Below are 115343 nucleotides of genomic sequence, written 5' to 3' on the forward strand. Positions count from 1 at the left end.
CCCGAAGGGCTGGGGCTGTTTTTGCGCCCAGCGGCGTTATCATTCGCTCATGTAGCATAACTACACCTAGCTCATTCTGCCTTGCTGGGCACAAAAACAGCCCCAGCAGGGTGTATTGGATTAGTGTTAACAGGCCCTAACAGGCATATCGCAGAAGGAACTGATCTGCAATGTGCTTCTGGGCCTCCACGCATGGTGGTGTTTCAAACCTTGTTTCATCCCGCCAATATGCCTGTCATAGCGGGGCGCGGTGTTTGTTGAGACACAAGACGGGAGAGGATAGCTAGATTCCAAATCAATGTCATCCCGGTCTCGATCGGGTGTTGTTTGATAAGTAGGGGTAGCGTGGGTTCAGCGGCTGTCGATGCTGGAGAATGCGAAACGGCTCTCCCGACCCATGGCCGGGATTTCGGGTACCAGCAGGGAGAGTGCAAATGATACAGCCGCCATGGCCGCACCCGCATAGAAGACCAGCGCGGGGGAGCTCAGCCAGATAATGCCGAATAGAGCCGGTATGACCACCGCAGCAATATGGTTGATGGAAAAACTGACACCGGCGCTGGAGGCGATATCCTCGGGCGCCGCAATTTTCTGGAAATAGGTCTTCAGGGCAATGGCCATGGCAAAGAACAGGTGGTCGATGATGTAGAGTCCCGCGGCGATCCAGGCGGTCTCCACCACGGCATAACCGCAAAATACCAGAATCAGGCCGGCGTATTCGATCAGCAGCGCCCGGTGTTCGCCGATCCGGCCTATCAACCGGCCGATGCGCGGTGCCAGGAAGACATTGATGGCGGCATTGACCAGAAACAGTAAGGCAATCTGCGAGACAGTGTAACCAAACTTCTCCACCATCAGAAAACCCGCGAAAACGACAAATATCTGTCGCCGTGCCCCCGACATAAAGGTCAATGTGTAGTAGAGCCAGTAGCGTTTGCGAAACACCATGTGCTTATGTTGTTCCGTCTTCTGGGGAAAGAGCGGAAAACCCAACCAGGCAATCGAGGCGATCACCAGGGTAAGCCCCCCCATGATCAGATAGATCCACTGGTAGTTGAGACCCAACAGGTCGTCAAACATCCAGATCAGACCGAAGGTGACGATCGAGGCGAACGAGCCTGCCGCGATCAGGCGTCCAAGGGTCTCTGCGGAATGTGATTTATCGATCCACTGCAGCGCCAGGGAGGTCTGCAGGGTCTCATAGTAGTGAAAGCCGATCGACATGATAACGGTGGTGATATAGAGGCCGATCACCGACGGAAAGAACCCGGTGACAGCGGTACCGACTCCAAGCAAGGCAAGCGAGATATAGGCCAGCCGTTGTTCACGAATCAACAACAACAGAAATACCACGGCAAAGGCAAGGAAACCGGGGATCTCACGCAGACTCTGCAGGATACCTATCTCCTGTCCGCTGAATGAGGCGCTTTCGATGGCAAAGTTGTTCAACAGTGTCTGCCAGGCCGCGAAGCTTAGCGGCACAGCGACAGCCATTAGCAGCAGCAGGAAGTCGGGACGACGGAGTCTTGTTAGTGTCGATATTGCCATGATTACAATTATGGGCCTTTTTAATTTGGCGTAATAACTATAATATGACAATGAATATCGAAAAAAAGACAGTTGATCCCTCCACCCATGTGGGTCATGTCATCGATCCGCAGCGGCCTGTGCTTTCGATTTCGATGGAGAGGCGTGGGGCCGAACTGGTCACTCGGCACGCCCATCTTCGCGGTCAGCTGTTGTATGCGATCCGTGGTGTAATGAGGACGAGCACCGACAAGGGGGCCTGGCTGGTGCCGCCTGCGCAGGCGGTCTGGATACCGCCTGGGGTGATGCACGAGGTGGAGATGACCCAGCCGGTATCCTTCCGCTCGATCTACATCGATCCCGCCTACAATGACGGGCTGCCCGACAGCTGTTGCGTGCTGCGTGTGACACCGCTGTTGCGGGCCATGATTCTGGAGGCGAGCCGGATCGGCAATGAATACGCAAAGGGTAGCGCGGAATGGAGACTGATGGTGGTGATTGTGGATCAGCTGCAAAAGATCGAACAGTTTCCTTTCCATCTCCCCTTTTCCGACGAACCGAGAATCCGCAGGATTATCGATACCCTGACGGAAAATCCGGCGGATGACCAGACCCTGGCGGAGTGGGCGACACACGCCGGTGCCAGTGAACGCACGCTTGGGCGGCTTTTCCTCAAGCATCTGGGGATGAGTTTTGGCAGCTGGCGTCGCCGGCTGCGGTTGCTGGAGGCCATGAACAGATTGGCGGACGGCGCACCTGTTAACGAGGTCGCATTTGAGCTGGGGTATGCGAGTCCAAGTGCTTTTATCGCCATGTTCCGCGAGAACCTGGGCGAGCCGCCGGCCCGCTTCTTCAATGAGTCCAATCGCAATCGGGCTGCCGATGCCCGCACGTAGTGGCGCAAAACCGCTTGCGGAGTTGGCTTTAAGAGAGGCATGGTTTATCATCTGCTTCCTTTTTTCCGGTTAATGACCCAATTTCACCGCCCGTGGAGAGCAACAATGGCACGTGTCACAGTTGAAGATTGCATGGACTATGTAGACAACCGTTTTGATCTGGTTCTGCTTGCCACCAAACGGGCGCGTCAGCTGGTCAATGGGGTGGAGCCGCTGCTTCCCTGGGAAAACGACAAACCAACCGTGATGGCCTTGCGTGAAATTGCCGAGGGTTTGATCTCGGAACAGGACATGCAAAGGCAGCAAGCCGAAGAGGAACTGGTAGTGGATGAAGGGATGATGGAGATCGATATCACCCCAATGGAACCCGGTAAATAAATCTCCTGTATCGCCACTATCAACCACATTCCGTTCGGCAGCCGCAGGTTGCCGCCGCGACACTATCACCACTTGCAACACAAGGCTGAAAAGGCTCAGAATTTCCCCTATTTCCCAGTCTATATTCTTGACCCATTCGGGTTGTTGAGAGAAGCTGCGTTTCGATCACTATGACAAACCCCGGTTTACGGCCAAAACGACAGTTATGACAGACTGAACATACTGAGTGGGCAAAAGTGGCGCTGGAGAGGTGAATGAACAATCCGTTAGGCAATCTGGAAGATGATCAGGAGATGCCGCGTTTCCTGATCAGCGACCTGTGCGCCTATCTCGAGTCCTACCTTTCGGCGGACCACATTCGCGAGGTATACAGGGCCTATCTGTTCGGCGCCGAAGCTCACGTGGGACAGCACCGCAAGACCGGGGAGCCCTATATCTATCATCCTGTTGCAGTGGCACGCATTCTGGCTGACATGCGTATGGACTATAAGTGCCTGATGGCGGCTATCCTGCATGACGTCATTGAGGACACACCCACCGCCAAAGAGCAACTCGCGGATACCTTTGATGGCGAGATTGCTGAGCTGGTCGATGGTGTGAGTAAACTCTCCAAAATCGATTTCAACTCTCAGGCTGAGGCTCAGGCCGCCAGTTTGCGCAAGATGTTGTTGGCGATGACCAAGGATATCCGGGTGATTCTGATCAAGCTTGCCGACCGCCTGCACAATATGCGGACCCTCGGGGTGATGAAACCGGAAAAAACCCGGCGAATCGCCAAGGAGACCCTGGATATCTTTGCCCCCATCGCCAACCGGCTGGGTATCAACAGCATGCGTCTGGAGTTGGAGGAGTTGGGCTTTGCCGCGTACTGGCCGATGCGTTACCGGGCCTTGAAGAGCGCCGTTACCGATGCCAGGGGTCACCATCGCGAGCTGGTTGAGAATGTGGAATCAGCCATTCGCTCCCGTATCGAACAGGAAAAGATGGTGGGGCAGGTATTCGGACGCCAGAAACATCTCTACAGCATCTACAAAAAGATGTTGAAGAAAAAGCTGAGCTTTTCAGAGGTGGTTGATGTATTCGCCTTTCGCATCGTGGTCGATGCGGTCGATACCTGCTACCGTGTGCTGGGTGTGGTGCACAATCTTTATAAGCCGATGCCCGGACGTTTCAAGGACTATATCGCAATACCCAAGGCAAATGGCTACCAGTCACTGCATACCGTACTGTTTGGTCCACAGGGTATACCCATCGAGATTCAGATTCGCACCGAGGAGATGGATAAATTGGCCGAATCGGGGATTGCGGCGCACTGGATGTACAAGACCGGTGAGGCAAGTGGCCAATGGGTCAAGTCCCGGGCTTCGGACTGGTTGCAGAATCTGCTGGAAATGCAACAGGGTGTGGGGGACTCGGTGGAGTTTCTCGAGCACGTCAAGGTCGACCTGTTCCCCGACGAGGTCTATGTGTTTACGCCGAGGGGACGGATCATGGTACTGCCGAAAGGCGCTACCGTGGTCGATTTTGCCTACAGTGTGCACACGGATGTGGGCAATACCTGTGTTGCCGCACGGGTCGACAGGCGGCTGGTGCCGTTACGCACCCGCCTGCTCAATGGCCAGACCGTGGAGATCATCAACTCCGAAACCGCCGGGCCCAGTCCGGCCTGGCTTAATTTCGTGGTGACGGGAAAGGCGCGCGCCAATATCCGCTCCTATTTGAAGAATCTCAAGACACAAGAGGCGGTCAGTCTGGGCAGGCGTCTATTGGAACGCGAACTCGAATTGATTTCACTCACCCTGGATGATGTGGATCAGGAGACAATCGATCAGATCCTGACCGAGTTTCGCCTGGAACAGCTGGACGATCTAATGGCAGGCATCGCTTTGGGAGACCATATGCCGATGCTGCTGGCCCGTCGATTGGCGGGAGAGGATCTGACTCAGCCGGTGAGCGAATCAGTTTTACAGCAGGAGGTGCCTGCCGGCTCGTTGGCGATCAAAGGGACGGAAGGGATGGTGGTGAACTTCGCCAAGTGCTGCCGACCCATTCCGGATGATGCCATTGTCGGTGTCTTCAATCCCGGCAAGGGCATAGTGATCCATCGCCAGGGTTGCCCGAACCTCGGGGACTATAAAAAGCACGGACATAAATGGATCGAGGCTGAGTGGGAATCGGATGTGGAAGGGGAGTTCGCCACCATGATTCGTGTAGAATCGGGTAATCAAAGGGGTGTCCTGGCTTCCGTTGCCTCGGTTATCTCTCAACAGGGTTCGAATATCGAGCATGTGGGCTCTGAAGAGCGGGATGGTCTGTCCTCCACTCTGGTCTTCGTCATTACTGTGAAGAATCGACAGCACCTGGCGAAGATCTTGCGTCATGTGCGTTCCCTGCCTTCGATTATGCGCATTAACAGAGTGAAATGATAATTATGAATTTTGAATGTTGAATTATTGTTGTGTTCGCGTTGCGCACGCTTTTTTTTCAGCACTATTTTAGATGTGTGCGACACACACACAATCAATTCAAAATTCATAATTAACAAAAAGAGGTGTTAAACATGAGCCGTGAAATCATCCGTACCGATCAGGCTCCGCAGGCTATCGGTACCTACTCCCAGGGAGTCAAGGTTGGCGATACGGTCTATCTTTCAGGTCAGATACCCCTGGTACCTGAGACCATGGAGATGGTGGATGGCGATATCGAACAGCAGATCCGACGTGTTTTCGATAATCTGCAGGCTGTAGCCAGGGCAGCAGGTGGCAGTTTTACCGATGTCGTAAAACTAAATGTCTTTCTTACCGACCTGGAACATTTTCCTGTGGTCAATCAGGTGATGGCGGATTACTTCTCGGAACCCTATCCCGCCAGGGCCGCAATCGGGGTGGCGGAACTGCCCAAGGGTGCTGCCGTAGAGATGGATGCCATAATGCAGTTTGAATGATGAATCGTGGGTTTCATCTATGATTAGCATCATGTGGTGGTGGTTTTTTTAAAATCAACTGCTTGCCGGCAGGAGATTACAGCTTGGGCGGATTGAATGGATAGCCAGTTCGAACAGATGATGCAGGTCAATATTCAGGGGCGGGTGTTTATCATCTGCCAGGCCCATGGTGTCACGGATCCAACCATCATCGGTTATTATAACGAGATCATGCATCAGGCGATCAGCGCCATGCTGACTGATGAGAGCACCCCGGCAGACTTCCACAAGCTGCTTAACGAACAGGCTGATTGGTTAGACGCGGAAATCAGTCAGGTAGGTGGCGCATCGCAAGGTGCCGGATCGGCCTCCGCCATAATTGACGACGCTGGGGATGATGGGAATGGCGGCGGGGAGCAAGCGGTGAAAATCCTGAATGCCGATAAGAAGGCCACCGGGTATGTGCCCGAGGCCAAGTCGATGCCGGAGCGTCTCAAGGATCGGCGTGCCGATATGGAGCATCTGCTGTCAAATGATTGTGTAACCCTTAAACTGGTAACCCCCAATGAGGCCGATAAGCTGAAGCACGGCCTGGTGGGCAAGGATCCCGATAAGGCGGAAGAGGAAGTCGTCGCCATGTTACGCAACAATCTGCATGCTCAGGTGCGTAAATTCATACGAAAACATAACGGTGGTCCCTGGGCGACAGCCACGCTGCAGTCGGAAGTGCGTATGGATATCACCCGCACCCGATCCGTGCGTTCCCTGGTCTCTCTCTCCCGGCAGCTGCTGGAGGAACGGGAGGAGTGGTTGTCGAAAACCAAGAACAGCCTGACCGGCCGGTTTTTCGGCGGTAAGGTGAAACTGGATAAATAGCATTTCATTAGTAGGCCTTTATGGGTAAGCAATACGATCATATCAGCGAAAAACATATCGATTTCATCATTCGTCAGCAGCTGTTTTTTGTCGCAACCGGGATGAGTGAGGGGCGGATCAATGTCTCACCCAAGGGATTGGACAGCCTGCGCATCATAAATCCCAATCAGGTGGTTTGGCTGAATCTCACCGGGAGTGGTAACGAGACGGCCACCCACCTGAGGGACGACGGGCGGATGACCCTGATGTTCTGTGCCTTGGAGGGAGAACCCAAGATTCTCAGGCTGTATGGACAGGCAACCAGCTATCTTGAAGGCAGCGAAATCTGGGATGCCCATATCGGTCGTTTCCCCCTGCTCCCCGGGGCCCGACAGATCATCCTCATGGATGTGGATCTTGTCGCCAGTTCCTGTGGATTCGGGGTGCCGTTGTTCGAATATGCCGGGCAACGGGATGCCTTGGTGGAGTGGGCTGAAAGAAAGGGTGACAAGGGACTCAGGGAGTTCAGGGAGAAGCGTAATAAAGTGAGTGTCGATGGGAAGCCCACCGATCTGGCATAGCATCTCAAAACTATTCCTGAATTACCCACAATACTCAGCCACCGATCGGGTGATCGTGAATTTTATAAGCAAGCCGCAAATGCTCGCCAATAGTTATAAGTCCGCAAATGAACGCAAATCTATTTATTAGCTCAACACTAGGGTAGATTGGATGGACCCTATCCTACAGCTTGTGCAATACGACGCGAGTGGGGACTGTCTCACCGTAACTTTTGCTTTAAACCGCCACAATGGCGCTTATTCGCATCCATTTGCGACTTGCATTCATAATGCCTTCTGTGAGGGTGAAGCAGGCTATAGCATATAGCTGAGACTGGTGGATAATCAGGAAACTCTTACTCTCCTTATAGGGTCAGGGTGACGTTGCGCTGGTGAGGGTGGGTGCGATGCTCCCATAGGTAGATCCCCTGCCAGGTTCCCAGTGCGGGTCTGCCTTGGCTGATCGGCAGACTCAAATCCATATGGGTCAGGATCGATCGTACATGCGCCGGCATGTCGTCCGGTCCCTCCAGGGTGTGGTCGAAGATCGGATCGCCATCAGGCACCAGGCGGGACATAATTCGCTCCAGATCGGTACGTACCGAAGGATCGGCGTTTTCACAAAGGATCAGTGAGGCGCTGGTGTGTTGGATGAAGAGTTGACAGATTCCAGTCTCTATCCCGGCACGGCCGATAGCCTCGGACACCTCACCGGTGATGTTGTAGGTGTTGCGTCCCCGGGTCTGAATCCTTATCTGTTCCTGGATTACCATCTTTGCCTTTCTCCCGTCTGTTCTGGCATGCTGTGAATGAGCGAATAGTACAATAGGTTCTTCACCTCATCGAGTGGGTTGAACGGCTAAACAGAAAACCAAACCGTTATTGTTTTGGCCGCAAATAAACGCAAATCACCGCAAACTGCCGCAAATGATATGACAATGTGCCCTGCTGCTACACAATCAACTGCCTATTCTGCTGTTAAAGGCAACCTGGGCGGAATTTCAAAACGTATTACATTTGAATTACTCATTGTAGGCTGCAGTTATCCTTATCTGAGAAGGTTTGCGTTCATTTGCGGTGATTCGCGTCCATTTGCGGCTTTTCCCTCCTTGCTATGTCACCCATTTGATCAAAGGAGGAGCCGCGCAACAAAAGTGAACAGCTTTGAATAAGGAAAGTTCATCAACGAGTCTGGCCGAACAACCCGTCACGGTATTGAAAGGGGTCGGGGTAAGGAGTGCCGAAAAACTCGCCAGGTTGGGCATCGGGAGTCTGCAGGATCTGCTGTTTCACCTGCCGTTGCGCTACCAGGACCGAACACGGATTCAACCGATCGGCAGTCTGCGGCGTGGTGATCAGGTGGTGATCGAGGGGGAGATCGATCTGGCGGAGATCAAGTTCGGCCGTCGCCGCTCTCTGATGGTGCACCTTTCCGACGGCACGGGCGGCCTGTTTCTGCGCTTTTTCTATTTCAGCAATGCCCAGCGGCAAACGTTGAATCGCGGTGTTCGATTACGCTGTTTTGGTGAGGTGCGCAATGGCCCCAACAGTCTGGAGATGGTCCATCCCGAGTATCAACACATCGATCCTGATCAACCCGTGGCGGTGGAGACGTCGCTGACACCGATCTATCCCACCACTGAGGGTGTCCATCAATTGACCCTGCGCGGTCTCATGCAGCAGGCCCTGCAGTGGTTGCAACAGCAGCCGGACGGACTGAGGGAGTGGCTGCCCCAGTCACTGTTGGCGCGGTTTCCTCAAATGAATTTGGCCCAGGCGGTCAGTTACCTCCATGCGCCGCCTCCCGATGCCGACCAACAACGGCTACTGGCGGGGATACATCCGGCACAACAGCGACTCTCCTATGAGGAGCTGCTCGCCCATCAGATCAGTCTGCGCAGCATGCGGGCTCACCATCAACGTATTCGCGCCACTCCGTTTGTGATCGACAACAAGCTGAAGCAGGCCCTTATTTCGGCACTGCCGTTCGAACTGACCGTCGCCCAGAGCCGGGTTGTGGCGGAGATTGAACAGGATCTTGCACGCTCCCTGCCGATGCAGCGCCTGGTGCAGGGAGATGTGGGTTCGGGCAAGACCGTGGTCAGCGCCATGGCGGTGCTGCAGGCCATCGGCGCCGGCAGTCAAGTGGCCTTGATGGCGCCCACGGAACTGCTGGCGGAACAGCATCTGCGCAGCTTCTCCCAATGGCTGCTGCCGTTGGGGATCGAAATCGGCTGGCTCACCGGACGACTCAAGGGTCGCCCCCGGGAAGCGGTGATTGAACGGATCGCGGCAGGTGAGATACAGCTGGCGGTGGGTACCCATGCCCTGTTTCAGCAGGATGTGGTGTTCAGCGATCTCGGTCTTGTGGTGATCGACGAACAGCACCGCTTCGGTGTCCATCAACGACTGGCATTACGCGAGAAGGGGAACCGGCAGGGACACACCCCCCACCAGTTGATCATGACCGCCACGCCGATCCCCCGCACGCTGGCGATGACCGCCTATGCCGACCTCGACCTGTCGATCATCGATGGCCTGCCGCCGGGTCGTAAACCGGTTACCACAGCGGTGATATCGGATCGCAGGCGCGACGAGGTGGTGGAACGGGTGAGGGCGGCCTGTGCCCAGGGGCGCCAGGCCTATTGGGTCTGTACCCTGATCGAGGAGTCGGAGGCATTGCAGTGCCAGGCAGCGGAGGAGACCGCGCGGCTGCTTGCCGAGGCCCTGCCGGATTTGGACGTGGCCTTGGTGCACGGCCGGGTAAGACAGGAAGCGAAAGAGCATGTCATGCGGGATTTCCAATCGGGCGCGGTTGATCTGCTGGTTGCCACCACCGTGATCGAGGTGGGCATGGATGTGCCGAATGCGAGCCTGATGATTATCGAAAACCCGGAACGCCTGGGATTGGCGCAGCTGCATCAGTTGCGTGGCAGGGTGGGGCGCGGCAGTGAGGAGAGCCACTGCGTTCTGATGTACCATTCCCCCCTCTCGGCCAATGCCAAAGAGCGTCTGGCGATTCTGCGTGAGACAAGCGACGGCTTCATGATTGCCCAAAAAGACCTGGAGATGAGAGGGCCGGGAGAGGTGTTGGGAACCCGGCAGACCGGTGAGATGCAACTGCGAATCGCTGATCCGGTGAGGGATCAGGGGATGCTCGACGAGGTGCGCGAAGCGGCGGAGATGCTGTTACGGGACGATCCTCAGGCTGCGTCCCAGCTGGTCCAGCGTTGGCTGGGCGAGCGTGTCGCATATGTCAAGGTTTAGAAGCGATCGGATCAGGGACTGGGAAGCCTTCTATTTCGTCATTCAACCGCAGGGTGTGCGATAATAATCCTTTTTCGGGATGAGATAGCTTGAGTCAGCAGATAAGTAGCAGGTCGAACCCTGAGCCGAATTGGAGCGATTGGCGTCATCGCTCACATACGCAGATACCACCACTGGTTGCATCATGGTTGGGTGACAGGGGTTCGCTGACTCAACGTGTCATCCAATGCTGTGGCGAGGGTCAGTTCAAAGTGCGCCTGCTGCATCAGGGGTGGGGAACGCCTCTCAACAGCGAGTGCCGTATTTTGAGAATGCGCAGAGGGTTGATGGCGCTGGTGAGGGATGTAGAGTTGCAGTGCGACGGCACCCCCTGGGTTTTCGCCCGTACGCTGATACCGATCACCAGTCTCAAGGGCGCGGCGCAAAGGTTGACGCAACTGGGTGAGAAGCCATTGGGTGCAGTGCTTTTCTCCGATCCGAAAGTGATTCGGGGTGCAACCCAGGTAGCACGCTTGCTGCCCAGACAGCCAATGTTCGAGACGGCCTGCAATCATCTGCAGAAAAAACCGAATCATCTCTGGGGGCGACGCACCCTGTTTTTTGTGCAAAAGAGACCGTTACTGGTGAATGAGATTTTTCTCCCGACCCTGCCGCTTAAGGGAGGTGGCAGTCGATGACAAGTCAACAGGTTGACATGATACCTTCGGGTACCGGCCCGGTGGGCTGGCTGGAACGTCTGCGCCGCTACGCGCTGCTGGTACGGCTGAATCGACCGATCGGAATATTGCTGTTGATGTGGCCTACCCTGTGGGCGTTGTGGATCGCGGGTGAAGGCACGCCGCCCTGGCATATCGTTTTGGTGTTCGTCACCGGGGTGGCGCTGATGCGATCCGCCGGCTGTGCAATCAACGACTATGCCGATCGTGAATTCGACGGCCATGTGGCACGCACCCAGGCCCGGCCCATCGCCTCGGGACTGGTCAGCCCGCGCGAGGCATTGGGTGTCTTTATCGTACTCTCCCTGCTGGCCGCCTCACTGCTGTTTTTTCTCAACTGGCCAACCCGCTACATGTCACTGGTGGCGCTGTTGCTGACGGCAGTCTACCCCTTCATGAAGCGCTATACCCATCTGCCCCAGGTGGTGTTGGGCGCCGCCTTCGGCTGGGCGGTGCCGATGGCCTTCATGGCGCTCAACGAAAGCGTGCCGCCGGTTGCCTGGCTGTTGTTCGCTACCACCCTGATCTGGGCGCTTATCTACGATACTCAATACGCCATGGTGGACCGGGAGGACGATCTCAAGATCGGGGTCAAGTCGAGTGCGATTCTGTTCGGCCGCCATGACAAGCTGATCATCGGACTGCTGCAAGCGGCCATGATAGTGCTGCTGCTGTTGACCGGGATGCTGCTCGGGCGTGGCGCTTTTTATTATCTCGGCCTGTTGGGCGGCGCCGGGCTGTTTGCCTATCAACAATGGCTCATCCGGGCCCGCGAACCCAAGGCCTACTTCGAGGCCTTTCTCAACAACAACCAGTTCGGCATGGTGATCTTTATCGGGTTACTGGTCGACTATCTGTCATTCGGATAAACTGAGATAGCAGCCACTTTCCGCTAAGCCATCTGTTCGGGATGACGCTTGTTATGGAAATATATATACCTCTATATCCAGTGAAGGTATGTCTCTTCATTGCGACGACTGTAATGCCGAAAACACAACAAGGATTGTCAATCAATGTCAGGATAGAAAACAGTGGGCAAGATGCCTCTTTTTACCGTCCAGGATTTAATAATTTTATTATTGAATACGGGCGGGAATATTGGCAAGTAAATGAAATTTAGGGTAAAACTTAAAGCATAACAGGGAGGTTTTATCTTTTGAGTTCCCTCCCCCAATGTAACGATGATTCAAACTTACTTGGCACTTTTGAGAGAAGGATCTGGGCCTAAGGATGAAGAGAGGCAGTTGATTCTGCAGACCCTCTTTAGGCCCAGCACCACAGGGTTTATCAAGGATGACGGACCAAGTTCATTTCACGAGATTGTTTCCAATGCCTTATCAAAAAAATAAATATAACAAAGCCTTCCAGATGCGCTAATGCGCCTGCTCCGCTGAAGGCGGCGTTATGGTTTCAAAATTGCCGCCTTGCAAAGTACTCCAATGGAGTATATTCTTTATGAATGTTAACTATTGCTGAAACAGCACCATTCCAACGAAAATTCAGTAGGTTACTATCCTCTGATGAACATTCAGATCTAATTGCCTATCTCTCTGAGCACCCTAATTCCGGTGTTCTTATACAAGGGACAGGAGGTATTCGAAAACTACGTTGGGCCCGTCAAGGTGGTGGTAAAAGTGGAGGGATTAGAGTCATTTACTATTTTCACAATGAAAGTATGCCACTTTATCTCTTGGCGCCTTTGGTAAAAATGAGAAAGCAAATCTTTCCACCGAAGAAAAGCAGCTATTAGCAAAAGCGGTTAAAGAACTAATGGCGTTCTGGAGGCAGAGACATGAGCAAAGCATTCACTGAAATATCTGAAGGCCTCAAGGATGCGGCTGCCCATGCAAAGGGTGAGAAATCTGAGGTTTTGGAGCACGCACCCGAAGCACTTAATGTAAGAGCTATACGTGAGAAAACAGGTATGAGCCAACAACGGTTTTGCGCCACCTTTGGTATTTCACTTGGCACCTTGAGACACTGGGAGCAAGGTCTTCGTAGCCCTAGAGGGGCGGCACGAGTTCTCTTAAAAGTGGTAGAAAATAATCCTCAAGCAGTAATCAAGGCTGTGAGTGAGTAAACCATAAAAAATAGTAACGTTGATTTAATTTTGAAAATCAATGCGGTTTATCTCCCAGACGATTTTTATCTTGATCATACAAGCCGGTCAGGACAGCAATGCCGTCATCGTTGACACGCAGTTCGCCAAAACGTGCGTTGGAATAAGTATCCCATTTTCCTTCCTGAAAAAAGTAGGCGTCGCTGGCAAGCCGTACTGATTCTCCTCGCTTTCGGAAACGGAGCAGGTGCTGGGTATCTGTGAGTTGCTGCCCCTCGTAGAGACTCACAAAGCTGGCTTCCCCTGTCGGGTCAAGATTCACAATGATATTTCCATCGTCAATCTGGGCGGATTTTGCGGCCTGTGCGACCTCACCGGTCATGGCATATCGCAACGCCATGTAGTCTCCTTGTAAAAGTGAGCGAGGGTCACGTGGTGCGAGTCTTAGCAGCAGGGTGTCGCCGTTATTGACAATGCTCTCTTTGATGATGATCTGGCTGTTGACGATGAGGAGTATCAATAGCGTCACAACAGCCATGATGGTGAGGCGGGTCTTATCAGATAAGCCGAAGATTGAATTAAGCATAGCCAGCTCCCTGCCGCTCATCTGTCAGGATGACTTTGAGGATGATCCAGCGAGATAGCAATAGGGTGATACCGGTGGCGACCAGTGTGATCGATTTCGTTAACAGACTGACTTCTATACCGTAGAAGAAGGCCGTTAGGAATAGGACAAAAAAACCGATACCGGCCCCGGTGAAAGTTACTCTGCTGGAGTGAGCGCCGAGTAGCATGACGATAAGACCAAGCAAGAGTCCCGGCGCATACCAGGCACAGGTGATAATGACGATCATGATGCCATGCAGTAATAGTAATGACTTTGTGTCTTCCGTACCCGCAACGACAGGCCAGATCAATCTACCGAGATAAATAAGAAGCATACCCAATAGGATCGTTGAGATCCAGGGTCGGGGATAGAACAAAAAGTCTGCTTCCAGTTCTGGCAGCAGATATACGGTAGAGAGCAACAGAGTGCCAAAGGCGCTCAGCATCAATCCACTCATCAAGGGGTGTAGTAACTCACTGTGCCTGCCTGCAACAAGTGTCGGCATTCGGTTGTGCAGCAGGATCAATATGCCGGTGAGTGCTGGACCGAGGAGGGGTATAAGTGCATTTGCCTCCCAGTGGTACAACAACGTGGTCAATGAACCGGTGGCGAGAAGCACCATGATGACACGATGAATACGATCCGGAAAAAGAAAAAACAGGGCTGAGCTTATTACCAGAGCGAAGCCAAGAATAATCTCGAACTTCCCATGCCCTGCGATATCAGCAAAGCCGTAGGCAACCAATGCCTGGCCGGCCAGGCTGGAAGCCAGTGCGCATTGAACCAGAAAGTCTCTGTCGGATCGTTGACGGACGAGAATTGCACACACGATCAATGCCGCACCGATGAAGATATAACCACCATCAACCATCAGGGTGATACTGGTAATGAACCCGATTAACAAAAGGCTGGCGAGCCAGGCCCCGAACCCCACCATCGTTCGGATATACCAGGGTTGCGGGTTGGGTCTGTTTTCCAAATAATCGAGTGCGTCATCCTCTATGCTGAGTAGATTCTCCGCCCGCAAGTTGTTGACGATATGGTTCAGGGTAACGGTTGATCCGCTCATGATCTTGTCTCCCAGCTCAGCGCAATCTGACGCAACCACCAGGCGGCACTCGCGACCTGGGCAATGAGCAGGAGGGCGAGAAAGAGCAGGCTGCCTGAACCGGACATCATATGACGGATGAAGAACGCAGTGATCACCATAATTACGCCAAGCAGGCTACAGGTAAGAATGAACAAGTCATGTCGTCGATACTGGTAGTAGTAGAGAGCAGCACCTGTTGCGATGAGTAGCAGAGTGGGGGAGACCACGCTCAATCTGGTCTGTTCCTCAAAACCGGCTGCGACGATGATGACCAGTGTTGGCAGGAGGACCGTGCTGAAAGCAATAAATGCGATCACCCGCGGGAACAGTATTCCCCGCATCCAGCTGACGCCGCGGTATGAGCCGAACTCCCAGATGATTAGGGCGAGGACGTTCAGTACAAAAAGATAGCTGGCCAGGGTGGAATCCATCACTGTAGTGCCCAGCCATACCAGCGGGCCGAGCAGTTGCGATACTTGCCACCAGCCATCCGGTGGGTGCAGGACCTGTGTGTAGTACATGATGAGGGTCAGATTCAGGAGGATCTGCAGCAGCATCCAGATACCCGTCTGACGGCCAATGATTGCCCAAGGGAGGATCAGCAGCGCCCAGGTGAGAAACAGGCCATAGGGGTCTGCACCAGTCTGGTAGGCCTGTCCAAACACCGCCAACAGTGTGCCGGTGAGAAACGCAGCTGTCAGCAGGCTGACCCTACCGGCAATGGTGTCGAGGCCGAAACGCCAGGCCAGTACCACTGCACCCATGACACCACCCTCGACCAGGGCGAACTTTGTTAAGTGACTGAGATCGGCCCAGTTCCAGGCAAAGAAGGCTAGGATACCGGCGACGATCAACAAGGCGCCGAGAGCAATCAGGAAGCGATCGATGTGGCGCAGCCAGCTGGTTTGATCGGGTGCCAGACCTGCAAGTGTCATCGCCCGTCGATAGGCAGCTTCGCTTAGCTTCAGTTGCTGCGCCAGCTCCTGTACGTTCGCGTAATCGGCGATGATCTCCTTATGCATTTAAACTCCTTTACACCCAGGGTCGCTAGATAGGGTGCGGCCCAGCCGCACCAAGAGCCATGGCTTAATGATCTATTTATATCGACTGTAACAAAGCAGGTGCTGCTCCGTAAACGTCAGCCAGGTAAGTGCGTGCTTGTATCAATACACATATCTTGTCAGGGGGAATGTAGTAATTTACAGGTGTCCCATCTTACTATACACCAGTCTACATTTCCGCCAACAGCTGTGGCGTTATCAAATGATACAGAGCCTGAGTCGACGTGGAAACTGCTGGGACAATAGCCCAGTTGAGCGATTTTTCAGAAGCTTGAAAACCGAATGGGTGTCTGAAATCGGCTATCGCACATATGAGGAAGCGAAGTACCACATCACGGAGTATATTATTGGATACTATAGCCAATTCAGGCCACATACTCACAACGATGGATTGGCACCCAGGGTAGTTGAGCAACAGTATTGGAATGCGCAGAAAACCGTGGCCAAAATGATTTGACCACTACAATCATGGTAGCACTGCTGACAGATTTTCTTCTGTTACCGCCGTTGCTGATGAAGGTCGATGCGTCCGAGCTTATAAAGCATTCGTAAAGTTAAGGAAACTCTGATTGATTCTACCATCATCAAATAGTCAGGCGGATAAGTCATGAGCCAAAAAAAGACTCGCTGAATGAAATATACTAACAAGTCTGCTGATATACCTCGTATTGATGTGCACCTTTATAATTTCCAGGATCTTTTTTCACATGAACTAGCCCTATCGAATTTACTTACTGTTAAGGAGTTGTCCGAAACGCGACGTATGCATTTTTTACATGATCGCCTATGTCGGAGGCTTTCTCAGACAATGAAACGCTTGTTGCTTGGTGATTATCTGGATATCGCCCCTGATAAGGTAAGTTTTGCCCTTGGGCCTTGGGGGAAATCTACAGTTGATACACACACAATATTCTTTAATGTTAGTCACACACGCATGCAGTTGGCAATTGCCATTGCGAACTGCCCTATTGGAATAGATATTGAAATGAGTCATTCAAAATTAAAAATAGATGCGCTGATGAGGTCGATTCTGCATGCTGATGAGGTGGAATCCATCGCTGGATTACCAATTGATGCGATGCGGTATAAGTTTATGCGCTTATGGACAGAACGGGAGGCTTTTCTAAAAGGAATTGGCCGAGGTCTATCTCTGCCACTCACTGACTTTCGATTTAAGTCCGTAAGTGCTTGTGTAAAAGGCGTATATAAGACAAAGGATAATAGTAAAGTAGGATGGTTTACCCACTATTTAGGCCAATTTGGAGAACATTGCGCCTCACTTGCATGCGAAACGGATCTCTGCAATATTCAATTGCATACGGATATTGATCTAGTAATTAGCAGTTAGTGTTCGATATACTGATTACGTCTGTAAATAATATAAACTGCAAGAAATAAATCAAATCCAATACATAGGTTAGGGTACCATGAGGGGACGAAAAAAATATGCTCACTAGAATGGAGGCCTATATCCCATATAACATGTGCAGCCCATCCGAGAGCAAGGAACCAAATTGACTTTTTTATTCCTAGATAAGCAGCTATAGCAAATATAGCAACTCCCAGAAGTTCTATTATTGCCCATTCTATTTCTGAGTTAAAGATGGCGAAAAAGACGTATATAAAAGCTACCGCAACCAATCCAAGGCCAAGTGTTTTTTGCCATTTCTGATGGGGTAGTTTTTCAAGCAAATAAATAAAAGGTACAGCTAGTAATATTCCTAGGATGATAGCAATCACGTTCTATAAGGTGTGCCAAAAAAGTTACCTGATTACCTATAAACCTCACATATCTTGTCAGGGGCAATGTAGTAATTTACAGGTGTCCCATCTTACTCCCTGTTGTTAAGCTAGCAAACAGGTAAACTGCGTTGCGTGCCTTCTGCGCTCCGCTTGGACATCTGGCTGTCACGCAGCCAGACACCTGTCGCCAAGGCGTAAGCGTAACGAGTTAGCCAAAAAAGTGGGCACCCGGGCTTCCCCAATTTGATAGCCTATCTGAAACTGCCGGTGTCAAACAACAAAAATGATTATCCAATTAACCCGAAGATCAACGCGCCACTAAAGATATGTAACCCGAGATTTACGGCATGCAACGTAATGCAGGAGATATATTAATAAAGACAAGTCCTTTGTATTATTACCAGGACGATATTTGCGTATTCTGCTGACATGTTGAGTATTGAACTACTGGCTGACCATCCTGAAGCTATTCCTATCCTCAAGGATCTGTTCGAGTCGGAATGGGAACCTTATTATGGAAGATCCGGTCCGGGTGATGCGGAAGCGGATTTGAGGCGCTCTGCCAATCGAAGTCAACTGCCGATTGCGGTGGTTGCTGTTGAAAATGGCACTTTCTGTGGAACGGCTGCATTGAAAATGGAGTCGGTGACCACCTATCAAGACTATTCGCCATGGCTTGCCGCTCTTGTTGTCGCTCCGGCCTATCGCAATCGGGGGATTGGCGAGCAGCTGATCATTAAAATTGAACAGCTGGCCAAAACGCATGGATACAGGGAAATCTACGTTGGCACCGGTAAATCATCGGGTATGTCCGAGGCTGCGCTGAAGAAAAGAGGATGGAAGTTTTTGGATAAAAGCGATTATTTTGTTTCTGAAGTATGTGTGCATGTAAAAATACTTTAATTCCTGTCGGCCGTCTTACTGAGGAATTACCCAGGTCACGACACTATTTCTATTTCTCCATGCACTGCTCGATAACGATCCGGTTATAGGCCGCAGCGTATTCCGATGCGCGTTGAATGAGTTTCAGGTGGGTGTCGCCAAACACGGTATCGGTGGAGCCCTCCAGATAGCGGATGCCACAGATACTCTTGGCCTTGGAGATCAATCCCGGTTCTATGCCGGGCAAAATGGTTGTACGGGAGGCCATGGCCATCAAGCGTTTGTCACCCTTGCCCAGTGCCTCGGCCGCACTTTTGTCCGGGTTGGCGTCCTTTACCCACAACAGCGACTCAACCGCTTTTTTCTCTTCAGGTGAGAGTTGACTCATATCGATACCTTCCATCTCCTGGCAAGCGGTGAATACGAGTGCAAGAAGTAGCAGCAAAATGGTTGATTTCACCTGGTCTCCTCAACTACGAGTTTTAACACAACAGACCCCAGGCTCCATAGTATGACGCCAGTGACCGCGCCGTAAAGATGGGCGTCGACGATTACGCTTCCCGCGGCCAATGATTCACTGCCCGGCAAAGGGCCCTGCCACTGTTCCCAAATCAGCTTTATAACAACAAAGGTCAGAATGAAAAAAGAGACACCCGGTTGCTCCCTCAGCTGTTTCAATGCCCCCCAACACAACAGACCATGCAGCACACCGGACAGACCTCTATACCAGGTGACTTCGGGTGAGAACAGCCACAACCCGATGCTGGTGCCGAGGATCAGCAGAACAAGCAGGATCATACAGCGCAGTGGTGGCTGGGTTTTCGGAAACAGGGCCAGGATAAGCCAGAAACCGGCCAGGTTCATGATCAGATGTCCCCAGCCAAGATGTGTCAGATGGGCGCTGAAGAGACGCCATAACTCACCATCAGTGATATGAATACGCTGGTACTGTAGCTTGGTTATGAACGATTCCGGCAATAGGGCGATCAGCACACAGACAAGACTGAAAAGCAGTGGGCAGATGTGTCGCCGAAGTATGGATTCTGCCTTCACCCCAGATTATCCTGCCGTTCCGCAAACCGGGCAGGCGGGATCGGCGGTGAGGCGCAGGGTGCGCCACTCCATCTCCAGGGCATCCAGCAGCAACAACCTGCCATGCAACGTCTTGCCGGCCCCGGTCAGCTGCTTGATGGCTTCAATGGCCTGCAGGCTGCCGATCACGCCGACCAGCGGGGCGAGCACACCGTTTGCGGAACAGGTCTCATCCATCTCTCCCTCATCCGGATAGAGGCAGTGGTAGCAGGGCCCTCCCGACTCGCCGGTGAAGACACTGATCTGGCCCTCCATGCGGATTGCGGCGCCTGAGACCAGGGGTGTTCCCGTCTCGTAACAGGCCTTGTTGATGGCGAAACGGGTTGCGAAGTTGTCGGTGCCGTCGAGTATAAGGTCGGCCTTTTCTATCTGCTGCCTTAGGTCGGCTTCATCCAGTTGTTTGGGTACGGTCTCCACCCGGCATTCCGGGTTCAGGGCCAGCAGGGACTCGCGGGCAGAATCCACCTTCAGGTCGCCGATACGGTCAGTGGTATGCACGATTTGCCGTTGCAGATTGGTCAGATCGACCTGGTCGAAGTCGACCAGCACCAGGGTTCCCACACCCGCTGCAGCCAGATACATGGCGGCCGGGGAGCCGAGTCCGCCCAGGCCTACGATGAGCACCCGGGCATTGAGGAGTCTCTCCTGCCCTTCGATGCCGATTGAGGGAAGCATGATCTGTCGGCTGTAACGCAGCAATTGGTCATCGTTCATTGTGAATGGGTCCAGGCTCTAATGTGGCGGCTGAATGGTTACAGGGATATAGACCATCTGTCGAGTCCGAAAGTATAGAATCCGGATCGGTCAGAGGTATTTACGCCAATGTTCCGGGCGTTGATCCCGTAGCTTGTGATTCATGCGTTGATACCGGTCGGCGAAGATCATGCGGGTACATTTGGAGTCGCTTCGGTTGCAACCCAGATTGACCCGTTCGGTCTCTTCCGTGTAGTGATAGAGGGCGCGTTTGAGGCGATAGAGCAGGCGGTTGTCGATATGCAGACCCATTGCCGTCAACCCTGTCTCTATCTGTTCCAGGGAGACCTCTATTAGCTGATAGCTGACATGTAGATGGGTTGCGGAGCAGGGGGTAGCTTTCAGAATACCCTCCACATCCGCAAGCAGCAAAGCCGCAGTCGCAGCCTGATTGGGGTCCGGGTGGAGTTCGGCAAAGTGAATGTCCCGGTTTTTCACTAAGTCGTGAGGGTTATCACCCATACATGGCAATCCTAACTAATGCGCTGAAATAATCAAGCAGGCGGACTGGACGTTGCCATACCTCATAGCGTCTCGTTCCCACCCTACGCCTAGTTACGAAAGAGATTTACAGTCGAGCGCTCATCGTCGCGGATTCATGCCAGTCATTTGATCAGAGGGTACGGTTTGGCTCGCCGCGCGGTTTGTCTAATCATTTGTCTCTTTACCAATGAGGTGGCTGAGCGTCAGGTACCAGTTGTGCCCATTATTCTCGATGCCTAATAGCTGGGCTTCAGTGACTCGGGGGTGCCCGGATAGGTCTGGATGGGTCGCTATGTGGGTGAAACCTGCGGATTGCAGCAGGTTTTGCACCGCATCCGCCTGTTGATAGCCATGCTCCAACAGGAGCCAGCCATTTGGTTTCAGATAGCCGGCGCTGACCTGGCGGATGATGGTTCTGATGGCGTTCAAACCATCACTACCCGAGATCAAAGCCTGCTCCGGTTCCCGTGGTAGATCCCCCTGGTGGAGATGCTGATCGCCGGCCTCGATGTAGGGGGGATTGCTTACGATCAGGTCATAGGTTTCATCTGCTGGCAGTGCCTCGCACCAGCTGCCATGGAGGAAGGTGATCCGGTCAATCCCAAGCCGTTGGCTGTTCTCTCTGGCTTGCGCCAGTGCCTTGGCTGAAATATCGGTGGCAACTATTCCCGCATCCGGCAGTTCGCCCGCCAGCGCCAGGGCAATGGCGCCACTACCGGTGCCGAGGTCAACAATCCTTGGCCGGGATATATGCTGGAGGTGATGGAGTGAGCGCTCCACCAGCAACTCCGTTTCGGGGCGGGGTATGAGGGTGTCGGGATTGACCTCCAGCGACAGGGACCAGAACTCCCGCGTTCCCGTAATGTAGGCGATCGGTTCATGAGACAGCCGCCGTTCCACCAGCTTCGTGTATTGTTGATACTGATCGGAGGGGAGTTCCAATTCCGGCCAGGCATACAGATAGCTGCGCGGTTTATCGAGGATGTGGCATAACAGCAGGGCTGCCTCCAGCTCGGAATTGACACCGGGAAGTGTGTTGAGGGTCTGTTGTGCCGATTGCAGGGCCTGTTGCAGGGTGGTCATGGCGTGTCCCGGCCATTTCAGGCTTCACCCATGGCGGCCAGGGCCTCCACCTGCTGTTCCCGCAGCAGGGGTTCTATGACCTGGTCCAGGGATCCGGTCATCACCTCATCCAGCTTGTAGAGGGTCAGATTGATACGATGGTCTGTGAGTCGGTTCTGAGGGAAGTTGTAGGTACGGATGCGTTCCGAGCGGTCGCCGCTGCCGACCTGGAGTTTACGCGAGCTGGCCTGCTCGTTGACGATCTTTTCCTGGGCCTGGGAGAGCAGCTTCGCCTGCAGCAGTGACATGGCCCTGGCCTTGTTCTTGTGCTGGGAGCGTTCATCCTGGCACTCCACCACGATGCCGCTGGGCAGGTGGGTCAGGCGTACCGCCGAGTCAGTTTTATTGACGTGTTGCCCGCCGGCACCGGAGGCGCGATAGGTGTCGATGCGCAGATCGTTACTATTGATATCCACATCGTCAATCTCCTCCGCTTCGGGCAGTATCGCCACGGTACAGGCGGAGGTGTGAATCCGTCCCTGGGATTCTGTCTCCGGAACCCGCTGTACGCGATGAGTTCCAGACTCGAATTTCAAGCGGGAGTAGACGGCATTGCCGCTGATACGGCACACCACCTCCTTGTAGCCGCCATGTTCGCCCGGGCTCTCGCTGATGGTTTCGGTCTGCCACTGCTGGGTCTCCGCGTAGCGCAGATACATGCGGTAGAGGTCGCTGGCAAACAGTGCTGCCTCGGCACCGCCGGTACCGGCACGGACCTCGAGAAAAACATTCCGCTGATCGTTCGGATCGGCAGGTATCAGCAGCAGTTGCAGTTCCGGCTCCAGACGCTCCTTGGTCTCTTGTGCCGCGGCCAGCTCCTCCTTGGCGAGTGGTGCCATTTCGGGGTCGTCCATCATCTCCTGGGCGGCCGCTACATCCCCTTCCGCATCCACGTAGTCCTTATAGGCCTCAACCACCGGCTCCAATTGGGCATACTCCCGCCCCAGATCGCGAAACTGGTTCTGATGGCTCTGAATTTCCGGATCGGCGAGGAGTGCGGTGATCTCTTCGAAGCGCTCTGCGATCCGGTCCAACTTGCCGCGCAGTGAAGGCTTCATGATTTGTTTTCTGATTTATTGAGCTGAAAAAGCGTATTGGCCGCTTCGAGCAGCTCCACCTGTCCGTTGAATCCGGCCTGACGCATCTGGGCGCTGGGATTATGTAATAATTTGTTGGTGAGGGTATGTGCCATGAATTGCATCACCTCCTCGGGAGACTTACCCTTGGCAAGCTGCTGCAGGGCCTTCTGCATCACTTCATCCCGCAACCGTTCGGCATAGCTGCGATAATCCTGTATCAGTCCCACGGCATCCAGGGAGCGCAGCCACCCCATATATTCCCCAACATAGTGATCGATGATCTCCTCCGCCTGTTCGGCTGCCTCCTCCCTGGAGCGCATGTTCTCCTGGATCACCTCGTCCAGATCATCCACCGTGTAGAGATAGATATCACTCAGATCCGCCACTTCCGGCTCGATATCCCGTGGCACGGCGATATCGACCATGAAGATCGGGCTGTGTCTGCGCTCCTTGAGGGCGCTTTCGACACTCCCCTTTCCCAGTACCGGCAGGGGACTGGCGGTGGAGGAGATCACGATATCCGCCTCGGCCAGGTGTCTGCTCAATTCGGTCAGGGCAATGGCGTAGCCGTCGAATTGTGCCGCCAGGTTGTGCGCCCGCTCCACGGTGCGGTTGGCGACGATGATGCGCCCGATTCCGTGCTGATTGAGGTGACGGGCAGCCAGTTCGATGGTCTCGCCCGCGCCGATCAGCAGGGCTGTCTGTTTCGACAGATCGCTGAAGATCTGTTTGGCCAGGCTGACCGCTGCAAACGCCACCGATACCGGGCTGTTGCCGATCGCGGTATCGGTACGGATCTGTTTCGCGGCGGAGAAGGCATGCTGGAAGAGTTTGAACAGCATTTTACCGGTGGTTCCGGCGTCGGTGGCAGTCTGGAAGGCGGCCTTGACCTGTCCCAGGATCTGCGGTTCGCCCAGTACCAGTGAATCCAGGCCACAGGATACCCGCAGCAGGTGTTTGACGGCATCCAGCCCGAAATGGCTGTAGAGATAAGGGGAGACACGGTCCTCACCTATGCCGTGAAAGCGGCTGATCCAATCAGCCAAAGGCTCATGGTCCTTTTGATTGATGGAGCAGTAGACCTCGGTACGATTGCAGGTGGAGAGTATGACTGTCTCCTCGACCGCCGGATTTTCCTGCAGGCTGCGCAGGGCGCCGACGATGATATCGGGCCCAAAGGTGACCTTCTCGCGGATATCCACGGGGGCGGTTTTGTGGTTGAGTCCTAGGGCGATTATCGACATCCGATACCGGGGGTGATTTCTAAACAAAAAGGAAATTTTGTTATATCAAGGAGTTGAATTCAAGCTAAAATCAATTTCCACGTTCTCTGCCGCCTCTGAATTGCGCTATTTTGACCAGTTCAGCTTTAAGCAGATCTTAATCTTTGACGTCCATGATTGACAGGAGCTAAATGATCGGAGACTAAACTGAGGATGACATTTAAGGTTAACCCCGATTGCTAAATGACCGGGTTCTCTGTTATTAATGTGACTTCAAAAACAAGAATACACTGAATAAGAAATACCTAATTCAATAATATTTGGGGCGGATCTATCCCACAAAACCGTCCATTACAGGAGGATCACTATGCAGGTGCAAAAGTTCGTGTCCGCGGCAATCACCGGCGGTTTGCTATTTTCCGGCAGTGCCATAGCGGGTGTGGCTAAAGATCTGCCGTTGCCCAGTGGCACGCCGGACGCCAACACCATTGCGGATCAGGTCTATTTCGTCAACCATTTCTATGCCCTGAAGAATTTTGGTATCACCAACAACAACAAGGATCCCAAACGGAGTAACCGGGCAATTCCCGGCAAGATCACGGTCATCGTCAATAAATCTGCCGGCAGTAAGCCGACCACCATCACCGTAGAGCGCTATCTGAATAACGAATACAGCGATGGCTCCACCAATGCGCAGGATATCGCTATCTTTCGCTCCGGTAAGCTGAAAGGCACCGGCATGTTGATCACTGATTACGTCGATGACAACAAGAGCCAATCCTACTCTATCTGGCTGCCGGCGCTTCGTAAGATACGCCGATTCGCAGAACCGGCCCACGACGATGCCTGGGGCGGCACCGACTTCACGTTTGGTGACGTGACCCTGCGCAAACCCAAGGACGAGACACATGAGCTGTTGGGTACTGAAACCTTCAACGACTGCCTTGGCGCCATCGATAAGGCGGAATCGAAGAACAAGTATCTTCCCAACCCGCCGGATGCGGCCTGCGACCATAAGGGTAAAGAGGTCTACAAGCTGAAGAGCACCACCAAGCGGGAGAATTGGTGGTACGACCATCGTGTGAGTTATGTTGATACCAAGACCTTCGCCGACTATCGAACCGAATATTTCAAGGGCGGCGAAAAGGTTAAAGTGATCGATCGTGACTGGAAGTCTCTCGATAAGGACGATCCACGTGCCCAATTTTGGGGTTACTGGTACGGCAAGACCTTCTCGACAGGTCTTGAAACCTGGGCAGTGATCCCCAAGGAGATCGTACAGCACGACCAGGGATGGCAGTCCGATTTTTGGTCAGAGAAGACCCTGAGAAAAATAAAACGCTAAACATAAAATGGATGTGCCTGCTGTGCAGGCACATCCAACAAAAACCGGCTTGCCTGGAATTGGCGGCCATACACATCATCGAATCCGGCAAAGAGTGACTATGAGGGCTGCCGGCTATCGTTGAACCCGGGAGGAACCATTCATGTTCAAACGCTGTAAGTTGCATCAATCGATCCTGCTTGCCTTGATTTTACCCAGTGTCGCCATGGCTGAAGTCGAGATTACTGGTTATCTGAAAAATGAAACATCCGTCTTTACACGCGATGGTCAGGTGACCGGCGAGGCAGACACGATGGTCGATGAGAGAGGTCACGACAAGGGGGATTTGCTGAAATTCGAAAACTCCGCCCGAATTTTCATGAATGGTTACCTGGGTGAAGAGAGTAGCTGGCATGCCGATCTGAACTTTATCTATGACTCCGAAGGGGTCAATGACACTTACAAGGGGCATGAGCTTTATACCCAACACGACTATGTAAGAGAGCTCTATGTGGATACCTCGCTGCTTGGCTGGGATCTGCGCTTGGGCAAACAGCAGGTCGTTTGGGGTACGGCTGACGGCATCAAACTGCTGGATATCATCAATCCAACCGATTTCCGCGAACTGAATCAGAATGCCATGGAGGATTCGCGGATTCCGATCTGGATGATCAATGCGGAGCGTAATATCGGCGATAACAGCAACATACAGCTTATTGTCTCGCAAGTGGAAGAGAACAAGATCCCCGGTCTCAATCCCGATGGCGGTGCCGGTCATCCATTCCTGATGAAGGGGGTCGAGACGATCAGCGGACAGGTGAACGGCTTTTTCAATGTCGCACCAGCGCTAAGTAATGTGGCGGCTACGTTCAATGGTGCCGCGATGGGCGGTGGCTTTACCGGCGGCATGATGTTGCCCGTGGGGTTGAACCTGTTCGCCGGCCTGACCGTAGACGGTTTTGCCGGTAACTTCTGGGATGCGGTAACCACACCGGGATTGTTGAATCCGACGGTACCCACCGACCCGGTAGCTGCGCCCGGATGGTTCCTGTTGAACGCCTTTACCCAGTTCGGTTTCACTGGCCAGCCCGGTTTTCCCGCAGGTCTCAACGATCCTAATGGTAACTTCGGCACCACCAACCTGATGCCGATTACCGCTTTCAATGCCCCGCCGACGCCGGCGGATGTGACCTGGCAGCCGGGGGAGGCAAGCTCCGCCTTCGAATTTATGTCGAATGCGACCTTCGCCACATTCAACACCTTCACCAGCTTCAGTCCGACGGCGCCGACCGGCCTGACCGGCACCACCAGCGAGTGGGTGCGCGACTATCCGGATGACAGCGACATGAATGCCGGTTTCCGTTTTCGCAACTCTACCGACGGCGGTCTAAACTGGTCATTCAACTACTTCCACCACTATGGCGCCAATCCGGATCTCGATCTCAGCTGGCGAAATACTGCCGGGGATGAGTTGACTGTGCAACGTGCGCCGACCCTGTTTTTCGATACCAACGGTACGCCTGGACCACAGCAGGACGATACCTTCATCCCGGATGTGGCAACCAGCTTGACCCGGGACGAGGCCAGGGCAAACTGGGATATGGGCAATGCCACCACGATCCTGGTCCACGATGGAACCGGTTCCACTTACTATGGTGCGTTGGATCCAAGCGCCGTGCTGCCGGCATTGGCTGACGGTAGTCCATTCAATGAACCGCCGGCGATGGGTGCGGGTGCGCCGATCCTGCGCTTCACCGAATCACTGCATCGGGTCAACAGCGTGGGTGCCTCATTCGACTACGCACTCGATATGGGCGATATCCCGCTGGTGCTCAGAGGCGAGTTCCTCTATGACGAGGGAGACAAGCAGCCGGTTATCGATAAGTTTCTGCTTTCGATCGGCGATCTGACCAATGCATTGAAAATGGAGGATGCCGACTACTTCAAGTATGTTCTGGGGGCGGATATCACGGTGGCCACCAACCTGCTTGTCAGCGGTCAGTTCATCCAATTCCGCAATCTCGATTTTGTGGATGAGAAAGACACCTGTATGACCCAGACCGGCACAATGGTGGATTGTAGCCGCTATACCGCGGATTTCCCCACCATGAGTCTCAGCAATGGCCTGATGAAAGGGTATGAGGACAAGGAGTTCTACTCGCTCTTTTTCTCCAAGCCCTTCGGTGATTCCCAGGAACACCGCTGGAACAATATCTTTATCTACGAAGAGGGTGGCGGCAAATGGAACCGTCTCGATATCGAGTACACTTTTACCGACACAATTCTCGGCTCAGTGGAGTGGAACAACTACTGGGGTGATGAAAACACCACCTTCGGTCAGTTTGAGAACAGTTCCAACTTCCAGGTCGGTCTGAAGTGGATATTCGAATAACGCCAACAACCACCGACCAACGTCGAGCATCTTAACCAAGCGAGGATGTCCGGTGAGATACCGGGCATCCCTCATCAAACAGCGCTATCACGGGGACTGAGCCATGAGTGGTTCTGAGTCAACCAATGGATCAGGAAATCGATGGGCTGAGGGTTATGCGGACTTTGTCATCAAATTCCGCTGGCCGTTGATGCTGATTTTGTTGGTGGTCACCATCGTGGCCGCCCTGCAGATCAAACATCTTGATATGCGCAACGATCCGGATACCCTGCTTCCTCCAAGCAATCGCTACGTAGTGACCAACCTGTATGCCGAATACAATTTCGGTATGGGTAATCTGATGGTCTTTACCCTACGCATCAATGAGGGGGATGTGTATAAGGGGTGGTTCGTCAACAAGGTCCAGGAGATACACAATCGGCTGGTCTCCCTGGAGAAGGCGCGGGAATCCAATTTTATCGATATCGCGGCGAAGAAAATAAAGTATATGGGGGCGGATGAGAACGGCCTGGTGTTCAAGCGCCTGATACCGACGGAAGGGATCAGCAGTGATTCGGATATCGCGGAACAGCAGCTGGCGTTTCTCAAAGAGGGCATCGAGACAAACCCCGTAATCGGCCCGATGCTGGTCGGGTTTGAGGATGCCGAAGGGAATAAATGTGAATTTCAGGAGAAGGATGAGAAAGACTGTACTGCCAAGTCGCTCTATATCATCGGCGACTATACCGATGAGGTAAAAGAGATCTACCTGCCCTGGGTAAGGGAGGTCAGGGCGATGATGGATGAGTATGGTCAGGATGACCGTTTCGAATTGCTGGTGGCGGGTGAGCCCTACTTCCTGGCTTGGATGCTGGCGGACTTGGTCAACAAGTGGTGGTTGTTCGTCATCTCATTCGCCATCGTGATTGCCGCACTCTGGTTTGAGTTCCGCAACTGGCGCGGTTCCCTGTTTCCGATCATCGGTGTCAGTGCAACGATCGTGCTGACATTGGGATTGATGGGATTCTCCGCTTTCAAGTTGACCACCATGATGGTGCTGACGCCGATGCTGTTGCTGGCAATCGGTATCGGACACTCGGTCCAGGTGACCCGGCGCTTCATGCAGGAACAGGCTGAATCGGGGGATTGTGAATCGGCCGCCAGGGTTGCGATCTCCCATACCATTGTCCCGGCCACCCTTTCGATCGTAACCGATATGGTCGGCTTTGCGACCCTCGCTACAGTGGATATCTCATTCTACAAGGCATACGCCTACTTCGGCATGTTCGGCATGCTGACCTTGCTGTTTACCACCACCACCCTGATTCCGCTGCTGATGATGACCTTTCCCTGCAGCCGGACAGATATGGGCGGGGGTCATGAGCAATCGTGGGAAACCAAAGTGGGTGGGGTGATCACCGGTATGTTGAATGGTCCCGGCAAGGCGATCCCGATCCTCTTTGTGATCGTAATATTCGCCTGGTCTATCTACTATACCGAAATCGGCCGGGGTATTTCGGGTCTGATGGCCGGTGAGGCCGGCAGAGCCGATCCAGAGGTGGCCCGTATACAGGACGAGTTCGACATCATGCCGGGGGTTGAAAAGGGTATCAATTACTCCCGTGCCGCGTTCAAGGAGAAATCGATTACCATCCAGCATATCGAACGGTTGAATACGATCATGCCCGGAGTGATATCGGTATCGATCCCGGTGCGCGGCAAGGAACCCGTTGCCGAGCTATGCGTGGATACCTACTTTTCTGAAGATATCTACGATATCGAGGATCCTTTGGAGAAGGTGGCCGCCTGTGAAAAGGCGAAGGCTGATTTAGGCTGTTGGGATCCCGACCCATGCGGCGCCCAGGGTATCTTCAACCAGGCTGATGTGCTTGCCGACATCGAGGCGATGGAGGAGTGGATGCGCGCCCATCCGTTTATCGGTTTCACCGGCTCCTATGCGCAATATATCCGTTTGGTGAATATGCTGCTGACGGCGGAACCGGGTGAGCAACCGGAAATCGGCGATCTCTATATCCCCACTTCCAAGAAACTGCGTTCCATCGATCCCGACGATGACAGGGGTGGTGACGATATCGTGCAGCTCTACAATGGCCTGCTCGAAACCATGACCGAGGAGGGCGACATGGACTCCTTCGTCATGAAGAACTGGAATGAAGGAGTGGTGATGGGATTCATCAATACCATGGATCCGGTAGAGGCCCATGCGGTTACCATGGACATCCAACAATATATCGAGGAACACAAGAACGATCCCGGTTTCAGCAAAGTCAACTTCGGTCTGCGTTCCGGTCCGGTCGAAGACCTATCCGGTGACAGCAACGAGCTGTCTGTCGATGGCGTGGACTATGTCAGGCCCGGTGTGGGTGGCTTCCTTGGCGCCACCGAGGCCACCCGCGAGGTGGCGGTGGACAACTGGCTCACCGGGCCTCTGCTGACGGCGGCGGCTGTATTTCTCATCGCCGCATTGATATTCCGCTCCGTTGTTGTCCCGATAATCCTCATGGTGCTGCTGTTCATCACCTTGTTTGCCCAGTACGGTCTTGGCGGTTATATGACCAGTATCCAGAACTGGTCGGGCAATCTGGCCTTCCATCTCCAGGTGGCGCTGAGTATCGCCATGGGGCTTGGTATCGACTACGGCATCTATATGATGTCGAGGCTTAAAGAGGAGATGGTGGCAACCGCGGGGAATTGGCAGCAGTCATTGGTCAATACTTTGAATACCACCGGCTCGGCGGTGATCATTTCCGTGATCGTGCTTCTCGGTTGTTTCATACCCTTGCTGAATACCGATCTTGCCAATACCTGGGGCTTGGGAATCTATATCAGCCAGGCCTTGTTGATCGACGTGGTCACCGCCCTCACGATCCTGCCGATGTTGGTTGCATGGCTGAAACCCAGGTTTGTTTTCGGTAGATATAAAAACTAAAAAAGACCCACTGTGCTGAATCGCTGATTCAGTCCAGGCTACAGCCGGCGTTTAACGCCGGCTTTTTTATCGGCTTGATTGTATCAACCCTCTGAATGTTTAAGGAGTCGGCTGGAAATGCGCTGGCAGTATTTGTTGAAATCAAAATCCCTGTAGAATGAATGAAACTGATCGACCGGCATGGGCGGGGCGAAGAGGAAGCCCTGGATGATACTGCAGTGATCCTGTCTGTTTCTCAACATGTCCAGTTGCTGGTGGTTCTCAACCCCTTCGGCGACAACCTTCATGTTAAGACTCTTTGCCATCGCGATAATGGCCATAACCAGGGCCTCGTCCTCACGATTAACGTTCATATCGGCAATGAAGGCGCGATCGATTTTGAGTATATCCACGGGAAATCGCTTCAGATAGCTCAATGAAGAGTAACCGGTACCAAAGTCATCAACAGCGACGCTGATTCCCAACTCTTTGGCAAATGTGAGCCATTCCAGCGATTCTGCTGTATTTTCCATCATCAGGCTCTCGGTGATTTCAAATGTCATCAGGGCGGGAGGGGCGCCCGTCTCGATAACCGTATCCTTGATAAACGCTTTATCCACGGCGTGCCGATTGCGATAGGCGGATAGGTTGATCGAAATTGTCATATGGGCAAGGTCGGTGTTTCTCCATTCAGCCAGCTGCATGGCTGCATGGTGGATCACCCATTCGCTCAATGGACGGATCAGGCCTGTCTCTTCACAGATAGGAATAAATTTGTCAGGTGGAATACGCCCATGTTCGGGGTGGTTCCAGCGAATCAATGCTTCCGTACCAACAATCATGCAGCGTTGATAGTCCACCAGAGGTTGATAGAAGAGTTCGAACTGCTCCCCGTTGATTGCTTTGCGCAGGTCAGCCTCCAAACGGACATGTTGCTGTATTGCGGTATTCAGCTCTTCGCTGAAGAATCGATAGGTCTCTTTGCCGCTGTATTTCGCCTGGTACATGGCTAGATCAGCATTGCGCAGTAGAGTGTCAGCCTCGCGTCCGTCATCAGGGTATTCACAGATGCCGATGCTGGCGCCTATGTGTACCTCGCGTTCCATTATCATGAATGTTTTGCCGAGTGCAGTGATGATCTTCTGCGCCAAAACAGCAAGATCATCATCACGCTTGATGTTGTGCAGCAGCAGGCTGAACTCATCACCCGCATGACGGGCCAGTGTATCGGTTTCTCGAATGAGGTTGCTGATACGACCGGCGACGTGCTGCAATAAGAGATCTCCTGCATCGTGCCCTAGGCTGTCATTGACTGATTTGAAGCGGTCCAGGTCGATAAAGAAAAGTGCAAAACGCTCATGGTACCGGCTGCCGCGATTGATCGCCTGCTGCAGTCGCTCAAGAAAAAGCGTGCGATTCGGCAGGCCGGTCAATCCATCATAATAGGCATGCCTGTGAATCTGCTCCTCCGCTTCCTTCTCCTCAGTGATGTCGCGTGAGATGCCGGCGTAATTGGTGATATTCCCCTTGTCATCACGAATGGAGAAAATTGAGAGATCGAAAATCCGGTTTGCTCCACTTTTAATTCGGTTGGTTATCTCTCCTTCCCATCTGCCGGTATTGTCTATGGACTGCCACATCATGCGATAGAAGGAGTTGTCGGTCAGGTAAGAGCGTAGGAGGGACGGTTTTTTCCCGATTAATTCATCAGGCTGATAACCGGTCAGGCGCGTAAAAGCAGGGTTGACGCGTTGGATAATAACCTTGTTGTCGGTGACGAGGATACCTTCAGACGCGGTGTCGAATACCTCGCTTGCCAAAATCATCTCCTGATAGGCAATACGCTGCTCTGTCAAATCACGAAGCGATGCAGTGAAATGAAGTTCATTGCCGATGGAAAACTGGGACAAGGATATTTGAAGTGGAAACTCCTCCTTGTCAGCGCGTTTGGCGGTATACTCGTCAGTTTGAGCACTCTCTTCCGACGCTCTCGGTTGTGTCAGCTGTTGCATACTGGCTATAAGTCGAATGGTATCATGCGAAGAAGTCAAAAGATCTGATATGACGCATGACTGAAGCTTGTGTGAAGTGAGCCCGAACATCGACTCGGCACTGGGGTTTGCTTCGAGAATCCGACCCGTTGAATCTAGCATCATGATGCCTTCGGCAACCGATTCCAATAGGGACCGATTTCGCATTTCACTCTTAATGATGAGATTCTGCTGTCGAGCGGCCTGTGTTCTATGGCGAGCGATTACATAGAAAGTGATTAGTATAGTCAGAAACAAAGGTGTGCCCGATAACAGCAGTGGGTTTAAGATCCCGGCTTTGACAGATTCCAGCTCTGTCGACTCTATTTGTGAGATGACGGTCCATGGGTACCCGCTGCTATAGGTGACATTTTCATAGACGTGACGATTGCCCTGGGTGGTATTGAGTAGATAAGGTTGTGTCTTGAGCGAGGTCAACATACCGTGCTCTGTGATTTGTTGCAGATACTCTGCACTATTGATCTGAAACCATGCATTAGGTAGGTTCTTGGCCAGTGAAAGGTCATTGTCGAACATGAATCCCCAGCGCATGGAAGGATCATGATGATAGAGCCAGAATCCCTCGTCATTGAGCAGCGCGATATTGCCGAGGCGGTCTTTATATTGCGCGACAAACTCTTTCAGCATCGCTTCCGCCAGGTAGTTGATCACTAAAAAGCCGATTGGCTCATTCACACCGTTTAAAACCGGGGTCGTGAGTCTGATGGTCGGTTTGAAGGGTGTCTCGACCCTGCCATGCTCTTTATTCAGGTCGAGGGGCGAGATATAGATCTCCTTGGGGCTCAGGTTTCTCGCCTCGTAGAAATAGTAACGGTTCGATTTGTCTTGCAGCTCTCTGTGCGGTGTGGTTTTTGGCCCTTCTGAGCCACGGTTGACTCTGATTCTCTCCATTCCCCTGGTATCAAGAAAACGGATTTGATCATAGCGTTCCTTGATAGCAATCTGATTCCTGAAATTTTCCGCTATCGCGATCTCTGCTAGCTGATTGTCTTGCCCTGTTCTCCACCGTTTCAGCCCCTCGCTTTGGGTGAGAAGCAAAATATCAGTTATCGTCTCATGAAAAATATTGATGAGTGTCGATGATGCAAATCTGACGTTGTGTTCCTGCTGGAGCCTGAGTTGTCCGAATTGTGAATCTAACTGCCATAAGTAGATAAGGTAAATAACGAGGAACAGAACAACAGACCAAGGAACGGCCAGCCTGAAAAAAATTCTTGATGAAGTTTGTGCGGTCATGCAGTTACCCAGGAAGCAGATTCATCCCTGAGTTAGTTGCAGTAGAAGGCCTTGATGATGCATGTAGCTGTAGTATCGGCAAGTGCCCCATTTTTCTTTACATGAATGCGGCTGTATTAGGGGTAATTACCTTGATTTCAGATAGGTTTTTTAATCTTTCGGCATTGCTTGAGAACTAATTTCCTATATCCGCTTCAGTGAATTTCTCACAAGCCGCCAACAATATTGGTGTTATCTAGATGAGCTGCCGGTTCTCTTGTTTCCTCTCTCTTTATTGATGGTAATTCGGGGTTGAGTAATGAAAGGAAATCATATTGCGGAATATCGGGATGTCGATCCCGATACTGAACGCCCTGTACTTCTCTATAGCGATGAAGTGCATGAAATCTACTGGTTGGGAATTCCCGAGCATACTGCGTTTAGAAGCAATATCTATCTGATTAAGTCCGGTGAGGAAGCGATTATCGTTGATCCGGGCCATTAGGCATACTTTGAGAAAACCAGGGAACGTGTAGCCCAGGTGGTGGATCCTGCAATGGTCAGTGGTCTCATCATCTGTCACCAGGACCCAGATGTGGCGGCATCGATGCCGCAGTGGTTGGAAGTTAATCCGGAGATGGCAGTCTTGACCACGCCGCGAACGCAAGTCCTTCTGCCCTACTACGGAGTCGGTAAATATCACTGGCATGATGTGGTTGAAGAGCCTTCATACACTTTCAAAAGTGGAAAGAGAATCCATTTTACCGAGGCGCCCTATCTGCATTTTGCCGGCGCATTTACCAGTTTCGATGAATCGAGCGGATTCCTGTTTTCCGGTGATATATGGGCGGCCATTCAGCTTGAATGGCGCTTGATTGTCGATGATTTCGAAGCACATGAGTCGGTCCTGGATCTGTTTCATGTGGACTATATGGCTTCGAATATCGCTTGTCGCGGTTATATTGAAAAGATCCGCCAGTACCGGATAAACGCCATATTGCCGCAACACGGTTCGATTATTGATTCGAATAATGTTGACCATGCCTTGCACTATCTTGAGTATCTGGTGTGCGGCACTGACATCATTTATCCGTATTTGACAACTTAAATGGTCAGCTATACCGATAACAGAATCGAGGCTCTTGAACAGCAGCTCAAGTTGTTTAAGGAATCATCGCGACAAAGCGATTTAGTGCGCAAACGTTACCAGGATGCGCTCTCGATCCTTAAGCAGAAGGACTTGGAATTAAAGCAGAGTAAACAGTTGATCGAGAAGGATCTCGATATGTTGAAAGCAATGCAGCAGCAGTTGGTTGAAAAGGAAAAATTAGCGGCATTGGGGTCGCTCGTTGCCGGGGTGGCACATGAGGTAAATACCCCGATTGGTGTCGCTATGACTTCGATATCTGCCTGTAGTGAAGAGATCAGGCAGTTGAAAAAATCGTATCAGGCTGAAGAGCTTACCGAAAGTGAAATGGATGCGTTTTTTGAAACCGTTGACGAGTCGATGCGTCTGGCTAAGACGGGTCTCGATCAGGCGGCAAGGTTGATCAGCAGCTTCAAGATGATATCGGTTGATCAAAATATCGACGATATTCGGTTGATCGATGTGTGCGATTACCTACGGGATATCATCCGTACTTTTCAGAATCAATTGAAGAAAACGAAGATACAAGTAGAGCTGGATTGTCCACAACATATGATGGTAAAGACTTATCTTGGATCGCTGTCGCAAATTATGAATAACCTGCTTTCAAATGTTATCAATCACGCTTATGAGCCGGAGCAATCCGGTATCGTTCATATTCAAATCGAGCAAAAAGAGAATCGTCTGAACCTGTTGTTCGAGGACTATGGCAAGGGTATGGACGAGTCATTGAAAGAGAGTGTTTTTCAACCATTTATAACCACGGCGCGAAACAGGGGCGGTAGCGGTCTTGGACTCAATATTGTTTACAATTTAGTTGTACAGCGCTTTAGTGGCGAGATTGAGGTTCAGAGCAAACCGGGAGAAGGTAGCCGCTTTATAATTTCGTTAGTGGTGGAGACATTGGAATAGCAAGCGATGGCTAAATTGTTTTTTGCAAAAAAATCAAAAAAGAAGAGGCTTTCCGAAATAGGTTGGAAAATTCTCATTGTCGATGATGACAAGAGTGTACATCAGGTTACAGAACTTGCCTTGAAGCACTTTGATTACAAGGGTCGCAAACTCAGTTTCATCTCCGCTTATTCGGGCCAGGAAGCGATGGAAATTGCACGTAAGGAGCGTGATATTGCAATCGTGTTGCTCGATGTGGTGATGGAAACCGAGAATGCAGGTTTCGATGTGGTCGAGTACATCAGGAATATCCTTGGCAACAACCATATGCGGATCATCCTGCGAACCGGACAGCCCGGGTATGCACCTGAGCGATATGTGATCGACCACTATGATATCAACGATTATAAGGAGAAGACTGAACTTACACAGGAAAAGCTTTATACGGCTGTACGTATGGGACTGAAGTCATACGAGTTTATCAGTATATTGAATAGCCAGAAAAGATCGTTGGAGTATATCGTTCAGGCCGCACCAGCGATATTCAAAATCACTTCTCTGGAAGACTTTTTCCGTTCCATACTGAATGCCATTATCGACTTATTGGGTATATCCGAGGGTCACAGTAAAGTGGATTCACTATCTGGGTTCATTGCTTACCCGATAAAGGAGGATGGCGAGTACAAGATCTGCTATGGAATAAACAATCAGGGGAACTGGGAGGAAGATGAAGAAAAGATTGCTGTGATGCTGCACAGGCTCCATCCTCAGCTCGACAGTATTCAAGGTGTTTTCAACGTCGAAGAGGGGACGTTTGCCATACCGATAAAGGATAAGAATGAGATCGTGGCTGCTATTTTGCTGGAAAATCTAGGGTATATAAGTGAGCATGCCAAGCGTTTGCTGAACATTCTTTCTATGCAAGCGAGTTCTGCGTTCAAGAATATCGATCTGTTCGAGCTGATATCAAGAGAGCATCAAGAGACGATTAACCTCCTGGCTGTTGCTTCCGAATATAAGGACGAAAACACGGGAGAGCATATTAGGAGAATTGAATTGATAACCTGTATGCTTGCACAAGAGCTTGGTATGAACAAAGAAGATGCCGTACAGATGGGGCAGGCATCGACACTACACGATATAGGTAAGCTTTCGGTACCTGACAGTGTGCTGCAAAAACCAGGCAAGTTGACCCATGAAGAGTTCGATGCAATAAAGTTACATACAGTTAACGGCGAGAAAATACTTGCGGGCCATGGTCATTTCAAATTGGCCAGCGAAATCGCAAGAACACATCATGAACACTACGATGGATCAGGTTACCCAAACGGCCTTGCCGGGGATGAAATACCGCTAAGTGGTAGGATAACTGCATTGGCGGATGTTTATGATGCGCTTTCCAATGAAAGGCCTTATAAAGACGCCTGGCCCAATGAGGAGGTAATGGATCTCATACGAAGTGAACGGGGAAAGCACTTCGATCCCGATGTTGTAGACGCTTTTTTCCGGCTTGTGGAAAAAGAAGTATTATAAGTTGTATCTTGACCTAATATTGGAACAAGAAAGTGAAACGATCACTCATTTGTAAATATGGTAGTATTTTTGCCGCAATGTTCGTGCCGCCGGTTATGCTGCTTTTTGGCGTATCCGCCTGGCTTTTTACCACTGATATCGAAAATGCAGCAGTATTGACCAGGCAGTCGGAGATGCTGAGCCTGAATCAGAGCAAAAGCGTATTCGAGCAATTGCTGCAAGGTGCTATGCACGACCTCATGTATATAGCCGCTGTCGATGATCTTCGTCAGTTTGCAATTCCATCAGAGAGAGATCGGTACAGTGAGCTTTTAGAGCTTGATTTTAAATCAATGGTAGAGGAAAAAGGGCAATTCGACCAGATCCGATATCTCAATGCCGATGGAAAGGAGGTGGTAAGGGTCAACTATCGAAACGGAATGGGGGTCATCGTCCCTGATGCTGAATTGCAGGACAAAAGCGGGAGGTACTATTTTACGGAAACAATGAGCAAGGACCGTGATGAGGTCTTCGTATCTCCGCTTGATCTCAACGTGGAGCATGGCGAAATCGAGATGCCATTCAAGCCGATGATTCGTTTGGCGACGCCTGTCTTTGATGCTTCCGGTAACAAACGAGGCATGGTGATAATCAACTATCTTGCCGATAAGCTGATCGATTTGCTGGATCAGGGCTTATCGCCTTCTGGCAGCCAGATGTTGCTTAACGAAGAAGGGTATTGGCTGAAAGCAGAAATAAAGGCCGATGAGTGGGGCTTTATGTTTCAGGACAAGAAGGAAATTAAGATGTCAAACCGCTACGCCGATGCCTGGAAACAGATATCAAGTGGCGATTCGGGACAGTTCACTACAGCTGACGGTTTGTTCAGCTATGCAACAGTGGAACCGGAAAAGCTGCTCGATAAATTGGATCTAGGAAAGGAGGCAGGCAACAGCGTGGTTGCCGGTGCCATTCACTGGAAACTTGTACGTTTCATCACAGACGCCGAGCTCGATAGACCTGCCATTACATTAGGCAAGCGGTATATTGCGGTGAATGTCATTCTGGTTTTAATCTTGGGTGTCGTAGCTCTGCTATTGAGTCGTGCTAAGTTGTTCAAGATCGATGCACAACAACAGCTGCATGAAAAGGAAGAGAGAATTAGCGAGATCGTGAATAGTGCCTTTGACGCAATTATTACGATAAATGAACGCGGCGTCATCGAAACCTTCAATCCGGCTGCATGCGAAATGTTCGGTTACCATGTGGATGAGATAATTGGGGAAAAGGTCAACATGTTAATGACGTCCCCGGATCGTGAATACCATGACCTGCATATCCTGAACTATATCGATACCGGTGTTGGTAAGTTTGTGGGAAAGCCCGGTCGTGTAACAGGTGTAAAGAGTGATGGAACGCCGATACAGATAGAAATCTGCATCGGTGCAAAGCAGATAATGGATCACTGGTTATTCACGGCAATTTGTAGACAATATCAAGAAGAACAAAGACAAGTAGATACAGGTTCAAATTAAGCACTGGTTTTTATTATTGAGGAAAAATCTATCTACTTGATCAATATGCATCATTACCGGTGATCGACCTTTCCTTTGCTGGCGCGGGCCTTCCTTCTTTGATATAGCAACTTTCTCAGGCGCTCTTTGAGCGGGAGATGACTTGTCGGACAACTTGATGCCAAAGATTGAGGTGTCTTTGGTACCTCGTCCCAGGAATCGACGATCTGGCCGTCAGCCAGTTTGATCAGACGCCCAGCGGCTCTTTTTACGTCAGGATCGTGTGAGGAGATGAGGAATGTCGTGCCGAGTCTTTGGTTTAGTTCATGCATCAGGTTGATCAAGTGTCTGCCGGTCATGCTGTCAAGGTTCGCCGTTGGCTCATCGGCAAGTATCAGCTTGGGGCCGGAGGCAAGTGCACGGGCAACAGCGACACGTTGTTGCTGGCCGCCGGACAACTGGTCCGGCCGACGATACCCGAGATGACCAATCTCCACTTCATGCAACCAGTGATTAGCTATATCCAAACTCTCCTTCCTGCTCTTACCCTGTAATTGGCAGACGTAGGCGACGTTTTCACGGGCGGTAAATACACGAATGAGATTATAGGCCTGAAATACAAAGCCGATATTACGCAAGCGAAATTGTGTACGTAGATCCCTGTTCATGTTGAGAATATCATGCCCAAGAACCTCAACATTTCCGTTGTCCACGGATTCCAATGCACCGATGATGTTTAGTAGTGTACTCTTACCGGATCCGGACCGTCCTGCTACCACTGCAAACTCACCGGGCTTGATATCGAGATTGATGCCGTGGAGTGCCGGAAAGGGCATGGTGCCGACCCAATAGCACTTATGCAGTTCACGGATACTGATGATCGGTTTGACCATAAGTTATATCAAGCCTTGTATCAGATGTATTGGCAGGTGGTAAAGCTGTCTCCCACTGGGGAGGCATGAGAAAGGCCGTCCGCTTGAATTTCGGTATGTGGTTGTATCTAACAGCATAAGTTGTGTGTCGTAATATCAAGGTTTATTGAATGCGCAGTGCCTGGCTTAGAGATAAGTGGGTGGCTCTCCATGCCGGGTAGATGCCTGCCAGCAGTGCCGCAATAAGTGTGGCGCCGAGAATTTTTACTGCAGATCCCAGAGTCAATTGTGGATGTATGATCGGGTCCATATAAAAAAACTCGAATGCATTCGCGAAATGTGTCAGATTTATCCCTCTGTCAGCTACTGCGTAGACGATCGAGCTTCCCGCCATATAACCTAGAATCGCTCCAATGAATATCAGCATGACGGCTTCCAATAACAGCATAGAGAAGACTTGTGATCTCTTGGTTCCGATGGCAACGATGACACCCAATTCCTTTTGTCTCTCATGCAGGGATATCAGCATGGTATTCAGGATCTCAATCAGTACCAGGATGATGACCACCAGAAGAACTACAAAACCGTAGGCATCACTGAACTCGAGCCACTGCTTAACCATAGGGTCCAGTTCCAGCCATTGCATGATTTCATATTTCCTTTCAGAAAGCTGTTGTGCAAACAGGCGATAAAGGGTGCCGGTATTGTCATGATTATCTGCACGGATGACGATATCTGTGACAGAATCCTCCATCTGCAGCCATTGTTGCGCACTGTTCAGGGTGATCAGGGCCAGGCTTCTGTCTATTTGTGGTGCACCTGTTTCGAGAATACCGCGGAGAAAAAAGACCTCTGAGGTCATTTCGCCGTTCAAGCGTTGAACCATCAAGATGACCCTGTCGCCGAGTTCCGCACCCAGATTCTGTGCCACAGTATGGCCGAGTACCAGATCGTGGCTCATCCCCGGTCTCAGCCAAACGCCTTCAGTGACACGTTGATCCATGGAAGTGACCCATGTTTCCTGCTCCGGGTCGGTTGCCATGATCTGTAGACCTGCACTGCTGCCTCCCGCGGAAGCCAGACCTGAGGTGCGGATGCGTTGTGTCCAACCCACGATTTCCGGGTATCCCTGCATCAATCTTGAAATCTCTTCAGGTTCCAGAATCCGGTCATTGAGATTTTGCGATGCTTCAAAGCCCTTGGCATGAATCTGCAGGTGTCCGGTATAGCTGAGGATGAAATTAGTCTTCATCTGGCTCAACCAGCCGTCGTTCAAGGCGCTGAGGAGGGTCAATGTAGCAATGCCGAAGCTCATCGTCAGCAAAGTGATCAGGGTGCGGCGTCGGTTACGCAGAAGATTGCGTGATGCCAGTTGTAAATAGGTGAGCAGACTGAGGCGGTATGATTCAGCCATTTCTTATCGCCTCGACTGGTTGCAGCAAGCTGGCACGCCAGGCGGGATAAATCCCCGCAATCAACGATGCGATAAAAATAACGCCACTTGTAATACCCAGGTGGTCGAGTTTGAGATGGGGGTGGATCAGCGGATCAACATAGAAGCGAGACGTGGAGCCGAGCAGGATCGAAAGATCGATACCATAGAGGCCGGTGAAAAATACGCTGGCATATCCCAGAATAATGCCGAATATTATGCCTGCAATGCCTATCACCGCCGCTTCAATCAGTAGCATCCCGGCGATCTGATAACCTGTAGTGCCGATCGCCATCAAAACGCCGAACTCCCTGGTCCTTTCCAGCATGGAAATCAGCATGGTATTCAGTTCGCCAGCCAGAACGATGAACAACACCACGCCGAGAAAAAGATAGAGAAAACCATTATGCAGAGTCACCCATTCTTTCATAACGGGAAACATCGTGTACCAGGGCATAACCTCCAATGATTCGTCTTGCAGAGAGTGCTCGAGTTCTGAAACCAGGGAAGGAATATTTCTCTCATCACTGCTGATAACAAAAGTGGTTACCCGGTCGTTTAAATCCATCATCTCCTGAAGAGTTGCAAGACTGGTGATCGCCATGCCTTTATCCAATCCCATTTCACCACTGGTGATGATGCCGATCAAAGTGAAAGACTCCGCAACCATGGCGCCGTAGCGATCATAGCCGATAATAATTACTTCATCGCCAAGTCTGATCTGTAGGTTGTTGGCCGTGGTGGCGCCCAGAATCAGCGCATATTCATCTTCCGGCGCCAGGAAGCGGCCTATGCCTATCCGTTTGGCGAGTTCGGTAACCCGTCCCTCACGGACAGGATCCATGCCGATAAGCATCACCCCCTGGGTGGTGAAATCGGATGCAGCCAGAGCAAAACTTTCAAGACGCGTGCTGTAATCAGATATACCGGCCTGATGCAGTGAATCGACTACCCTGGATGGATTGGTGATGGACTTTGACAGTTCGGGATGCTGAAAAAAACCATCGCGATGGATCTGTATGGAGCCGATGATGGCCTTCTGAAAATTCCCCAGCATATTGCGATGCAGGCCCTCGTTGAATCCCCAGAGAAAGATCAGCGAGGCGAGGCCTACTGCAATTGCCCCGATGGTCAAGAGCGTTCGTCGTCTGTGTGTGAGCAGATTTCTCAGCGCCACAGTCAGGATGGTGTGGGCGACTGTTGTGGTCGACAGGCTCATCAGCTCCCCAGGAAAAAAATAAAAGAGATCCCTGCGCTCAAGGATATAGCACAATAGGCACCGCTTTCGAAGCGGTGTTGCGCTATTTTCTCTTGGCCGGGTTAAAGATATCGTCCGCCAGCGGGACATTGAATTGGATCGATTTCAATGTGATGACGGTGCTTTTGCCGGGTTGATCTTGGGGTACCATGGTCCAGCGGGTTGGGATGAGTCGGCCGTCCATAATCCTGACCTGGTCAAAAATCATCCGTCGGTTTGCCATTTTCTCGCATTGATATTCCATCTCCAACGGAATGCCATTGGCGTGGATGCGCTGGATCAGCCGTTTCCAGGTCACAGTGGCTGTGGGAGATGGGGTTGATTCGATTGTCACAATAGCCTGTTCACCCACCCCTTCACGGGCAAGGATACGGTGACTGTATTGATCGACCAGCGAATCTGTCTCCAGCAAGTCCTGATTAAGGAAATCGGAACCCATCCAGTGGTCTTGCATCATTGCCGGTGAAATATTGATCTGTCTGCGAAGCTTAGGCAGATACATGGAGAGGATATTGTTGACCTTGAGGTAGACAGTACCCTTTGTTTTGCGCGGGGAGAGGATCTCCATGCGGAAGCGGTTGTTGTCGATGTCATCGTGACTGCGGAATGACATCGTGCGTTGCCAGTCAGGCCGAATAATATCAACCTGATACTCAGCGACGGTGCCGCTGGAGCGCATCAATGTTTCGGTCTTTCTCAGCAGATCGACTGCCTCCTGTTCGGTCTCACCGGCCAGGCTCCCGCTGCTGCAGATGATCAGGATCCACAAAGCCTGAATTAATCCTTTCATGAAAAAACGCACACCCGAAGTTGGTTATATATGTTAGATTATAAGCAATTTTTAATATAATGCCAGTCCGACATTTTTCCATGATAGATGGGGCGCCGCTCTGCCCGGGTATCTGTCGCAATTATTCCGCTGCGGCAGGAGCGATTGCTAGCGGCTGCCGTGCAGGCGATTCATGACTTTGCTCAATTCACCTTTTACGACTTCATCGAGACATTCGATGGCATCATCGATGGCGCCGTCGATCGCTTCACGGTCACTTTTGGAGGGGCGTCCCAAGACATAGTTGACCACAATGTTTCGGTCATTGGGATGGTCGATACCGATGCGCAGGCGATGAAAATCCCTGCTGCCAAGGGCGCTCATGATGTCCCTTAACCCATTGTGACCTGCATGTCCGCCGCCTGTTTTGAGGCGTACCTGACCTGGTTCCAGGTCAAGTTCATCGTGTACCACAAGTATGTCGTTGGGAGAAATGCGGAAATAGTTGGCCAGACTGGAAACCGCCTGACCGCTTCGGTTCATATAGGTAATGGGTTTTAAGAGGCGTACCTCATTACCGGCGATATTCAGCTTGCACACCAGTGCGTGGTGGCGCGACTCATTGCGAAAGGGTTGTTTGTGTTGCCGGGCCAGCCTATCCACAAACCAGTAACCTGCATTGTGGCGGGTTTCCTCATGGTCCGCTCCGGGGTTCCCCAGGCCGACGATAAGTTTAATGGGGTGGTGTACCACTATACTATTCGCTTGCCCAGTCCACTACTGCAATGCGGCAGAGTAGGCTGCCGGCCGTGTGCGAGTAGGGGGGATGTTTAAGTCCCCCCTTCGACTTAAGCTATTCTGCCGGTTCCTCGTCACCCTCACCGGCCTCTTCTCCTTCTTCTTCCCTCGGCTCGACTTCGGTAGCGTGAGCGATGTGAATGGTGAGCACGATTGGATCCTCATTGCCTTCATGGGTGATCAGATCAACACCATCGGGCAGTTTCACTTCGGAAGCGTGCAATATAGCGCCCATCTCCAGGTTGGTCATGTCGACCTCGATGAACTCCGGCAGGTCCTTAGGCAGGCAGGAGATCTCCATGTCACTCATCACATGGCTAGCCTGGCCACCAGCCTTGATACCGGGACAGACCGATTCGTTGATAAAATGGATCGGGACATGCAAACGGATCTTCTCGTCTGCCTGGATCCGTTGAAAATCCACATGCAGAAGGAAAGGCTTGGCCGGGTGGCGTTGAAGATCCTTAAGCACCACCTGTTCAGTCTTTCCACCGAGTTTCAGGTTTAAAATGTTTGCATAGAACCCTTCGTTCTCCAGCGAATGAACAAGTTCATTGTGGGGGACGCTGATCATGGTCGGATCCTTGTGGGCACCGTACAAGATACCCGGCACCAGGCCGGAACGACGCAGGCGGCGGCTCGCACCTTTCCCTGAATCGCCCCGAGATTGAGCGTTAATTTCAAAATTGGCAGACATGGCAGACTCCGTATCTGTGGTTTTCTGTGTGTGGATGCGTCGTTTCGCGACCAAAGCGACGCGATATCGCTGTATCACAGCGGACGCGCGATTCTAACAGAATTTGCGTTTATTTCCAGCCCCGCCAGCGAGTACAGGTTCTTGGTGATCAGCCATGATTGTCTCTACGGTGAGCGGTAGCTGTCTGTTGGGAAAGCAAATGAGTGGAAAAAGTCGGCGAGGTTGGTGAAACAGCGATTCAAGGGCGTTTCGTCAATGACAGTCAGGATCTGTTGCACTTGTCAGCGCCAATTAAATGGGCTGAGTTGCCCCGGAGGACCATGTGTCGCTTGATTTGTGTGGTGCATGGTCAGTCGATGAACAGGGAGCTGACGGACTCCTCATTTGAAATACGGCGCATCGTCTCTGCAAGTAGTTCCGCAATGCTCACCTGGCGAATGGGTGTGCAGAGTTTGGCCTCTTCGGAGAGAGGAATCGTATTCGTTACCACCAGTTCATCCAGCTGGGAGTTGCTGAGATTGGAGACGGCAGGTCCGGAGAGTACCGGGTGTGTACAATAGGCCACCACCTTGGCTGCACCGTGCTCTTTGAGGGCAGTGGCAGCCTGACAGAGAGTCCCCGCGGTGTCGACCAGATCATCGATAAGAATACAACTGCGTCCCTCCACATTGCCGATAATATTCATTATCTTGGCCTCATTGGGCCTGGGCCGGCGTTTATCGATGATCGCCAATTCCGCATCATCCAACCTTTTTGCCAACGCCCGCGCCCTGACCACGCCACCTACATCGGGAGAAACGACGACGATATCCGGGTGTTTTTGACGCCATACATCGCCCAGCAGGATCGGGGATGCGTAGACATTGTCAACCGGGATATCGAAGAAGCCCTGGATCTGGTCGGCATGCAGGTCCACAGTCAACACCCGGTCGGCGCCCGCAGCACCGATCATCTTGGCTGCCAGTCGGGCGGTTATCGGCACGCGTGCGGAGCGGGGGCGCCTATCCTGTCGTGCATAACCGAAGTAGGGGATCACTGCTGTGATGCGTTTGGCGGATGACCAGCGCATGGCATCGATCATCACCAACAGTTCCATCAGGTTTTCATTGGTTGGTGCTGAGGTGGGTTGGACGATGAAGACATCGCGACCACGTACATTTTCATGGATCTCCGCCATGACTTCACCGTCGCTGAAGCGACCGACATGCATTTTTCCAAGTGGGAGGCTGAGGTGAGCTACGATTTCACCGCTCAGTTCCGGGTTGGCGTTTCCGGAAAAGACCATCATGGCAGTGGCAGGCACGGTTTTGATCCCCTTTATCAAACAGTGGATTGCTATGAAATGGCTGGGGCGGCAGGATTCGAACCTACGAATGCTGGGATCAAAACCCAGTGCCTTACCGCTTGGCGACGCCCCAATTAACTCAGTTCGGGTTGGAGTAACTCCAATAGCGGGGAACGGTTGATCCCGCGCGCAACAAAACCATTCAGACTCGCCGGCTTCTTTTGAAGCAGGTTGCGAGCCAACCGCTGATCAGCAAAGGCGGCGAATACACAGGCGCCGGTCCCGGTAAGCCGGGCATCTGCAAACTGGTTCAGCCAATCCAATGCTTCCGCCACTTCAGGGTGGCGTCTGCGTACCACGGGTAGACAGTCGTTTCGACAATCACCCTGCAGAAAGGCGCGTATTTTGATCCGGGGTGAGTGGCGTGTCAAATCAGGTTGGTTGAATACCTCTGCGGTGGAGACGTGACATGGCGGTTGCAGTACCAGATACCACATCTCCGGGAGGTCGATATCGGTCAATTCCTCACCGATACCTTCAGCCCATGCTGCACGGCCATGGATGAATATGGGCACATCCGCGCCAAGGGTCAGGGCGATTTTTTTCAACTCCGACTGGTTGAGCGAGAGTCCCCACAACCGATTGAGGGCGATCAGTGTCGTTGCTGCATCCGAACTGCCCCCGCCAAGTCCACCACCCATGGGGAGGTGTTTTTCCAATGTGATTTCAGCGCCTTGATCTGAACCGCTGGTCAATTGCAGTAGCCGGGCCGCGCGATAGCTGAGATTGTCCGCCGGCGAAATACCACTTGCATCGTCATGTAAGATGATCTGGCTGTCATCACGTCTTTCGATGTGGAGCCGGTCATGAATATCGAGGAATTGGAATACGGTCTGCAGTCGATGATAGCCATCACTGCGCCTGCCGGTGATGCGCAGCATCAGGTTCAGTTTCGCGGGTGCAAGATAGACTGAGCTTTGGTCAGACCTGCCGCGTGCCGACATGGGAAGAGTCAGTTGTTGACGCCCAGGCGTCTCATGACAGGATCGATAAACCGATTACCGGGATCGCGCTCATTGGCTGCATTCCACACCTCAATGGCGCGTTGTTGCTGGCCTAAATGCCATAATACCTCTCCCAGATGGGAAGCGATCTCGGCATCGGGGCTAATTGTGGCAGCCTTGTTGAGGAACTCCAGAGCAGATTCCAGATTGCCCATGCGAAATTCTACCCATCCCATGCTGTCGAGTATGGCGGGACTCTCAGGTTTCAATGCCAGGGCCTGCTCTATGTAATCTTTGGCCTCTTCCAGACGGTCGGTCTGGTCGGCAAGGGTATAGCCGAGAGCGTTCAAAGCATCGGCGTGTTTCGGCTGTGACGCGAGGATTTTACGCAGATCGTTTTCCAGCAGATCGATCCGTCTCAAATCGGCCGCATTCAACCCCCGGGCATAGAGCAGGTCTGTGTTGTCCTCAAACAAATCCAGGGCTTTGGTATATATCTGGTGGGCGGTTTCAAAATCCCTCGCCTCACGCATCAGCTCAGCTTCTATGATATAGAATCTCACCTCGTGTGCGCTCTGGGTGATGCGAAGCCGTTGCAGTGTTTCGCGGGCCTGATTCAGGTTTCCCTGGTCAGCCAGAATTTTGGCGATTCGAATCTGTGCATCGATTACATTCTTTCCTTCCACCCGGCTATACCAATCCAATGCCCGCCCTGGTTCCTCCTCCTCCTCGGCGATCATCCCCAGGTAGAAGCTGGCCTGGTTGCGCTTCTTCCGTTTATCGACTAGTGATTTCAGGTAAATCTTTGCTTCTTGATATCGTTCCAGCTGTAGATTGATGATACCAAGGGAAAAGGCGATGTCGCTGTCGTCGGGGGCCTTTTCATAGAGAGACTGATAAATGCCGAGAGCCGCTTCCGTCTTGTTCATTTCAAGCAGCAATCTGGCGTATGCTTTTCCCAATTGGGTATTTTCCGGTGCATTGAGATATGCCTGTTCGATAAACGCCAATCCCTGCTCTTTTTGCTCCATTGCGATGATGGTTTGTGTTTTGAGTACCAGACTTTGGGTGGATGCTGGATCGAGTGCGAGGGAGCGATCGATGTAGTCCAGTGCGAGATTGTTCTGTTTGGCGCGATTGGCGGTCAGGGCGAGGGCATAAAACGCCTTCGGGTCCTGGCTCTCTTCATTGACGAGCTGCTGCATGATGAGCAGTGCCTGATCAGGCGCCGCAGACTTTTCGGCAATGGCGGCTGCCTGGAGGTATCCGGAGTGCCCATGACTGTTTGCAATTTCTACCACTTTTTGCAGGTTTTGAATCGCCTTATTAAGTTCACTTTTGCGAATATAGAGGACTGATGCGATCTGGCGGGCCTTGAGGGAGTTTGGTGAGATTTCAACCCACAGCGTTGCTGCCTCCAGTGCAGCGTCCGGCATATTTGACTGTAGGCCAAGGCCTGTCGCGCGTTCAGCGGCACCCTCATCCCGAGACTCCTTGGCAGCCTGGAATGCGTGCTCGAAGGCAAGTTTGCCGTGTCCTCGCTGGGCGGCGATTTCACCGGTGAGGGTGTTGTAGATCAGATCCCTGCTGAGGCCATCTGTGGCATAGGTCTGCGGAGTCTGTTTTATCTCATCATCCGTTGTGATCGGAAGTCCCGATGTGCTGGTCGGATTGTTGGCGCAAGCTGAGAGCAGCAGGCTCGGTACTATCAGAAGTTGCTTAATTTGCTGGTTGATATGCATATATTTTGTAGTAATAAAGGTAATTCGCGCTCACTGCAAGTGTTCTCTCGTGCTTCCGGCGCCTTATGTCCGTGTCGTCAAACCATAGTTTGAAGTGCATCAAGCAGGCAGGCTGCGGTTACCAAGCCGGATACCCATCTGCAATCCCGTTACGAGGATCTTTCAATATCGGCATGGTTACGCCATATCGGGCCTATGCAATAGACAAAAAATTGTTTGGAATGTTGTATTGACTTTGCTCGGTCTAGGCGTCAGAATGCCCGGCTCTCGCTTGGAGGGGTTCCCGAGTGGCCAAAGGGATCAGACTGTAAATCTGACGGCTCCGCCTTCGGAGGTTCGAATCCTCCCCCCTCCACCAGGTGAAATCGGGAAATTGGCGGTAGTGACCGGATGACTCGACCTATCCTCCATGCTGTTTTGGCGGGGGAGGATGCGGACCGATAAGAGGTTCGACGAAGGCGCTGAAAGCGGCTTCGAACAATGCGTCAAGGCGTTGACGGAGAGGAAAAAAGGAGGCCGTGAACAACCTCCAGCCCCTCAGGTTAAGAAAATTAGGGTTAGCGGTTGTGGTGAGCGAAGCGTCGCTTGGCTGCGCGGGTGTAGTTCAATGGTAGAACTTCAGCCTTCCAAGCTGAATACGTGGGTTCGATTCCCATCACCCGCTCCAACTATGATTCTGTACTTTTTTGTGCAGGTAGCGGCAGTGCTGTGGTTGCAGTGCTGCCGCTCGTTGTGATCCCGGTGGGCTTGCCCCTGAGGGTGGCAAGGGGTTGTACGGAGAAATTTGCCCAGATAGCTCAGTTGGTAGAGCACACCCTTGGTAAGGGTGAGGTCGGCAGTTCAAATCTGCTTCTGGGCTCCATTTGACGACGGCGTGCGGAAGCGCGCGAATTTATCTTTATACAAATAGAGAACCTGGAGAGCACTCATGTCCAAGGAAAAATTCGAACGCACAAAGCCGCATGTCAATGTGGGCACGATTGGTCATGTAGACCACGGCAAGACCACGCTGACGGCGGCCATCACCACGGTACAAGCGGCCAAATTCGGCGGCGAGCAACGTGCCTTTGACCAGATTGACAACGCGCCGGAGGAGAAAGAGCGCGGCATCACGATTGCGACCTCGCACGTGGAGTACGAGTCGGAGTCGCGTCACTACGCGCACGTGGACTGTCCGGGCCACGCCGACTACGTGAAGAACATGATCACGGGTGCGGCGCAGATGGACGGCGCGATCCTGGTGGTATCGGCGGCGGACGGGCCGATGCCGCAGACCCGTGAGCACATTCTGCTGTCGCGTCAGGTTGGCGTGCCGTACATTGTGGTCTACCTGAACAAGGCGGACATGGTGGACGACGAGGAGCTGCTGGAGCTGGTGGAGATGGAAGTGCGTGAGCTGCTGGACAGCTACGAATTTCCCGGCGACGACACCCCGATCATCGTGGGTTCGGCGCTGAAGGCGCTGGAAGGCGACACCTCGGAGATTGGCAGCCAGTCGATCGACAAGCTGGTGGAGGCGCTGGACACCTACATTCCGGAGCCTGAGCGTGCGGTGGACGGTGCGTTTCTGATGCCGATTGAGGACGTGTTCTCGATTTCGGGACGCGGCACGGTGGTGACCGGGCGTGTTGAGCGCGGTGTGATCAAGGTGGGAGAAGAGATCGAGATTGTCGGTATCAAGGAGACCACCAAGACCACCTGTACCGGGGTTGAGATGTTCCGCAAGCTGCTGGATCAGGGCGAGGCGGGAGACAACGTGGGCGTATTGCTGCGTGGCACCAAGCGAGACGAGGTGGAGCGCGGCCAGGTACTGGCGCATCCGGGATCGATCACGCCGCACACCCATTTTGAGTGTGAGGTATATGTGCTGAGCAAGGATGAGGGTGGTCGTCATACGCCGTTTTTCAGCAACTATCGTCCGCAGTTTTATTTCCGGACCACCGACGTGACGGGTGCCTGTGACCTGCCGGAGGGGGTGGAGATGGTGATGCCTGGCGACAACGTGAAGATGGTCGTGAAGCTGATCGCGCCGATCGCGATGGAAGAGGGACTTCGTTTTGCGATTCGCGAAGGCGGCCGGACCGTGGGTGCCGGTGTGGTATCCAAAATTATCGAGTAAATTCGGTATTTGATGTCTGCGGGGTGGGTCGAAGACCCGCCCCGCTTTTACTTTTTCAAGGCCAATAGCTCAATTGGTAGAGCAGCGGTCTCCAAAACCGCAGGTTGGGGGTTCGATTCCCTCTTGGCCTGCCATACATATCGGCATACGGAACTATGAATTCGAAGTCCCAGGTAGAGGCATCGAGTCTCGATACTGTCAAGCTTCTGCTGGCGGTGGGGATCATTGTGAGCGGCATTTACGGGTTCTATTACCTGGATAGCTATTCACAACTTTTGCGTGTCTTGGGTCTGCTGGCCCTGGTAGGGGTGGCCTCGTTTATCGCCTATACGACGGCAGTGGGCCGTACCGTATGGGAGTTCGCCTCCTCCTCCAAGGTCGAAGTGCGCAAGGTGGTTTGGCCAAGTCGCCAAGAGACGATGCAGACCACCCTGATTGTATTTGTCATGGTGCTGATCATGGGTATCGTACTCTGGCTGTTCGATATGATGTTGAGCGCAATCCTCAAGGCGCTGACCGGAACTGGATAAGGAGACGTTATGGCAATGCATTGGTATGTGGTCCATGCCTACTCCGGCTTTGAATCCCAGGTCCAGCGTTCACTCAAGGAGCGTATTGAACGTTATGGCATGCAGGATAAATTTGGCGACATTCTCGTCCCCACCGAAGAGGTGGTGGAGATGCGTGCTGGCCAACAGCGCAAAAGTGAGCGCAAATTTTTTCCCGGCTATGTGCTGGTACAGATGGAGATGACCGACGATACCTGGCATCTGGTCAAGGATGTACCGAAAGTGATGGGATTTATCGGCGGTACCGGCGACCGTCCGGCACCAATCTCCGAAAAGGAAGCGAATGCCATTTTGCAGCGGGTACAGGAGGGGGTCGAAAAACCCCGGCCAAAGGTATTGTTCGAACCCGGCGAAGTTGTACGTGTTATCGATGGGCCCTTCAACGATTTCACAGGCGTTGTAGAGGAGGTCGACTACGACAAGAGCCGATTGAAGGTGTCCGTACTGATTTTCGGTCGCTCAACCCCGGTGGACCTGGAGTTTGGCCAGGTTGAGAAGGGCTGATTACCCGGAAAGATTTTTCATAGTGAAATAGGGGAGCCTGGGTGAGAGTCCCGGGCGTTTGCACCCATAATAGAGGTAAACATGGCTAAGAAGATAATGGCTTACATCAAGCTTCAAGTGAAAGCTGGTGAAGCGAATCCGAGTCCGCCGGTTGGTCCCGCCCTGGGTCAGCACGGTGTGAATATCATGGAGTTCTGCAAGGCCTTCAATGCGAAGACCCAGAGCGTGGAGAAGGGGTTGCCCATACCCGTGGTGATTACCGTCTACAACGATCGCTCTTTCAGTTTCATCACCAAGACGCCGCCAGCTGCTGTGCTGCTGAAAAAGGCAGCGGGATTGCAAAAAGGCAGCTCTACCCCGAACACGACAAAGGTCGGCACAGTTACCCGCCAGCAGCTTGAGGAGATTGCCACTACCAAGATGCCGGACCTGACTGCGGCGGATATGGATGCAGCGGTTCGCACCATTGCGGGCAGTGCCATGCAGATGGGTCTCAATGTTGAGGGAGTGGAGTAGATCATGGCTAAGATAACGAAACGGGCCAAGGCGATCCGGGAAAAACTCGAGGCCGGTAAGATCTATCCGGCAGAAGAGGCTTTTAGTCTGTTGAAAGAGCTATCGACGGTGAAATTCAGTGAATCCGTGGATGTCAGCGTCAACCTGGGTGTCGATGCGCGCAAATCAGATCAGGTCGTACGCGGTGCCTCGGTGCTGCCTCACGGCACCGGTAAGACAGTGAGGGTTGCCGTATTTGCACAGGGTGCAAATGCTGATGCCGCTAAAGAGGCGGGTGCCGACAAGATCGGTTTCGAAGACCTCGCCGATGAGATCAAGGGCGGAAATCTGGATTTTGATGTAGTGATTGCCTCACCGGATGCGATGCGCGTGGTCGGGAAGTTGGGACAGATCCTGGGTCCTCGTGGCCTGATGCCGAATCCCAAGGTCGGTACCGTTACACCCAATGTGGCTGAGGCGGTGCAAAATGCCAAGGCCGGGCAGGTGCGTTACCGTACCGATAAGGCGGGCATTATTCACTGTTCGATCGGCAAGGCCGATTTCGAACCGCAGAAATTGAAGGAGAACCTGGAGTCTCTGCTGGCTGCGTTGGTGAAGGCAAAACCGAGCTCGGCAAAGGGCGTCTATCTGAAAAAGGTGACAGTCTCCACAACCATGGGGCCTGGATTGACGCTGGATCAGGCAACTCTTGCCGTTTGATAGAAATATTACGCTGCCAGGCTCTTGCACTGAGTGCCTGGCAGCGATCTGGAACTTTGGGGTACCGGCCCGGCCGGTGCTGTCAAAGACCGCAGGTGCATGGATCGGCATGCTTAATTACCGCCTGCGCAGACGGGGCGCCCCCAATCAGGAATATCCTGATGATGGTGTGCGTGTGGTTGTGGCGCCGAAGGTGCCATGTAAGTATTTGGGAATGATATTTTCCCCATTATCAGGAGGTAACGACTTTGCCACTTAATCTTAAGCAAAAGAAAGCCATCGTTGCCGAAGTCAATGACGTAGCGAGCAGCGCATTGTCAGCTATAGCGGCTGAATATAGAGGGCTGACGGTTGAAGAGATGACACTACTGCGACGTGAAGCGCGCAATAGTGGTGTCTATCTGCGGGTGGTGAGAAACACGCTCGCCAAGCGCGCTCTCGAGGATACCGATTTTGCCTGTATGCAGGAAGGTATGACGGGGCCTCTGCTCCTCGCCTTCTCCCAGGAGGATCCGGGTTCTGCAGCACGCGTCATTAAGGACTTTGCCAAGGAGCACAAACTTCTCGAGGTCAAACTGGTATCCATCGGCGGCAAGATGCTTGCACCCGGTGATATCGATGCGCTGGCCAAGATGCCGACCTATGATCAGGCCATCAGCATGCTGATGGCTGTCATGAAGGCGCCGGTGGAGAAGCTGACTCGTACGCTGAACGAAGTGCCTGGCAAGCTGGTCCGGACTGTGGCTGCGATCAAGGACGCCAAAGAGGCGGCCTGATCGGCTTTAACTTATTACACATCAACGTGCAAAACATTTTTTTAGGAGTTCAATAATGGCTGTTTCCAAAGAAGAGATCCTCGATGCGATCGCCGAGATGTCCGTCATGGACGTGGTTGCTCTGATCGAGGCAATGGAAGAGAAATTTGGCGTATCCGCGGCTGCAGCTGTGGCCGCTGCCCCGGTAGCGGCAGCAGGCGGCGGTGAAGCCGCTGCGGAAGAGAAGACCGAGTTCGACGTGGTATTGGCTGAGATCGGCGGTAACAAGATTGCCGTCATCAAGGCTGTTCGCGGAATGACCGGTCTGGGCCTTAAAGAGGCGAAGGAGGCGGTTGAAGGCGCGCCGTCCACGCTGAAGGAAGGTATCAGCAAGGAAGAGGCTGAAGAGGCCAAGAAGCAGTTGGAAGAGGCGGGCGCCAAAGTCGAGATCAAATAAGATTCTCGTCTCGATCGTCTGCAGACAGGTGCGGTTGGGGCTGGTGGCGTAAGCCGCCGGCCTTTTCCCGCTTGTCGCAAGGGTGTTTTCAATCCCTATGAAATGGTATTGATTGCCCCTTGTATAACTGAACCGATTACGATTCAGGTATTAGATTATATAGGCGTTGATCATCAGCCGGCTGGATGTCGGATTTTGACTTCGCAATCACCAAGCCTTTGACACTGAGGGACGGCAGCATGGCCTATTCTTTCACCGAAAAAAAGCGTATCCGCAAAGACTTCGGTAAACGACCCAGCATCCTGGATGTACCGTTTCTTTTAGCCACCCAGATCGATTCATATCGCGGGTTTTTACAGGATGGGGTTCCGCCCGAGGATCGACAGGATATCGGATTACATGCGGCGTTCAAGTCGGTAATGCCGATTACCAGCTATTCGGGTAATGCAGTGCTCGAATATGTTAACTACAAGCTTGGTGAACCCGTATTCGATGTTCGGGAGTGCCAACTGCGAGGGACCACTTATGCGGCGCCCCTGCGTGTGCTTGTGCGTCTGGTTATCTACGATAAAGAGGCACCTGCGGGCTCCAAGGTGGTCAAGGATATCCGTGAGCAGGAAGTCTATATGGGAGAACTTCCCCTGATGACCGACACCGGTACCTTTGTCATCAATGGCACGGAACGGGTCATCGTGTCACAGTTGCACCGCTCTCCCGGTGTCTTCTTCGACCACGATCGCGGAAAGACCCACTCCTCCGGCAAACTGCTATTTTCCGCCCGGGTTATTCCCTATCGCGGTTCCTGGCTCGACTTCGAATTCGATCCAAAGGACAACGTTTTCGTGCGTATCGATCGCCGGCGCAAGCTGCCCGCGACTATTCTGTTGCGCGCGCTGGGTTACGATGCGGAACAGATCCTCGAGATGTTCTTCGAGACCGACACCTTCAGCCTCACCAAAAAGACCCTGAAAGTGGATCTGGTACCGGAGCGTTTGCGTGGCGAGACGGTCAGCTTCGATATCAAGGTAAGCAGCAAGGTCATAGTCGAGGCTGGTAGGCGTATTACCGCACGTCACATACGCGACCTTGAAAAGGCCGGCGTGAAAAAGCTGGATGTGCCCCGTGATTTCGTTTACGGCAAGGTGCTGGCGCACAACGTCGTCGATAAGGAGACGGGTGAGCTGATTGCTGAAGCCAATACCGAGATCACCGATGAGCTGTTTGAGCGTCTGGTCGAGAATGGGGTGAAGAAGCTGAATACACTGTTCACCAATGACCTTGATCACGGGGCCTTCATTTCCGATACTCTGCGCATCGATCCGACCACTAATGAGCTGGAAGCCCAGGTTGAAATCTATCGCATGATGCGTCCCGGTGAGCCGCCGACCAAAGAGGCCGCGCAGAACCTGTTCAACAACCTCTTTTTTACTTCGGACCGTTACGATTTATCGGCAGTTGGTCGAATGAAATTCAACCGCCGTCTAAACCGGGAGGATGAAGTCGGGGAAGGCGTGTTGTCGAAAGAGGACATCATCGACGTCCTGAAAGAGCTGATCAATATACGTGACGGCAATGGTGTGGTGGACGATATCGATCACCTCGGTAACCGTCGCATACGCTGTGTCGGCGAGATGGCCGAGAATCAGTTCCGTGTCGGGCTGGTACGCGTCGAACGGGCGGTGAAAGAGCGTTTGACTCAGGCCGAGTCCGAAGGCCTGATGCCCCAGGAGATGATCAACGCCAAACCGGTCTCGGCCGCGATTAAGGAGTTTTTCGGCTCCAGCCAGCTGTCCCAGTTTATGGATCAGAACAACCCCCTGTCCGAGGTGACCCACAAGCGGCGTGTTTCTGCCCTCGGTCCCGGTGGTCTGGCGCGGGAACGGGCCGGTTTTGAGGTGCGCGATGTGCATCCCACGCATTACGGTCGAGTTTGCCCCATCGAGACGCCTGAAGGACCCAACATCGGTTTGATCAACTCGTTAGCGGTCTATGCGCGCACCAATAAATACGGATTCCTGGAGACTCCCTACCGCAAGGTGGTGGACAGCAGGGTGACCGATCAGATCGACTACCTCTCCGCGATCGAAGAGGGGCGCTTCGTCATCGCGCAGGCCAACGCCTCGATCGATACCAAAGGCATGTTGACGGATGAACTGGTCTCCTCCCGTTTCCAGAATGAGTTCACCCTCTCCAGCCCGGACAAGGTGCAATATATCGACGTTTCTCCCAAGCAGATTGTCTCTGTAGCGGCTTCGTTGATACCTTTCCTGGAGCATGATGATGCCAACCGGGCGCTGATGGGTTCGAACATGCAGCGTCAGGCTGTGCCTGTTCTTCGCGCTGAAAAGCCCCTGGTAGGTACCGGCATCGAACGTGTGGTGGCGGTCGACTCCGGTGTTACCGTGGTTGCCAAACGTGGCGGTGAAATCGAATCGGTTGATGCGGCGCGCATCGTGGTGCGGGTCAACGACGATGAGACCGAGGCGGGAGAACCGGGTGTCGATATCTACAACCTGACAAAATACACCCGCTCAAATCAGAATACCTGCATCAACCAACGGCCTTTGGTGACTGTTGGTGATGTGATTGCCCGGGGTGATGTATTGGCCGATGGTCCGTCCACCGATATGGGTGAACTGGCGCTGGGTCAGAATTTACGGGTCGCCTTCATGCCTTGGAATGGCTACAACTTCGAGGATTCGATCCTGATCTCGGAGCGTGTCGTACAGGAGGATCGTTTTACATCGATCCATATTGAAGAGATGACCTGTATGGCCCGTGATACCAAACTCGGTCCTGAAGAGATCACCGGCGATATCCCGAATGTGGGTGAAGCGGCACTCTCGAAACTGGATGAATCCGGTATTGTCTATATCGGCGCAGAGGTGCGTGAAGGGGATATCCTGGTCGGTAAGGTGACGCCCAAAGGTGAATCGCAACTGACGCCGGAAGAGAAGCTGTTGCGGGCAATCTTCGGCGAGAAGGCGTCTGATGTTAAAGATACCTCGCTGCGTGTCTCTTCCGGAATGGTCGGAACCGTCATCGATGTTCAGGTCTTTACCCGTGACGGTGTCGAGAAGGACGCCCGGGCGCTGCAGATAGAACAGGTGGAGCTGGATCGAGTGCGCAAGGATCTCGATGATCAGTTGCGCATCATGGAAGATGATACCTTTCAGCGAGTCGAAAAGATGCTGATGAGTAAAGTCGTCGACGGTGGTCCCAACCAGATCAAAGCTGGCGCCAAGGTCACCAAGGGCTATCTTACCGAGATGGAGCGTGACAAATGGTTGGAGATCCGTCTACGCAATGAGGAGTCTGCCGCTCAACTGGAGGCCATTGCCGAGCAGATCAAGGCCCAACGCGAACTCTTCCGTGACAAATACGAAGAGAAAAAACGCAAACTGACCGCCGGGGATGATCTCGCCCCCGGGGTACTGAAAATGGTCAAGGTCTATGTGGCGGTAAAGCGTCGTATTCAACCGGGCGACAAGATGGCCGGACGTCATGGTAACAAGGGTGTTATCTCTACCATTGTACCTGTCGAAGACATGCCGTTCGATGAGAATGGCGAGCCGGTGGATATCGTGCTCAACCCCCTTGGCGTCCCCTCTCGAATGAATGTGGGGCAGGTGCTCGAGACCCATCTCGGTTTCGCGGCCAAGGGTGTAGGGCGTCAGATCGGCGCTCTGTTGGATGCCCAGGGCAAGATCGTGGAACTGCGTAAGTTTCTCGAGAAGGTCTACAACACCAGTGGCAAATCCGAGGATATCAAGTCATTGAACGATGATGAAGTGGTGGCAATGTGCCAAAACCTCAGACAAGGTGTGCCGATGGCAACGCCGGTGTTCGATGGTGCCCACGAATCAGAAGTCAAGCATATGCTGGAACTGGCAGGATTGCCGGAGAGCGGTCAATGCAAGCTGTTCGACGGCCGAACCGGAGACCCGTTTGAACGCGAGGTAACGGTTGGCTATATGTACATGTTGAAGCTGAATCACCTGGTCGACGATAAGATGCATGCACGCTCCACCGGTCCCTACAGCCTGGTAACCCAGCAGCCCTTGGGCGGTAAGGCGCAGTTTGGTGGCCAGCGATTCGGTGAGATGGAGGTGTGGGCACTGGAGGCCTATGGTGCTGCCTATACCTTGCAGGAGATGCTTACCGTCAAGTCGGACGATGTCAACGGCCGTACCCGCATGTACAAGAACATCGTGGATGGTAACCATCAGATGGAAGCTGGGATGCCCGAGTCGTTCAACGTACTGGTCAAAGAGATCCGTTCGCTGGGCATCAACATAGAACTGGAACAGGACTGAGGACTGACCCTGGTCAGTAACCGAATGCAGGAGAGACGATCTTGAAAGATCTACTGAATATTCTAAAGCAGCAGGGTCAGACCGAAGACTTCGATGCTATCCGCATCGGTCTGGCATCACCGGATATGATCCGTTCCTGGTCCTATGGCGAAGTTAAAAAGCCGGAGACCATCAACTATCGTACCTTCAAGCCGGAACGGGATGGTCTGTTCTGTGCCAAGATCTTCGGTCCGGTCAGTGACTATGAGTGCCTGTGCGGCAAGTACAAGCGGCTCAAGCACCGGGGCGTGGTGTGCGAAAAGTGTGGCGTAGAGGTCACTCTGGCCAAGGTGCGGCGCGAGCGCATGGGACATATTGAGCTTGCCAGTCCGGTGGCCCATATCTGGTTCCTCAAGTCCTTGCCGTCGCGTATCGGTTTATTGATGGATATGACCCTGCGTGATATCGAGCGGGTACTCTATTTCGAGTCTTTTGTGGTCGTCGACCCGGGCATGACCCCGCTTGAGCGTGGTCAGTTGTTGACTGACGAACAGTATTTGGACGCCATCGAGGAGAACGGAGACGAATTCGATGCCCGTATGGGGGCGGAGGCGGTCTATGAGTTGTTGAAGACCATTGATATCCCGGAAGAGATCAAGCGTCTGCGCGAGGATATCGAAGGTACCAACTCGGAGACAAAGATCAAGAAGTTCACCAAGCGGTTGAAACTGCTTGAATCCCTGAACGAATCAGGCAACCGTCCGGAGTGGATGGTAATGACCGTTCTCCCTGTGTTGCCACCGGAATTGCGTCCGCTGGTCCCCCTGGATGGCGGTCGATTCGCCACCTCAGACCTGAATGACCTCTATCGGCGGGTGATCAATCGGAACAACAGGCTGAAAAGGCTGCTGGATCTTAACGCACCGGACATCATCGTGCGCAACGAAAAACGCATGCTGCAGGAATCGGTGGATGCGCTGCTCGATAACGGACGCCGTGGGCGCGCCATTACCGGTACCAACCGGCGCCCGCTGAAATCTTTGGCGGATATGATCAAGGGCAAGCAGGGCCGCTTCCGTCAGAACCTGCTCGGCAAGCGTGTCGACTATTCCGGGCGTTCGGTCATCGTGGTGGGTCCGACCCTGAAACTGCATCAGTGCGGTCTACCGAAGCGGATGGCGCTGGAACTGTTCAAGCCCTTTATCTTCAGTAAGCTGCAACTGCGTGGACTGGCCACGACAATCAAAGCAGCGAAGAAACTTGTGGAGAGTGGCACCGGCGATGTCTGGGATATCCTGGAAGAGGTGATCCGCGAGCACCCGGTGATGCTGAACCGTGCACCGACCCTGCACCGACTCGGTATTCAGGCCTTCGAACCTGTGCTGATCGAAGGTAAGGCGATCCAGCTCCACCCATTGGTCTGTACTGCATTCAATGCCGACTTCGACGGTGATCAGATGGCGGTCCATGTGCCGCTCTCGCTTGAGGCCCAGCTCGAGGCGCGCAGCCTGATGATGTCGACCAACAATATTCTGTCTCCCGCCAATGGCGATCCCATCATCGTTCCCTCTCAGGATGTGGTGTTGGGTCTCTACTTCATGACCCGTGAACGGGTCAATGCCAAAGGCGAGGGGTCAGTCTTCAGTGACATCAAAGAGGCCAAGCGTGCCTATGAGTCAGGCGCTGTCGATCTGCAGGCAAGGGTTAAAGTACGCCTGAACGAGGTAATCGTCGACGAAGATGGAAACAGGGACGAGAGCGTCCAGGTATTCTCCACTACCATCGGCCGGACCCTGGTATTCGATATCGTTCCAAAAGGTCTGCCCTTTGCGCTGGCGGACCAGCCGATGGGTAAAAAGGTGATCTCGAACCTGATCAACGCCTGTTATCGCAGGTTGGGTTTGAAGGATACAGTCATCTTTGCCGATCAACTGATGTATATGGGATTCCGCTTCGCCACCCGCGCCGCGGTCTCTTTCTGTTCCAATGACATGGTGGTGCCAGAGGAGAAGAGTCAGATCCTAAGCCAGGCCGAGGCCGAGGTGAAAGAGATCGAGAATCAGTACACCTCCGGTTTGGTCACCAATGGCGAACGCTATAACAAGGTGGTCGATATCTGGTCCCACACCAATGACCAGGTGGCAAAGGCGATGATGTCCAAGCTGGGCAAGGAGAAGGTGGTCGATCGCGACGGTAACGATGTGGAGCAGGACTCCTTTAACTCGGTCTACATGATGGCCGATTCCGGAGCCCGTGGCTCTGCCGCCCAGATCCGTCAGCTGGCGGGTATGCGTGGTCTGATGGCGAAACCTGATGGCTCCATCATAGAAACCCCGATTACGGCGAACTTCCGTGAGGGTCTCGATGTTTTGCAGTACTTCATCTCTACCCATGGTGCCCGAAAAGGTCTGGCTGATACGGCGTTGAAAACCGCCAATTCGGGTTATCTGACACGGCGTCTGGTGGACGTGGCCCAGGACATGGTGGTGCTTGAAGAGGATTGCGGTACCGAAGAGGGGTTGCTGATGCAGCCTATTATCGAGGGTGGCGATGTCGTCGAGCCGTTGCGCGAGCGGATTCTCGGCCGTGTCACCGCCGTGCCTGTCTATCGTCCAAACAGTGATGAAGTGGTCTGCGATGCCGGGGTGATGTTGGATGAAGAGGGTGTGGAAAGACTCGAGGCGGCAGGTGTCGATCAGGTCAAAGTGCGTTCCGCAATCACCTGTGATGCAAAAGTGGGTGTCTGTTCCAAGTGCTATGGCCGTGATCTGGCGCGGGGACATCTGGTGAATCGAGGTGAGTCGGTGGGTGTCATCGCGGCGCAGTCGATTGGTGAACCGGGTACTCAGTTGACCATGCGGACCTTCCATATAGGTGGTGCCGCTTCGCGTGCAGCTTCTGTGAACAATATTCAGGTAAAGGCTGCCGGTACAGTAAGGTTGCATAATATCAAGACAGTCAAGCACTCGAGCGGACATCTGGTGGCGACCTCTCGTTCCGGTGAATTGACGGTAGTCGATGAGGTGGGCCGCGAGAGAGAGCGCTATAAGGTTCCCTACGGTGCGACTCTGCAGATCGACGACGGTACTGCAGTGGATGGCGGTCAAATAGTAGCCAACTGGGATCCCCATACCCACCCGGTTATTACCGAAGTGGCGGGCGTGTTGCGGTTTGAGGATTTTGTCGATGGCGTGACGGTGCAGAAGAAGACCGATGAGGTGACGGGATTGAGTTCCCTCGAGGTTATCGATCCCAAGCAGCGTCCTGCGGCGGGTAAAGACATTCGGCCGATGGTCAAGCTGGTGGATGCCAAGGGTAAGGACCTCAATATTGCCGGTACCGACATCCCGGCACACTACTATCTGCCCGCCAACGCGGTGGTGAATGTGCAGGATGGGGCTGATGTAGGGGTTGGTGACGTACTTGCCCGCATACCTCAAGAGTCATCCAAGACCCGTGATATCACAGGTGGTCTGCCCCGTGTCGCCGACCTGTTCGAAGCGCGTAAACCCAAGGATCCAGCGATTTTGGCAGAGGCTACGGGTACTGTCAGTTTTGGCAAGGATACGAAAGGTAAGCAGCGACTCGTCATCACCGATTCGGAAGGTGAGCATCACGAAGAGCTGATTCCAAAGTGGCGGCATGTGAACGTGTTCGAAGGTGAGCATGTAGAGAAAGGGGAGACCATCTCGGATGGCGAGCTCAACCCCCATGACATCCTGCGCCTGAAAGGTGTGACAGATCTTGCCGAGTATCTGGTAAAAGAGATTCAGGACGTCTACCGCTTGCAGGGTGTGAAGATCAACGACAAGCATATCGAGGTGATCATTCGCCAGATGCTGCGCAAGGTCGAAGTCACGGCAACCGGTGACGGCCGCTTCCTCAAGGGAGAACAGGTGGAGAAGTCCGCATTGCTGGAAGAGGCGGAAAAACTGCGTGGTGAGGAGAAACACCCTGCATTGTATGAGCCCTTGTTGCTCGGTATCACCAAGGCATCTCTGGCTACTGAGTCGTTTATCTCTGCGGCATCCTTCCAGGAAACGACCCGGGTTCTGACGGAGGCGGCGGTGCGCGGCCTGTCGGATCGTCTGAATGGATTGAAAGAGAACGTCATCGTGGGACGCCTGATACCCTCCGGCACAGGGCTCTCCTACCACACCGAGCGTCACCGTAGGCGTCACGAGGAGCTGATGGCGTCTGAGGCGAAACCCGAGCTGGTTGTGGAAGAGGTGGAACAGGCGTTCAAGGAAGCGCTCAATACCCCCGAATCGGAGTAGCTGTTCGACAGGGATTTCATGACAGTCCCTTGACAACCGGGTGGAGCGGGCATAGAATGCGCGCTCCTTAGACAGGCCGGCCATTGCCGGCCTCTCGTTTCTGCCTCTCAATAATTCGTTTAAGACGTTGTTGAGCAAGGCTTATTCTGACCAGAGAAATTGCTTTCACTTTCTGTTGTCTCGGTATCAGCAGAAAGGATTCGGCTTCTCCGGTTTTTTTTATGCAAAGTACAAACATCACGTCCCTGGAGACGGAATAGATGGCGACAATCAACCAACTGGTGCGCAAGCCCAGGAAACGTAAAGTACAAAAGAGTAATGTGCCGGCGCTGGATGCCTGTCCGCAGCGACGTGGCGTCTGCACCCGTGTCTATACCACTACACCGAAAAAACCCAACTCCGCGTTGCGTAAGGTTGCTCGTGTCAGGCTGACCAACGGTTATGAGGTTTCGAGTTATATCGGTGGTGAGGGGCACAATCTGCAGGAGCACTCGGTGGTACTGATTCGTGGCGGTCGTGTAAAGGACTTGCCAGGTGTTCGCTATCATGTGGTGCGCGGCAGCCTCGATACTTCGGGTGTCGAGAAGCGGCGTCAAGGTCGATCCAAGTACGGCGCGAAGCGTCCGAAAAGTTAACGGTCTGCTGGTCAGACAGAATTCAACGAGTTTGAGATAGAGCAATGCCAAGAAGACGAGTTGCAGCGCGGCGTGAAACACTGCCCGATCCCAAGTATGGAAGCGAGCTATTGGCCAAATTCATCAACATGGTGATGCAGGACGGTAAAAAATCGGTAGCGGAAAAGATCCTCTACGGTGCATTGGACACGGTGGTCGATAAGCGCGGTGGTGAGCCGCTTGATCTGCTGGAGACGGCGCTTGAGAACGTGCGTCCGCTGGTGGAAGTCAAGTCACGCCGTGTCGGCGGCGCAACCTATCAGGTTCCGGTCGAGGTTCGTCCCAATCGCCGCAACTCGCTGGCGATGCGCTGGTTGATCGAGGCATCACGTAAGCGCAGCGAGAAATCGATGGCTTATCGCCTGGCGGGTGAGCTGCTGGATGCTTCGGAGAACAAGGGTGCGGCGGTCAAAAAGAAAGATGACACCCACCGAATGGCCGAGGCGAACAAGGCATTTTCACACTATCGCTGGTAAGCGAAACTTAATTAACTCTAACTTAGCTCTTTAAAAAACAGGTTTGTAACGTGGCACGGAAAACTCCTATCGAGCGCTATCGCAATATCGGTATCATGGCGCACATCGATGCTGGCAAGACGACAACGACAGAGCGTGTGCTCTACTATACTGGTGTGTCTCACAAGATTGGTGAGGTGCACGATGGTGCGGCTACCATGGATTGGATGGAGCAGGAGCAGGAGCGTGGTATCACCATCACTTCCGCGGCCACGACCTGTTTCTGGAGCGGTATGGCTCAACAATTCCCCGAGCACCGCTTCAATATCATCGATACCCCCGGGCATGTCGACTTCACCATCGAAGTGGAACGTTCTCTGCGTGTGCTTGACGGCGCGGTATTTGTGCTTTGCGCCGTAGGCGGCGTCGAACCTCAATCCGAAACTGTTTGGCGTCAGGCCAATAAGTACAATGTTCCCCGTATGGCATTTGTCAACAAGATGGACCGTATGGGTGCGGATTTCTTTCGTGTTGTCGGCCATCTGAAAGACCGTCTGGGCGCAAATGCGGTCCCGATTCAAGTGCCTGTTGGTGCTGAAGAGGGCTTCAAGGGCGTTATCGACCTCATTAAGATGAAATCAATCGTTTGGAGCGAGGAGAATATGGGTGCTCAGTTTGAGTACACTGATATCCCCGCCGATCTGCAGGATACATGTGATGAGTGGCGTGAGCACATGGTTGAGGCGGCTGCGGAGGGAACCGACGAATTGATGGAAAAATATCTGGAAGAAGGTGATCTTTCAGAAGAAGAGATTCTAACCGGTCTGCGTGAGCGTACCCTGCGACTCGAGATTGTGCCGGTAACTTGCGGCTCGGCTTTTAAGAACAAAGGCGTTCAGGCCGTACTTGATAAAATCATTGAGGTCATGCCGTCTCCTGTGGACGTGCCGGCGATAACCGGTCTGCTGGATGATGATGAGGGGACTGAAGAGTCTCGGCCCTCTGATGACAATGCGCCGTTCGCCGCTCTGGCATTCAAGGTTGCGACAGATCCATTCGTCGGTACTTTGACTTTCTTCAGGGTCTATTCAGGTGTGCTCAAGTCGGGTGACTCTGTGTTCAATCCGGTAAAGGGCAAAAAAGAGCGTATTGGTCGTATCCTGCAGATGCACTCCAACTCCCGGGAGGAGATCAAAGAGGTGCTGGCAGGCGATATTGCCGCGGCAGTCGGTCTGAAGGACGTCACGACCGGTGATACCCTGTGTGCCATTGACAAGCCGATCACCCTGGAGCGTATGGAGTTCCCCGAGCCGGTCATCTCGGTTGCGGTGGAGCCCAGGACCAAGGGCGACCAGGAGAAGATGGGTATCGCACTCTCCAAGCTGGCGCAGGAGGATCCATCCTTCCGGGTCAGCTCCGACGAGGAATCGGGTCAGACCATCATCTCCGGTATGGGCGAGTTGCATCTCGATATCATCGTCGATCGCATGAAGCGTGAATTCAAGGTGGAGGCCAATGTGGGCGCACCTCAGGTGGCCTACCGCGAGACCATTCGCAGCTCCATCGAGCAGGAAGGCAAGTTCGTACGTCAGTCCGGTGGTCGCGGCCAGTTCGGTCATGTCTACCTGCGCATCGAGCCCCAGGAGGCGGGTTCCGGCTATGAATTCGCGAATGAGATCGTGGGTGGCGCGGTTCCCCGCGAATATATCCCTGCGGTCGACAAGGGTGTGCAGGAGGCCATGGGCAACGGCATCAAAGCCGGTTATCCTGTAGTGGACGTGAAAGTCACCCTCTATGATGGTTCCTACCACGATGTCGACTCCAGTGAAATGGCCTTCAAGATCGCCGGCTCCATGTGTTTCAAGGAGGGTGCCGCCAAGGCGAAGCCTGTCCTGCTCGAACCGATGATGAAGGTGGAAGTCATCACACCGGAAGAGTATATGGGCGATGTGATGGGCGATCTCAACAGTCGTCGCGGGATCGTGCAGGGTATGGATGACACGCCTGCAGGCAGGCAGATCAAGGCCGAAGTGCCGCTCTCCGAGATGTTCGGCTACGCCACCGATCTGCGCTCGGCCACACAGGGTCGTGCGAACTACAGCATGGAGTTCGCCAAATATTCAGAGGTGCCGGCAAATATCGCCGACGCCATCATCAAGAAACAGTAACGGGTATAGGGGTAGCACTGTGTCCAAGGAAAAATTCGAACGCACAAAGCCGCATGTCAATGTGGGCACGATTGGTCATGTAGACCACGGCAAGACCACGCTGACGGCGGCCATCACCACGGTACAAGCGGCCAAATTCGGCGGCGAGCAACGTGCCTTTGACCAGATTGACAACGCGCCGGAGGAGAAAGAGCGCGGCATCACGATTGCGACCTCGCACGTGGAGTACGAGTCGGAGTCGCGTCACTACGCGCACGTGGACTGTCCGGGCCACGCCGACTACGTGAAGAACATGATCACGGGTGCGGCGCAGATGGACGGCGCGATCCTGGTGGTATCGGCGGCGGACGGGCCGATGCCGCAGACCCGTGAGCACATTCTGCTGTCGCGTCAGGTTGGCGTGCCGTACATTGTGGTCTACCTGAACAAGGCGGACATGGTGGACGACGAGGAGCTGCTGGAGCTGGTGGAGATGGAAGTGCGTGAGCTGCTGGACAGCTACGAATTTCCCGGCGACGACACCCCGATCATCGTGGGTTCGGCGCTGAAGGCGCTGGAAGGCGACACCTCGGAGATTGGCAGCCAGTCGATCGACAAGCTGGTGGAGGCGCTGGACACCTACATTCCGGAGCCTGAGCGTGCGGTGGACGGTGCGTTTCTGATGCCGATTGAGGACGTGTTCTCGATTTCGGGACGCGGCACGGTGGTGACCGGGCGTGTTGAGCGCGGTGTGATCAAGGTGGGAGAAGAGATCGAGATTGTCGGTATCAAGGAGACCACCAAGACCACCTGTACCGGGGTTGAGATGTTCCGCAAGCTGCTGGATCAGGGCGAGGCGGGAGACAACGTGGGCGTATTGCTGCGTGGCACCAAGCGAGACGAGGTGGAGCGCGGCCAGGTACTGGCGCATCCGGGATCGATCACGCCGCACACCCATTTTGAGTGTGAGGTATATGTGCTGAGCAAGGATGAGGGTGGTCGTCATACGCCGTTTTTCAGCAACTATCGTCCGCAGTTTTATTTCCGGACCACCGACGTGACGGGTGCCTGTGACCTGCCGGAGGGGGTGGAGATGGTGATGCCTGGCGACAACGTGAAGATGGTCGTGAAGCTGATCGCGCCGATCGCGATGGAAGAGGGACTTCGTTTTGCGATTCGCGAAGGCGGCCGGACCGTGGGTGCCGGTGTGGTATCCAAAATTATCGAGTAAGTGATAATGGCTAACCAGAGAATACGAATTCGTCTGAAAGCATTTGATCATCGACTGATTGATCAATCTGCCCGTGAGATAGTGGAGACCGCCAAGCGTACCGGCGCACATGTGCGTGGTCCTATTCCGCTGCCGACAAAGAATGAGCGATATACCATTTTGATTTCACCGCATGTCAACAAAGATGCGCGTGATCAATATGAGATTCGCACCCACAAACGTCTGCTCGATATCGTCGAGCCGACTGACAAGACCGTGGATGCGCTGATGAAGCTCGATTTGGCTGCCGGCGTCGACGTGCAGATCAAACTGAACTGAGGTTAACAACGATGGCGATTGGAGTAGTCGGCCGGAAGGCAGGAATGACCAGGATATTTACCGAGCAGGGAGAATCCATCCCGGTTACGGTGATTGAGGTTGAACCCAACCGTGTCACGCAAATGAAAAGTGACGAGACTGATGGTTACCTGGCTATTCAGGTTACCACCGGTGATCGTAAGAGCTCGCGTGTGAACAAGCCCGCTTCAGGCCATTTTGCGAAAGCAGGCATCGAGGCCGGACGTGGTGTATGGGAGTTCCGTGCCGAGGAATCCGACATCGACGGCATTGAAGTGGGCAGTGAAATCAAGGCTGACCGGTTCGAGGCTGGACAGATAGTCGATGTACGTGGACGATCCCAGGGTAAGGGATATCAAGGTGGTGTTAAGCGCCATAACTTCCGCATGCAGGATGCCACTCACGGCAACTCGTTGTCACATCGTGCACCCGGATCGATCGGACAGTGTCAGACACCGGGTCGTGTATTCAAAGGCAAGAAGATGGCCGGACAGATGGGTGCAGTACAGCGCTGCCAGCAGAATCTGGAAGTCGTGCGCGTCGATGCGGAGCGTAACCTGTTGTTGGTCAAGGGCTCTGTGCCAGGCTCCAAAGGTGGTGATCTGATTATCACCCCCGCTGTGAAGATGATTAATAAAGGGTGAGTCTGATGGAACTCAATGTACAAACAGCAGTAGGTGCACAAACGCTGAAGGTCTCTGACGAGGTCTTCGGTGCAGAGTTTAAGCAATCACTGGTGCATCAGGTGGTATCGGCCTACATGGCAGGTGCCCGTGCCGGCACCAAGGCACAGAAAAACCGCTCTGCAGTTGCCGGTGGCGGCGCCAAGCCTTTCCGTCAAAAGGGTACTGGACGCGCGCGCGCCGGTACCAATCGCAGCCCGATCTGGCGCAGTGGCGGCGTGAACTTCGCGGCTTCCCCGCGCAGTTACGCCCAGAAGATCAACCGTAAGATGTACCGCGGCGCGATTCGCTCGATTCTCTCTGGGCTCAATCGACAGGAGAGACTGGTCGTGGTGGATGAAATCAGCGTTTCCAAGCCCAAAACCAAGGAGTTGGTCGAGAAGCTGAAGGGCATGGAACTGAGCGATGTATTGGTCGTGACTCCCGATCGGGATGAGAACCTCTATCTGGCATCCAGGAACCTCTATGGTGTCGATGTGCGTGATATCGATGAGATCGATCCGGTAAGTCTGGTGGCTTATGAGAAGGTGTTGGTTACCGAGAGCGCAGTGAAGAAACTTGAGGAGCGACTGGCATGAATAACGAGCGTCTCATGAAGGTTCTTCTGAGTCCCGTGGTATCTGAGAAGAGCAGCGTGGTTGCCGATGCCAACCAGCAATACACCTTTCGCGTTGCAACCGATGCGACCAAGCGGGAGATCGCACAGGCGGTCGAAAAGCTGTTTGAGGTCGAAGTCGAGCGGGTGCAGGTCGTGAATTGCAAAGGTAAGACCAAACGCTTTGGCCAGATCAACGGCAAACGTTCTGACTGGAAAAAGGCATATGTTCGTCTCAAGCCGGGTAACGACATCGATTTCGCGGCCGGTGCATGAACAAATAAGATAGGATTTGGATTATGGCAGTCGTTAAAACAAAACCGACCTCCGCAGGCCGCAGATTTTTGGTCAAGGTCGTCAACGATGAACTCCATAAGGGTGCTCCCTATGGTCCATTGGTGGCAAAAAAGAGTAAAACTGGCGGGCGTAACAATAACGGTCGTATCACTACGCGTCATCGTGGCGGTGGACATAAGCAGCGCTACCGCATCATCGATTTCAAGCGCAACAAGGAAGGTATTCCGGCAACAGTTGAACGCCTTGAATATGATCCGAATCGGACCGCGCATATTGCACTGATCCGTTATGCAGACGGCGAGCGTGCCTACATCATCGCGCCCAGCAACCTGCATGTGGGTGACCAGGTCGAATCAGGGTCAGGTGTGGCGATCAAGGTGGGTAACTGCTTGCCGTTGAGGAACATGCCGATGGGTTCCGTGGTGCATTGTATCGAGATGAAACCAGGCAAGGGTGCCCAGCTTGCACGTTCCGCCGGTGCATCGGTGCAACTGGTGGCACGGGAAGGCGAGTACGCCACCCTGCGTCTCCGCTCTGGTGAAATGCGCAAGGTCCTCGCTGATTGCCGAGCAGTTATCGGTGAGGTTTCAAACTCCGAGCACACGCTGCGCTCATTAGGCAAAGCGGGAGCCACACGTTGGAAGGGTATACGCCCGACTGTGCGTGGTGTTGTCATGAACCCTGTTGATCATCCGCATGGTGGTGGTGAAGGTCGTACCTCGGGCGGCCGTCATCCGGTATCGCCATGGGGTGTGCCGACCAAAGGGTATAAAACCCGTACCAACAAACGCACAAACAAGATGATTGTGCGCCGTAGAAACCGTAAATAATTGATTAGGGGTTAGAGTCGTGCCACGTTCAATCAGAAAAGGCCCATTCATTGACCACCATTTGATGAAGAAGGTGGATGAGGCGGTAGCCCAGAACAACAAACGTCCCATCAAGACCTGGTCACGCAGATCTCTCGTGGCGCCGGAAATGGTGGGACTGACGATCGCTGTATACAACGGCAAGCAGCATGTTCCGGTCTTGATATCCGAGAACATGGTCGGACACAAGCTGGGTGAGTTTGCGCTGACCCGCACTTATCGTGGCCACGCCGCTGATAAGAAGTCCTAGTAGAGGAAGTGACGATGCAGACTACAGCAAAATTGCGTCATGCCCGGATTTCGGCTCAGAAGGGGCGACTGATCGCCGATCAGATTCGCGGCCTTCCCGTAGAACAGGCCCTTGATATTCTGTCGTTCAGTAAGAAGAAAGGTGCCGGGCTGGTAAAAAAGGTGCTTGAATCGGCGATTGCCAATGCAGAGCACAATGATGGTGCGGACATCGATGAATTGAAGGTGGCAGCCGTCAGTGTCGATGAAGGGCCGACCATGAAGCGTATTCGCGCACGTGCCAAAGGGCGTGCAACCAGGATTCTCAAACGCACCAGTCACATCAATGTGACTGTGGCGGAAAAGTAACAGGCAAGAGAGGCCGAAATGGGTCAAAAAGTACATCCAACCGGGATACGTCTTGGCATTGTAAAAGACTGGACTTCCAAGTGGTACGCGGATTCCAAGCACTACGCGGATCTGTTGAACAATGATCTTGTAGTCAGAGATTTTTTGAAAAAGAAGCTGTCACAGGCGTCAGTCAGTCGAATACAGATCGATCGTCCGGCGAATAATGCCCACATTACCGTCCACACGGCACGACCAGGACTGGTAATCGGCAAAAAGGGCGAGGATATCGATGCTTTGAGATCCGAAGTGTCCGGCATGATGGGGATTCCCGTACACATGAGCATTGAGGAGATCCGCAAGCCGGAACTTGATGCTCAGTTGGTCGGTGAGAGTATTGCCCAGCAGCTGGAAAGGCGTGTCATGTTCAGGCGCGCTATGAAGCGGGCTGTACAGAACGCCATGCGACTCGGTGCCGAGGGTATCAAGGTCCATATCAGTGGACGACTCAACGGTGCTGAAATTGCACGTTCCGAATGGTATCGGGAGGGGCGTGTACCATTGCATACGCTGCGTGCGGATATCGATTACGGTTTTGCTGAAGCGAATACAACCTACGGTATCATCGGTGTCAAGGTTTGGGTCTTCAAAGGTGAAGTCTACGGTGATAATGAGGAAGTTGAAGTAGAAACCAAGACTACCTCGTCGGGTAAGAGGTCGTAAGCAATGTTACAACCTAAACGGACAAAATTTCGCAAACAGCATAAAGGGCGCAATCGCGGATTGGCGATCAAAGGCAGCGATGTCTCTTTTGGTGAATACGGACTTAAATCAACCGGACGGGGTCGTATTACCGCAAGACAGATCGAGGCCGCTCGTCGTGCTATTACCAGGCATGTAAAGCGTGGTGGAAAAATCTGGATCCGAATCTTTCCGGACAAGCCGATCACCAAGAAGCCTCTGGAAGTTCGCCAAGGTAAAGGCAAAGGCAACGTTGAGTACTGGGTTGCTCAGATTCAACCCGGTCGCATGCTCTATGAGATTGAAGGTATTTCCGAAGAGCTGGCCCGCGAGGCATTCGCGCTTGCTTCTGCCAAGTTGCCTGTTTCGACCACATTCGTGAAGCGGACGGTAATGTAATGAAAGCATCAGAGTTAAGAGAGAAGTCCCAACAAGAGCTGACAACTACGCTCGAAGAGCTTCTGAAAGAGCAGTTTAACCTGCGTATGCAGCGGGGCACCGGCCAGTTGGCCAAGCTGTCGCGCATGAAGGAAGTTCGCAAGGATATAGCACGTGTAAAGACTCTTATGAATGAACAGAAGTCGGGTGAGGCATCATGAGTGAACAGCAGGCAACAAACCGGACGCTGATTGGACAGGTTGTCAGTAGCGCGATGGATAAATCGATCACTGTATCCGTCGAGCGCCGTGTAAAGCATCCGGTTTATGGAAAATTCATGCGCCGTTCGACAAAGGTACATGCGCATGACGAAGCGAATGAGTGCCAGAAAGGCGATACCGTGATGGTGGAACAGTGTCGTCCACTGTCGAAAACCAAAACCTGGCGTTTGGTTAAAGTACTGGAGCGTGCCGGCTGAGACGCTGTTCTCAGAGTGCGTCCAATCGAAACTATTTGGAATTAGGGCAATACCATGATTCAGATGCAGACCAACCTCAGTGTTGCTGACAACAGTGGCGCGAAGCAGGTTCAGTGCATAAAGGTGCTGGGTGGTTCTCATCGCCGCTATGCAGGGATCGGAGATATCGTAAAAGTCAGTGTCAAAGATGCCATACCTAGAGGTAAAGTGAAAAAAGGTGATGTCTACAATGCGGTTGTAGTCAGAACCAAGAAGGGCGTTCGTCGTCCGGACGGATCAGTGATCCGCTTCGACACCAACGCTGCTGTGCTGTTGAACAACGCACTGCAGCCCATAGGTACGCGTATCTTTGGCCCCGTGACCCGTGAATTAAGGAGTGAGCGATTTATGAAGATCATTTCGCTCGCACCAGAAGTTTTGTGAGGCGGCATCAATGGCAAGCAAGATTAAAAAGGGCGACGAGGTAATCGTCATCAGCGGAAAAGACAAAGGCAAACGCGGTACTGTAGTCAGAATGCTGCAGGACGACAGGCTGGTTGTTGAAAATGTCAATATGGCAAAAAAGCACACCAAGCCCAATCCAAATCGCGGAGAGCCTGGCGGCATACTTGATAAAGAGATGCCTTTACACATTTCCAACGTGGCCCTCTACAATCCGGCAACCGATAAGGGTGACCGGGTCGGCTTTAAAATTCTTGAAGATGGCAAGAAGGTTCGAATCTTCAAATCGAATCAAGAAGTCGTCGACATCTGAGGCGTGATCAGACATGGCAAGATTACAGCAACAATATAGTGAAACCATTGTCCAGGAGTTGATGGACAAGTTTCAGTTCGGCAGCGTCATGCAGGTTCCCAAGATCACCAAGATCACTCTGAATATGGGAGTGGGCGAGGCGATCGGCGATAAGAAAGTCCTGGAAAATGCGGTCGGTGATATGGAAAAAATCGCGGGTCAAAAAGCGGTCATTACCCATGCCCGCAAATCCATCGCCGGTTTCAAGGTGCGTGAAGGATGGCCTATCGGTTGTAAGGTGACCCTGCGCCGTGAGCGGATGTACGAGTTTCTCGATCGCCTGATCAACATAGCGATACCCAGAATTCGGGATTTCCGTGGCCTCAATGGCAAATCATTCGACGGCCGTGGGAACTACTCCATGGGCGTTAAAGAGCAAATCATGTTTCCAGAGATCGATTACGACAAGATCGACGCTATTCGTGGCTTGGATATCACCATTACCACTACGGCGAAGACTGATGAAGAGGGTCGTGCGTTGCTGGAAGCCTTCAAATTTCCTTTTAAGAACTGAGTCCGGAATATGGCAAAAAAGAGCATGATCGCACGCGAAACCAAGCGTGCCCGAATCGCCTCCCAATATGCTGCCAAGCGTAGTGCCCTGAAGGCGGTTATCAAGAATCCAAACAGCACATTCGAGCAGATCGAAGAGGCGACGCTGAAATTGCAGAAGCTGCCTCGGGATGCAAGTCCATCCCGCAAGCAGAATCGCTGTCGGGTGACAGGCCGGCCACACGGCGTCTATCGCAAATTCGGACTCTGCAGAAATAAACTGCGCGAAGCCGCGATGCGCGGCGATGTACCGGGGCTTGTTAAAGCCAGTTGGTAAGCGTATAATTTTGCGCCTTTACCCGGGTCAGCTGCTGGCCCGTTTTGTTTTTTTATGTTTCGGTATCGCGCCACAAAGGCGGACTGACCACAGGAGCTCATTATGAGTATGTCAGATCCCATCGCGGATATGCTTACACGCATCCGTAATGGCCAGGCAGCCAAGAAGACGACTGTAGAGCTGCCCTCCTCAAAGCTTAAGCTCTCAATTGCTAACCTCCTGAAAAATGAAGGTTTTCTTCAGGAAGTCTCAATCAATAGCGAATCCAATAAACCGACTCTGGTTTTGGAGCTGCGCTACTATCAAGGTCGCCCTGTTATCGATATGATCAAACGAGTCAGTCGTCCCGGGCTGCGTGTCTACAAGGGAAAGGGTGAGTTGCCCAAGGTGCGTGGTGGTTTGGGTGTGGCGATTATCTCCACCTCAAAAGGTGTGATGTCCGACCGTGCTGCCCGGGAGACGGGTCAGGGCGGTGAAGTCATCGCCTACGTTGCGTAAGGGGGGTGATGAGATGTCACGAGTAGCTAAGAGCCCAATTACACTTCCATCCGGCGTTACGGTCAAAAAGAGTGAACAGTCGCTCAGTGTCAAGGGCCCCAAGGGTGAAATGGCGATGGAGATACATCCATCGATAGATGTTTCCGAAGAGGAAAACTCCCTTAAGGTAGCGCCAAAGAGCGAGGACAAGGCAACCTGGGCCATGGCCGGTACTATGCGGGCGCTGGTCAATAATATGGTGACCGGTGTCACTCAGGGATTTGAGAAGAAATTACAATTGGTTGGCGTCGGTTACCGCGCCCAAGCCGGTGGTAAATCACTCAACCTCAATCTGGGTTTCTCGCATCCCATTGACTATCCGGTTCCTGAGGGTATCAGTATTGCGACACCCTCGGCCACTGAAATAGTCGTCAGTGGAAGCAACAAACAGCGTGTCGGCCAGGTGGCAGCGGAAATTCGCGCTTTCCGTCCACCGGAGCCTTACAAAGGCAAGGGCGTGCGTTATGTAGACGAATATGTGGCGCGTAAAGAAGCCAAGAAGAAATAGGGTAGAACGATGGAAAAGAAAATATCACGCATACGTCGTGGACGTCGTACTCGGGCAAAGATTCAGGAGCTTGGCGCGCATCGTCTCTCTATTCATCGCACGCCCCGACATATCTATGCTCAGGTGATCAGCCCGGATGGCGGCAATGTGCTTGCCAGCGCCTCGACGCTCGATAAAGCGATTCGGGGTGAGATCGAGGGTGCCTGCGGTAATGTCGGTGCGGCAAAGATCGTCGGTAAATATATCGCTGAGCGGGCTAAATCCGCCGGCGTTGAGAATGTGGCCTTCGACCGCTCCGGTTTTCGTTACCATGGGCGGGTCAAAGCACTCGCAGAAGCGGCGCGTGAAGCCGGTCTTCAATTTTAAAGGTTCTGGATTATGGCTAATTTCAATGCAAAGCCTGAGGGCGACGAGTTTCTTGAAAAGCTGGTCAATGTAAACCGGGTGGCAAAGGTTGTTAAAGGTGGCCGCCAGTTCGGGTTCTCCGCACTGACTGTTGTCGGTGATGGCAAAGGACGAGTCGGTTTCGGTACCGGCAAGGCGCGTGAAGTTCCGGTGGCAATTCAGAAGGCCATGGAGACGGCGCGCAAGAACATGGTATCGGTTCGCCTCAGCGGTTCTACCTTGCAATATCCCGTTACAGGCAGACATGGTGCTGCAAAGGTACATATGCAGCCAGCCTCTGACGGTACCGGTATTATCGCCGGCGGTGCGATGCGTGCCGTTTTTGAAGTGCTGGGTGTACAGAATGTACTGGCGAAGTGTATCGGGACGAACAATCCAATGAACGTTGTTCGGGCGACCATCAACGGCTTGCAAGAGATGACAGATGCCGAGTCCGCTGCTCTGAAGCGCGGCAAGAGCGTCGAGGATATCCTGGGGTAGGTCATGGCTAAGAAAAAAATGATGCGTGTGACTCTGGTGCGCAGCACAAGTGGCAGATTGGCAAGCCATAAAGCGTGTGTCGCCGGGTTGGGATTACGACGTATGCACCAGATCGTAGAAGTGGAGGATACTCCGGCAACGCGAGGCATGGTGAATAAAGTCAACTATATGGTCAAGGTTGTGGAGGCCTGAAGATGCGCTTGAATACACTACAACCTGCCGCTGGCAGCAAGACCGCCCGTAAACGGGTCGGGCGAGGTATCGGCAGTGGATTTGGTAAGACCTGTGGTCGTGGCCACAAAGGGCAGAAATCACGCTCCGGCGGCTATCACAAGGTTGGATTTGAAGGTGGCCAGATGCCACTGCAAAGACGCCTGCCGAAGGTAGGTTTCACTTCGCGTGTCTCTTTGGCAGCGGCTCAGGTACGTCTAGGTGAGTTGGCGAAGGTCGATGCTGACGTGATCGATCTTGACGCCCTGAAAAAGGCAAACCTGGTCACTCGATCGATAAAAAGAGCGAAGATCTTCGCTTCCGGCGAAATTGACCGTGCCGTTACCGTGAAAGGTATTGGTGTGACCAAGGGCGCTAAGGCAGCAATCGAAGCAGCTGGTGGCAAGGTCGAGTAATCATGGCCAATCAGGGAACACAGATGATGGGTGCGCTTGGCAGCATGGGCCGGTTGACAGAGCTTCGTCAACGGCTGTTGTTTGTCGCAGGTGCGCTGTTGGTGTTCCGCATCGGTACCTTTATACCTGTGCCGGGTGTCAATCCGGTAGCATTGGCGGCTCTTTTTGAACAGGCCCAGGGATCAATTCTGGACATGTTCAACATGTTTTCCGGGGGTGCCCTGGAGCGTGCCAGCCTGTTCGCGTTAGGCATCATGCCCTATATATCGGCGTCGATTATCATGCAGCTGATGTCCGCAGTCATTCCAACTTTGGAACAGTTGAAAAAAGAGGGTGAGTCGGGACGTAGAAAGATTACCCAATATACCCGTTACGGCACAGTCGTTTTGGCGACTTTCCAGGCAGTGGGTATCTCGATCGCATTGCAGAGTCAGACCGTTGGTGGCGAAACCATCGTTATCCATCAGGGTATGGGTTTTGTCGTCACTGCTGCTGTGTCGCTGGTAACAGGCACCATGTTCTTGATGTGGCTGGGTGAGCAGATCACCGAGCGTGGCATAGGCAACGGTATTTCGCTGATAATTTTTGCCGGTATCGTTGCAGGTCTGCCGTCCGCTATCGGCGGTACGCTGGAACTTGCCCGTACCGGTGAACTCAATGCGCTGACGATCCTTTTCCTATTTGTATTGGCGATTGCCGTAACCGCCTTCGTTGTCTTTGTTGAACGAGGACAGCGCAGGATTACAATCAATTATGCCAAACGTCAGCAGGGCAGAAAAATGCTGGCCGCACAAAGCACGCATCTGCCGTTGAAATTGAATATGGCAGGTGTCATTCCGCCGATCTTTGCGTCCAGTATCATTCTCTTTCCGGCAACGCTCGGGCAGTGGTTCGGTAACACTGAGGGCACACGCTGGATACAGGATATATTCGCCAAGCTGTCTCCCGGTGAGCCGGTATATGTAATGGCCTACGCAGCGGCGATAATCTTTTTCTGCTTTTTCTACACTGCGTTAGTCTTCAATTCACGGGAGACCGCCGACAATCTGAAGCGATCAGGTGCGTTCATACCCGGTATCCGTCCGGGGGAACAAACGGCCAAGTACATCGACGGCGTGATGAGCAAATTGACCTTTTGGGGTGCGATCTACATCACCCTGGTCTGTTTACTGCCTGAGTTCCTGATCGTGGGCTGGAATGTCCCCTTCTATTTTGGTGGCACATCATTGCTGATTATTGTCGTGGTGGTTATGGATTTCATGGCGCAGATACAGGCGCACATGATGTCGCATCAATACGATGGGCTGATGAAAAAGGCCAATCTGAAGGGCGGCGGTGCGGGATTGCTACGCTAGCGTCGAGCGCTACAGTTTAAATATTTGGAGTCTGAATCATGAAAGTGCGTGCATCGGTAAAAAAGATCTGCCGAAATTGCAAAATTGTACGCCGGAATGGCGTCGTCAGAGTGATCTGTAAAGAAGGGCGTCATAAGCAGCGTCAGGGTTAATCAGGGCAAAATTAGTGCCACATCCGCTTGATGCAAGCGGTTGTGTAGAGTAATATTGCGCGTTTCCCTTTGGCAGAGTGCCAGGGGTTTGTTCAGGAGATTTAGAGATGGCTCGAATTGCAGGGGTCAACATTCCAGACCGAAAACATGCGGTCATTGCACTGACATCGATATACGGTATCGGGCGTTCTCGTGCGGGCGATATTTGTAAAGAGGCCGGTATCGAACCGAACGTCAAGATACAGGAGCTCAGTGAAGACCAGGTGGAGAGCATTCGTACAATCGTTGCACGTTACACCGTCGAAGGCGATCTCCGTCGTGAAATCTCCATGAATATCAAACGCCTGATGGACCTCGGCTGCAATCGTGGGATACGTCATCGTCGCGGACTTCCACTGCGTGGCCAGCGTACCCGTACCAATGCCAGGACACGCAAAGGGCCACGTCGTCCGATCAAGCGTTAAACAAACCATATTTATGAATCTGTAGGTGCAGAAGATGGCTAAACCTAGTATCCGTGGTAAGAAAAAGGTAAAGAAGAGTGTGACCGATGGAATCGCACATATACATGCCTCTTTCAACAACACAATCATTACCATTAGTGACCGCCAGGGCAATGCACTGGCTTGGGCCACCGCTGGTGGATCGGGATTCCGCGGTTCTAGAAAGAGCACCCCATTTGCGGCCCAGGTGGCTGCTGATCGCGTGGGACAGATGGTCAAGGAGTATGGCGTCAAAAATCTTGATGTTAATGTGAAAGGCCCCGGGCCTGGCCGCGAATCCGCAGTACGTTCCCTGAACAATGCGGGATTCAAGATCACGAGCATCTCAGATGTTACGCCTATTCCACACAATGGCTGCCGTCCTCCCAAGAAGCGCCGCGTCTAATTACTGGAGTTATTGAAAATGGCAAGGTACATCGGACCCAAGTGTAAGCTAAGCCGCAGGGAAGGTACTGACCTTTTCCTGAAGAGTCGCGTGCGTTTACTCGATTCCAAATGCAATATGGAGAAGGTGCCCGGGCAGATGGGAGATCGCCGTCGGCGGGTATCCGATTACGGTTTACAGCTACGCGAGAAGCAGAAGGTGCGTCGTATCTACGGCATAATGGAAAAGCAGTTCCGTAACTACTACAAAGCTGCTGCACAGAACAAGGGCGCGACCGGTGAGAACCTGCTGCAACTGCTTGAGACGCGTCTCGACAACATTGTCTATCGAATGGGTTTTGGCTCTACCCGGGCCGAAGCGCGTCAACTTGTGAGCCATAAGGCGATAGAGGTCAATGGCAAGGTAGTTAACGTACCCTCATTCAAAGTTACAGCGGAAGATGAAGTCTCTATCCGGGAAAAGGCGAAGAAACAGCTCAGGATTCAGGGAGCACTCGAACTGCAAGGGCAGTATGGTTTTGTCGATTGGGTTGAAGTTGATCCGAAAGCGATGAAAGGCAAGCTGAAACGTGTACCGGATCGATCAGATTTGTCAGCAGAGATTAATGAACAACTGGTCGTCGAGCTCTACTCCAAGTAAGCCTTGACGAGGGAATATACATGATCGATAGCGTTACGGAATTTCTCAAGCCCCGGATAGTAAACGTTCAGCCCCTCACGGCTACACGTGCGAAAGTGACCCTTGAGCCGTTGGAGCGGGGCTTTGGCCACACCTTGGGGAATGCATTAAGGCGCATCCTGCTTTCATCGATGCCTGGCAGCGCGATCACAGAAGTGGAGATCGCCGATGTACTGCATGAATACACCACGATGGAAGGTATTCAGGAAGATGTGCTTGATGTGCTGCTTAATCTCAAGCAGGTTGCGATCATTATGCATGCACGCGATGAGGCGACCCTGAAATTGCAGAAGAAGGGTCCGGGACAAGTGCTTGCCAGCGATATCACTCTGGATCACGATGTGGAGATTGCCAACCCGGATCTGGTTATCGCCAACCTGACGAAGTCAGGTGAAATCAACATGACTCTGAATGTACGCCGTGGACGTGGTTACCATCCGGCGGCTGCCCGCGCGGGTAGCGCGGGGGATGAGCGTCCGATCGGCATGTTGCAGGTGGATGCATCATTCAGCCCGATAAGAGAAGTGGCATACAGTGTCGAGGCGGCCCGTGTCGAGCAGAATACAGGCCTCGATCGTCTGGTCATCGAATTGGAGACCAACGGTACCATCGATCCGGAAGAGGCCATCAGACGCTCCGCCAGCATCTTGCGTGATCAGCTCTCCGTGTTTGTCGATCTGGAAGCTGAAGCCGCCGAGTCGGTATCTGAGCCTGAAGAGCCGGCAATCGATCCGATACTGCTGCGTCCCGTGGATGATCTCGAACTGACGGTACGCTCTGCAAACTGTCTGAAAGCGGAAAATATCTTCCTTATCGGCGATCTCATCCAGCGCACTGAGGTGGAATTGTTGAAAACCCCGAATCTCGGCAAGAAATCACTGACCGAGATAAAGGACGTACTTGCCCGCCGCGGACTTTCGCTGGGTATGCGCCTTGAGCATTGGCCACCGGAAAACATCGAAGAGCAGCTGACTCACTAAGCAGTTGCACTGACTATTTATTAACTTTTGAATTTGTGGAAGTCGAATCATGCGCCATCGCAAATCAGGCCGGCAGCTAAATCGTAACAGCAGCCACCGCAATGCCATGTTCAGAAACATGACCGTCTCTCTGATCAATCATGAAATGATCAAGACAACCCTGCCCAAGGCAAAAGAGTTGCGACGTGTCGCCGAGCCGCTTATCACACTCTCCAAGACGGACAGTGTGGCAAAGCGCCGCCTGGCCTTCGCCCGGCTGAGGGACAAGGCTGCAGTGGGCAAACTGTTCGCTGAACTCGGTCCTCGTTATCAGGAACGCCCGGGAGGTTACCTGCGCATCATGAAGTGTGGTTATCGCCCCGGCGATCAAGCGCCCATGGCTTATGTGGAGCTGGTTGACCGCCCGCTGCCTGAAGAGCCTCAGGACAGCGAAGACGAAACTGAGGCTGAAGAAGCCTAAGCCAGAGCAACTAATCAGGCCCTGAAAACCCACATCTATTGATGTGGGTTTTTTTATGCGCGTCATAATGCGGATTAATCATCTATTGAATACTAGAAACCGGAGCAAGGTCAGCGTTTCAAACTTTTCATCAGTTCCCCAAGTGCAATGCTCTGGGTCCTATTGTTGTCGTCATGCCGGGGGTTATCTATTTCAAAGGTACGTTGCCCATTGATCATGCCAGAAATGTCCGAACCCTTGCCGGCAAGGTCATGGCTGAAAACCGCAATGATGTGGAGCAGGGTAAAAGTTGCTATCACCTGGTAACTCAAGTAATGCAGATCGTTGAGACTCAACCCGCCAATCATCGAGATAGCCTTGAGCAGAAACAGACCGCTGACAGCAACCAAAAGCATAAAGAAGTAAAGCACCAGGTAGACAGGTCCCCAAAGCGGGTTGTGGCTGTACCATTTGGGTAAGGGTGCTTTACCGAGAGTTAAATAAAACTTCAACACTAACCATGCTTGCGACAGGCGATGCAGGTTCGGTTCACAGGAGGAGAGATGTTCGCTGCCTTTACCGAATAGGAGCAGGTAAATTCTCAACAGCAGTGCCGGCAGAAACAGGCCGCTGAGCATAAAGTGAATCTCGGCAGCGCTTTGTGCCATCAGGGGTGTATTGTTCATGAGCCAACCGGTGAGCAGTAAACCGATACTGGAGATCCCCAGGCTCCAGTGGGCGAGTCTGAGCCTGCCGCTCCAGACCAGGACCCGGCTGACGTTAGTTAACTGCATATTCAATCACCTGCCTACTCACTTTCGTGGTGGTATTACAGCATGCATAATCCATCAACGGAACGAGAATAGCCTGGACAATTGTCATGGTCTTTGTGCCGATTGGATGTGTCTCGGCAGGCTGTTGTCAAATCAACGACCACCCGGATTTATTATGATCAGAGAGAGAAAAAGCAAAAAAGAACGCAGAGCCGAGCGGGATCAGGCAATGCTGCGGTATACCAAGCAGCGTCAGAGAAACCTGTTGGCCAAATCCGGAGTGCATGAATTTATCGTCGTGCTCGATCATATGAAGGCTGGTTTCAACGTGGCGAAGATCTTTCGCAGTGCAGAAGCTTTCGGCGCGCACGAAGTTCATTTGGTGAATATTGGTCCTTTTGATCCTGCGCCCGGGAAGGGGGCATTTAAAAAGGTACCGGCGCGTTTTTTCGACAACTTTGATCAAAGTTATCGGGAACTGACTAAACGTGGATACCAGATTGTAAAGCTGGAAGGGGGGTGTAAGCGCTTACTGACAAATTTCAGGATGGATAGCAAGATTGCCTTTGTTCTGGGCCATGAGGAGTGGGGTCACAGCTTCAAAGAGGAGGACTATCCGGAAATCCTATCGGTATCCATTCCTCAATTCGGGCAGGTGGAGAGTCTGAATGTTTCGGTGGCGGCATCTATCGTTATGTACGAGTATGTGCGCCAGCACCAGGGTCCGGTGTGACCCGATCTTTCCTGATTGGGCCGCAAGTCGACCAGAGTTATAGCTAATGTCTATCGATCAGGAAAATCTATAGATTTCATCGTTAACACGGACACAACAATGACAGTCAGTGACGCGAGCAGCAACCATGTCATTTGATTTCTCCTCTTATTATGTTTGAACTGCACTGAGCCAATTACGCCAACCATAGATCAGATACAGTCATTTTTATGTGATATATAACTGAATTAGCTTAAGAAAAGCTTAAAAAAAGCGTGATTCAGGTCACATTCGTTTACAATTAAAGACGGGATCTGCCCATGAAGATCAGCGTGGGGGGGCGCTCGCTGTCTATCTTGATACGCGTGAGGCTGGCGGTGGCAATGGAAAGCCGGTACATGGAATTGAGGGGGGCTTGCAGGGTGTGGTTGATAATCGAACGGATCACGCCCGCATGGGCCACAAGCAGCAGATGCTGGCCCTTAAAACGTTCACAGGCGTTGCTGTAGGCGTCAAGAACCCGTTCATTAAAGTGATTCAAATCCTCGGCCTGTTGAGGCCGGTTTTGAATAGGGTCGTGGTAAAAGCGTGACAGGATTGCCTGGTCACGCAGGCGGAGCTGGCTACCCGTTTGACCTTCCCAGTCGCCGAAACCAACCTCTTTCAGCCGTTCATCAAGCTCTACGGTGATCTTGAGTTCGCGTCCCAGGGCAGTGGCAAATTCGCTGCAACGACGCAGGGGTGAACTGACAATGACCTGCCAGGGGCGTCCGCCGGAAACGGCTTGCCACATCTGTTCCCATCCGCGGTCACTCAAGGGATCATCAATCTGTCCGCGATAGCGCCTCCCGCCGACAGGTTCTCCATGGCGCATCAGATCGATCCTGGTGACCCTGTCAGGCACCTAAACCAGTCCACTGAATGTGAGAAGCGCGACTATCACCAAATAGACTACAAGCGATCTCCAGGCGAGGGCCATTGCGGCCTTTGCAAGAAAACTGAAGGACTGCACTCCCTCATTCGCTTCGTTGATCAGCGTCGAAAGCCGCATGGCGCCGCCGCCGGTACAGATCAGAGTCCCGCTGTTGCTGTCGGCGAATTCGCTGAATCGGTTTTCGTGGTAGCTGCGCCAGCCGTAAAGGGCGTCCTCGAAACTGCCCGCGATGGCGTAACAGAAAGCGGTTAACCGGGCAGGTATCCAATCAAGGATTGTGACCAACTGTTTGCTGTTGAGGCGGAAATCGGGATCTTGATTGGCCTGCTCCATTTTCGGCAGCCAGGTAGCGATGCGATAGGCCATCGAGCCGATTGGACCCAACAGTATGAACCAAAAGAGTACCGAAAACAGACTTTGGTTTGCCTGGGCCAGCACGCCTTCGGCCACCGCTTGAGAGCGTGCCGGTTCGCTGGTTGGGGGTTCATCCTTGATAAGGGAGGCGGCAGAGGCCCTGATTTCGTCATCCTCATCACTATCGACGGCCTCGATGTAGCGGTTGACTTGCGAGTCCAGGTCATTGGGGCCCAGACAGTAGAGCAGAATTGCCACCGAGAGCGCGAACCAGAGCAATCCGAATAGGGCATCTTCAAACAGGTGTTGCAATATTGACAGCGCAAGTACGGGTGGCAGTATCAATAGCAGTACCCCGATGGCACCCTGCCTCATCCGCTGGGGTAGCTGGTGCCGCTCAAACCATTGGCAATAGGTAGTGAACCAGCCATTGTCACGCAACTCGCCGTAACCGAGTAGAAAACGTTCTGCTATCAGGCAGATTAGAATGATCGTCAGACTCATCGGGCAAGTGTCAGATAATCGAAGATAAGTTTCAATACATATCCTGAGGTTTGAGGCATGTTATGCAACTTTGTATAGGATTCAACCCTTACAAGTTGATTCCCTTGTCGATGATATGCCTCCATAGGGATATGCCCTGCGAAGCAAATATCACCATCACCAGGTAGCGGGTTTGGTATTCCTAGGAAGCGGGATTCTCATTTATATGGTGGCAGGGAGAGTCACTCCGGTGCCGATATCGAGTCTAAATAGCGTGGCCAGTCGAACATCGGCCCGGGGTCTGTTTTACGCCCCGGCGCAATGGCGGCATGGCTTGTTATACGATCGCGGGTGATCGCAGGATAGTGGTGTATGACTTCTCTGGTGACTTGCTGCAGGGCCCGGTATTGATCATCTGTGAAGGGTATCTCGTCCGAGCCCTCAAGTTCGATGCCGATGGAGAAATCATTGCAGCAGGTTCGACCGCAATAATGGGATTCCCCGGCATGCCACGCCCGCCGGTTCAAGGGAACGTATTGCGTTATTTTACCTGTGCGCTGGATGAATAGGTGACAAGAGACCTTGAGTGCTTTGATCTCGGCGAAATACGGATCGGCCGTAACATCGAGTCTGTTCATGAACAGATCATCGATCCAGCCCCCTCCGAACTCGCCGGGAGGCAGGCTGATACTGTGAATGACAAGCAGGTCGACCTCAGTTGCCGCAGGGCGGTCATCCATGTTTTCCGATGGGTGAAACTCAGCGCAACCCAGTAGAATGTCTTCAGATTGGATCAACTCGGTTCCGATTTGGTTTTGAGCCCTTTCAATACCATATCGGTATAGCTGACGATACCCACGATTTCGCGGTTGTCCACGACAGGCGCCCTGGAAAGGTCAAAGCGGCTGAAGATTCTTGCGCAATAGCGAATGTCCATACTTGAGGAGACGGTCAATGCAGGCTTGGTCATGATTTCATAAATATTGACCCGCTCCGGCGCCCGGTCCTTGGCCAGCACCTGACGGGCAATATCGGAAAGCATCACCAATCCATACTCGTCGTCGTCATTACGTTTTTTGACGATCAACGATTTGGTCTCCACATGGATCATGCGTTCAAGTGCCATTTGTACGGTATCCATCCCATCGACCATGTCAAAGTTGGTTTTCATGACATCCCGAACCCTGATGAGTTGTCGATCGCTCATAACTCCTCCTCGATAACTTGTGTGAGTGTCTGGATCTGGTGGCTGACGCCGACCGCATCTTCGATGTCTAGTTGAAAGGCGATGCCGTTTCCCGGTTCTTCATCAAACTGGCCGGCTTTTGATATTGTCTCCAGAATGGTACGACTGAGATGCTCCTCGACCAGCAGTAACAATACATCCCGTTGAGTATCAAGGGTCAAACCGAGAAATGTCTTTGACTGGTTGACGCCTTCGCCACGCGCATGATTGATGACTGTGGAGCCTGTGGCTCCTGCGGATCGGGCAGCCTCAAGAACCTTTTCGGTTGTAGTGTCTTCTACCAGGGCGATGATGAGTTTGAAGTGCATGAGATTTACCTCGTTGTATCATCTGTCTTTCTTTTCGAACGCCATTCGCTCAGCTGAGCGTAGGCCATGACTGACATGATCGGAAAAAGGCAGGTAAAGGCGATGAGGCCAAAGCCGTCCATCACAGGATTGCGTCCCGGTATATTACTCGATAGTCCAAGTCCAAGAGCCGCAACCAGTGGAACCGTGACAGTGGAAGTGGTTACCCCTCCGGAATCGTAAGCCAGGGCAATGATCGAACGGGGGGCATAGACTGTCTGCACAATCACCACCACATAACCCGCCATGATGTACCAGTGTAAAGGCGTGCCGGAAATTATCCGGTAGCAACCCAGGGAGACACCGACCGCAGCGCCGATGGCGACCGCAATGCGTAATCCCCACTGACTGATGGCGCCTGCAGAGACTTGATTCGCCTTGATGGCGACAGCAATCAGGGAGGGTTCTGCAATGGTGGTGGAGAAGCCGATGCTGGCCGCAAACAGATAGACCCAGAAGTAGTGGTGCCATTGAACGGTACCAGCCGTAGTGGGAATATTGAGTATTTCAGGGGAGGTGAGCTGATTCGCCATCAACTCGCCCAGTGGGAAGAGGGCCAGATCCAACCCCTCCAGGAACAGTACCAGACCAATCAGAACCAGAAGAAAACCAAACAGGACCTCTTTAGGGTTTTTTATCGGTCGGCGCAAAACCAGGAACTGGAAGCCAACCAGAATACCGGCGATCGGCAGGACATCGAGGATCGTGCCTATCATCACTGCGAAGAAGTGCTGCAAGGCTTCGTTCATAACAACAATCCATATCCCATGACGAAGATCATCGGTGTCAGAGAGGCAAAGGCGATCAAACCGAATCCATCTGTCATTGGATTGCGGCCCTTGATGCTGGAGGCGAGTCCTACGCCAAGGGCGGTAACCAGGGGAACGGTGACCGTGGATGTAGTGACTCCACCCGAGTCATATGCAATACCGATAATTTCTTTTGGGGCTATAGCGGTCATTAATACAACGCCCAAATAGCCGCCAATGATCAGATACTCCACGGGCCAACCCTTAACGATACGCACTACGCCGAACACAATTGCGAATCCGACGGATATCGCGACGGTGTAGCGTAATCCTTGGGCATACTCCTCTTGTGCATGGGCTGTATTTTCGATCATACCGCCGACAGCGGCCACATTGGCTGCCTCCTGGGCGATTTTGATCAATGCGGGCTCAGCCACCGTTGTACCGAATCCGAGGGCGAAAGCGAACAGCAGCAGCCAAGTCAGGCTGCCCTTCCGTGCAAAATCCCATGCCATACCTTCACCGATTGGAAATAGGCCGAGATTCAAGCCCTCGATAAACAGGGTCAGGCCCAGTAGGACCAGCACAGATCCTATGAGGATGGTGCCGAGATTGGGTATTGGCTGTTGCAGGACCACCAATTGAAAAAAGGCGATAACCAGTACAATCGGCAGCAGATCACGGGCGCTGTTGGCGAGGGATGAGAATAGTCGTTTGAGTAGGCGCATCGATGGAAGTGAGGCTGTTTCAGGTCGTTTATTGCTTTTCTGTGAGGTGAGGCCTTTTGGAGCTCTTCCTCAATCATTAAACAATACCTTAGATTCACTTCAGCTTCTATTCCTCAAATTATCCTATATTGGAGATTGGGTTGATCCGGTTTGGGGGAAAAACGCCCATAGGTATCTATCCGCCTGCCAGGTGGGGCGAGATTCTCTCATCATCGATGGGTGGAAGAATGGCTAATCGGAATTAATTTCGCAAAAGTATGAGGCACTCAGCTGGGATGGTACCGGCTGGCGTGACGACCATATGATTGGTTTTTAGTAGAACTCATTGATTATACGTGCGTTTGGTGCTAATTTTCCCTTTGTGCCCTGGGTATTTAGCTTCATTTCTTATCGCTGAAAAGCGCTTAGTGTGAGGTTATTCTCAAACGATATCCGTGAAGTAACATAGCCTTAGGCTAGATGCGGGTATCAGGGACCGGTCGGCATCTTTTTGGATATTGATGGATACCTTCAAGTGGCAATAGATGCGAAGGCAAGACAACATTATTACATTCGGCTCAGCTGTGCCCCGTCGAAAAAAAATCGCTCTTGACGTGAACGGACGTAGGATTGCGTCTGAATGTCGCAATCTCGTAGGTAAAACGTTACCAAAATTGATGAGTGGCCTATTCGAGAATCTCGATGATGCCCTCTATGAAATGGCAAACAAATCCGAGAGCAACGCCCTGCAGAATATCTATTTCGACTCCATGCGAGAGCTCCGCAAGCAGCGGTCAGGTATCGATCGCAGGTTTAACCAGGAAGTCCTTCGGGCCTACGATAGTTACTGGCAAACGGGCGAAATAACGATCCAACAACCAACCCTCGATGAACTGAGTCTGGAATCGGAAATGTCGCTGGTGGATGATGAGGATCTAGAAGACTCATTAGCCGTCACTAATATGGTCAGCAAGTCCGAGAGCCGCTACACACGTGAACTCTACGCCATGAGTCAACGTTTCGGCTACCTGATCGGGGGTGGATCTGTCGATGAGACCTTGGCCCAACACACCCCACTGGCACCGGGTGTCATCTGCAACGCATTCCAGATCTCGATGGCGGGTGTTCCAGTTGAGCTGCCGGTCAAATTGGTCGTCTACAAGCTGTTTGACCGCCACGTGATGCACTATATCGGTGGCCTATATGATGAGATCAATCTGCTCTTGGGCCGTGCCGGCGTCATACCCAAGCTGACACCAAAGGTGCGCCGCAATCCGGTTTCCCCAAGCTTGCGCGGTGAGGGAGGCGAAAGCTACCTGGCAAGTGACTCATCCTATATGAGTTCATCCGCACCCGCATCCACCGCATCAGCCGCTACGGAAGAGGTGATCCAGGCTGAGTTGTTTTCAAACCTGCAGCAACTGCTCAACCTCAGACGTGCAAGTGCCGGTGGAAGCAGTCTGTTGACATCCAGTCTGATGCTTACCCCACCGGCTGGCAATGTTCCAGTTGTCGATACAGGTGAACTCCTGGGTGCGCTCTCAGCTATCCAGCAGTCGAATGTGGTGATGCTGCCTCAAGGGCGTCGAGTCAATCGACCCCTGACACCCGATGAGATGCGGGCTCAGTTGGTCACTGATCTGCAGATCGCCAGGGATGGTCAGGTCGTACGCTCACTTGGCGATGCGGACAACGATACTATCGATGTCATCTCCATGATCTTCGAGTTTATCCTCGATGATTACAGCCTGCCCGATGCCATGAAGGCTCTGATCAGTCGTCTGCAGATACCCATGCTGAAAGTGGCGATCATCGATAAGACTTTTTTCAGTCAGAAGGTTCATCCCGCAAGGCGTTTACTCAACAGCCTGGCTCAGGCGGCTGTTGGCTGGAATGATACAGGTGATCGTGCCAATGACACCCTGTATAAAAAGATCGAGCAGGTAGTAAAACGGGTTTTGAACGAGTTCCACGACGATCCCGGTCTGTTTGCGGAGTTGGAAGAGGATTTCTCGAGTTGGTGGCAGAAGGAGCAGCGGGGCGCACAGATTGCGGAACAGCGCACCAATCAGATAACCAAGGGAAAAGAGCAACTCAAATCAGCCAAGCAGATCGTTTCTGAAGAGCTAAACAAGCGGTTACGCACTCAAAATGTCATTCCCGAGGCGGTGATGTCTATTCTTGAGGACGGCTGGAAAGATGTACTGTTACTTATCTACCTGCGTGAAGGATCGGAGAGTAAAGGCTGGAGCGAGGCATTGGATATCGTTGACAGACTGTTATGGAGTGTACAACCCAAGTCCGAATATGGGGAAAGGCAGCAATTACTGCGCGGTATCCCTGAACTGTTGAGAAATATCCGCGAACGGCTGAACAGCATTTCGTTTGATCAACATAAAATGGCCAAGTTGTTTAAAGAGTTGCAAAACTGCCATATCGGCGTCCTGCGCGGCGGAGACAGTAGTCAGATGCATACCGCTGGAACGATGCCGGTTAACCAGTATGAGATTCATTTTCCGGATAGCAAACTTGTGGCTGATCCCAACAGCCAGCTGCATGATATGGCGGAAGACACGATCAGTGAGAATGATGATTTCACTCAGCAGGCGGTTGATCTGGAAACCGGTGAATGGCTTGAAATCATTGATGGAAGCAGTAAGGTTCGGGTCAAATTGTCGTGGAAAAGCAATGTTACAGATACCTATATCTTCGTTAACCGTAAAGGCATGAAGGCTATGGAACTCACCACCTTCGGCCTGGCCAAGCGTTTGCGTGAAGGCACGGCTAAAAAGGTGGAACTTTCAGCCAAGCCGATCATGGATCGAGCCCTGGATGCAATGCTCGATGCTTTAAAGAAAACAACTTCAACCCCTGCATCAGCCTAGCGCCGATTGGATGAGTGTTAACAGGCCCTAGCCTGTTAAAGAAGCAGATTTATCCCTATCAGGCACCACATACCACACAAAGCGATGGCTTGACGCCATGTATGAGCAGCTGATAAGAATTTCCAATTGACCGTACATCGGTCTGTTAACTGTTTCATTGCACCGTAAAGAGGACTGGGTTGATCATGAGTGAAAAAATCACAGATTCCGGGCTGAAGTTTGAAGATCTGAACAAGGGGACAGGGGATATTGCAATATCCGGTAATCGGGTCTCGGTACACTATACCGGATGGCTGCTCGATGGAGAAAAATTCGATTCCTCCCTGGATCGTAATCAACCCTTTGATTTTACTTTAGGCAAGGGCATGGTGATTGCCGGATGGGATGAGGGGGTTGCCGGCATGAAGGTGGGTGGCAAAAGAAGGCTGACGATTCCACCGCAATTGGGGTATGGCGCTCAGGGGGCCGGTGGCGTGATCCCTCCGAATGCCACATTGGTTTTCGATGTTGAACTACTTTCCGTCGAGGGATGAGTAGGCTGCCGCCCCTCAACCTGATCAATGAGCAGGTCGGACTGGCATTGTCAGAGGATCTTGGTACTGGCGATCTGACTGCCGGATTGCTGGATGAGCACGTTTTAGCGCGAGCACACATTATCTGCCGAGAAAATGCCGTGATATGTGGTGTTGCCTGGGTGAACCAAGTCTTCCAGCAATTGGATGGGAGCATTGAACTCGATTGGCGGGTTGCAGATGGAGACTCTGTGACTCCCGGCTCGGTGCTTTGCAGGTTGCAGGGTAACAATAGATCGCTGTTGAGCGGTGAACGGACGGCACTCAATTATCTACAAACCCTATCGGCAACCGCAACGGTGACACGTCGCTTTGTGGAGGCAGTGGAGGGAACGGGTGTGACCATACTCGACACCCGAAAGACCATTCCCGGCCTTAGGGTGCAGCAGAAATATGCGGTCGCCTGTGGTGGCGGCCGGAATCACCGTATTGGTCTGTATGATGCCATCCTCCTAAAAGAGAATCATGTGCAAATCGCCGGATCGATCGGGGCCGCACTGAAACGGGCTAACCAGATCGCACCCACCGGGGTGGAGATCGAAGTGGAGGTGGAATCCTTGGCTCAGCTGGATGAGGCGTTGTCCGCTGGAGCCAAAAGGATACTGCTGGATAACTTCGGGCTGAAGATGCTGCGTGAGGCGGTGGAGATGAATGCCGGACAGGCGAGGCTTGAGGCTTCCGGCGGCGTTGACCTGGAGACAATACGCTCGATTGCCGAAACGGGTGTGGATGATATCTCTGTCGGAGCCTTGACCAAGGATGTCAGGGCAGTTGATCTCTCGATGTTGTTTATAGACTAAACAACCCTATTTCTATACGCGCTCATCGATCAGTGTACCGATCAGCTCATTGGCGGTTTTCAGGGTTTTCACTTGCGCCTTGGTATGGTTGGCGTGTTGTTGCAGTTCAACCATGGCGCGGGATAGATCAGTCGGTTTGGCTTGATTGGTCTGCTGGGTACTGGCGATCTCCGACGCTACACGACGCATCCCCTGGAATCCCTTTTGAATCCCCTGAAGTGCCGGTCCTGTTATCGAATTGATACCCATGATTGATGCTACTTCCTTTAAATACAGCCGCTCTAATCCGTTTGTTGGCAGTTTTTCCTGATTCTTTAATTGATTCGTTCTTAAATATGGGGTGGATGGTCATATTGGTGAATTCCGTTCCCTAGGGCGGGGGGCTATAGGGTTTGTGATAACAGGCCTATGAACTCCATTGGTGGCGTGGCGGGAAGACCAGTCGGACGGTTGTGAACTGGTGGTGGTCAGAGGGTAAGGCCCAGTGACGGAAGCTGGCACGACGCAGCATGGGTTGTGTGTGTAGGCTGGCACCCCGCAGAGAGTAGTAATTATCGTCAACAGCCTGGGTTGAAGCCCTGTCATCGGGAAAGGGTTGAAATGAGGGATAGTGGTGATATCTGTTACCGCACCACTCCCAGGCGCGCCCCATTTGGCTTACAACACCCGTGCGCACTGCCAATTCCCACTGATATTCATGCTGGATCACGGCACCTGTAAATTCACCGCTTTCACGCCGGCCAACCCAGTTGCAGAAGGCTTCGGCCTCGTAGTGGGAGATACCGGTAACCGGTTCATTGGGCGGCAGGTGGGAGATGCCATTGATAGCTACTTCATACCATCCGCCTCTATGATCCTGCCGCCAATATTCGGGGTGTCTGTGATTATGATGATTCAGCCACTTCAAACCTTCGTTACTCCACAGAGATTCATCGCTATAACCGTCCGCCTGCATAAAACTGAGATACTGCGCATTTGATACAGGCGTCAGTGCAATCCGAAAACTACTGAGTTCAACGGCTTGTGGTGGCAGCTCATTATCGTAAGCGCGTGGTTCATCCCGGGCGCCGATGCGATAGTGTCCCTGGGAAATCTCCCTGGTTTCCCACTTGGGTACGCCGGGTTCAAGCGGTTCCTTGCATTGATAGGCCTGATCCCGTTCCTGGAGAGATCGCTGGTTAAGGAGTGTCAACATGGCTTCATAGAGTTTCGCCTGCTCTTGCAGCAGGAACCAGGGGAGCCTGTCGTGATGGAGCCAGGGATGATCGGGCAGTGCAGATGGAGTGGCTAGTCTGCGCAGATGTTCATCATGGATCTCCGAACCCCAGTTGATCAGGTGATCAACAGGTGGCAACCGGCTGCACTGTTGTTCCAGGCTCAATGCATTCGGAGAAAAGAGTTCTTCAACTCTCATGGAAAGGTCGTCATCGTGTTGCAACCGCTCTCTGAGCCATAGCAGTTCAAGATAGACGCCACGGCCGAAATACCAGTTGAGTGAGGCGAGTCGTGGATGAAATCGTCTGGCGCAATCTGTGGCTGGAATGGACGCCAATAGATCAATCTGCGATGCATGCAGACTGCTCAGTTGGCCAAGCGTGGTTGAGGTCATATCACCCTTTTCCGTTCGGCAAAACTGACTATGTTAACGGAGGGATATATTGGGGGGAAGTCTACCGACAGTTCTCAGGCCATAGTACGCTATGCCACACCCTATGCTTCGGATCCCGGCAGGGTGTGGTTTGTCATAGGGGATAAAGTCATTCTTAGACGCAGCCGGTGGGTTTCGGCAGCCCGCCATATTTGGTAATCGGTTTCATCGGACCCGTAAGCCAAAGTTTGAACATGGCTTTCTGGTCGGCGCCAAGATATTTTGAGAATTTGCGTATAGGCGGTACTACGTTGAACTCATCATAATACTCCCGAGCTTTCAGGATCTGCTGCCATTTCTCATCGGTGAGTTCATACTCGTCGTCTTCTGCCATGGCTCTGGCGACTTCCGGGGTCCATGCGTTCATATCGGTGAGATAACCATCTCCATCGCGTTCGGGTAGTTCTGTATTCATTTTGCCGCTCCTATTACCAACTAAAAAGGTAGGTTATTTTTGGAGCGAAGTTTAATGTGAAATACCAGTCTGTTTCCACCCAAAAAAATCCTGGTTTTAGGAGTCCGGTCTAAGACGTGTCTGATGTGGAAGCGTTTGAGAGTGAAAGAATGTGATTCAGGAATGCCGACTTATCTTCGCAACTGGTTTTAAACTGAAGGCGTCTCAAGCCTGTGGCCAGGCGGGTATCCAATCCGTAGGGATCAAGACCGACAACTTCGACGGGGGTATCGGCTGGTATGCCATTGCTATCGAGCAGTTGTTTCAGCAGATCATGGTTGTGGGTGTTCAACTGGTAAAGCAATTCCGCTTCATCCGCAGTTGAAAAGGGGATGGGCGGTGGGATACGGCTTGGATCGAACCAGCGGGCAGATCCGAATCCGCCGATATAGTAATAGTGTTTCACATCCAGTCGATAGAAACGGAAGTTGAGCTCTTTCCGATAGCGGCGTGCCTCCGGATAGAAACGAAAATATCGCTCGGCTGCGGCAGTTGAATTGACAGCTTCGGCACGTGCCAGACAAGTAAGGCGCGCCAGCTGCTGCACATCGCCATCTCCCTGGCCAGTCAGTGTCAGGGAGCAGCGAGGGTCGTGTTCGAGGTTCCTTGTATGTTGCGCCAGGTGAGAAATCAGCAACAGAAGGTTGCCCTTCGTATCACGGCAAAAGGGCAATAGCGAACCAAAGGGGTAACCTTGGTATTTCACTGAATGAGTAGACAGTAAACCGTGATAGCTTTCCGACCAGAGTTTATTTATATCGTTTAACAACTCTTCCGTTGATGATTCGGTATTCATTTTATTGTTCTCACCGTGGTTCAGATAAAGCTTTGTAGTTTTGCTAATCAGACTCGACGCCCGGATTGAGGTTAACCTCTCCGAGCCGTTTTTGAATAGACTCTATTTTACCTTGAAGGCCATGTTCTCTGGCTGGGCGGCTGTCGATCTTTATCGCGGCATACACGCGCTGGCACCCAGCCCCATGAATAATCTGGGCAGCTTGCTCAACAATCGCCAGGGCCTCGGTGATATTCGGGGTTTCTATCAAGGTTCCCATCGCTGTCAATTGGTATTCGATTCCAGTGCTGTCGATCATTTCGATCACCCGGCTCACTTCTTCACTGACGCTCACCCCTTTGTCCAGGGGAAAGATGCTGAATTCCAATAAAACAGACATGGCTCGCTCTCTGATTCTCTCAACACAACCATAGTATACATCTGAGATATTTTACCCTGGATTGGACATGGATGAGCGGTTGGCATTCGGAAAATGAAAACATCGATTTAACAATTCTTCACAGGCTTTGGGTTTATTCCGGTGCAGGGATTGCCCTAAGCTGCAGGCAGTATTCAAGGGCCGAGACAGATATGAGCGTGCTGGCTTTTCTAATGGTTGGTATGGCTGCCGGCTGGCTGGCCGGAATGGTTATGAAAGGCCATGGCCATGGGCTATCGGGTAATCTGTTTCTGGGGATTCTGGGCGCATTGATAGGTGGATATCTTTTTGAATTTTTTGCGGTCGACAGCAAGGGGTTGCTCCCGTCATTGATCACTGCAACAGCTGGCGCGATACTTGTTCTTACCATCACCGGACTGGTCAACAAGCGTTGAACATCAATTTGGCCAAGCAGAGAGACAGTATCGCAACAATGACGGGAGAAGATTCATGGATCTTACAATAGAGACTATTTTGAACACTTACATTATTCCCTGGGGAACCAAGATCGTTATGGCACTGTTGGTGTTCATTATCGGTCGATGGATAGCAAAAATGCTGACCCGTACGCTGAAAAGACTCATGGAGAGAGGGGACATCGACCAGATGCTGATCAGTTTCCTCGGTAATATCGCATACGCAGTACTGTTGGCAGTGGTGGTGCTTGCCGCGTTGGAGCAACTCGGTGTCAATACAACATCTGCACTGGCTATTTTGGGTGCTGCAGGCCTGGCCGTCGGTTTGGCATTGAAGGATTCGTTGGCAAGCTTTGCTGCGGGTGTGATGCTGATCATCTTCAGGCCGTTTAAATTGGGGGATTTCGTCGAAGCAGGCGGTGTGTCCGGCGTGGTTGAGGAGATCCGCATCTTCCACACGGTTCTCAAGACCGGTGACAACCGCGAGATCACCATGCCCAATGCGCAAATATATAGCGGCACTATCATCAACTATTCCGCCAGGAACACAAGACGAATCGATCTGGTGATCGGTATCGGTTATGACGATGACATTAAAAAGGCAAGAGACCTGCTACAGCAGATCCTCGATGCCGATAGCACAGTGCTAAAAGATCCCGCGCCGACGATTATGTTGTTGGAATTGGGCGAGAGCAGCGTCGATTTTGCTGTACGTCCCTGGGTGAGATCGGGGGATTACTGGGTGACGCGGGCAGCGCTGCTTGAAGCCATCAAGACGACATTTGATAAGCGGGGTATCAGTATTCCCTACCCGCAACGGGATATTCATATGATTCAAGCGACAGCTGCCTAGGAGTTGTAGCCGCCGTATCCGTAATTTAAAAAAACCTGGAGGTTTGATTATGCACATTAAAAGAATTGCCATAGCCCTGGCCTTAACGCCGATACTGATCAGTAGTCACGCAGTGGCAGAAAAGGGACTGGCCTACGATAGTGTTAATTCGGTTTGGCGTACCGGCTATGGTGAGTGTTGGACCACCTCCCACCGTGACAAGGCACCGGCTGATACCAGCTGTTTCGGTGAGCCGGCAATGGAAATGACAAAGGCTGAAGGCGATGCCGACAATGATGGTGTTGTGGATAGTAAGGACCAGTGCCCCGGTACGCCTGCCGGGGTACAGGTCGATGACAAAGGATGCGCCCTCGACAGTGATGGAGACGGTGTGGCCGACAGCAGTGATAAATGCCCGGATACGCCTGCCGGCGCAAAGGTCGACGCCAGTGGCTGTGAGCTGGATAGTGATGGCGACGGCGTGGCCGACAGTAAGGATGACTGTCCAAATACGCCTGCCGGCGCTACGGTAACCGATGCCGGGTGCGCGGTTCAGATCGTCTTGCAGAATGTCCTGTTTGATCTCAACAGCGATAAGGTCAGCGGTGAATACACATCCACATTGAACCAAATTGCCGATTCACTCAAGGCACGTCCCGATATCAAATCGATTGAGGTTATCGGACATACCGACTCCACGGGTTCTGCGGCCTATAACCAGTCCCTTTCCGAGAGGCGTGCGAAGGCAGTGGCTGACAATCTTAAGGCACAGGGAGTGAATGGCGCACTGTTCACCACCAAGGGGATGGGGGAAGCGTCTCCCGTTGCCGACAATGCAACAGCAGAAGGGCGCGCGCAGAATCGGCGTGTCGAATTGAAACTTGACTAAATATTGTCAATAAACAATGTTCATTAAGGCAACAGCTTGACTTTTGTCATGCTGTTGCCTGGAACTTACTGCGTATTATGAGAACACTTATGTTGACACCATCGCCAGGCAGTGGTCAGTTAGTAGGCATGGATCAGCTGAATCCTGAACAGCCGCAGCAGGTATGTCCGGTGTGTTTGAATCCTCGCCAGTATGGTGGGATTGTATGACGTTAACTACCTTGGAGTCATCTATGCGAATAGCCTATTTGGAAGATGATAAAGTGCAGTCAGCGGTAATGAAGGAATGGTTGGAAGCTGAAGGCTATGTCTGCAGGGCATTTGATAATGCTGATGCTTTTATGCGTGAGTTGCGTCATGAAACCTATGATTTATTGATAATGGATTGGGAATTACCGGAAAAAAGCGGTGTAGAGGTGCTCTCCTGGTTGCGTGGCGACCGGGAGTGGGATCTGCCCGTATTCTTTATCACCCACAGGGATGGTGAAGCTGACATCATCGAAGCGCTGGAAAAAGGTGCCGATGACTACCTGGCGAAACCGGTCAACCGCGAAATCATGCTGGCACGGATCAAAGCCCTGGTCAGGCGGCATAGTGGTCGGCGCGATCATTTGGAAGTGAGTGGTTTTTCACTTAACAAGGATAACAAAACGCTCACCTTGAACGGTGAGCCTGTGGATATGACGGAGAAGGAATTTCAATTGGCGTGGATGCTCTTCACCAACATCGGACGCCTGCTTTCCCGCGACCATCTGCTGGAGAGCATATGGGGATTCGGACCAGGCCTGATGACCCGTACTGTGGATACTCATATCAGTCGACTCCGCCGTAAACTAGGTCTGACACCGGAGAACGGATGGCGTCTGAAGGCGGTCTATCACCAAGGTTACCGTCTCGAGCAGCTGACCGAGCAAGAGTAGTTCGCTGGAATCCCGGCTTGAGCGGGTATATCCTATTGCATGCTGATTCCGGCATGGATCGCCAGTAATATTATCCTGAAATCGAACACATAGGGTCATTTCGAAGGTCCGGAGCGGAAGCCGATTGAGTGATCTTCAAGTCCAAATTGTGGTCGATGAGTAACTGGCAAGATGACTAGAATCATCACATCGCTCCTGTTCTTCGTCCTTGTTGTGATAACGGGACAGGCATGGTCGGAAGACTGGGCCTATCGAATTCACGAGGGAGAGAATCTTTCCATCATCGCAGAACGCTTCCTCAAGTCGGAATTCACCCCCGAGCAATTACAGATCTACAACGGTATCGCCAATAACACAGAAATTCCGATCGGAACTGAGATCCGTGTGCCGATCGACTGGCTGAAAGAGGTGCTTGCGGGCGTAAAGGTCAAAAGTGTTTTCGGGGATGCCTCTCTGCAGCGAACGGGAGCGAGCGTATCAATCGTTTTGGTAGCAGGTACGATGCTCAATGCTGGTGATAGAATTTCTACCGGTGTCGGTGCTTCAGTTTCATTGCAATTCGCGGATAACTCCACACTGTTGATCGGCGAACAGAGTGAAGTGGTATTCGATGCACTCTCATCTTTTCATGGCATGGGTATGCTGGATACTAGGATTCGCCTGCAACGGGGGCGAATCGAGAATCGCATCAAGCCGCTTAGAAAGCCCGAATATCGATATGAAATACACACCCCGGCTGCAGTGACCATGGTCCGTGGCACGGAATTTCGCGTCTTTTCGGATGCCGGGGATGAACAGACCCGCAGTGAAGTGACTGAGGGGAAGGTCAGCATCACCGCTGAAGGTGAGACTGTATTGGTTGAACAGGGAGAGGGGACTCTGATAGAAAAGGGTAAGCCCCCGTCTCCCCCGCGTGCGCTGTTGGCACAGCCGGATCTGACGGAAATAACACACCAATTCACGATGGATGGCGTAGTGATTGAATGGTCACCGCTTGTCGGGGCGGCAGCCTATCGCTATCAGCTTACTAACAGGGAGGAAGGGATGGTTGCAGGGGGAATTAGTTCGGGCAATCGCATTGAGTTGTCGCGACTGCTTGCGGGCGATTACCGGATCGCATTGAGAGGTATTGACGAATTGGGATTTGAGGGATTCAATGCTTATCGTGATTTCACGCTGGAAGCGGTGGCGACATTGCCTGTGCGGGTGGAGCCCGAAGGACTGACAACACCGACGCTCTTTCGACCGCAGTTCAGTCGCCATGGTATCCACATCCAATGGACACAGGTAGCGGGTGCTTGGGCGTATAGGTTGATTCTTGCCAGAGATGTCGAACTTGAGGACAAGCTTTTCACGAGGTTGTCCGAAGATAACGCATTCATTTTGCAACCCTTGCCCCCAGGGCACTACTTTATCGGTGTGGAGGCGCTATCTGCGATAAACGATGATCGATCACGATCCGATATATACCGTATCGGCATACCTGTTTGGTGATGGCGCAGTGTGATGGTGGAGCTTCCATGACGGGTAAAAGATGAGGGATGACATAAACCCTACAGGTACGGTGACACGATCCAAGACGTACTCAGAACGTACACGCAGTGCTTTGATCATGTTGCTGCTGACCAGCTTGTTGGCGGCCAGCAACTGGCTCTGGCGATGGGATCTGCTGCTGTATGATTTGCAGATGGGTTTTATCTCCAAACCCGTTGCTGAAGATATCATTATCGTCGCGGTGGATGAAAAGAGCCTGGATGCCCTGGGACGTTGGCCCTGGTCGCGTCAGATACACGCAAAGCTTGTGGACCGTCTCACCCAGGCAGGGGCCAGAGCCATTGTCCTCGATATCCTGTTTGCCGAGCCAGACCGAATCGATCCCGAATCAGACAACCAACTGATCCAGGCAATTGCCGCCAGCGAACGCGTGTTTATGCCGGTTATTCTGGAAGAGCATCGGCAGGGAGGAATGCTGGTGGAGTCAATGCCATTGCCGGCGCTCTCAAATGTGGCTGCTGGGCTGGGGCATGTGCATATGGATCTGGATGCTGATGGCATTGCCCGTGGCGTGTTTCTCTATGAAGGATTGGGCCAGGCGTATTGGCCGCATTTGATGTTGTCTGTGTTGAACTGGTTAGAACCCGGGGGGGAGGGAATGCGTACCGCACCCACCAGCCGACAGGCGCCGAATATCCACACAATCAACCGACATACCCATCGCCTGATACCCTTTTATGGTCCGGCAGGTCACTATCACCGATACAGCTACAGTCAGGTACTCGATGGCGATTTTCTACCCGATCTCTTCCGCGACAAGGTTGTATTGGTTGGTGTTACGGCGACTGGGATAGGTGATGCCCTGCCTACCCCTGTGTCCGGCTATGGGGTGCCTATGCCCGGTGTGGAGATCAACGCCAATGTCCTGCAGAGTCTGAGACAGGATGAAGCGATTACCCCGGTTCCCTATCTGCCCCATTTGTTGGGCAGCGCCCTGGTCGTGGTTCTCCCCTTTGTCCTCTACCCCTACTTTCCCACCCGGGCGGCGCCTCTCGTGTCCCTGGTTCTTCTGGTTGGTTTTTTTCTTTTTACCATTGCGATGCTGCACGGGGCAGAGTATTGGTTTCCGCCATCCGCCGCCTTGCTCGGGTTGTTGCTGAGTTATCCATTATGGAGTTGGCGGCGACTTGATCAAGCGGTGCGTTACCTCAACGAACAGCTTGAACGCATGCAACGTGAGCAGCGTCTATTGCCTGTGGAACAGCCTCCCAGCGATATGACTACGGCAATGGAGTTTCTTGCCAGATTGATGCCGTTGCAGGGATGGGTGCTGTACGATGCTGACAGCGGCAAGCAACTGCTGCAAAGCGGCACAACACTGGGACCGCCATTGGAGTCTCTGGCAATCGGCGCATGGCAGCGATCAGGCGCAGAGCTATGGACTGAGATACAACGACCGGATATCGCCTGGCGATTGGGTTTGATCTGGCCGAGAAATGAGGTGCCGGTGGGCCGCTCGATGAAGCTGGTCGACGAGTTTGCCCTGCAATTCTCACTTGAATCAGAAGCCAAACAGGACAGTGTGCTGGAAAGAGTGGAATTGCGCATGCAGCAGATGCAGGAGGCCAATGCCCGTTTGCAGCGCTTTCGCCATCTGATCAGTAATGCGGTGGGACAGATGGATGACGGGCTGATGGTCATCAATGGCCTCGGACAGGTTGTGATGTCAAATCCCCGAACCTCTTTCTATCTTGGCCATCCGGCCGAAAAGGAGCTGTTGGGCGAGGATGCCTATCACCTGTTAAGCGTTTTGGAGATACAAGGTGCGGATACCTGGCAGGAAGTCTTCAGGAAGGTATTGCTGCATAAAGAGCCTGTACGTTTTGAAGCCGTTCGCCCCCCCGATACTGAACTGTTTGTCCAGCTGAAGGCCCTCGAAGCGGTTGATACGGAGTTTCCGGGCATGATTATTAACCTCTCGTATATCGGCGCGTTGAAGCGCTCAGAACGCACGCGGGCAAAGATGCTGAATTTTCTCTCCCACGATATCCGTTCTCCCATCACCTCTCTGCTCTCATTGACTCAGTCCAGGCAGCTGTTGGATGGGAATGCAAAGGAGATGGCCGAACAGATTCAGCCTTTGGCGCGCCGCTCGCTAAAATTGGCGGATAATTTCCTGCGCCTGGCACGGGCCGAGGTTGCCGAAACCACCTCATTCACCGATACCAATTTCATTGAGGTGGCACATAATGCCGTAGACGAGGTCTATGTCCAGGCTAAAACCAAGCAGGTAAGGTTGCAGCGGTTGTTTAACGAGGATGAAATGTGGTTGCGGGGTGATCTGGGCTTGCTGGAGCGGGCCCTGGTCAACCTGCTGGAGAATGCGATTAAATTCTCTCCGCCACAGAGCCAGGTGACGATGACCCTGTCGATCAAACACTCTCGACTGATATGTGAGATCGAGGATCAGGGGGCCGGTATCCCGGAGCACCAGCTGAATGACATCTTTATGCCGTTTATGCAGGCGGATTCAAATCAAATCCTGCGTAAAAAAGGTGTTGGTCTGGGGCTGAGTTTCGTCAAGGTGGTCGCGGAGAAACATCATGGATCGGTAGCGGCGAGTAATGGGGAGAATGGCGGTGCGGTGTTTACACTCAATCTGCCGTGTGAGGATAGTGCGTCCCCTTAAGGCGTTTACTGTCCGCGCGGGATAGCAGTTCGGTAAAACCGTGTCGAGGGTGTTTGTTTGCGGCAAGGAAAAGTGTGCATAATGGAGGTTTTCGACAGATTATCCGGAGTGACCGATGCCGCAATACCGTTCCCGTACAACCACCCATGGGCGCAATATGGCCGGTGCCAGGGCCTTGTGGCGGGCCACAGGCATGCAGGATGGCGACTTCGATAAACCGATTATTGCGATCGCCAACTCGTTTACCCAGTTCGTTCCGGGCCACGTACATCTGAAGGATCTTGGGCAGCTGGTTGCTAGAGAGGTTGAGGCGGCTGGTGGAGTGGCCAAAGAGTTCAATACCATTGCCGTGGACGATGGCATCGCCATGGGGCATGGCGGCATGCTCTATTCCCTGCCATCAAGGGATATCATAGCCGACTCCGTGGAGTATATGGTCAACGCACATTGTGCCGATGCGCTGGTCTGCATATCCAATTGCGACAAGATTACCCCAGGCATGCTGATGGCTGCACTGAGATTGAACATCCCGACCCTGTTTGTTTCCGGTGGTCCCATGGAAGCGGGCAAAGTCCGGTTGCATGGCAAGGAATACCACCTCGATCTTGTCGACGCCATGGTATCGGCTGCCAATCCGGATGAGAGTGACGAGGATGTAGAGAAGATCGAGCGATCAGCCTGTCCCACCTGTGGCTCATGCTCAGGCATGTTCACCGCAAATTCCATGAACTGCCTCACCGAGGCCTTAGGACTGTCGTTGCCCGGTAACGGTTCGCTGCTGGCGACCCACGCCGATCGGAAACAGCTCTTTTTGGAAGCGGGGCAGCGTGTCGTCGAGTTGGCTAAACGTTGGTACGAGCAGGAGGATGCCACGGTCCTGCCACGTAATGTGGCGACTTTCATGGCCTTTGAGAATGCCATGAGTCTGGATATCGCCATGGGTGGTTCCACCAATACCGTACTGCATCTGCTCGCCGCAGCTTACGAGGGTGAGGTCGATTTCACCATGGCCGATATCGACCGGTTGAGTCGTAAAGTGCCTAACCTTTGCAAGGTCGCCCCCGCCACGCAACAGTTTCATATGGAGGATGTGCATCGGGCCGGTGGAGTGATCGGCATCCTGGGAGAACTGGACCGTGCAGGTTTGGTCCATCGCGATGTGCCAACTGTCCATGCGGCCAGTATCGGTGAAGCAATCGATCGCTGGGATATTGTTCGCAGCATGGAGGAGGAGGCGCGAAACCGCTATCTGGCGGCACCCGGTGGCGTGCCCACACAGGTAGCTTTCAGCCAGTCGTCCCGCTGGCCTGACCTGGATCTCGATAGAGAACAGGGCTGTATTCGGGATCTCGAACACGCCTACTCCCAAGACGGGGGGTTGGCCGTCCTGTATGGCAACCTGGCAAATCAGGGATGTATCGTCAAGACGGCCGGTGTGGATGAATCGAATCTGAAGTTTAGCGGCCCGGCACGTATCTTCGAGAGTCAGGAGAGTGCTGTAGAGGCGATTCTGAATGACAACATCCAAGCGGGCGATGTGGTCATCATTCGCTATGAGGGTCCCAAAGGGGGACCGGGTATGCAGGAGATGCTCTATCCGACCAGTTATCTCAAGTCAAAGGGCTTGGGCAAGGCCTGTGCGTTGATTACGGATGGCCGTTTTTCCGGCGGTACATCCGGGTTATCCATCGGACACTGTTCGCCCGAGGCGGCGGAAGGCGGAAATATCGGTTTGGTGGAGGAGGGCGATATCATCGAAATCGATATCCCGGGGCGCAGCATACAGGTAGCGTTGGGCGATGATATGCTGCAGCAAAGGCGCGAGACCATGATCGCAAGGGGTAACCAGGCCTGGCAACCGGTCGGCAGAGAGCGGACAGTATCTCAAGCCTTGAAGGCATATGCCGCATTGACAACTTCGGCTGCCCACGGTGCTGTCCGGGATCATACTCAACTCGATAAGGTGTGATGCGGCCACACCTTGTCTTGTTTTTTATCATTGCGGGTTGTAGTGGAGGTGATCCGACAGCCACCAATCCCGTATTGATTTACGAGGACGCGTTTGAGAACTCGCTCGATGAAGTGGATATCCTGGCCGAAGGGGGTACCATGGTGCGCGGTTTCGATGCCTGGTTGAAACTGTCTCCCAAGTTGACGACCCTGCATCCTCGCAATGAGGCTGAATATGCCTATCGTGATTGCGAAGAAATGGTGGACTGGTTTCATACCGTTAGCGGTGATGATAACCTTCAGCGGCCGTATAGCGGACTGGTCTGCCAGGTTTCCAAGGAGACCAGATTCAAGTTTGACAATGGTCGCTGGCTATTAACAGACCGAAGTCGGGGTTTATCCTATTATCGGATCTGGAAATATAATAACTGAATAACAATAACATTTTATTTTATAGCTATGACAAATATTCACCCTGATCCATTAGGGATATAAAAAAACCTGAGTAAGGTGTAATCAGCCGGAGGCGGATGGTGTATTTTGATCTCAAGCGGTGTTATCTGTTTGCTCACCTGGATGATAGTCAATTCGAACATGTGAAAAAGATGGCTCATCAGGTAAGGCTCAGGGATGGTCAACTCTTTTTTCAATTAGGTGATCCGGCTACCCACTTTTTCCTGGTGCTGCAGGGGCAGATGAAACTGACACGCCTCTCCATGCAGGGGCAGGAAAAGGTGATCGAGATTATTACGCCGGGACAGACCTTCGCAGAGGCGCTGATGTTTGGTGAGCACCCGGAATATCCTGTGAATGCCGTTGCAATCGGTGATACCTATCTTTTGAGTTTCGAGAGCGCCCCGTTTCTCGAGATACTGCGGGGGTCCATTGACACCTGCTTCAAACTCATGGGGGATATGAGTCATCGTCTCAAGAACCTGATTCGAGAAATCGATGAACTGACCCTGCAGAGCGCCAGCTGTCGTGTTGCCAGTTTCCTCTGTAAAAGATGGCAAGCCGGGATAAGCGACAGTAGCAACAGTTTTGAACTTCAGACCCCGAAAGGGGTAATTGCCTCCAGGCTTTCAGTGACACCGGAGACCTTCTCCCGCATATTGCACAATTTTTCCAATCAGGGGTTGATCCATGTGGATGGCAGCCGGGTGGAGGTGCTGGATGGGAAAGGGTTACTTGAGTTTGCGGATATAACCGGCAAGATCAACCGGGAAATCTCGCCCACTTAAGGGTGATAGCGTTGTGAATTGCCTTGGCTTTTACATCCATTGAGGCATTCATCCTGTTTGCCGGGTATACTCTCCCACCTTGGCGATAATCAACCTTTTTAGTAGATAGTGATGAAGGACAGTTTCCCATTCCCAGTAGCTCGAATCGGCCTCATCGGCGGCGGTCAGCTGGGACGCATGATGGTCAAGGCGGCAAAGCGCCTGGGGTGCACTTGCGTGGTCCTCGACCCGTATCCCGGTTCCCCTGCAGGACAGGTTGCCGGGCATCAGATAATCGGCGGATATCACGATCCTGCAAAATTGCGTGAGCTGGCGGAATCCTGCGATGTGGTGACATTCGAGCTGGAAAATATCGATACAGAAACCTTGATCCAGCTAGAGCGCGAGGGGCATCGCATCAACCCTGCTCCTGCTTTGCTCTCGGTGTTGCAGGACAAGCTGTTGCAGAAGCAGTTTCTGGCACACAACGATATTCCCACGGCAGAGTTTGTGGAGATGCCGGAACCCGAGTTACAAGCCTTTGAATCATTTGGCTTTCCGCTGGTGCAAAAGGCGCGTCGCGGAGGCTATGACGGTCGCGGTGTCTCGGTGATGCCGGTTGCGGAGGATTTCGACAATCATCTGCCAGTGGCGTCATTGGTGGAGCGATTCGTGGACGCCAAGAAGGAGCTGGCGGTGATGGTTGCCCGCAACCAGGAGGGGGAGTGCATTGCCTATCCCACGGTGGAGATGTGTTTTCGCCCGGGTGAGAATGTCCTCGATCTGCTGCTCTGTCCTGCTGCAGTGAGTGCCGAGACAGCTGCGGCGGCGGAGGCACTGGCGACGCGCACCATCGATGCGCTGCAAGGGGTGGGTGTATTTGGCGTTGAGATGTTTCTCACCCGGAATGACCAACTATTGGTCAATGAGATCGCTCCGCGTACCCACAACTCAGGCCATCATACTATCGAGGCCTGTATCACCGATCAGTTTGAACAGCATCTGCGAGCCATATTGGGTCTGCCCCTCGGCGCCACCGATCTGCTCTCACCCGCGGCGATGATCAACCTGTTGGGTGATACCGGGGCGCGTGGCAGACCCGTGATCGAGGGTATGGCGGCGGCCCTGTCGATAAAAGGCGTCTGTCTGCATCTGTATGGCAAAGCGGATGTGACGCCCTACCGTAAGATGGGACATGTCACCGTACTCGATCCAGATCTTGATGAAGCCAGAAGTAAAGCGGAGCATGTGCGCGAACTGATCAAAATTAGTGGAGAACAGCATCCATGAACCAACCAGTTGTGGGCATAATCATGGGAAGCGATTCCGATCTTCCCGTCATGCAGGAAGCGGCGAAGGTGCTGCAGGAGCTGCAGGTACCCTATGAGATGACCATCGTTTCGGCGCATCGCACACCCGACAGACTCTATGATTATGCCCAACAGGCGGCAGACCGGGGGCTGCAGGTGGTCATTGCCGGTGCGGGCGGCGCCGCCCATCTCCCGGGTATGGTGGCTGCTATCTCACCACTACCGGTCGTTGGCGTACCGGTTAAGACCTCCACCCTGAGCGGCGAGGATTCCCTGCTCTCCATCGTGCAGATGCCGCCGGGTGTGCCGGTTGCCACCGTCGCCATCAATGGCGCACGCAATGCCGGTATCCTGGCGGCACAGATTCTCAGCACCGCCCAGCCCGAGCTGCGCCAACGCATCATCGACTTCAAGCAGGCCCTTGAGACGATGGTGATGTCCAAGGTCGAGGCGATGGCGAAGCAACAAGGTGGCTAATACTGCCTAGTATAAAAGTCCGCAAATGAACGCTAATGAACGCAAATAAGTGCGAAATACTTTATTAGCGCGTCCCCTGGTTCCCACGGTCCACCGTGGGAATCCATACTTTGTCCCACTACTCGCTGATATCTGCATTCCCACACAGGAGTATGGAAAAGAGAGCAGAGTATCTTCTTAAAAATTTGCGTTCATTTGCGGACTATTTACCCCGTCCAGCTACACTTACTAGGTTGAAATGCCGGAGTTTCTCCCCAATCTGTAGGGTATCTAAGAATTTTTCGGAGTATTACCCATGCGAATGGACCGTTTGACCAGTAAATTCCAGATGGCGCTGGCGGATGCCCAGAGCCTGGCTGTCGGGCGTGATCATCAGTTCATCGAGCCGGTGCACCTGATGATCGCCCTGCTCGATCAGGATGGGGGGACTATCCGCCATCTGCTCACCCAGTCCGATGTCAATGTCAACCAGTTGCGCTCTAGCCTGAGCGCCGCCATGGAAAGGCTGTCCAGCGTCGAGGGTGCGGCGGGAGATCTGCATATCTCGAATGACCTGGGACGGCTGCTGAACCAGACTGACAAGCTGGCACAACAACGTAACGACCAGTACATCTCCAGTGAACTGTTCGTGCTCGCGGCAGCGGAGGATAAAGGAGAACTGGGTGAGATGCTGCGTACAGCGGGCGGATCCAAGGCCGCCCTGGAGCAGAGTATCGAGAAACTGCGTGGCGGACAGAATGTGGACGATCCGAATGCAGAGGATCAGCGCCAGGCGCTGGAGAGGTACACCATCGATCTGACGGAGCGTGCGGAGCAGGGCAAGCTGGATCCCGTGATCGGGCGTGACGACGAGATTCGTCGCACCATTCAGGTACTGCAACGTCGTACCAAGAACAATCCGGTTCTGATCGGCGAGCCCGGTGTGGGCAAGACCGCCATCGTGGAGGGGCTGGCACAACGCATCATCAACGGTGAGGTGCCGGAGGGTCTGAAGAGCAAGCGGCTGCTCTCTCTCGATATGGGCGCCCTGATCGCCGGGGCCAAGTTTCGCGGTGAATTCGAGGAGCGCCTCAAGGCGGTACTCAACGACCTGGCCAAGCAGGAGGGGCAGATCATTCTGTTCATCGACGAGCTGCATACCATGGTCGGCGCAGGAAAGGCCGAAGGCTCCATGGATGCGGGGAATATGTTGAAACCCGCTTTGGCACGGGGTGAACTCCATTGTGTCGGGGCCACCACCCTGGATGAGTATCGCCAATATCTGGAGAAGGATGCCGCCCTGGAGCGCCGTTTCCAAAAGGTGATGGTGGAGGAACCCAGCGTGGAAGATACCATCGCTATTCTGCGCGGTCTGAAGGAGCGCTACGAGGTCCACCACGGGGTGGATGTCACCGACCCCGCCATCGTGGCGGCGGCAACCCTTTCCCACCGTTATATCAGCGACCGCCAGCTGCCGGACAAGGCCATCGATCTGGTGGATGAGGCGGCCTCCCAGATCCGCATGGAGATCGACTCCAAACCGGAGGAGATGGACCGGCTGGAAAGACGCCTGATACAGCTCAAGATAGAGCGTGAAGCGCTCAAAAAGGAGTCGGACGAGGCCTCGAAGAAGCGCTTGGCGGAACTGGAGGCGCATATCGATCGCCTGCAGCGGGAATTCTCCGATCTGGAAGAGATATGGAAGTCGGAGAAGGCGGCGCTGCAGGGTACCACGCATATCAAAGAGTCCCTTGAAGAGTCCAGGCTGGAACTAGAGACGGCCCGCAGGGCCGGCGACCTGACACGCATGTCCGAGTTGCAGTATGGCCGCATTCCCGAACTGGAGCGGCAGCTCGATATGGCGGCCCAGGCCGAGATGCAGGAGATGAAGCTGTTGCGCAACAAGGTCTCGGAAGAGGAAATCGCCGATGTGGTAGCCAAATGGACCGGCATTCCGGTTTCCAAGATGCTGGAAGGGGAGCGGGACAAACTGCTGCGTATGGAAGAGGAGCTTGGCAGACGGGTAATCGGTCAGGAAGAGGGCGTGCGCGCGGTCAGCGATGCTATACGCCGCTCCCGGGCCGGGCTCTCCGATCCCAACCAGCCCAATGGCTCGTTTCTTTTTCTCGGCCCCACCGGTGTCGGTAAGACCGAACTGTGCAAGGCCCTGGCGGAGTTTCTTTTCGATACCGAGGAGGCGATGGTGCGCATCGATATGTCGGAGTTCATGGAAAAACACTCGGTGGCGCGACTGATTGGCGCCCCCCCCGGCTATGTCGGTTATGAAGAGGGCGGCTACCTGACCGAGGCGATACGCCGTCGCCCCTATTCGGTGGTGTTGTTGGACGAGGTCGAGAAGGCCCACCCCGATGTCTTCAACGTGCTGCTTCAGGTACTCGATGACGGCCGTCTCACCGACGGGCAGGGTCGAACAGTGGATTTCCGCAATACAGTCATCGTGATGACCTCCAATCTGGGATCACAGGTAATCCAGGAGATATCCGGTGAGGAACACTATCAGGAGATGAAGGCGGCGGTGATGGAGACGGTTCGGCAGAACTTCCGTCCCGAATTCATCAACCGGCTGGACGAGATCGTGGTCTTCCACCCCCTGGCCAGCGAGCAGATCCGGGCCATTGCAAAAATCCAGATCGACTACCTGCACAAGCGGCTGTCGGATCACGAGATGGGGTTGGTGATCACCGATGCGGCCCTCGACCGGCTGGGCGAGGCCGGTTTCGATCCGGTGTATGGCGCGCGGCCGCTGAAACGGGCGATCAGGCAGCAGCTGGAGAATCCGCTGGCACAGGAGATCCTGGCGGGCCGCTTCGGGCCTGGGGATACCATCGAGGTGGATAGCACCGAGGATGGTTTGACCTTCAGCAAACGACAACAGGTTACTGCGGCTTAAGTTGATAAGTCCGCAAATGAACGCTAATTAACGCAAATAGTTGCCAATTATGCTTTAGAGAATTTGCACAGGCAGGATTGCACAAAAATCTGCAAACAGATAATGCGTCGTGCTGAACTTTACACAACTTTATTATTTCTTAAATTTGCGTTTATTCGTGTTCATTTGCGGACAATATTCTTAATTGTTTGCCATCTTAAGGTAGCTTCTGTGAAGCCGTTCGGTGGCGTTGATCAGCGCTTCAAGGCTGCCGTTGTTTTCGATGACATCGTCCGCACCCTGCAGGCGGGTCTGGCGGTCGACCTGGCTGGTCATGATCTGTCGGATCTGTTCCCTGGATATCTCGTCACGTGCGAGCACCCGTTCGATCTGCAGCGATTCGTCGCAATCCACCACCAAAACCCGATCGGCAAGTGACATCTGACCAGTTTCAAACAGGAGCGGAATCACCAGCACGGCGTAGGGGGCGGATTGCCTGGCAAGCCAGCTCTCCATTGCTTCCCTGATGCGGGGATGCAGGATCCCTTCCAGCCGTCTGCGTTGTTGCGGATCGTCGAACACGGTTTTGCGCAAAGCTGCTCTGTCCAGCACCCCGTTGCCATCCACCAGCTCCTCTCCGAAAGTGGCTTGAATCTCCAACAGTGCGGGTGAACCGGGTTTGACCAGCTGATGGGCGAGCTGATCGGCATCGATAACCGGTACGCCCAATGACTCCAGATGGGAGGAGACAGCGCTCTTACCGCTGCCGATACCCCCTGTCAGGGCAATCACCAACATCACATCATACCGGACCAGCGCAGATAGGCGGTGTTGATCTGTTCCCCCCACATCAGGCTGATCCAGCCCGCGGCCGCCAGATAGGGACCGAAGGGGATGGGAATATTACGATCGCGACCGCGCACTACGATCAACAGGATACCGACTACAGCGCCAACCAGGGCCGAGAGCAGGATGATCTGTGGCAGATAGTGCCAGCCTAGCCAGGCCCCGAGCATCGCCAGCAGTTTGAAATCCCCATACCCCATGCCCTCCTTGCCGGTGAGTCGCTTGAAAAGCTGATAGACGCTCCACAGAGAGAGGTACCCGGCAGCGGCGCCGATAAGGGCGGTGCGCGGGTCGGTGAATACATTCCCAAGACTGATCAGTAATCCCAACCAGAGAAAGGGGAGAGTGATATTATCGGGAAGCAGCTGGACATCGAAATCGATCACGCTGAGGGCGATCAAGGCCCAGGTCAGAAAGAGTGCCGCCAGAGTGGCCCAGGTGAAGCCGAAATGGTAGGCGACAGCAAAGGAGAATAGACCGGTCATTGCTTCAATAACCGGGTATCTTGGACTGATTGGAGCCTTGCAATTGGAGCAGCGACCTCTCAGTAGCAGCCAGCTAATGACCGGGATATTCTCCCAAAACCGGATCTTATGGCGGCACTTGGGGCAGTGGGAAGCGGGTTGGCTGAGATTATAGGGCTCTGAAGGTGTGGTTGCCTGTTCGCCGTTCAATTCGGCACAGTCACTGCGCCATTGGTTCTCCATCATTTTCGGCAGACGAAGAATGACAACATTAAGGAAGCTACCAACCGCGAGACCGATAAATAACGTAAAAAGCAGATAGGCCCAGTCGTATTGCTGAATGAAATCGAAAACAACCACGTAATGCTATGCTCGAATCGAAATAAACTGATGACTAGTTTATATTACCGAACCCATCTTAAAGATTGGCAGGTACATGGCGACGACCAGTCCGCCAACAAGGGTACCCAGTACAACCATAATGATGGGTTCCATCAGACTGCTCATAGCATCAACAGCATTGTCGACCTGTTCCTCATAAAAGTCGGCTACCTTGTTTAGCATATCGTCCAGAGCGCCTGACTCTTCACCGATAGAGACCATCTGCACCACCATATTGGGGAAAAGGTTACGTTGTCTCATGGCAAGCTGCAGTGACTGGCCGGTGGCTACATCTTCCCGCATCCGTAAGACGGCGTCACTGTAAACGACATTGCCAGTCGCACCTGCGACGGAGTCGAGTGCTTCAACCAGTGGTACACCAGCAGCCGACATGGTGGCGAGTGTGCGGGAAAAGCGGGCAATTGCCGATTTATTGAGAATCATGCCTATTACAGGGATTTTAAGTAGTAAACGATCGACAGAATGTCGAAAACTACGGGAACGTTTCCATATATTTGTAAATACATAAACAACTGCTACGACCCCAAGTAGTATGGCCCACCACCAGTCTCGTGTAAAATGAGATAGATTTACCACGAGTTGGGTAAATGCCGGCAGATCAGCACCAAAATTCGAAAAAAGTGATTCAAACTGGGGGATTACAAATATGAGTAATATGGCCGTTACAGCAATGGCTGCAGCAATGATCGCAGCCGGGTAGAACATCGCTTTTTTGATTTTTCCCTTGATCGATTCCGTTTTTTCCTTATAGGTGGCAATTTTATGCAATAGGGTCTCGAGTACGTCAGCGTGTTCACCTGCGCGAACCAGATTAACGAACAGATCCTCAAAATACAACGGGTGCTTTTTCAAGGCATCCGCCAAGGCGGTGCCACCTTCCACATCCGCTTTAATGGTGAGGATCAGCTCCTGCATGGAGGGATTCTCATGTCCCCGGCCTACGATATCGAACGCCTGCACCATGGGGACACCGGCAGACATCATGGTTGCCAATTGTCGGCTGAAGACAGTGACGTCGGCGCTGGTTATCTTCTTTTTGCTAGTGAAGATGGACGTGGCCTTTTTTCTGACCTTAAGGGGCGTTACCCCCTGTCGGCGTAGATCCGCCTTGACCATGTTGATATCGGTCGCACGGCTTTCGCCCGTTAGGCGTGATCCTTTTTTATCCATCCCCTCCCAGGTGTAGAGGTGGGATTTTACCTGAGCTTTTTTTCTAGGAGGCGCCATGGATTAGTCCTTGGTTACCCGGTTGAGTTCTTGGAGGCTGGTAATTCCCTGCATAACTTTACGCAGACCGGATCGGCGCAGGTTATTGACACCCTCTTTATCCGCTTGCTCTTCCAATTGCAGTGATGATCCGCCTTCCATAATGATCTTTCCCATCGTTTCAGAGACGGGCATAACCTGAAATATACCAACACGACCCTTGTAACCACTGGTACACAGATCACATCCCACCGGTTTGTAGGTGGCGAAGCCTGTGTCAATATCCTTTTCAGTGAATCCTTCCTCCAAGAGTGCCTCTTTGGGTAGGTCGTCCTGCGTCTTGCAGTGTTCGCAAAGCCGCCTGGCGAGACGCTGGGCCATGATGAGCAATACCGAGGATGCAATGTTAAAGGGCGGTACACCCATATTGGCCAGACGGGTCAGAGTCTGGGGGGGCGTCGTTGGTGTGCAGGGTGGAGAGGACTAGGTGGCCTGTCTGAGCTGCCTTTACGGCAATTTCAGCAGTCTCCAGGTCACGTATCTCACCCACCATGACGATATCCGGATCCTGGCGCAGAAAGGCCCGCAAGGCTTCAGCAAATGTCAATCCGGTCTTAACATTGGTATTGACCTGGTTGATGCCCGCCACCTGAATCTCCACTGGGTCTTCGGCGGTTGAGATATTGACTTCAGGCTTGTTGAGCAGATTCAGTGCGGTGTAGAGACTGACCGTCTTACCGCTACCGGTGGGGCCGGTGACCAGGATCATACCATAGGGCTTGTTGATGGCATCAAGAAACTTTTCGCGCTGCTCCTCCTCGAACCCGAGCGCCTCGATACCGAGTTGCGCGCTGGTGGGATCGAGGATGCGCAGCACAATCTTTTCGCCATATAGGGTTGGACATGTATTGACACGGAAATCGATGGCGCGGGACTTGGAGAGTTGCATCTTAATACGGCCATCCTGGGGGACGCGCCTCTCGGCAATATTCATGCGCGACATGACCTTGATACGGCTGGCTAGACGGTTGGCCAGGTTGGAGGGGGGGTTGGCGACTTCGTGTAGCAGGCCATCCTGACGATAGCGAATGCGGTAGGTGTATTCATAGGGTTCAAAATGGACATCGGAAACACCCTGTTTTATGGCGTCCAGCAGTATCTTGTTTATATAACGGACGACCGGCGCCTCGTCGACATCCAGCTTAGATTCGTCGTTTTCCTGTTCATCATCGCCACCGGAAATATCCAGGTTGTCCAGGTCGGCATCCAGCAACTCATCCATGCCGGTTTCCTGGGCCTCCATGACCTTGTCGATGGCCCGTTTGAGCTTGTCCTCCTCGACCAGGATCGCCTCTGAAGCGAGGCCTGTATTAAATCGGATTTCATCCAGGCCCTGGTGGTTGGTAGGATCAGATACGGCAAGAAATAGACGGTTACCACGACGAAAAATGGGTAATGCATGGTGGCTGCGGACGAGCTTCTCGGCAACTGCGTCAGTGGGTATGACACCAGGGTCAATTACATCGAGGTCGAAGATGGGCACGCCAAATCCCCGTGAGGCGGAAATGGCGATATCAATACTGTTTAATATATTGTTTTCAACAAGATAGCTTACATACGGCACCTTGGTTTTCAGTGCTTCCGCAAAGGCAGACTCAGCCTTCTCTTCACTGATCAAGCCATCTTGGATCAAACAGCGCCCAAGCCCGCTTAGGTTTATTTGTGGTGTAGTAGTGGCCATCCGTTAAATATCTTATTGTCACTTATGTATCAATGTGTATCGGCAATAATTCTAGATTATTTAGAATCACACCTGGAACAATCAAAGTTTAGCTATTTTTTTACCATCGCAAATAAGTTAAGTACCACTAACACTTATGGCCAGTGTTTACCTCATTGCGTGATGTTAGTTTTTAACATGTAATCTACCATCTCGCCGATATGATGCCTTTCCTTCTATTTCTATCAATTGTAGAAGTAATGTCTTTCTCTTCATCTCTTTCTAATTTGGGAGAAACCCTACAATTTCACCAT

At 52.9% G+C, this 115343-nt stretch carries 114 protein-coding genes, 5 tRNA genes and 4 pseudogenes (1 of these 123 running past the window's edge); 82 read left to right on the forward strand and 41 right to left on the reverse strand.

Annotated elements, in window-relative coordinates:
- Positions 1–351 precede the first annotated feature (351 nt).
- A complete protein-coding gene (locus CODIS_RS06075; RefSeq protein ID WP_069122913.1) occupies positions 352–1548 on the reverse strand; it encodes an MFS transporter in 1197 nt (398 codons plus the stop codon).
- A gap of 50 nt (positions 1549–1598) precedes the next feature.
- On the opposite strand from CODIS_RS06075, the gene CODIS_RS06080 reads away from it, so the two are divergent.
- The 6 genes from CODIS_RS06080 to CODIS_RS06105 all read left to right on the forward strand — a co-directional run bounded on the left by CODIS_RS06080 (position 1599) and on the right by CODIS_RS06105 (position 7160).
- On the forward strand, positions 1599–2423 hold the full coding sequence (locus tag CODIS_RS06080) for an AraC family transcriptional regulator (protein ID WP_162420147.1): 825 nt from the start codon (positions 1599–1601) through the stop codon (positions 2421–2423).
- A 105-nt stretch (positions 2424–2528) separates the two neighbouring features.
- Entirely contained in the window at positions 2529–2801 is a 273-nt protein-coding gene (rpoZ, locus tag CODIS_RS06085; RefSeq protein WP_069122313.1) for a DNA-directed RNA polymerase subunit omega, read from the forward strand.
- Positions 2802–3055: 254 nt separating this feature from the next.
- Positions 3056–5227: a bifunctional GTP diphosphokinase/guanosine-3',5'-bis pyrophosphate 3'-pyrophosphohydrolase gene (gene spoT, locus CODIS_RS06090; RefSeq protein ID WP_069122315.1), complete on the forward strand. Its 2172-nt coding sequence runs from the start codon at positions 3056–3058 to the stop codon at positions 5225–5227.
- A gap of 134 nt (positions 5228–5361) precedes the next feature.
- Positions 5362–5745, forward strand: a complete 384-nt coding sequence (locus CODIS_RS06095) for a RidA family protein (RefSeq protein ID WP_069122317.1) — start codon at positions 5362–5364, stop codon at positions 5743–5745.
- A 96-nt stretch (positions 5746–5841) separates the two neighbouring features.
- Complete coding sequence (locus CODIS_RS06100; RefSeq protein WP_069122320.1) at positions 5842–6600, forward strand: hypothetical protein; 759 nt, start codon at positions 5842–5844, stop codon at positions 6598–6600.
- Positions 6601–6620: 20 nt separating this feature from the next.
- Positions 6621–7160: a pyridoxamine 5'-phosphate oxidase family protein gene (locus CODIS_RS06105; protein WP_069122321.1), complete on the forward strand. Its 540-nt coding sequence runs from the start codon at positions 6621–6623 to the stop codon at positions 7158–7160.
- Positions 7161–7504: 344 nt separating this feature from the next.
- Here the strand turns inward: CODIS_RS06105 and CODIS_RS06110 are convergent, their stop codons facing one another.
- A complete protein-coding gene (locus CODIS_RS06110) occupies positions 7505–7912 on the reverse strand; it encodes a secondary thiamine-phosphate synthase enzyme YjbQ (protein WP_069122322.1) in 408 nt (135 codons plus the stop codon).
- Between the two features lie 391 nt (positions 7913–8303).
- Here CODIS_RS06110 and recG point away from each other — a divergent pair, with 391 nt between their 5' ends.
- From recG to CODIS_RS06130, 4 genes are all read left to right on the forward strand, one after another.
- Entirely contained in the window at positions 8304–10406 is a 2103-nt protein-coding gene (gene recG / locus CODIS_RS06115; RefSeq protein WP_069122323.1) for an ATP-dependent DNA helicase RecG, read from the forward strand.
- 89 nt (positions 10407–10495) lie between these two features.
- Positions 10496–11083: a chorismate--pyruvate lyase family protein gene (locus tag CODIS_RS06120; protein WP_235615142.1), complete on the forward strand. Its 588-nt coding sequence runs from the start codon at positions 10496–10498 to the stop codon at positions 11081–11083.
- On the forward strand, positions 11080–11991 hold the full coding sequence (ubiA, locus tag CODIS_RS06125) for a 4-hydroxybenzoate octaprenyltransferase (protein WP_069122330.1): 912 nt from the start codon (positions 11080–11082) through the stop codon (positions 11989–11991). Before CODIS_RS06120 ends, ubiA begins: the two co-directional genes overlap by 4 nt.
- Positions 11992–12914: 923 nt before the next feature.
- Complete coding sequence (locus tag CODIS_RS06130; RefSeq protein ID WP_069122333.1) at positions 12915–13202, forward strand: helix-turn-helix domain-containing protein; 288 nt, start codon at positions 12915–12917, stop codon at positions 13200–13202.
- A 37-nt stretch (positions 13203–13239) separates the two neighbouring features.
- Here the strand turns inward: CODIS_RS06130 and CODIS_RS06135 are convergent, their stop codons facing one another.
- Genes CODIS_RS06135 through CODIS_RS06145 form a run of 3 tightly spaced genes read right to left on the reverse strand, consistent with a single transcriptional unit; the run spans position 13240 to position 15900 of the window.
- Positions 13240–13767, reverse strand: coding sequence for a GDYXXLXY domain-containing protein (locus CODIS_RS06135; protein ID WP_069122335.1), 528 nt, complete (start codon positions 13765–13767; stop codon positions 13240–13242).
- Entirely contained in the window at positions 13760–14857 is a 1098-nt protein-coding gene (locus CODIS_RS06140) for a DUF4401 domain-containing protein (RefSeq protein WP_069122336.1), read from the reverse strand. Before CODIS_RS06140 ends, CODIS_RS06135 begins: the two co-directional genes overlap by 8 nt.
- A complete protein-coding gene (locus CODIS_RS06145) occupies positions 14854–15900 on the reverse strand; it encodes a DUF2157 domain-containing protein (RefSeq protein ID WP_069122337.1) in 1047 nt (348 codons plus the stop codon). The genes CODIS_RS06140 and CODIS_RS06145 overlap by 4 nt, the downstream gene beginning before the upstream one ends.
- Positions 15901–16099: 199 nt before the next feature.
- On the opposite strand from CODIS_RS06145, the pseudogene CODIS_RS06150 reads away from it, so the two are divergent.
- Together CODIS_RS06150 and CODIS_RS06155 are read left to right on the forward strand one after the other, a co-directional pair.
- Positions 16100–16396, forward strand: a pseudogene (locus CODIS_RS06150) (integrase core domain-containing protein); the annotation flags it as partial.
- A 174-nt stretch (positions 16397–16570) separates the two neighbouring features.
- Positions 16571–17287, forward strand: coding sequence for a 4'-phosphopantetheinyl transferase family protein (locus CODIS_RS06155; RefSeq protein ID WP_069122343.1), 717 nt, complete (start codon positions 16571–16573; stop codon positions 17285–17287).
- Here CODIS_RS06155 and CODIS_RS21695 read toward each other — a convergent pair.
- Positions 17284–17679 carry a DUF6010 family protein gene (locus CODIS_RS21695; RefSeq protein WP_069122346.1) on the reverse strand — a complete coding sequence of 132 codons (396 nt, stop codon included), beginning with the start codon at positions 17677–17679 and terminating at the stop codon, positions 17284–17286. The genes CODIS_RS06155 and CODIS_RS21695 overlap by 4 nt on opposite strands.
- Before the next feature lie 432 nt (positions 17680–18111).
- Here CODIS_RS21695 and CODIS_RS06165 point away from each other — a divergent pair, with 432 nt between their 5' ends.
- On the forward strand, positions 18112–18585 hold the full coding sequence (locus CODIS_RS06165) for a GNAT family N-acetyltransferase (protein ID WP_069122348.1): 474 nt from the start codon (positions 18112–18114) through the stop codon (positions 18583–18585).
- 49 nt (positions 18586–18634) lie between these two features.
- Here the strand turns inward: CODIS_RS06165 and CODIS_RS06170 are convergent, their stop codons facing one another.
- The 7 genes from CODIS_RS06170 to hemA all read right to left on the reverse strand — a co-directional run bounded on the left by CODIS_RS06170 (position 18635) and on the right by hemA (position 24337).
- On the reverse strand, positions 18635–19024 hold the full coding sequence (locus CODIS_RS06170; RefSeq protein WP_235615143.1) for a glutamyl-tRNA amidotransferase: 390 nt from the start codon (positions 19022–19024) through the stop codon (positions 18635–18637).
- The gene (gene rrtA, locus CODIS_RS06175; RefSeq protein ID WP_083220585.1) at positions 19021–19617 is read right to left on the reverse strand and encodes a rhombosortase; all 597 of its coding nucleotides are present in this window, start codon (positions 19615–19617) and stop codon (positions 19021–19023) included. Before rrtA ends, CODIS_RS06170 begins: the two co-directional genes overlap by 4 nt.
- A gap of 6 nt (positions 19618–19623) precedes the next feature.
- On the reverse strand, positions 19624–20370 hold the full coding sequence (locus tag CODIS_RS06180) for a HesA/MoeB/ThiF family protein (RefSeq protein ID WP_069122351.1): 747 nt from the start codon (positions 20368–20370) through the stop codon (positions 19624–19626).
- A 90-nt stretch (positions 20371–20460) separates the two neighbouring features.
- Positions 20461–20871, reverse strand: coding sequence for a hypothetical protein (locus tag CODIS_RS06185; protein ID WP_069122354.1), 411 nt, complete (start codon positions 20869–20871; stop codon positions 20461–20463).
- A 186-nt stretch (positions 20872–21057) separates the two neighbouring features.
- The gene (prmC, locus tag CODIS_RS06190; RefSeq protein WP_069122357.1) at positions 21058–21975 is read right to left on the reverse strand and encodes a peptide chain release factor N(5)-glutamine methyltransferase; all 918 of its coding nucleotides are present in this window, start codon (positions 21973–21975) and stop codon (positions 21058–21060) included.
- Positions 21976–21992: 17 nt separating this feature from the next.
- Positions 21993–23072, reverse strand: coding sequence for a peptide chain release factor 1 (prfA, locus tag CODIS_RS06195; protein WP_069122364.1), 1080 nt, complete (start codon positions 23070–23072; stop codon positions 21993–21995).
- Positions 23069–24337, reverse strand: a complete 1269-nt coding sequence (hemA, locus tag CODIS_RS06200; RefSeq protein ID WP_069122367.1) for a glutamyl-tRNA reductase — start codon at positions 24335–24337, stop codon at positions 23069–23071. The genes prfA and hemA overlap by 4 nt, the downstream gene beginning before the upstream one ends.
- Before the next feature lie 346 nt (positions 24338–24683).
- Here hemA and CODIS_RS06205 point away from each other — a divergent pair, with 346 nt between their 5' ends.
- The 3 genes from CODIS_RS06205 to CODIS_RS06215 all read left to right on the forward strand — a co-directional run bounded on the left by CODIS_RS06205 (position 24684) and on the right by CODIS_RS06215 (position 30961).
- On the forward strand, positions 24684–25661 hold the full coding sequence (locus tag CODIS_RS06205; protein ID WP_069122370.1) for an outer membrane lipoprotein-sorting protein: 978 nt from the start codon (positions 24684–24686) through the stop codon (positions 25659–25661).
- Between the two features lie 142 nt (positions 25662–25803).
- Positions 25804–28032, forward strand: coding sequence for an RNA polymerase-associated protein rapA (locus CODIS_RS06210; RefSeq protein WP_069122372.1), 2229 nt, complete (start codon positions 25804–25806; stop codon positions 28030–28032).
- 103 nt (positions 28033–28135) lie between these two features.
- A complete protein-coding gene (locus CODIS_RS06215) occupies positions 28136–30961 on the forward strand; it encodes an efflux RND transporter permease subunit (protein ID WP_069122375.1) in 2826 nt (941 codons plus the stop codon).
- A gap of 83 nt (positions 30962–31044) precedes the next feature.
- On the opposite strand, the gene CODIS_RS06220 is transcribed toward CODIS_RS06215, so the two are convergent.
- A complete protein-coding gene (locus CODIS_RS06220; protein ID WP_083220586.1) occupies positions 31045–34227 on the reverse strand; it encodes a sensor domain-containing protein in 3183 nt (1060 codons plus the stop codon).
- A gap of 298 nt (positions 34228–34525) precedes the next feature.
- Between CODIS_RS06220 and CODIS_RS21325 the strand changes: the two genes are divergently transcribed.
- The 5 genes and pseudogenes from CODIS_RS21325 to CODIS_RS06240 all read left to right on the forward strand — a co-directional run bounded on the left by CODIS_RS21325 (position 34526) and on the right by CODIS_RS06240 (position 39291).
- A complete protein-coding gene (locus CODIS_RS21325) occupies positions 34526–34711 on the forward strand; it encodes a hypothetical protein (RefSeq protein ID WP_235615145.1) in 186 nt (61 codons plus the stop codon).
- 15 nt (positions 34712–34726) lie between these two features.
- A pseudogene (locus tag CODIS_RS06225) lies at positions 34727–35314 on the forward strand (oxygen-binding di-iron domain-containing protein); the annotation flags it as partial.
- A gap of 156 nt (positions 35315–35470) precedes the next feature.
- Positions 35471–36265, forward strand: coding sequence for a sensor histidine kinase (locus tag CODIS_RS06230; protein WP_162420150.1), 795 nt, complete (start codon positions 35471–35473; stop codon positions 36263–36265).
- Between the two features lie 6 nt (positions 36266–36271).
- The gene (locus CODIS_RS06235; RefSeq protein ID WP_069122381.1) at positions 36272–37777 is read left to right on the forward strand and encodes an HD domain-containing phosphohydrolase; all 1506 of its coding nucleotides are present in this window, start codon (positions 36272–36274) and stop codon (positions 37775–37777) included.
- Between the two features lie 32 nt (positions 37778–37809).
- Positions 37810–39291, forward strand: coding sequence for a PAS domain S-box protein (locus CODIS_RS06240; RefSeq protein ID WP_154723033.1), 1482 nt, complete (start codon positions 37810–37812; stop codon positions 39289–39291).
- Between the two features lie 53 nt (positions 39292–39344).
- Here CODIS_RS06240 and CODIS_RS06245 read toward each other — a convergent pair whose 3' ends face one another.
- The 10 genes from CODIS_RS06245 to CODIS_RS06290 form a co-directional block, all read right to left on the reverse strand.
- Entirely contained in the window at positions 39345–40163 is an 819-nt protein-coding gene (locus tag CODIS_RS06245; RefSeq protein WP_069122386.1) for an ABC transporter ATP-binding protein, read from the reverse strand.
- A 142-nt stretch (positions 40164–40305) separates the two neighbouring features.
- A complete protein-coding gene (locus tag CODIS_RS06250) occupies positions 40306–41556 on the reverse strand; it encodes an FtsX-like permease family protein (protein ID WP_069122388.1) in 1251 nt (416 codons plus the stop codon).
- Complete coding sequence (locus tag CODIS_RS06255) at positions 41549–42793, reverse strand: ABC transporter permease (protein WP_069122930.1); 1245 nt, start codon at positions 42791–42793, stop codon at positions 41549–41551. Before CODIS_RS06255 ends, CODIS_RS06250 begins: the two co-directional genes overlap by 8 nt.
- 82 nt (positions 42794–42875) lie before the next feature.
- Positions 42876–43622 carry an outer membrane lipoprotein-sorting protein gene (locus tag CODIS_RS06260; RefSeq protein WP_069122391.1) on the reverse strand — a complete coding sequence of 249 codons (747 nt, stop codon included), beginning with the start codon at positions 43620–43622 and terminating at the stop codon, positions 42876–42878.
- 147 nt (positions 43623–43769) lie between these two features.
- Positions 43770–44354, reverse strand: coding sequence for an aminoacyl-tRNA hydrolase (pth, locus tag CODIS_RS06265; protein WP_069122394.1), 585 nt, complete (start codon positions 44352–44354; stop codon positions 43770–43772).
- Between the two features lie 100 nt (positions 44355–44454).
- A complete protein-coding gene (locus CODIS_RS06270) occupies positions 44455–45096 on the reverse strand; it encodes a 50S ribosomal protein L25/general stress protein Ctc (protein WP_069122396.1) in 642 nt (213 codons plus the stop codon).
- Between the two features lie 349 nt (positions 45097–45445).
- Positions 45446–46399 (reverse strand): ribose-phosphate diphosphokinase, encoded by a 954-nt coding sequence (locus CODIS_RS06275; RefSeq protein ID WP_069122935.1) that lies wholly within the window; start codon positions 46397–46399, stop codon positions 45446–45448.
- A gap of 40 nt (positions 46400–46439) precedes the next feature.
- Positions 46440–46514, reverse strand: a tRNA-Gln gene (locus tag CODIS_RS06280).
- A gap of 1 nt (position 46515) precedes the next feature.
- Positions 46516–47385 (reverse strand): 4-(cytidine 5'-diphospho)-2-C-methyl-D-erythritol kinase, encoded by an 870-nt coding sequence (gene ispE, locus CODIS_RS06285; RefSeq protein ID WP_069122399.1) that lies wholly within the window; start codon positions 47383–47385, stop codon positions 46516–46518.
- An 8-nt stretch (positions 47386–47393) separates the two neighbouring features.
- On the reverse strand, positions 47394–49127 hold the full coding sequence (locus CODIS_RS06290) for a tetratricopeptide repeat protein (RefSeq protein ID WP_069122402.1): 1734 nt from the start codon (positions 49125–49127) through the stop codon (positions 47394–47396).
- Positions 49128–49400: 273 nt separating this feature from the next.
- On the opposite strand from CODIS_RS06290, the gene CODIS_RS06295 reads away from it, so the two are divergent.
- The 45 genes from CODIS_RS06295 to rplQ all read left to right on the forward strand — a co-directional run bounded on the left by CODIS_RS06295 (position 49401) and on the right by rplQ (position 81469).
- Positions 49401–49485: transfer RNA gene (locus tag CODIS_RS06295), tRNA-Tyr, on the forward strand.
- A gap of 235 nt (positions 49486–49720) precedes the next feature.
- Positions 49721–49794, forward strand: a tRNA-Gly gene (locus CODIS_RS06300).
- A gap of 119 nt (positions 49795–49913) precedes the next feature.
- A tRNA-Thr gene (locus CODIS_RS06305) sits at positions 49914–49989 on the forward strand.
- 66 nt (positions 49990–50055) lie between these two features.
- Positions 50056–51246 carry an elongation factor Tu gene (tuf, locus tag CODIS_RS06310; RefSeq protein ID WP_069122405.1) on the forward strand — a complete coding sequence of 397 codons (1191 nt, stop codon included), beginning with the start codon at positions 50056–50058 and terminating at the stop codon, positions 51244–51246.
- Between the two features lie 58 nt (positions 51247–51304).
- A tRNA-Trp gene (locus CODIS_RS06315) sits at positions 51305–51380 on the forward strand.
- 21 nt (positions 51381–51401) lie between these two features.
- Positions 51402–51776 carry a preprotein translocase subunit SecE gene (secE, locus tag CODIS_RS06320; protein WP_069122408.1) on the forward strand — a complete coding sequence of 125 codons (375 nt, stop codon included), beginning with the start codon at positions 51402–51404 and terminating at the stop codon, positions 51774–51776.
- A gap of 9 nt (positions 51777–51785) precedes the next feature.
- Positions 51786–52319, forward strand: a complete 534-nt coding sequence (gene nusG, locus CODIS_RS06325; protein WP_069122414.1) for a transcription termination/antitermination protein NusG — start codon at positions 51786–51788, stop codon at positions 52317–52319.
- Positions 52320–52400: 81 nt separating this feature from the next.
- Complete coding sequence (gene rplK, locus CODIS_RS06330) at positions 52401–52835, forward strand: 50S ribosomal protein L11 (protein ID WP_069122416.1); 435 nt, start codon at positions 52401–52403, stop codon at positions 52833–52835.
- Positions 52836–52838: 3 nt separating this feature from the next.
- Entirely contained in the window at positions 52839–53534 is a 696-nt protein-coding gene (rplA, locus tag CODIS_RS06335; RefSeq protein ID WP_069122419.1) for a 50S ribosomal protein L1, read from the forward strand.
- A gap of 248 nt (positions 53535–53782) precedes the next feature.
- Complete coding sequence (gene rplJ, locus CODIS_RS06345) at positions 53783–54310, forward strand: 50S ribosomal protein L10 (RefSeq protein WP_069122425.1); 528 nt, start codon at positions 53783–53785, stop codon at positions 54308–54310.
- A gap of 55 nt (positions 54311–54365) precedes the next feature.
- A complete protein-coding gene (gene rplL / locus CODIS_RS06350) occupies positions 54366–54746 on the forward strand; it encodes a 50S ribosomal protein L7/L12 (RefSeq protein WP_069122428.1) in 381 nt (126 codons plus the stop codon).
- 239 nt (positions 54747–54985) lie between these two features.
- The gene (rpoB, locus tag CODIS_RS06355) at positions 54986–59062 is read left to right on the forward strand and encodes a DNA-directed RNA polymerase subunit beta (protein WP_069122939.1); all 4077 of its coding nucleotides are present in this window, start codon (positions 54986–54988) and stop codon (positions 59060–59062) included.
- Between the two features lie 41 nt (positions 59063–59103).
- The gene (gene rpoC / locus CODIS_RS06360) at positions 59104–63318 is read left to right on the forward strand and encodes a DNA-directed RNA polymerase subunit beta' (protein WP_069122431.1); all 4215 of its coding nucleotides are present in this window, start codon (positions 59104–59106) and stop codon (positions 63316–63318) included.
- 260 nt (positions 63319–63578) lie between these two features.
- Complete coding sequence (rpsL, locus tag CODIS_RS06365; RefSeq protein ID WP_069122434.1) at positions 63579–63953, forward strand: 30S ribosomal protein S12; 375 nt, start codon at positions 63579–63581, stop codon at positions 63951–63953.
- Positions 63954–63997: 44 nt separating this feature from the next.
- Entirely contained in the window at positions 63998–64468 is a 471-nt protein-coding gene (gene rpsG, locus CODIS_RS06370; protein WP_069122437.1) for a 30S ribosomal protein S7, read from the forward strand.
- 50 nt (positions 64469–64518) lie between these two features.
- A complete protein-coding gene (gene fusA, locus CODIS_RS06375; RefSeq protein WP_069122441.1) occupies positions 64519–66615 on the forward strand; it encodes an elongation factor G in 2097 nt (698 codons plus the stop codon).
- Positions 66616–66634: 19 nt separating this feature from the next.
- Positions 66635–67825, forward strand: a complete 1191-nt coding sequence (gene tuf, locus CODIS_RS06380; protein WP_069122405.1) for an elongation factor Tu — start codon at positions 66635–66637, stop codon at positions 67823–67825.
- A 6-nt stretch (positions 67826–67831) separates the two neighbouring features.
- On the forward strand, positions 67832–68143 hold the full coding sequence (rpsJ, locus tag CODIS_RS06385; RefSeq protein ID WP_069122444.1) for a 30S ribosomal protein S10: 312 nt from the start codon (positions 67832–67834) through the stop codon (positions 68141–68143).
- An 11-nt stretch (positions 68144–68154) separates the two neighbouring features.
- Positions 68155–68805, forward strand: coding sequence for a 50S ribosomal protein L3 (gene rplC, locus CODIS_RS06390; protein ID WP_069122448.1), 651 nt, complete (start codon positions 68155–68157; stop codon positions 68803–68805).
- Positions 68806–68810: 5 nt separating this feature from the next.
- Positions 68811–69422, forward strand: a complete 612-nt coding sequence (gene rplD / locus CODIS_RS06395) for a 50S ribosomal protein L4 (protein WP_069122943.1) — start codon at positions 68811–68813, stop codon at positions 69420–69422.
- The gene (gene rplW / locus CODIS_RS06400) at positions 69419–69715 is read left to right on the forward strand and encodes a 50S ribosomal protein L23 (RefSeq protein ID WP_069122451.1); all 297 of its coding nucleotides are present in this window, start codon (positions 69419–69421) and stop codon (positions 69713–69715) included. The genes rplD and rplW overlap by 4 nt, the downstream gene beginning before the upstream one ends.
- A gap of 23 nt (positions 69716–69738) precedes the next feature.
- Positions 69739–70566, forward strand: coding sequence for a 50S ribosomal protein L2 (gene rplB, locus CODIS_RS06405; protein ID WP_069122454.1), 828 nt, complete (start codon positions 69739–69741; stop codon positions 70564–70566).
- A gap of 19 nt (positions 70567–70585) precedes the next feature.
- A complete protein-coding gene (rpsS, locus tag CODIS_RS06410) occupies positions 70586–70855 on the forward strand; it encodes a 30S ribosomal protein S19 (protein WP_069122457.1) in 270 nt (89 codons plus the stop codon).
- Between the two features lie 14 nt (positions 70856–70869).
- A complete protein-coding gene (gene rplV, locus CODIS_RS06415) occupies positions 70870–71202 on the forward strand; it encodes a 50S ribosomal protein L22 (RefSeq protein ID WP_069122460.1) in 333 nt (110 codons plus the stop codon).
- An 18-nt stretch (positions 71203–71220) separates the two neighbouring features.
- Positions 71221–71904: a 30S ribosomal protein S3 gene (rpsC, locus tag CODIS_RS06420; protein WP_069122463.1), complete on the forward strand. Its 684-nt coding sequence runs from the start codon at positions 71221–71223 to the stop codon at positions 71902–71904.
- A gap of 3 nt (positions 71905–71907) precedes the next feature.
- Entirely contained in the window at positions 71908–72321 is a 414-nt protein-coding gene (gene rplP, locus CODIS_RS06425) for a 50S ribosomal protein L16 (protein WP_069122465.1), read from the forward strand.
- A complete protein-coding gene (gene rpmC / locus CODIS_RS06430; RefSeq protein ID WP_069122468.1) occupies positions 72321–72521 on the forward strand; it encodes a 50S ribosomal protein L29 in 201 nt (66 codons plus the stop codon). Before rplP ends, rpmC begins: the two co-directional genes overlap by 1 nt.
- Positions 72518–72778, forward strand: coding sequence for a 30S ribosomal protein S17 (rpsQ, locus tag CODIS_RS06435; protein WP_069122471.1), 261 nt, complete (start codon positions 72518–72520; stop codon positions 72776–72778). The genes rpmC and rpsQ overlap by 4 nt, the downstream gene beginning before the upstream one ends.
- Positions 72779–72832: 54 nt before the next feature.
- Complete coding sequence (gene rplN / locus CODIS_RS06440) at positions 72833–73201, forward strand: 50S ribosomal protein L14 (RefSeq protein ID WP_069122475.1); 369 nt, start codon at positions 72833–72835, stop codon at positions 73199–73201.
- A gap of 10 nt (positions 73202–73211) precedes the next feature.
- Positions 73212–73532, forward strand: a complete 321-nt coding sequence (gene rplX / locus CODIS_RS06445) for a 50S ribosomal protein L24 (protein WP_069122478.1) — start codon at positions 73212–73214, stop codon at positions 73530–73532.
- A gap of 13 nt (positions 73533–73545) precedes the next feature.
- The gene (gene rplE / locus CODIS_RS06450; RefSeq protein WP_069122484.1) at positions 73546–74085 is read left to right on the forward strand and encodes a 50S ribosomal protein L5; all 540 of its coding nucleotides are present in this window, start codon (positions 73546–73548) and stop codon (positions 74083–74085) included.
- A gap of 9 nt (positions 74086–74094) precedes the next feature.
- Positions 74095–74400, forward strand: a complete 306-nt coding sequence (rpsN, locus tag CODIS_RS06455) for a 30S ribosomal protein S14 (RefSeq protein WP_069122488.1) — start codon at positions 74095–74097, stop codon at positions 74398–74400.
- 102 nt (positions 74401–74502) lie between these two features.
- Positions 74503–74898 (forward strand): 30S ribosomal protein S8, encoded by a 396-nt coding sequence (rpsH, locus tag CODIS_RS06460; protein ID WP_069122492.1) that lies wholly within the window; start codon positions 74503–74505, stop codon positions 74896–74898.
- Positions 74899–74911: 13 nt separating this feature from the next.
- Entirely contained in the window at positions 74912–75445 is a 534-nt protein-coding gene (gene rplF / locus CODIS_RS06465) for a 50S ribosomal protein L6 (protein WP_069122495.1), read from the forward strand.
- A gap of 9 nt (positions 75446–75454) precedes the next feature.
- Positions 75455–75811, forward strand: a complete 357-nt coding sequence (gene rplR / locus CODIS_RS06470) for a 50S ribosomal protein L18 (RefSeq protein ID WP_069122499.1) — start codon at positions 75455–75457, stop codon at positions 75809–75811.
- Between the two features lie 12 nt (positions 75812–75823).
- Positions 75824–76330: a 30S ribosomal protein S5 gene (gene rpsE / locus CODIS_RS06475; protein WP_069122503.1), complete on the forward strand. Its 507-nt coding sequence runs from the start codon at positions 75824–75826 to the stop codon at positions 76328–76330.
- 3 nt (positions 76331–76333) lie between these two features.
- Positions 76334–76522 (forward strand): 50S ribosomal protein L30, encoded by a 189-nt coding sequence (rpmD, locus tag CODIS_RS06480; RefSeq protein WP_069122506.1) that lies wholly within the window; start codon positions 76334–76336, stop codon positions 76520–76522.
- A gap of 2 nt (positions 76523–76524) precedes the next feature.
- The gene (gene rplO / locus CODIS_RS06485; protein WP_069122508.1) at positions 76525–76956 is read left to right on the forward strand and encodes a 50S ribosomal protein L15; all 432 of its coding nucleotides are present in this window, start codon (positions 76525–76527) and stop codon (positions 76954–76956) included.
- A gap of 2 nt (positions 76957–76958) precedes the next feature.
- The gene (gene secY, locus CODIS_RS06490; RefSeq protein ID WP_069122511.1) at positions 76959–78311 is read left to right on the forward strand and encodes a preprotein translocase subunit SecY; all 1353 of its coding nucleotides are present in this window, start codon (positions 76959–76961) and stop codon (positions 78309–78311) included.
- Positions 78312–78349: 38 nt separating this feature from the next.
- Positions 78350–78463: a 50S ribosomal protein L36 gene (gene rpmJ, locus CODIS_RS20430; RefSeq protein WP_071891793.1), complete on the forward strand. Its 114-nt coding sequence runs from the start codon at positions 78350–78352 to the stop codon at positions 78461–78463.
- Between the two features lie 107 nt (positions 78464–78570).
- Complete coding sequence (gene rpsM, locus CODIS_RS06495) at positions 78571–78927, forward strand: 30S ribosomal protein S13 (protein WP_069122514.1); 357 nt, start codon at positions 78571–78573, stop codon at positions 78925–78927.
- A 34-nt stretch (positions 78928–78961) separates the two neighbouring features.
- On the forward strand, positions 78962–79351 hold the full coding sequence (gene rpsK, locus CODIS_RS06500; RefSeq protein ID WP_069122517.1) for a 30S ribosomal protein S11: 390 nt from the start codon (positions 78962–78964) through the stop codon (positions 79349–79351).
- An 18-nt stretch (positions 79352–79369) separates the two neighbouring features.
- Entirely contained in the window at positions 79370–79990 is a 621-nt protein-coding gene (gene rpsD, locus CODIS_RS06505; RefSeq protein WP_069122520.1) for a 30S ribosomal protein S4, read from the forward strand.
- Positions 79991–80010: 20 nt separating this feature from the next.
- Positions 80011–81009, forward strand: coding sequence for a DNA-directed RNA polymerase subunit alpha (locus tag CODIS_RS06510; protein ID WP_069122523.1), 999 nt, complete (start codon positions 80011–80013; stop codon positions 81007–81009).
- Between the two features lie 49 nt (positions 81010–81058).
- Complete coding sequence (gene rplQ, locus CODIS_RS06515) at positions 81059–81469, forward strand: 50S ribosomal protein L17 (protein ID WP_069122527.1); 411 nt, start codon at positions 81059–81061, stop codon at positions 81467–81469.
- Between the two features lie 110 nt (positions 81470–81579).
- Here the strand turns inward: rplQ and CODIS_RS06520 are convergent, their stop codons facing one another.
- Positions 81580–82242 (reverse strand): cytochrome b/b6 domain-containing protein, encoded by a 663-nt coding sequence (locus tag CODIS_RS06520; protein WP_069122530.1) that lies wholly within the window; start codon positions 82240–82242, stop codon positions 81580–81582.
- A gap of 154 nt (positions 82243–82396) precedes the next feature.
- Here CODIS_RS06520 and CODIS_RS06525 point away from each other — a divergent pair, with 154 nt between their 5' ends.
- Positions 82397–82954 (forward strand): TrmH family RNA methyltransferase, encoded by a 558-nt coding sequence (locus CODIS_RS06525; RefSeq protein WP_069122533.1) that lies wholly within the window; start codon positions 82397–82399, stop codon positions 82952–82954.
- A gap of 280 nt (positions 82955–83234) precedes the next feature.
- Here CODIS_RS06525 and CODIS_RS06530 read toward each other — a convergent pair whose 3' ends face one another.
- From CODIS_RS06530 to CODIS_RS21575, 6 genes and pseudogenes are all read right to left on the reverse strand, one after another.
- Positions 83235–83837, reverse strand: coding sequence for a histidine phosphatase family protein (locus tag CODIS_RS06530; protein ID WP_083220589.1), 603 nt, complete (start codon positions 83835–83837; stop codon positions 83235–83237).
- On the reverse strand, positions 83838–84725 hold the full coding sequence (gene ampE, locus CODIS_RS06535) for a regulatory signaling modulator protein AmpE (RefSeq protein WP_069122536.1): 888 nt from the start codon (positions 84723–84725) through the stop codon (positions 83838–83840).
- Positions 84726–84946: 221 nt separating this feature from the next.
- Positions 84947–85501 (reverse strand): 1,6-anhydro-N-acetylmuramyl-L-alanine amidase AmpD, encoded by a 555-nt coding sequence (ampD, locus tag CODIS_RS06540; protein WP_268805695.1) that lies wholly within the window; start codon positions 85499–85501, stop codon positions 84947–84949.
- Complete coding sequence (locus CODIS_RS06545) at positions 85498–85911, reverse strand: CBS domain-containing protein (protein ID WP_069122541.1); 414 nt, start codon at positions 85909–85911, stop codon at positions 85498–85500. Before CODIS_RS06545 ends, ampD begins: the two co-directional genes overlap by 4 nt.
- Entirely contained in the window at positions 85908–86258 is a 351-nt protein-coding gene (locus CODIS_RS06550; protein WP_069122544.1) for a P-II family nitrogen regulator, read from the reverse strand. The genes CODIS_RS06545 and CODIS_RS06550 overlap by 4 nt, the downstream gene beginning before the upstream one ends.
- A gap of 5 nt (positions 86259–86263) precedes the next feature.
- Positions 86264–87774, reverse strand: a pseudogene (locus CODIS_RS21575) (DUF1538 domain-containing protein).
- A gap of 524 nt (positions 87775–88298) precedes the next feature.
- On the opposite strand from CODIS_RS21575, the gene CODIS_RS06565 reads away from it, so the two are divergent.
- The 3 genes from CODIS_RS06565 to nadC all read left to right on the forward strand — a co-directional run bounded on the left by CODIS_RS06565 (position 88299) and on the right by nadC (position 92010).
- Positions 88299–90638, forward strand: a complete 2340-nt coding sequence (locus CODIS_RS06565; RefSeq protein ID WP_083220591.1) for a DUF1631 domain-containing protein — start codon at positions 88299–88301, stop codon at positions 90636–90638.
- 185 nt (positions 90639–90823) lie between these two features.
- Complete coding sequence (locus CODIS_RS06570; protein ID WP_069122554.1) at positions 90824–91171, forward strand: FKBP-type peptidyl-prolyl cis-trans isomerase; 348 nt, start codon at positions 90824–90826, stop codon at positions 91169–91171.
- A complete protein-coding gene (nadC, locus tag CODIS_RS06575; RefSeq protein ID WP_069122557.1) occupies positions 91168–92010 on the forward strand; it encodes a carboxylating nicotinate-nucleotide diphosphorylase in 843 nt (280 codons plus the stop codon). Before CODIS_RS06570 ends, nadC begins: the two co-directional genes overlap by 4 nt.
- Positions 92011–92022: 12 nt before the next feature.
- Here the strand turns inward: nadC and CODIS_RS06580 are convergent, their stop codons facing one another.
- From CODIS_RS06580 to CODIS_RS06600, 5 genes are all read right to left on the reverse strand, one after another.
- A complete protein-coding gene (locus tag CODIS_RS06580; RefSeq protein ID WP_069122559.1) occupies positions 92023–92259 on the reverse strand; it encodes a hydrolase in 237 nt (78 codons plus the stop codon).
- Between the two features lie 157 nt (positions 92260–92416).
- Positions 92417–93619, reverse strand: coding sequence for a formylglycine-generating enzyme family protein (locus tag CODIS_RS06585; protein WP_069122562.1), 1203 nt, complete (start codon positions 93617–93619; stop codon positions 92417–92419).
- Between the two features lie 154 nt (positions 93620–93773).
- A complete protein-coding gene (locus CODIS_RS06590) occupies positions 93774–94073 on the reverse strand; it encodes a TusE/DsrC/DsvC family sulfur relay protein (protein WP_069122565.1) in 300 nt (99 codons plus the stop codon).
- A gap of 109 nt (positions 94074–94182) precedes the next feature.
- Entirely contained in the window at positions 94183–94908 is a 726-nt protein-coding gene (locus CODIS_RS06595) for a HugZ family pyridoxamine 5'-phosphate oxidase (protein ID WP_069122568.1), read from the reverse strand.
- Between the two features lie 43 nt (positions 94909–94951).
- Positions 94952–95287 carry an MTH1187 family thiamine-binding protein gene (locus CODIS_RS06600; protein ID WP_069122571.1) on the reverse strand — a complete coding sequence of 112 codons (336 nt, stop codon included), beginning with the start codon at positions 95285–95287 and terminating at the stop codon, positions 94952–94954.
- Positions 95288–95478: 191 nt separating this feature from the next.
- On the opposite strand from CODIS_RS06600, the gene CODIS_RS06605 reads away from it, so the two are divergent.
- The 12 genes from CODIS_RS06605 (at position 95479) to clpB (ending at position 110412) form a co-directional block, all read left to right on the forward strand.
- Complete coding sequence (locus CODIS_RS06605) at positions 95479–95721, forward strand: GlsB/YeaQ/YmgE family stress response membrane protein (RefSeq protein WP_069122575.1); 243 nt, start codon at positions 95479–95481, stop codon at positions 95719–95721.
- A gap of 55 nt (positions 95722–95776) precedes the next feature.
- Positions 95777–96595 carry a mechanosensitive ion channel family protein gene (locus CODIS_RS06610; RefSeq protein ID WP_069122579.1) on the forward strand — a complete coding sequence of 273 codons (819 nt, stop codon included), beginning with the start codon at positions 95777–95779 and terminating at the stop codon, positions 96593–96595.
- Between the two features lie 49 nt (positions 96596–96644).
- Positions 96645–97463 (forward strand): OmpA family protein, encoded by an 819-nt coding sequence (locus tag CODIS_RS06615; RefSeq protein WP_069122582.1) that lies wholly within the window; start codon positions 96645–96647, stop codon positions 97461–97463.
- Between the two features lie 232 nt (positions 97464–97695).
- On the forward strand, positions 97696–98382 hold the full coding sequence (locus tag CODIS_RS06620; RefSeq protein ID WP_069122585.1) for a response regulator transcription factor: 687 nt from the start codon (positions 97696–97698) through the stop codon (positions 98380–98382).
- 171 nt (positions 98383–98553) lie between these two features.
- Positions 98554–99876, forward strand: coding sequence for a FecR family protein (locus tag CODIS_RS06625; protein WP_069122588.1), 1323 nt, complete (start codon positions 98554–98556; stop codon positions 99874–99876).
- Positions 99877–99916: 40 nt separating this feature from the next.
- Entirely contained in the window at positions 99917–102565 is a 2649-nt protein-coding gene (locus CODIS_RS06630) for a CHASE2 domain-containing protein (protein ID WP_069122591.1), read from the forward strand.
- 115 nt (positions 102566–102680) lie between these two features.
- Complete coding sequence (gene ilvD / locus CODIS_RS06635) at positions 102681–104534, forward strand: dihydroxy-acid dehydratase (protein ID WP_069122595.1); 1854 nt, start codon at positions 102681–102683, stop codon at positions 104532–104534.
- Positions 104534–104947, forward strand: a complete 414-nt coding sequence (locus CODIS_RS06640; protein ID WP_069122598.1) for a hypothetical protein — start codon at positions 104534–104536, stop codon at positions 104945–104947. Before ilvD ends, CODIS_RS06640 begins: the two co-directional genes overlap by 1 nt.
- Positions 104948–105045: 98 nt before the next feature.
- A complete protein-coding gene (locus tag CODIS_RS06645; protein WP_235615148.1) occupies positions 105046–105756 on the forward strand; it encodes a Crp/Fnr family transcriptional regulator in 711 nt (236 codons plus the stop codon).
- A gap of 111 nt (positions 105757–105867) precedes the next feature.
- Complete coding sequence (locus CODIS_RS06650; protein ID WP_069122602.1) at positions 105868–107025, forward strand: 5-(carboxyamino)imidazole ribonucleotide synthase; 1158 nt, start codon at positions 105868–105870, stop codon at positions 107023–107025.
- Positions 107022–107522: a 5-(carboxyamino)imidazole ribonucleotide mutase gene (purE, locus tag CODIS_RS06655; RefSeq protein ID WP_069122605.1), complete on the forward strand. Its 501-nt coding sequence runs from the start codon at positions 107022–107024 to the stop codon at positions 107520–107522. The genes CODIS_RS06650 and purE overlap by 4 nt, the downstream gene beginning before the upstream one ends.
- A gap of 295 nt (positions 107523–107817) precedes the next feature.
- Positions 107818–110412 (forward strand): ATP-dependent chaperone ClpB, encoded by a 2595-nt coding sequence (clpB, locus tag CODIS_RS06660; RefSeq protein ID WP_069122608.1) that lies wholly within the window; start codon positions 107818–107820, stop codon positions 110410–110412.
- Positions 110413–110592: 180 nt separating this feature from the next.
- On the opposite strand, the gene coaE is transcribed toward clpB, so the two are convergent.
- The 5 genes and pseudogenes from coaE to CODIS_RS06685 form a co-directional block, all read right to left on the reverse strand.
- A complete protein-coding gene (gene coaE, locus CODIS_RS06665; RefSeq protein WP_201259012.1) occupies positions 110593–111189 on the reverse strand; it encodes a dephospho-CoA kinase in 597 nt (198 codons plus the stop codon).
- A complete protein-coding gene (locus CODIS_RS06670; protein ID WP_069122611.1) occupies positions 111189–112061 on the reverse strand; it encodes a prepilin peptidase in 873 nt (290 codons plus the stop codon). The genes coaE and CODIS_RS06670 overlap by 1 nt, the downstream gene beginning before the upstream one ends.
- A gap of 39 nt (positions 112062–112100) precedes the next feature.
- Entirely contained in the window at positions 112101–113330 is a 1230-nt protein-coding gene (locus tag CODIS_RS06675; RefSeq protein ID WP_069122614.1) for a type II secretion system F family protein, read from the reverse strand.
- 3 nt (positions 113331–113333) lie between these two features.
- Positions 113334–115050 (reverse strand): annotated as a pseudogene (gene pilB, locus CODIS_RS06680) (type IV-A pilus assembly ATPase PilB).
- Positions 115051–115311: 261 nt separating this feature from the next.
- A protein-coding gene (locus CODIS_RS06685) for a hypothetical protein (protein ID WP_154723035.1) crosses the window boundary here: on the reverse strand, positions 115312–115343 show its end. It continues 625 nt past the right edge of the window; 32 of the gene's 657 nt are visible here — the last part of the coding sequence; its start codon lies beyond the right edge, outside the window; its stop codon occupies positions 115312–115314.

The organism is Candidatus Thiodiazotropha endolucinida (assembly GCF_001715975.1).
Lineage (GTDB): Bacteria > Pseudomonadota > Gammaproteobacteria > Chromatiales > Chromatiaceae > Thiodiazotropha > Thiodiazotropha endolucinida.

What these genes read in the sequence shown, in the direction of transcription:
- CODIS_RS06180 (WP_069122351.1), bottom strand. Translation starts at nt 20,370, where the DNA reads ATGAACGATGACCAATTGCTGCGTTACAGCCGACAGATCATGCTTCCC.
- rpsH (WP_069122492.1), top strand. Translation starts at nt 74,503, where the DNA reads ATGAGTATGTCAGATCCCATCGCGGATATGCTTACACGCATCCGTAAT.
- rplE (WP_069122484.1), top strand. Translation starts at nt 73,546, where the DNA reads ATGGCAAGATTACAGCAACAATATAGTGAAACCATTGTCCAGGAGTTG.
- nadC (WP_069122557.1), top strand. Translation starts at nt 91,168, where the DNA reads ATGAGTAGGCTGCCGCCCCTCAACCTGATCAATGAGCAGGTCGGACTG.
- clpB (WP_069122608.1), top strand. Translation starts at nt 107,818, where the DNA reads ATGCGAATGGACCGTTTGACCAGTAAATTCCAGATGGCGCTGGCGGAT.
- rpsD (WP_069122520.1), top strand. Translation starts at nt 79,370, where the DNA reads ATGGCAAGGTACATCGGACCCAAGTGTAAGCTAAGCCGCAGGGAAGGT.
- CODIS_RS06185 (WP_069122354.1), bottom strand. Translation starts at nt 20,871, where the DNA reads ATGGGTGATAACCCTCACGACTTAGTGAAAAACCGGGACATTCACTTT.
- rplC (WP_069122448.1), top strand. Translation starts at nt 68,155, where the DNA reads ATGGCGATTGGAGTAGTCGGCCGGAAGGCAGGAATGACCAGGATATTT.
- rpmC (WP_069122468.1), top strand. Translation starts at nt 72,321, where the DNA reads ATGAAAGCATCAGAGTTAAGAGAGAAGTCCCAACAAGAGCTGACAACT.
- CODIS_RS06145 (WP_069122337.1), bottom strand. Translation starts at nt 15,900, where the DNA reads ATGCATAAGGAGATCATCGCCGATTACGCGAACGTACAGGAGCTGGCG.
- CODIS_RS06590 (WP_069122565.1), bottom strand. Translation starts at nt 94,073, where the DNA reads ATGAATACAGAACTACCCGAACGCGATGGAGATGGTTATCTCACCGAT.
- rplP (WP_069122465.1), top strand. Translation starts at nt 71,908, where the DNA reads ATGTTACAACCTAAACGGACAAAATTTCGCAAACAGCATAAAGGGCGC.
- secY (WP_069122511.1), top strand. Translation starts at nt 76,959, where the DNA reads ATGGCCAATCAGGGAACACAGATGATGGGTGCGCTTGGCAGCATGGGC.
- nusG (WP_069122414.1), top strand. Translation starts at nt 51,786, where the DNA reads ATGGCAATGCATTGGTATGTGGTCCATGCCTACTCCGGCTTTGAATCC.
- rplN (WP_069122475.1), top strand. Translation starts at nt 72,833, where the DNA reads ATGATTCAGATGCAGACCAACCTCAGTGTTGCTGACAACAGTGGCGCG.
- rpoZ (WP_069122313.1), top strand. Translation starts at nt 2,529, where the DNA reads ATGGCACGTGTCACAGTTGAAGATTGCATGGACTATGTAGACAACCGT.
- rpmD (WP_069122506.1), top strand. Translation starts at nt 76,334, where the DNA reads ATGGCTAAGAAAAAAATGATGCGTGTGACTCTGGTGCGCAGCACAAGT.
- CODIS_RS06290 (WP_069122402.1), bottom strand. Translation starts at nt 49,127, where the DNA reads ATGCATATCAACCAGCAAATTAAGCAACTTCTGATAGTACCGAGCCTG.
- rplA (WP_069122419.1), top strand. Translation starts at nt 52,839, where the DNA reads ATGGCTAAGATAACGAAACGGGCCAAGGCGATCCGGGAAAAACTCGAG.
- CODIS_RS06675 (WP_069122614.1), bottom strand. Translation starts at nt 113,330, where the DNA reads ATGGCGCCTCCTAGAAAAAAAGCTCAGGTAAAATCCCACCTCTACACC.
- CODIS_RS06075 (WP_069122913.1), bottom strand. Translation starts at nt 1,548, where the DNA reads ATGGCAATATCGACACTAACAAGACTCCGTCGTCCCGACTTCCTGCTG.
- rplV (WP_069122460.1), top strand. Translation starts at nt 70,870, where the DNA reads ATGCAGACTACAGCAAAATTGCGTCATGCCCGGATTTCGGCTCAGAAG.
- CODIS_RS06605 (WP_069122575.1), top strand. Translation starts at nt 95,479, where the DNA reads ATGAGCGTGCTGGCTTTTCTAATGGTTGGTATGGCTGCCGGCTGGCTG.
- CODIS_RS06520 (WP_069122530.1), bottom strand. Translation starts at nt 82,242, where the DNA reads ATGCAGTTAACTAACGTCAGCCGGGTCCTGGTCTGGAGCGGCAGGCTC.
- CODIS_RS06580 (WP_069122559.1), bottom strand. Translation starts at nt 92,259, where the DNA reads ATGGGTATCAATTCGATAACAGGACCGGCACTTCAGGGGATTCAAAAG.
- CODIS_RS06620 (WP_069122585.1), top strand. Translation starts at nt 97,696, where the DNA reads ATGCGAATAGCCTATTTGGAAGATGATAAAGTGCAGTCAGCGGTAATG.
- prfA (WP_069122364.1), bottom strand. Translation starts at nt 23,072, where the DNA reads ATGAAGCCTTCACTGCGCGGCAAGTTGGACCGGATCGCAGAGCGCTTC.
- rpsJ (WP_069122444.1), top strand. Translation starts at nt 67,832, where the DNA reads ATGGCTAACCAGAGAATACGAATTCGTCTGAAAGCATTTGATCATCGA.
- CODIS_RS06100 (WP_069122320.1), top strand. Translation starts at nt 5,842, where the DNA reads ATGGATAGCCAGTTCGAACAGATGATGCAGGTCAATATTCAGGGGCGG.
- rpoB (WP_069122939.1), top strand. Translation starts at nt 54,986, where the DNA reads ATGGCCTATTCTTTCACCGAAAAAAAGCGTATCCGCAAAGACTTCGGT.
- CODIS_RS06105 (WP_069122321.1), top strand. Translation starts at nt 6,621, where the DNA reads ATGGGTAAGCAATACGATCATATCAGCGAAAAACATATCGATTTCATC.
- CODIS_RS06585 (WP_069122562.1), bottom strand. Translation starts at nt 93,619, where the DNA reads ATGACCTCAACCACGCTTGGCCAACTGAGCAGTCTGCATGCATCGCAG.
- CODIS_RS06650 (WP_069122602.1), top strand. Translation starts at nt 105,868, where the DNA reads ATGAAGGACAGTTTCCCATTCCCAGTAGCTCGAATCGGCCTCATCGGC.
- CODIS_RS06545 (WP_069122541.1), bottom strand. Translation starts at nt 85,911, where the DNA reads ATGAGCGATCGACAACTCATCAGGGTTCGGGATGTCATGAAAACCAAC.
- CODIS_RS06260 (WP_069122391.1), bottom strand. Translation starts at nt 43,622, where the DNA reads ATGAAAGGATTAATTCAGGCTTTGTGGATCCTGATCATCTGCAGCAGC.
- CODIS_RS21325 (WP_235615145.1), top strand. Translation starts at nt 34,526, where the DNA reads ATGAAAGGAAATCATATTGCGGAATATCGGGATGTCGATCCCGATACT.
- CODIS_RS06610 (WP_069122579.1), top strand. Translation starts at nt 95,777, where the DNA reads ATGGATCTTACAATAGAGACTATTTTGAACACTTACATTATTCCCTGG.
- rpsC (WP_069122463.1), top strand. Translation starts at nt 71,221, where the DNA reads ATGGGTCAAAAAGTACATCCAACCGGGATACGTCTTGGCATTGTAAAA.
- rplL (WP_069122428.1), top strand. Translation starts at nt 54,366, where the DNA reads ATGGCTGTTTCCAAAGAAGAGATCCTCGATGCGATCGCCGAGATGTCC.
- CODIS_RS06095 (WP_069122317.1), top strand. Translation starts at nt 5,362, where the DNA reads ATGAGCCGTGAAATCATCCGTACCGATCAGGCTCCGCAGGCTATCGGT.
- CODIS_RS06245 (WP_069122386.1), bottom strand. Translation starts at nt 40,163, where the DNA reads ATGGTCAAACCGATCATCAGTATCCGTGAACTGCATAAGTGCTATTGG.
- rpsE (WP_069122503.1), top strand. Translation starts at nt 75,824, where the DNA reads ATGGCTAATTTCAATGCAAAGCCTGAGGGCGACGAGTTTCTTGAAAAG.
- rplX (WP_069122478.1), top strand. Translation starts at nt 73,212, where the DNA reads ATGGCAAGCAAGATTAAAAAGGGCGACGAGGTAATCGTCATCAGCGGA.
- CODIS_RS06550 (WP_069122544.1), bottom strand. Translation starts at nt 86,258, where the DNA reads ATGCACTTCAAACTCATCATCGCCCTGGTAGAAGACACTACAACCGAA.
- prmC (WP_069122357.1), bottom strand. Translation starts at nt 21,975, where the DNA reads ATGACCACCCTGCAACAGGCCCTGCAATCGGCACAACAGACCCTCAAC.
- rplF (WP_069122495.1), top strand. Translation starts at nt 74,912, where the DNA reads ATGTCACGAGTAGCTAAGAGCCCAATTACACTTCCATCCGGCGTTACG.
- CODIS_RS06615 (WP_069122582.1), top strand. Translation starts at nt 96,645, where the DNA reads ATGCACATTAAAAGAATTGCCATAGCCCTGGCCTTAACGCCGATACTG.
- secE (WP_069122408.1), top strand. Translation starts at nt 51,402, where the DNA reads ATGAATTCGAAGTCCCAGGTAGAGGCATCGAGTCTCGATACTGTCAAG.
- rplD (WP_069122943.1), top strand. Translation starts at nt 68,811, where the DNA reads ATGGAACTCAATGTACAAACAGCAGTAGGTGCACAAACGCTGAAGGTC.
- CODIS_RS06250 (WP_069122388.1), bottom strand. Translation starts at nt 41,556, where the DNA reads ATGGCTGAATCATACCGCCTCAGTCTGCTCACCTATTTACAACTGGCA.
- rplB (WP_069122454.1), top strand. Translation starts at nt 69,739, where the DNA reads ATGGCAGTCGTTAAAACAAAACCGACCTCCGCAGGCCGCAGATTTTTG.
- CODIS_RS06640 (WP_069122598.1), top strand. Translation starts at nt 104,534, where the DNA reads ATGCGGCCACACCTTGTCTTGTTTTTTATCATTGCGGGTTGTAGTGGA.
- spoT (WP_069122315.1), top strand. Translation starts at nt 3,056, where the DNA reads ATGAACAATCCGTTAGGCAATCTGGAAGATGATCAGGAGATGCCGCGT.
- CODIS_RS06565 (WP_083220591.1), top strand. Translation starts at nt 88,299, where the DNA reads ATGCGAAGGCAAGACAACATTATTACATTCGGCTCAGCTGTGCCCCGT.
- CODIS_RS06255 (WP_069122930.1), bottom strand. Translation starts at nt 42,793, where the DNA reads ATGAGCCTGTCGACCACAACAGTCGCCCACACCATCCTGACTGTGGCG.
- rpsM (WP_069122514.1), top strand. Translation starts at nt 78,571, where the DNA reads ATGGCTCGAATTGCAGGGGTCAACATTCCAGACCGAAAACATGCGGTC.
- coaE (WP_201259012.1), bottom strand. Translation starts at nt 111,189, where the DNA reads ATGTTGGTGATTGCCCTGACAGGGGGTATCGGCAGCGGTAAGAGCGCT.
- purE (WP_069122605.1), top strand. Translation starts at nt 107,022, where the DNA reads ATGAACCAACCAGTTGTGGGCATAATCATGGGAAGCGATTCCGATCTT.
- CODIS_RS06235 (WP_069122381.1), top strand. Translation starts at nt 36,272, where the DNA reads ATGGCTAAATTGTTTTTTGCAAAAAAATCAAAAAAGAAGAGGCTTTCC.
- CODIS_RS06110 (WP_069122322.1), bottom strand. Translation starts at nt 7,912, where the DNA reads ATGGTAATCCAGGAACAGATAAGGATTCAGACCCGGGGACGCAACACC.
- CODIS_RS06270 (WP_069122396.1), bottom strand. Translation starts at nt 45,096, where the DNA reads ATGTCTGCCAATTTTGAAATTAACGCTCAATCTCGGGGCGATTCAGGG.
- CODIS_RS06215 (WP_069122375.1), top strand. Translation starts at nt 28,136, where the DNA reads ATGAGTGGTTCTGAGTCAACCAATGGATCAGGAAATCGATGGGCTGAG.
- CODIS_RS06600 (WP_069122571.1), bottom strand. Translation starts at nt 95,287, where the DNA reads ATGTCTGTTTTATTGGAATTCAGCATCTTTCCCCTGGACAAAGGGGTG.
- CODIS_RS06220 (WP_083220586.1), bottom strand. Translation starts at nt 34,227, where the DNA reads ATGACCGCACAAACTTCATCAAGAATTTTTTTCAGGCTGGCCGTTCCT.
- CODIS_RS06625 (WP_069122588.1), top strand. Translation starts at nt 98,554, where the DNA reads ATGACTAGAATCATCACATCGCTCCTGTTCTTCGTCCTTGTTGTGATA.
- ilvD (WP_069122595.1), top strand. Translation starts at nt 102,681, where the DNA reads ATGCCGCAATACCGTTCCCGTACAACCACCCATGGGCGCAATATGGCC.
- hemA (WP_069122367.1), bottom strand. Translation starts at nt 24,337, where the DNA reads ATGTCGATAATCGCCCTAGGACTCAACCACAAAACCGCCCCCGTGGAT.
- ispE (WP_069122399.1), bottom strand. Translation starts at nt 47,385, where the DNA reads ATGTCGGCACGCGGCAGGTCTGACCAAAGCTCAGTCTATCTTGCACCC.
- CODIS_RS06140 (WP_069122336.1), bottom strand. Translation starts at nt 14,857, where the DNA reads ATGAGCGGATCAACCGTTACCCTGAACCATATCGTCAACAACTTGCGG.
- rplK (WP_069122416.1), top strand. Translation starts at nt 52,401, where the DNA reads ATGGCTAAGAAGATAATGGCTTACATCAAGCTTCAAGTGAAAGCTGGT.
- CODIS_RS06130 (WP_069122333.1), top strand. Translation starts at nt 12,915, where the DNA reads ATGAGCAAAGCATTCACTGAAATATCTGAAGGCCTCAAGGATGCGGCT.
- CODIS_RS06595 (WP_069122568.1), bottom strand. Translation starts at nt 94,908, where the DNA reads ATGAATACCGAATCATCAACGGAAGAGTTGTTAAACGATATAAATAAA.
- rplW (WP_069122451.1), top strand. Translation starts at nt 69,419, where the DNA reads ATGAATAACGAGCGTCTCATGAAGGTTCTTCTGAGTCCCGTGGTATCT.
- ampE (WP_069122536.1), bottom strand. Translation starts at nt 84,725, where the DNA reads ATGAGTCTGACGATCATTCTAATCTGCCTGATAGCAGAACGTTTTCTA.
- CODIS_RS06525 (WP_069122533.1), top strand. Translation starts at nt 82,397, where the DNA reads ATGATCAGAGAGAGAAAAAGCAAAAAAGAACGCAGAGCCGAGCGGGAT.
- CODIS_RS06080 (WP_162420147.1), top strand. Translation starts at nt 1,599, where the DNA reads ATGAATATCGAAAAAAAGACAGTTGATCCCTCCACCCATGTGGGTCAT.
- CODIS_RS06165 (WP_069122348.1), top strand. Translation starts at nt 18,112, where the DNA reads ATGTTGAGTATTGAACTACTGGCTGACCATCCTGAAGCTATTCCTATC.
- CODIS_RS06645 (WP_235615148.1), top strand. Translation starts at nt 105,046, where the DNA reads ATGGTGTATTTTGATCTCAAGCGGTGTTATCTGTTTGCTCACCTGGAT.
- CODIS_RS06205 (WP_069122370.1), top strand. Translation starts at nt 24,684, where the DNA reads ATGCAGGTGCAAAAGTTCGTGTCCGCGGCAATCACCGGCGGTTTGCTA.
- rpsK (WP_069122517.1), top strand. Translation starts at nt 78,962, where the DNA reads ATGGCTAAACCTAGTATCCGTGGTAAGAAAAAGGTAAAGAAGAGTGTG.
- rpsQ (WP_069122471.1), top strand. Translation starts at nt 72,518, where the DNA reads ATGAGTGAACAGCAGGCAACAAACCGGACGCTGATTGGACAGGTTGTC.
- CODIS_RS06630 (WP_069122591.1), top strand. Translation starts at nt 99,917, where the DNA reads ATGAGGGATGACATAAACCCTACAGGTACGGTGACACGATCCAAGACG.
- CODIS_RS06210 (WP_069122372.1), top strand. Translation starts at nt 25,804, where the DNA reads ATGTTCAAACGCTGTAAGTTGCATCAATCGATCCTGCTTGCCTTGATT.
- rpmJ (WP_071891793.1), top strand. Translation starts at nt 78,350, where the DNA reads ATGAAAGTGCGTGCATCGGTAAAAAAGATCTGCCGAAATTGCAAAATT.
- CODIS_RS06570 (WP_069122554.1), top strand. Translation starts at nt 90,824, where the DNA reads ATGAGTGAAAAAATCACAGATTCCGGGCTGAAGTTTGAAGATCTGAAC.
- ubiA (WP_069122330.1), top strand. Translation starts at nt 11,080, where the DNA reads ATGACAAGTCAACAGGTTGACATGATACCTTCGGGTACCGGCCCGGTG.
- rpsN (WP_069122488.1), top strand. Translation starts at nt 74,095, where the DNA reads ATGGCAAAAAAGAGCATGATCGCACGCGAAACCAAGCGTGCCCGAATC.
- rpsL (WP_069122434.1), top strand. Translation starts at nt 63,579, where the DNA reads ATGGCGACAATCAACCAACTGGTGCGCAAGCCCAGGAAACGTAAAGTA.
- rplO (WP_069122508.1), top strand. Translation starts at nt 76,525, where the DNA reads ATGCGCTTGAATACACTACAACCTGCCGCTGGCAGCAAGACCGCCCGT.
- rpsG (WP_069122437.1), top strand. Translation starts at nt 63,998, where the DNA reads ATGCCAAGAAGACGAGTTGCAGCGCGGCGTGAAACACTGCCCGATCCC.
- tuf (WP_069122405.1), top strand. Translation starts at nt 50,056, where the DNA reads ATGTCCAAGGAAAAATTCGAACGCACAAAGCCGCATGTCAATGTGGGC.
- CODIS_RS06155 (WP_069122343.1), top strand. Translation starts at nt 16,571, where the DNA reads ATGAAATATACTAACAAGTCTGCTGATATACCTCGTATTGATGTGCAC.
- CODIS_RS06510 (WP_069122523.1), top strand. Translation starts at nt 80,011, where the DNA reads ATGATCGATAGCGTTACGGAATTTCTCAAGCCCCGGATAGTAAACGTT.
- rplQ (WP_069122527.1), top strand. Translation starts at nt 81,059, where the DNA reads ATGCGCCATCGCAAATCAGGCCGGCAGCTAAATCGTAACAGCAGCCAC.
- rplR (WP_069122499.1), top strand. Translation starts at nt 75,455, where the DNA reads ATGGAAAAGAAAATATCACGCATACGTCGTGGACGTCGTACTCGGGCA.
- CODIS_RS06135 (WP_069122335.1), bottom strand. Translation starts at nt 13,767, where the DNA reads ATGCTTAATTCAATCTTCGGCTTATCTGATAAGACCCGCCTCACCATC.